107 protein-coding genes, 3 tRNA genes and 2 rRNA genes (1 of these 112 cut by a window edge) are annotated in these 114,430 nt (G+C 53.3%); 64 read left to right on the top strand and 48 right to left on the bottom strand.

What is annotated here, in order from left to right; genetic code table 11:
• The first annotated feature begins 3 nt into the window (after positions 1-3).
• The 3 genes from rrf (ACTU3N_RS05320) to rrf (ACTU3N_RS05330) all read left to right on the top strand — a co-directional run bounded on the left by rrf (ACTU3N_RS05320) (position 4) and on the right by rrf (ACTU3N_RS05330) (position 364).
• Positions 4-119 (top strand): 5S ribosomal RNA (gene rrf, locus ACTU3N_RS05320).
• A gap of 14 nt (positions 120-133) precedes the next feature.
• Positions 134-209, top strand: a tRNA-Thr gene (locus ACTU3N_RS05325).
• Between the two features lie 39 nt (positions 210-248).
• Positions 249-364, top strand: a 5S ribosomal RNA gene (rrf, locus tag ACTU3N_RS05330).
• A 96-nt stretch (positions 365-460) separates the two neighbouring features.
• On the opposite strand, the gene ACTU3N_RS05335 is transcribed toward rrf (ACTU3N_RS05330), so the two are convergent.
• The 17 genes from ACTU3N_RS05335 to msrP form a co-directional block, all read right to left on the bottom strand.
• Entirely contained in the window at positions 461-1,186 is a 726-nt protein-coding gene (locus ACTU3N_RS05335) for an amino acid ABC transporter ATP-binding protein (protein ID WP_443085203.1), read from the bottom strand.
• 41 nt (positions 1,187-1,227) lie between these two features.
• Entirely contained in the window at positions 1,228-2,331 is a 1,104-nt protein-coding gene (locus ACTU3N_RS05340) for an amino acid ABC transporter permease (RefSeq protein ID WP_443085102.1), read from the bottom strand.
• A gap of 9 nt (positions 2,332-2,340) precedes the next feature.
• Complete coding sequence (locus tag ACTU3N_RS05345) at positions 2,341-3,522, bottom strand: amino acid ABC transporter permease (protein ID WP_443085103.1); 1,182 nt, start codon at positions 3,520-3,522, stop codon at positions 2,341-2,343.
• 72 nt (positions 3,523-3,594) lie between these two features.
• A complete protein-coding gene (locus ACTU3N_RS05350) occupies positions 3,595-4,620 on the bottom strand; it encodes an amino acid ABC transporter substrate-binding protein (protein ID WP_443085104.1) in 1,026 nt (341 codons plus the stop codon).
• A 453-nt stretch (positions 4,621-5,073) separates the two neighbouring features.
• Positions 5,074-5,295, bottom strand: a complete 222-nt coding sequence (locus ACTU3N_RS05355; RefSeq protein WP_430891932.1) for a hypothetical protein — start codon at positions 5,293-5,295, stop codon at positions 5,074-5,076.
• A 304-nt stretch (positions 5,296-5,599) separates the two neighbouring features.
• A complete protein-coding gene (locus ACTU3N_RS05360; protein WP_443085105.1) occupies positions 5,600-7,678 on the bottom strand; it encodes a putative bifunctional diguanylate cyclase/phosphodiesterase in 2,079 nt (692 codons plus the stop codon).
• Between the two features lie 152 nt (positions 7,679-7,830).
• Positions 7,831-8,004: a DUF2556 family protein gene (locus ACTU3N_RS05365; protein ID WP_443085106.1), complete on the bottom strand. Its 174-nt coding sequence runs from the start codon at positions 8,002-8,004 to the stop codon at positions 7,831-7,833.
• 162 nt (positions 8,005-8,166) lie between these two features.
• Positions 8,167-8,463, bottom strand: coding sequence for a DNA-binding transcriptional regulator Fis (gene fis / locus ACTU3N_RS05370; protein WP_443085107.1), 297 nt, complete (start codon positions 8,461-8,463; stop codon positions 8,167-8,169).
• 25 nt (positions 8,464-8,488) lie between these two features.
• On the bottom strand, positions 8,489-9,454 hold the full coding sequence (gene dusB, locus ACTU3N_RS05375; RefSeq protein WP_443085108.1) for a tRNA dihydrouridine synthase DusB: 966 nt from the start codon (positions 9,452-9,454) through the stop codon (positions 8,489-8,491).
• A gap of 327 nt (positions 9,455-9,781) precedes the next feature.
• Complete coding sequence (gene prmA, locus ACTU3N_RS05380) at positions 9,782-10,663, bottom strand: 50S ribosomal protein L11 methyltransferase (protein ID WP_443085109.1); 882 nt, start codon at positions 10,661-10,663, stop codon at positions 9,782-9,784.
• A 22-nt stretch (positions 10,664-10,685) separates the two neighbouring features.
• Entirely contained in the window at positions 10,686-12,125 is a 1,440-nt protein-coding gene (gene panF, locus ACTU3N_RS05385; RefSeq protein ID WP_443085110.1) for a sodium/pantothenate symporter, read from the bottom strand.
• Positions 12,115-12,357: a YhdT family protein gene (locus tag ACTU3N_RS05390; protein ID WP_443085111.1), complete on the bottom strand. Its 243-nt coding sequence runs from the start codon at positions 12,355-12,357 to the stop codon at positions 12,115-12,117. The genes panF and ACTU3N_RS05390 overlap by 11 nt, the downstream gene beginning before the upstream one ends.
• A 108-nt stretch (positions 12,358-12,465) precedes the next feature.
• A complete protein-coding gene (gene accC, locus ACTU3N_RS05395) occupies positions 12,466-13,815 on the bottom strand; it encodes an acetyl-CoA carboxylase biotin carboxylase subunit (protein WP_443085112.1) in 1,350 nt (449 codons plus the stop codon).
• Between the two features lie 10 nt (positions 13,816-13,825).
• Positions 13,826-14,299, bottom strand: a complete 474-nt coding sequence (gene accB / locus ACTU3N_RS05400; protein WP_443085113.1) for an acetyl-CoA carboxylase biotin carboxyl carrier protein — start codon at positions 14,297-14,299, stop codon at positions 13,826-13,828.
• Positions 14,300-14,321: 22 nt separating this feature from the next.
• Entirely contained in the window at positions 14,322-14,774 is a 453-nt protein-coding gene (aroQ, locus tag ACTU3N_RS05405; protein ID WP_443085114.1) for a type II 3-dehydroquinate dehydratase, read from the bottom strand.
• Between the two features lie 234 nt (positions 14,775-15,008).
• Complete coding sequence (gene msrQ, locus ACTU3N_RS05410) at positions 15,009-15,608, bottom strand: protein-methionine-sulfoxide reductase heme-binding subunit MsrQ (RefSeq protein ID WP_443085115.1); 600 nt, start codon at positions 15,606-15,608, stop codon at positions 15,009-15,011.
• A complete protein-coding gene (gene msrP / locus ACTU3N_RS05415) occupies positions 15,609-16,607 on the bottom strand; it encodes a protein-methionine-sulfoxide reductase catalytic subunit MsrP (RefSeq protein WP_443085116.1) in 999 nt (332 codons plus the stop codon).
• Positions 16,608-16,894: 287 nt separating this feature from the next.
• Here msrP and csrD point away from each other — a divergent pair, with 287 nt between their 5' ends.
• The 8 genes from csrD to tldD all read left to right on the top strand — a co-directional run bounded on the left by csrD (position 16,895) and on the right by tldD (position 29,186).
• Positions 16,895-18,835, top strand: a complete 1,941-nt coding sequence (csrD, locus tag ACTU3N_RS05420) for an RNase E specificity factor CsrD (RefSeq protein ID WP_443085117.1) — start codon at positions 16,895-16,897, stop codon at positions 18,833-18,835.
• Between the two features lie 308 nt (positions 18,836-19,143).
• Complete coding sequence (mreB, locus tag ACTU3N_RS05425; protein WP_006818047.1) at positions 19,144-20,187, top strand: rod shape-determining protein MreB; 1,044 nt, start codon at positions 19,144-19,146, stop codon at positions 20,185-20,187.
• A gap of 64 nt (positions 20,188-20,251) precedes the next feature.
• Entirely contained in the window at positions 20,252-21,250 is a 999-nt protein-coding gene (mreC, locus tag ACTU3N_RS05430) for a rod shape-determining protein MreC (protein WP_443085118.1), read from the top strand.
• Entirely contained in the window at positions 21,250-21,738 is a 489-nt protein-coding gene (mreD, locus tag ACTU3N_RS05435; protein WP_443085119.1) for a rod shape-determining protein MreD, read from the top strand. The genes mreC and mreD overlap by 1 nt, the downstream gene beginning before the upstream one ends.
• A 7-nt stretch (positions 21,739-21,745) precedes the next feature.
• Complete coding sequence (locus ACTU3N_RS05440) at positions 21,746-22,339, top strand: Maf family protein (RefSeq protein WP_443085120.1); 594 nt, start codon at positions 21,746-21,748, stop codon at positions 22,337-22,339.
• On the top strand, positions 22,329-23,798 hold the full coding sequence (gene rng, locus ACTU3N_RS05445; RefSeq protein ID WP_443085121.1) for a ribonuclease G: 1,470 nt from the start codon (positions 22,329-22,331) through the stop codon (positions 23,796-23,798). Before ACTU3N_RS05440 ends, rng begins: the two co-directional genes overlap by 11 nt.
• A gap of 48 nt (positions 23,799-23,846) precedes the next feature.
• Positions 23,847-27,656, top strand: coding sequence for an AsmA2 domain-containing protein YhdP (yhdP, locus tag ACTU3N_RS05450; protein WP_443085122.1), 3,810 nt, complete (start codon positions 23,847-23,849; stop codon positions 27,654-27,656).
• Positions 27,657-27,737: 81 nt separating this feature from the next.
• A complete protein-coding gene (tldD, locus tag ACTU3N_RS05455) occupies positions 27,738-29,186 on the top strand; it encodes a metalloprotease TldD (protein ID WP_443085123.1) in 1,449 nt (482 codons plus the stop codon).
• 231 nt (positions 29,187-29,417) lie between these two features.
• On the opposite strand, the gene ACTU3N_RS05460 is transcribed toward tldD, so the two are convergent.
• Both ACTU3N_RS05460 and aaeR read right to left on the bottom strand, forming a co-directional pair.
• On the bottom strand, positions 29,418-29,639 hold the full coding sequence (locus ACTU3N_RS05460; protein ID WP_443085124.1) for a hypothetical protein: 222 nt from the start codon (positions 29,637-29,639) through the stop codon (positions 29,418-29,420).
• Between the two features lie 159 nt (positions 29,640-29,798).
• Positions 29,799-30,722, bottom strand: coding sequence for an HTH-type transcriptional activator AaeR (aaeR, locus tag ACTU3N_RS05465; protein ID WP_443085125.1), 924 nt, complete (start codon positions 30,720-30,722; stop codon positions 29,799-29,801).
• A 179-nt stretch (positions 30,723-30,901) separates the two neighbouring features.
• Between aaeR and aaeX the strand changes: the two genes are divergently transcribed.
• The 6 genes from aaeX (at position 30,902) to ACTU3N_RS05495 (ending at position 40,095) form a co-directional block, all read left to right on the top strand.
• A complete protein-coding gene (gene aaeX, locus ACTU3N_RS05470) occupies positions 30,902-31,105 on the top strand; it encodes an AaeX family protein (RefSeq protein WP_443085126.1) in 204 nt (67 codons plus the stop codon).
• Positions 31,106-31,112: 7 nt separating this feature from the next.
• A complete protein-coding gene (gene aaeA / locus ACTU3N_RS05475) occupies positions 31,113-32,045 on the top strand; it encodes a p-hydroxybenzoic acid efflux pump subunit AaeA (RefSeq protein WP_443085127.1) in 933 nt (310 codons plus the stop codon).
• A gap of 5 nt (positions 32,046-32,050) precedes the next feature.
• Positions 32,051-34,018, top strand: coding sequence for a p-hydroxybenzoic acid efflux pump subunit AaeB (gene aaeB / locus ACTU3N_RS05480; RefSeq protein ID WP_443085128.1), 1,968 nt, complete (start codon positions 32,051-32,053; stop codon positions 34,016-34,018).
• A gap of 82 nt (positions 34,019-34,100) precedes the next feature.
• On the top strand, positions 34,101-35,555 hold the full coding sequence (locus ACTU3N_RS05485) for an NAD-dependent succinate-semialdehyde dehydrogenase (protein WP_443085129.1): 1,455 nt from the start codon (positions 34,101-34,103) through the stop codon (positions 35,553-35,555).
• Between the two features lie 47 nt (positions 35,556-35,602).
• Entirely contained in the window at positions 35,603-35,872 is a 270-nt protein-coding gene (locus ACTU3N_RS05490) for a barstar family protein (RefSeq protein WP_443085130.1), read from the top strand.
• A gap of 152 nt (positions 35,873-36,024) precedes the next feature.
• Entirely contained in the window at positions 36,025-40,095 is a 4,071-nt protein-coding gene (locus tag ACTU3N_RS05495; protein ID WP_443085131.1) for a S6 family peptidase, read from the top strand.
• Between the two features lie 65 nt (positions 40,096-40,160).
• Here the strand turns inward: ACTU3N_RS05495 and yhcN (ACTU3N_RS05500) are convergent, their stop codons facing one another.
• The 3 genes from yhcN (ACTU3N_RS05500) to argR all read right to left on the bottom strand — a co-directional run bounded on the left by yhcN (ACTU3N_RS05500) (position 40,161) and on the right by argR (position 41,636).
• A complete protein-coding gene (gene yhcN, locus ACTU3N_RS05500; protein ID WP_443085132.1) occupies positions 40,161-40,424 on the bottom strand; it encodes a peroxide/acid stress response protein YhcN in 264 nt (87 codons plus the stop codon).
• Between the two features lie 99 nt (positions 40,425-40,523).
• Positions 40,524-40,787 carry a peroxide/acid stress response protein YhcN gene (gene yhcN / locus ACTU3N_RS05505; protein WP_443085133.1) on the bottom strand — a complete coding sequence of 88 codons (264 nt, stop codon included), beginning with the start codon at positions 40,785-40,787 and terminating at the stop codon, positions 40,524-40,526.
• 378 nt (positions 40,788-41,165) lie between these two features.
• Positions 41,166-41,636, bottom strand: coding sequence for a transcriptional regulator ArgR (gene argR, locus ACTU3N_RS05510; RefSeq protein WP_443085134.1), 471 nt, complete (start codon positions 41,634-41,636; stop codon positions 41,166-41,168).
• A 410-nt stretch (positions 41,637-42,046) separates the two neighbouring features.
• Between argR and mdh the strand changes: the two genes are divergently transcribed.
• The gene (gene mdh, locus ACTU3N_RS05515) at positions 42,047-42,985 is read left to right on the top strand and encodes a malate dehydrogenase (RefSeq protein WP_443085135.1); all 939 of its coding nucleotides are present in this window, start codon (positions 42,047-42,049) and stop codon (positions 42,983-42,985) included.
• Between the two features lie 56 nt (positions 42,986-43,041).
• Here the strand turns inward: mdh and degS are convergent, their stop codons facing one another.
• The 3 genes from degS to zapG all read right to left on the bottom strand — a co-directional run bounded on the left by degS (position 43,042) and on the right by zapG (position 46,125).
• Complete coding sequence (degS, locus tag ACTU3N_RS05520; RefSeq protein ID WP_443085137.1) at positions 43,042-44,151, bottom strand: outer membrane-stress sensor serine endopeptidase DegS; 1,110 nt, start codon at positions 44,149-44,151, stop codon at positions 43,042-43,044.
• 45 nt (positions 44,152-44,196) lie between these two features.
• A complete protein-coding gene (degQ, locus tag ACTU3N_RS05525) occupies positions 44,197-45,567 on the bottom strand; it encodes a serine endoprotease DegQ (RefSeq protein ID WP_443085138.1) in 1,371 nt (456 codons plus the stop codon).
• A gap of 159 nt (positions 45,568-45,726) precedes the next feature.
• Positions 45,727-46,125 (bottom strand): Z-ring associated protein ZapG, encoded by a 399-nt coding sequence (zapG, locus tag ACTU3N_RS05530; protein ID WP_443085139.1) that lies wholly within the window; start codon positions 46,123-46,125, stop codon positions 45,727-45,729.
• A gap of 162 nt (positions 46,126-46,287) precedes the next feature.
• Here zapG and zapE point away from each other — a divergent pair, with 162 nt between their 5' ends.
• The 5 genes from zapE (at position 46,288) to sspB (ending at position 49,973) form a co-directional block, all read left to right on the top strand.
• Positions 46,288-47,415, top strand: coding sequence for a cell division protein ZapE (zapE, locus tag ACTU3N_RS05535; RefSeq protein WP_443085140.1), 1,128 nt, complete (start codon positions 46,288-46,290; stop codon positions 47,413-47,415).
• 262 nt (positions 47,416-47,677) lie between these two features.
• Entirely contained in the window at positions 47,678-48,109 is a 432-nt protein-coding gene (rplM, locus tag ACTU3N_RS05540; protein ID WP_443085204.1) for a 50S ribosomal protein L13, read from the top strand.
• Positions 48,110-48,124: 15 nt separating this feature from the next.
• Entirely contained in the window at positions 48,125-48,517 is a 393-nt protein-coding gene (gene rpsI / locus ACTU3N_RS05545) for a 30S ribosomal protein S9 (protein ID WP_000829818.1), read from the top strand.
• A gap of 310 nt (positions 48,518-48,827) precedes the next feature.
• Positions 48,828-49,466: a stringent starvation protein SspA gene (gene sspA / locus ACTU3N_RS05550; RefSeq protein ID WP_443085142.1), complete on the top strand. Its 639-nt coding sequence runs from the start codon at positions 48,828-48,830 to the stop codon at positions 49,464-49,466.
• A 3-nt stretch (positions 49,467-49,469) separates the two neighbouring features.
• On the top strand, positions 49,470-49,973 hold the full coding sequence (gene sspB, locus ACTU3N_RS05555; protein WP_443085143.1) for a ClpXP protease specificity-enhancing factor: 504 nt from the start codon (positions 49,470-49,472) through the stop codon (positions 49,971-49,973).
• Positions 49,974-50,052: 79 nt separating this feature from the next.
• Here sspB and ACTU3N_RS05560 read toward each other — a convergent pair whose 3' ends face one another.
• Both ACTU3N_RS05560 and gltB read right to left on the bottom strand, forming a co-directional pair.
• Positions 50,053-51,471, bottom strand: coding sequence for a glutamate synthase small subunit (locus ACTU3N_RS05560; protein WP_443085144.1), 1,419 nt, complete (start codon positions 51,469-51,471; stop codon positions 50,053-50,055).
• 9 nt (positions 51,472-51,480) lie between these two features.
• Positions 51,481-55,941 (bottom strand): glutamate synthase large subunit, encoded by a 4,461-nt coding sequence (gene gltB / locus ACTU3N_RS05565; RefSeq protein ID WP_443085145.1) that lies wholly within the window; start codon positions 55,939-55,941, stop codon positions 51,481-51,483.
• A 668-nt stretch (positions 55,942-56,609) separates the two neighbouring features.
• On the opposite strand from gltB, the gene ACTU3N_RS05570 reads away from it, so the two are divergent.
• From ACTU3N_RS05570 to mtgA, 4 genes are all read left to right on the top strand, one after another.
• Positions 56,610-57,536, top strand: a complete 927-nt coding sequence (locus ACTU3N_RS05570) for a TIGR01212 family radical SAM protein (protein WP_443085146.1) — start codon at positions 56,610-56,612, stop codon at positions 57,534-57,536.
• A gap of 105 nt (positions 57,537-57,641) precedes the next feature.
• Complete coding sequence (gene arcB / locus ACTU3N_RS05575; RefSeq protein ID WP_443085147.1) at positions 57,642-59,978, top strand: aerobic respiration two-component sensor histidine kinase ArcB; 2,337 nt, start codon at positions 57,642-57,644, stop codon at positions 59,976-59,978.
• A 230-nt stretch (positions 59,979-60,208) separates the two neighbouring features.
• Entirely contained in the window at positions 60,209-60,862 is a 654-nt protein-coding gene (elbB, locus tag ACTU3N_RS05580; RefSeq protein WP_443085148.1) for an isoprenoid biosynthesis glyoxalase ElbB, read from the top strand.
• Positions 60,859-61,590, top strand: coding sequence for a monofunctional biosynthetic peptidoglycan transglycosylase (gene mtgA, locus ACTU3N_RS05585; protein ID WP_443085149.1), 732 nt, complete (start codon positions 60,859-60,861; stop codon positions 61,588-61,590). The genes elbB and mtgA overlap by 4 nt, the downstream gene beginning before the upstream one ends.
• On the opposite strand, the gene npr is transcribed toward mtgA, so the two are convergent.
• From npr to ACTU3N_RS05640, 11 genes are all read right to left on the bottom strand, one after another.
• Positions 61,587-61,859 (bottom strand): PTS phosphocarrier protein NPr, encoded by a 273-nt coding sequence (gene npr, locus ACTU3N_RS05590; protein ID WP_443085150.1) that lies wholly within the window; start codon positions 61,857-61,859, stop codon positions 61,587-61,589. The two genes, mtgA and npr, sit on opposite strands and share 4 nt — an antisense overlap.
• Positions 61,856-62,710: an RNase adapter RapZ gene (rapZ, locus tag ACTU3N_RS05595; protein WP_443085151.1), complete on the bottom strand. Its 855-nt coding sequence runs from the start codon at positions 62,708-62,710 to the stop codon at positions 61,856-61,858. The genes npr and rapZ overlap by 4 nt, the downstream gene beginning before the upstream one ends.
• Positions 62,711-62,755: 45 nt before the next feature.
• Positions 62,756-63,244: a PTS IIA-like nitrogen regulatory protein PtsN gene (gene ptsN, locus ACTU3N_RS05600; protein ID WP_443085152.1), complete on the bottom strand. Its 489-nt coding sequence runs from the start codon at positions 63,242-63,244 to the stop codon at positions 62,756-62,758.
• 83 nt (positions 63,245-63,327) lie between these two features.
• On the bottom strand, positions 63,328-63,615 hold the full coding sequence (gene hpf, locus ACTU3N_RS05605; protein ID WP_443085153.1) for a ribosome hibernation promoting factor: 288 nt from the start codon (positions 63,613-63,615) through the stop codon (positions 63,328-63,330).
• Positions 63,616-63,637: 22 nt separating this feature from the next.
• Positions 63,638-65,071 (bottom strand): RNA polymerase factor sigma-54, encoded by a 1,434-nt coding sequence (gene rpoN / locus ACTU3N_RS05610; RefSeq protein ID WP_443085154.1) that lies wholly within the window; start codon positions 65,069-65,071, stop codon positions 63,638-63,640.
• A gap of 47 nt (positions 65,072-65,118) precedes the next feature.
• Positions 65,119-65,844, bottom strand: coding sequence for an LPS export ABC transporter ATP-binding protein (lptB, locus tag ACTU3N_RS05615; protein ID WP_443085155.1), 726 nt, complete (start codon positions 65,842-65,844; stop codon positions 65,119-65,121).
• Between the two features lie 10 nt (positions 65,845-65,854).
• Positions 65,855-66,409 carry a lipopolysaccharide ABC transporter substrate-binding protein LptA gene (gene lptA / locus ACTU3N_RS05620; protein WP_443085156.1) on the bottom strand — a complete coding sequence of 185 codons (555 nt, stop codon included), beginning with the start codon at positions 66,407-66,409 and terminating at the stop codon, positions 65,855-65,857.
• Positions 66,378-66,953: an LPS export ABC transporter periplasmic protein LptC gene (gene lptC, locus ACTU3N_RS05625; RefSeq protein ID WP_443085157.1), complete on the bottom strand. Its 576-nt coding sequence runs from the start codon at positions 66,951-66,953 to the stop codon at positions 66,378-66,380. The genes lptA and lptC overlap by 32 nt, the downstream gene beginning before the upstream one ends.
• On the bottom strand, positions 66,950-67,516 hold the full coding sequence (gene kdsC / locus ACTU3N_RS05630) for a 3-deoxy-manno-octulosonate-8-phosphatase KdsC (RefSeq protein ID WP_443085158.1): 567 nt from the start codon (positions 67,514-67,516) through the stop codon (positions 66,950-66,952). Before kdsC ends, lptC begins: the two co-directional genes overlap by 4 nt.
• Before the next feature lie 14 nt (positions 67,517-67,530).
• Positions 67,531-68,517, bottom strand: a complete 987-nt coding sequence (gene kdsD / locus ACTU3N_RS05635; RefSeq protein WP_443085159.1) for an arabinose-5-phosphate isomerase KdsD — start codon at positions 68,515-68,517, stop codon at positions 67,531-67,533.
• Between the two features lie 13 nt (positions 68,518-68,530).
• On the bottom strand, positions 68,531-69,505 hold the full coding sequence (locus ACTU3N_RS05640; protein ID WP_443085160.1) for a calcium/sodium antiporter: 975 nt from the start codon (positions 69,503-69,505) through the stop codon (positions 68,531-68,533).
• A 220-nt stretch (positions 69,506-69,725) separates the two neighbouring features.
• On the opposite strand from ACTU3N_RS05640, the gene mlaF reads away from it, so the two are divergent.
• The 7 genes from mlaF (at position 69,726) to murA (ending at position 74,521) form a co-directional block, all read left to right on the top strand.
• Complete coding sequence (gene mlaF / locus ACTU3N_RS05645; protein WP_443085161.1) at positions 69,726-70,538, top strand: phospholipid ABC transporter ATP-binding protein MlaF; 813 nt, start codon at positions 69,726-69,728, stop codon at positions 70,536-70,538.
• A 7-nt stretch (positions 70,539-70,545) separates the two neighbouring features.
• On the top strand, positions 70,546-71,328 hold the full coding sequence (gene mlaE / locus ACTU3N_RS05650) for a lipid asymmetry maintenance ABC transporter permease subunit MlaE (protein ID WP_443085162.1): 783 nt from the start codon (positions 70,546-70,548) through the stop codon (positions 71,326-71,328).
• A gap of 4 nt (positions 71,329-71,332) precedes the next feature.
• Entirely contained in the window at positions 71,333-71,887 is a 555-nt protein-coding gene (mlaD, locus tag ACTU3N_RS05655; protein WP_443085163.1) for an outer membrane lipid asymmetry maintenance protein MlaD, read from the top strand.
• Between the two features lie 12 nt (positions 71,888-71,899).
• The gene (gene mlaC, locus ACTU3N_RS05660; RefSeq protein WP_443085164.1) at positions 71,900-72,535 is read left to right on the top strand and encodes a phospholipid-binding protein MlaC; all 636 of its coding nucleotides are present in this window, start codon (positions 71,900-71,902) and stop codon (positions 72,533-72,535) included.
• A complete protein-coding gene (gene mlaB / locus ACTU3N_RS05665) occupies positions 72,535-72,828 on the top strand; it encodes a lipid asymmetry maintenance protein MlaB (protein WP_443085165.1) in 294 nt (97 codons plus the stop codon). Before mlaC ends, mlaB begins: the two co-directional genes overlap by 1 nt.
• A gap of 127 nt (positions 72,829-72,955) precedes the next feature.
• On the top strand, positions 72,956-73,210 hold the full coding sequence (gene ibaG / locus ACTU3N_RS05670; RefSeq protein ID WP_443085167.1) for a BolA family iron metabolism protein IbaG: 255 nt from the start codon (positions 72,956-72,958) through the stop codon (positions 73,208-73,210).
• A 51-nt stretch (positions 73,211-73,261) separates the two neighbouring features.
• Positions 73,262-74,521, top strand: coding sequence for a UDP-N-acetylglucosamine 1-carboxyvinyltransferase (murA, locus tag ACTU3N_RS05675; protein WP_443085168.1), 1,260 nt, complete (start codon positions 73,262-73,264; stop codon positions 74,519-74,521).
• A gap of 113 nt (positions 74,522-74,634) precedes the next feature.
• Here the strand turns inward: murA and sfsB are convergent, their stop codons facing one another.
• Entirely contained in the window at positions 74,635-74,910 is a 276-nt protein-coding gene (sfsB, locus tag ACTU3N_RS05680; RefSeq protein ID WP_443085169.1) for a DNA-binding transcriptional regulator SfsB, read from the bottom strand.
• Between the two features lie 208 nt (positions 74,911-75,118).
• Positions 75,119-76,090 carry an octaprenyl diphosphate synthase gene (gene ispB, locus ACTU3N_RS05685; RefSeq protein ID WP_443085170.1) on the bottom strand — a complete coding sequence of 324 codons (972 nt, stop codon included), beginning with the start codon at positions 76,088-76,090 and terminating at the stop codon, positions 75,119-75,121.
• Between the two features lie 259 nt (positions 76,091-76,349).
• Between ispB and rplU the strand changes: the two genes are divergently transcribed.
• The 4 genes from rplU to cgtA all read left to right on the top strand — a co-directional run bounded on the left by rplU (position 76,350) and on the right by cgtA (position 79,192).
• Positions 76,350-76,661, top strand: coding sequence for a 50S ribosomal protein L21 (gene rplU / locus ACTU3N_RS05690; protein WP_003025032.1), 312 nt, complete (start codon positions 76,350-76,352; stop codon positions 76,659-76,661).
• Between the two features lie 19 nt (positions 76,662-76,680).
• Positions 76,681-76,938 (top strand): 50S ribosomal protein L27, encoded by a 258-nt coding sequence (rpmA, locus tag ACTU3N_RS05695; protein ID WP_002434222.1) that lies wholly within the window; start codon positions 76,681-76,683, stop codon positions 76,936-76,938.
• A gap of 94 nt (positions 76,939-77,032) precedes the next feature.
• Entirely contained in the window at positions 77,033-77,998 is a 966-nt protein-coding gene (locus tag ACTU3N_RS05700) for a DMT family transporter (protein WP_443085171.1), read from the top strand.
• 15 nt (positions 77,999-78,013) lie between these two features.
• Positions 78,014-79,192 (top strand): Obg family GTPase CgtA, encoded by a 1,179-nt coding sequence (cgtA, locus tag ACTU3N_RS05705; protein ID WP_443085172.1) that lies wholly within the window; start codon positions 78,014-78,016, stop codon positions 79,190-79,192.
• A 53-nt stretch (positions 79,193-79,245) separates the two neighbouring features.
• On the opposite strand, the gene dacB is transcribed toward cgtA, so the two are convergent.
• Positions 79,246-80,679, bottom strand: a complete 1,434-nt coding sequence (gene dacB, locus ACTU3N_RS05710) for a serine-type D-Ala-D-Ala carboxypeptidase (RefSeq protein ID WP_443085173.1) — start codon at positions 80,677-80,679, stop codon at positions 79,246-79,248.
• Between the two features lie 249 nt (positions 80,680-80,928).
• Here dacB and greA point away from each other — a divergent pair, with 249 nt between their 5' ends.
• Positions 80,929-81,405, top strand: coding sequence for a transcription elongation factor GreA (gene greA / locus ACTU3N_RS05715; RefSeq protein WP_443085174.1), 477 nt, complete (start codon positions 80,929-80,931; stop codon positions 81,403-81,405).
• Between the two features lie 152 nt (positions 81,406-81,557).
• Here the strand turns inward: greA and yhbY are convergent, their stop codons facing one another.
• On the bottom strand, positions 81,558-81,851 hold the full coding sequence (gene yhbY / locus ACTU3N_RS05720) for a ribosome assembly RNA-binding protein YhbY (RefSeq protein ID WP_443085175.1): 294 nt from the start codon (positions 81,849-81,851) through the stop codon (positions 81,558-81,560).
• Between the two features lie 118 nt (positions 81,852-81,969).
• On the opposite strand from yhbY, the gene rlmE reads away from it, so the two are divergent.
• From rlmE to ACTU3N_RS05770, 10 genes are all read left to right on the top strand, one after another.
• Positions 81,970-82,596, top strand: coding sequence for a 23S rRNA (uridine(2552)-2'-O)-methyltransferase RlmE (rlmE, locus tag ACTU3N_RS05725; protein ID WP_443085176.1), 627 nt, complete (start codon positions 81,970-81,972; stop codon positions 82,594-82,596).
• 108 nt (positions 82,597-82,704) lie between these two features.
• Positions 82,705-84,636: an ATP-dependent zinc metalloprotease FtsH gene (gene ftsH / locus ACTU3N_RS05730; RefSeq protein ID WP_443085177.1), complete on the top strand. Its 1,932-nt coding sequence runs from the start codon at positions 82,705-82,707 to the stop codon at positions 84,634-84,636.
• A 100-nt stretch (positions 84,637-84,736) separates the two neighbouring features.
• The gene (gene folP, locus ACTU3N_RS05735; RefSeq protein ID WP_443085178.1) at positions 84,737-85,585 is read left to right on the top strand and encodes a dihydropteroate synthase; all 849 of its coding nucleotides are present in this window, start codon (positions 84,737-84,739) and stop codon (positions 85,583-85,585) included.
• Positions 85,578-86,915, top strand: coding sequence for a phosphoglucosamine mutase (glmM, locus tag ACTU3N_RS05740; RefSeq protein ID WP_443085179.1), 1,338 nt, complete (start codon positions 85,578-85,580; stop codon positions 86,913-86,915). The genes folP and glmM overlap by 8 nt, the downstream gene beginning before the upstream one ends.
• 225 nt (positions 86,916-87,140) lie before the next feature.
• A complete protein-coding gene (secG, locus tag ACTU3N_RS05745; protein WP_443085180.1) occupies positions 87,141-87,473 on the top strand; it encodes a preprotein translocase subunit SecG in 333 nt (110 codons plus the stop codon).
• A gap of 9 nt (positions 87,474-87,482) precedes the next feature.
• A tRNA-Leu gene (locus tag ACTU3N_RS05750) sits at positions 87,483-87,569 on the top strand.
• Positions 87,570-87,880: 311 nt separating this feature from the next.
• Positions 87,881-88,648: a hypothetical protein gene (locus ACTU3N_RS05755; protein WP_443085181.1), complete on the top strand. Its 768-nt coding sequence runs from the start codon at positions 87,881-87,883 to the stop codon at positions 88,646-88,648.
• A 51-nt stretch (positions 88,649-88,699) separates the two neighbouring features.
• Positions 88,700-89,218, top strand: coding sequence for a CS1 type fimbrial major subunit (locus ACTU3N_RS05760; RefSeq protein WP_443085182.1), 519 nt, complete (start codon positions 88,700-88,702; stop codon positions 89,216-89,218).
• 38 nt (positions 89,219-89,256) lie between these two features.
• Positions 89,257-91,674, top strand: coding sequence for a TcfC E-set like domain-containing protein (locus ACTU3N_RS05765; protein ID WP_443085183.1), 2,418 nt, complete (start codon positions 89,257-89,259; stop codon positions 91,672-91,674).
• Between the two features lies 1 nt (position 91,675).
• On the top strand, positions 91,676-92,938 hold the full coding sequence (locus ACTU3N_RS05770; protein ID WP_443085184.1) for a hypothetical protein: 1,263 nt from the start codon (positions 91,676-91,678) through the stop codon (positions 92,936-92,938).
• A gap of 41 nt (positions 92,939-92,979) precedes the next feature.
• Here ACTU3N_RS05770 and argG read toward each other — a convergent pair whose 3' ends face one another.
• Entirely contained in the window at positions 92,980-94,326 is a 1,347-nt protein-coding gene (gene argG, locus ACTU3N_RS05775; protein WP_443085185.1) for an argininosuccinate synthase, read from the bottom strand.
• A gap of 372 nt (positions 94,327-94,698) precedes the next feature.
• On the opposite strand from argG, the gene ACTU3N_RS05780 reads away from it, so the two are divergent.
• The 12 genes from ACTU3N_RS05780 (at position 94,699) to mtr (ending at position 108,484) form a co-directional block, all read left to right on the top strand.
• Positions 94,699-94,775: transfer RNA gene (locus tag ACTU3N_RS05780), tRNA-Met, on the top strand.
• A 207-nt stretch (positions 94,776-94,982) separates the two neighbouring features.
• Complete coding sequence (gene rimP / locus ACTU3N_RS05785; protein ID WP_443085186.1) at positions 94,983-95,435, top strand: ribosome maturation factor RimP; 453 nt, start codon at positions 94,983-94,985, stop codon at positions 95,433-95,435.
• Positions 95,436-95,463: 28 nt separating this feature from the next.
• Positions 95,464-96,951: a transcription termination factor NusA gene (gene nusA, locus ACTU3N_RS05790; protein ID WP_443085187.1), complete on the top strand. Its 1,488-nt coding sequence runs from the start codon at positions 95,464-95,466 to the stop codon at positions 96,949-96,951.
• Between the two features lie 24 nt (positions 96,952-96,975).
• Complete coding sequence (gene infB, locus ACTU3N_RS05795; protein WP_443085188.1) at positions 96,976-99,687, top strand: translation initiation factor IF-2; 2,712 nt, start codon at positions 96,976-96,978, stop codon at positions 99,685-99,687.
• A gap of 187 nt (positions 99,688-99,874) precedes the next feature.
• Positions 99,875-100,276, top strand: a complete 402-nt coding sequence (rbfA, locus tag ACTU3N_RS05800; protein WP_035887947.1) for a 30S ribosome-binding factor RbfA — start codon at positions 99,875-99,877, stop codon at positions 100,274-100,276.
• A complete protein-coding gene (gene truB, locus ACTU3N_RS05805) occupies positions 100,276-101,220 on the top strand; it encodes a tRNA pseudouridine(55) synthase TruB (protein ID WP_443085189.1) in 945 nt (314 codons plus the stop codon). Before rbfA ends, truB begins: the two co-directional genes overlap by 1 nt.
• Positions 101,221-101,367: 147 nt before the next feature.
• Complete coding sequence (rpsO, locus tag ACTU3N_RS05810; RefSeq protein WP_003861789.1) at positions 101,368-101,637, top strand: 30S ribosomal protein S15; 270 nt, start codon at positions 101,368-101,370, stop codon at positions 101,635-101,637.
• Positions 101,638-101,888: 251 nt separating this feature from the next.
• Positions 101,889-104,021, top strand: coding sequence for a polyribonucleotide nucleotidyltransferase (pnp, locus tag ACTU3N_RS05815; RefSeq protein ID WP_443085205.1), 2,133 nt, complete (start codon positions 101,889-101,891; stop codon positions 104,019-104,021).
• Positions 104,022-104,129: 108 nt separating this feature from the next.
• Positions 104,130-105,014, top strand: a complete 885-nt coding sequence (nlpI, locus tag ACTU3N_RS05820) for a lipoprotein NlpI (protein WP_443085190.1) — start codon at positions 104,130-104,132, stop codon at positions 105,012-105,014.
• A gap of 108 nt (positions 105,015-105,122) precedes the next feature.
• Positions 105,123-105,203 carry a protein YrbN gene (yrbN, locus tag ACTU3N_RS05825; RefSeq protein ID WP_443085206.1) on the top strand — a complete coding sequence of 27 codons (81 nt, stop codon included), beginning with the start codon at positions 105,123-105,125 and terminating at the stop codon, positions 105,201-105,203.
• Positions 105,196-107,097 carry a DEAD/DEAH family ATP-dependent RNA helicase gene (locus tag ACTU3N_RS05830; RefSeq protein ID WP_443085191.1) on the top strand — a complete coding sequence of 634 codons (1,902 nt, stop codon included), beginning with the start codon at positions 105,196-105,198 and terminating at the stop codon, positions 107,095-107,097. Before yrbN ends, ACTU3N_RS05830 begins: the two co-directional genes overlap by 8 nt.
• A 142-nt stretch (positions 107,098-107,239) precedes the next feature.
• A complete protein-coding gene (mtr, locus tag ACTU3N_RS05835) occupies positions 107,240-108,484 on the top strand; it encodes a tryptophan permease (RefSeq protein WP_443085192.1) in 1,245 nt (414 codons plus the stop codon).
• 42 nt (positions 108,485-108,526) lie between these two features.
• Here mtr and ACTU3N_RS05840 read toward each other — a convergent pair whose 3' ends face one another.
• The 3 genes from ACTU3N_RS05840 to ubiU form a co-directional block, all read right to left on the bottom strand.
• Positions 108,527-109,534 carry a luciferase-like monooxygenase gene (locus ACTU3N_RS05840; protein ID WP_443085193.1) on the bottom strand — a complete coding sequence of 336 codons (1,008 nt, stop codon included), beginning with the start codon at positions 109,532-109,534 and terminating at the stop codon, positions 108,527-108,529.
• 514 nt (positions 109,535-110,048) lie between these two features.
• A complete protein-coding gene (locus ACTU3N_RS05845) occupies positions 110,049-110,927 on the bottom strand; it encodes a U32 family peptidase (RefSeq protein WP_443085194.1) in 879 nt (292 codons plus the stop codon).
• Between the two features lie 7 nt (positions 110,928-110,934).
• Complete coding sequence (gene ubiU / locus ACTU3N_RS05850; RefSeq protein WP_443085195.1) at positions 110,935-111,930, bottom strand: ubiquinone anaerobic biosynthesis protein UbiU; 996 nt, start codon at positions 111,928-111,930, stop codon at positions 110,935-110,937.
• Positions 111,931-112,154: 224 nt separating this feature from the next.
• Between ubiU and ubiT the strand changes: the two genes are divergently transcribed.
• Both ubiT and ACTU3N_RS05860 read left to right on the top strand, forming a co-directional pair.
• Positions 112,155-112,679: a ubiquinone anaerobic biosynthesis accessory factor UbiT gene (gene ubiT, locus ACTU3N_RS05855; RefSeq protein ID WP_443085196.1), complete on the top strand. Its 525-nt coding sequence runs from the start codon at positions 112,155-112,157 to the stop codon at positions 112,677-112,679.
• Entirely contained in the window at positions 112,673-113,176 is a 504-nt protein-coding gene (locus ACTU3N_RS05860; RefSeq protein ID WP_443085197.1) for a GNAT family N-acetyltransferase, read from the top strand. The genes ubiT and ACTU3N_RS05860 overlap by 7 nt, the downstream gene beginning before the upstream one ends.
• Here ACTU3N_RS05860 and ACTU3N_RS05865 read toward each other — a convergent pair.
• Positions 113,163-113,465, bottom strand: coding sequence for a GIY-YIG nuclease family protein (locus ACTU3N_RS05865; RefSeq protein WP_443085198.1), 303 nt, complete (start codon positions 113,463-113,465; stop codon positions 113,163-113,165). The genes ACTU3N_RS05860 and ACTU3N_RS05865 overlap by 14 nt on opposite strands.
• A gap of 54 nt (positions 113,466-113,519) precedes the next feature.
• On the opposite strand from ACTU3N_RS05865, the gene ACTU3N_RS05870 reads away from it, so the two are divergent.
• Complete coding sequence (locus ACTU3N_RS05870; RefSeq protein ID WP_443085199.1) at positions 113,520-113,963, top strand: YhbP family protein; 444 nt, start codon at positions 113,520-113,522, stop codon at positions 113,961-113,963.
• Here ACTU3N_RS05870 and ACTU3N_RS05875 read toward each other — a convergent pair.
• Positions 113,943-114,430: the 3' portion of a type 1 glutamine amidotransferase domain-containing protein gene (locus tag ACTU3N_RS05875; RefSeq protein WP_443085200.1), read on the bottom strand. Its footprint extends 31 nt past the window's final position; only the last 488 of its 519 coding nucleotides appear in the window; its start codon lies beyond the right edge, outside the window; it ends in the stop codon at positions 113,943-113,945. The genes ACTU3N_RS05870 and ACTU3N_RS05875 overlap by 21 nt on opposite strands.

Raw genomic sequence — 114,430 nt, forward strand, 5'->3', positions numbered from 1 at the left:
TTGCCTGGCGGCACTAGCGCGGTGGTCCCACCTGACCCCATGCCGAACTCAGAAGTGAAACGCCGTAGCGCCGATGGTAGTGTGGGGCCTCCCCATGCGAGAGTAGGGAACTGCCAGGCATCAAATTTAGCGTGCTGATATGGCTCAGTTGGTAGAGCGCACCCTTGGTAAGGGTGAGGTCCCCAGTTCGACTCTGGGTATCAGCACCAGTTACAACGGTTAAAGTTCGGCACTTAAAAAAGAATTTGCCTGGCGACACTAGCGCGGCGGTCCCACCTGACCCCATGCCGAACTCAGAAGTGAAACGCCGTAGCGCCGATGGTAGTGTGGGGTCTCCCCATGCGAGAGTAGGGAATTGCCAGGCACCAAACAAAGCAGAAGGCCTCGTCGAAAGACGGGGCCTTTTGTCTTTTCAGTCAAAAATAAAAGAGCCATCCGCAGATGGCCCTGCTCTGAATAATCAATGAATAACCTGTGACAAGAATGCACGGGTACGTTCAGATGTGGGATTTGCAAAAAACTCTTCGGGCGGTGCCTGCTCAACAATCTCACCACGATCCATAAAGATCACGCGATCGGCAACGGTACGGGCAAAACCCATCTCATGCGTCACGCACAGCATCGTCATGCCGGACTCGGCAAGGCTTATCATTGTATCCAGCACCTCTTTAACCATCTCCGGATCCAGCGCCGACGTTGGTTCATCAAATAGCATAATCTTCGGTTTCATACACAGAGAACGGGCTATTGCCACGCGTTGCTGCTGCCCACCTGAGATTTGCCCTGGGAACTTATGCGCATGCTCTGCGATCCGCACGCGCTCCAGATAGTGCATGGCCAGCGCTTCAGCTTCCTTTTTCGGCAATTTTCGCACCCAAATTGGTGCCAGCGTGCAGTTCTGTAACACGGTTAAATGCGGGAACAAGTTGAAGTGCTGGAACACCATCCCGACTTCCTGACGCACCTTTTCGATGTTACGAATGTCTTCATCTAACTCAATTCCATCGACCACAATTCGCCCTTGCTGATGCTCCTCCAGATGATTGATGCAGCGTATGGTGGTGGATTTACCGGAGCCGGAAGGACCACACAGAACAATGCGCTCGCCCTGCTTAACCTGCAAATTGATATTTTTCAGCACGTGAAACTGCCCGTACCATTTATTAACTGCTTCGAGCGTAATCATCGCATCGCCAGCCTGAATAGTTGAATGACTCATAAGACTCCTTAGTGCGGTGTACGCCCGGTGTTAAAGCGCTTCTCCAGATGCTGGCTATAGCGCGACATGCTGAAACAGAAAATCCAGTAAACTAAGGCAGCAAAAACATACCCTTCAGTAGACATACCGAGCCAGGCCGGATCGACCGTCGCCTGTTGAACGCTGCTAAACAGATCAAACAGGCCGATAATGATCACAAGGCTCGTATCTTTAAACAGCGCAATAATGGTATTGACCAGGCCTGGGATCACCAGCTTCAGCGCCTGCGGCAAAATCACCAGACCCTGCGTCTTCCAGTAACCGAGCGCCAGAGATTCAGCGGCTTCATATTGCCCTTTTGGCAGTGCCTGCAACCCGCCGCGCACCACTTCTGCAACATAGGCGGACTGGAACAAGACCACCCCAACCAGCGCACGGATCAGCTTATCGATGCTGGTTCCCTCTGACATAAAAAGCGGCAGCATGACGGAAGACATAAACAGCACTGTAATTAGCGGTACGCCGCGCCAGAACTCGATAAAAATGACTGACAGCACACGTACGACCGGCATTGTCGAACGCCTGCCCAGCGCCAATAAAATCCCCAGCGGCAACGCGCCTGCAATGCCGACAGAAGCAATAATTAGCGTCAGTGTTAGGCCGCCCCACTGCCGGGTTTCAACGCGTTCCAGGCCAAGAAAACCGCCAAACATCAGCCACCAGACCACCACGGGGTAAACAATGGCCCAACAGGCGATATAGCGGCCACGTCGCGGTAACGCTTTTAAAAACATTGGTGCAATAGAGAGCAGGCCAATAATCAACGCGAGGTTAATACGCCAGCGCTGATCGTGGGGATAGAGGCCATACATAAACTGACCAAATCGTTCATGAATAAATACCCAGCAGGCTCCCTCTTTCGTACAATCGGCGCGCGTAGAACCCACCCAGTTTGCCTGAAACAGTGCCCACTCCAGCAACGGTGGGATCAGCACCCACATCAACCACAGACAAAAAATAGTCAGTAGCGAGTTCGACCAGCTGGAGAATAAATTTTTCCGTATCCACAGTACTGCGCCATTACTGCCTGTGGGAGCCTGGCGCGTAGCGGGAGAGAGGATCGCTTTTGTCATCTTCGCTCCTTAGCGCTCAACTAACGCAATGCGGCGGTTATAAATGTTCATTAGCAGCGAAATCGCCAGGCTGATAATCAGGTACACCGACATGGTAATCGCAATGGTTTCAATGGCCTGACCGGTCTGATTCAGCACCGTCCCGGCAAAGAGCGAGACCATATCCGGGTAGCCAATTGCGGCCGCCAGCGATGAATTTTTCACAATATTCAAATACTGGCTGGTTAACGGTGGAATAATGACCCGCAACGCTTGTGGAATAATCACCTGACGCAGCGTGACCGGGTTTGGCAGACCAAGCGAACGCGCGGCCTCGCTTTGCCCGTGGGGAACAGACTGAATGCCCGCGCGGATAATCTCGGCGATAAACGCTGAGGTATAGACCGACAGCGCAATGGTTAGCGCTGCCAGTTCGGGGATCAGCACCATGCCGCCACGGAAGTTAAAACCGCGCAGTTCAGGAATTTCCCAATGCAATGCCGGGCCGAACAGCCAGTGCGCCAACATCGGCAGAACAATAATCAGCCCCAGCGCGGTTGGCCATGTACGGCGCAGCTGGCCGGTCTTTGTCTGGTGCGCTTTATTGAAGCGAAACAGGCAGACAGTAACGAGCACGGTGATGATAATTGCACCAATCAGGGCCAGCGCTCCTTCACCCGTTTGCGCAGAGGGAATATAAAGCCCCCGGTTACTCAAAAACATCAGATCCCATGCGCTGACCGCCTGGCGAGGGCCTGGGAGATTGCGCAGCACGGCAAAGTACCAGAAGAAGATCTGTAGCAATGGCGGGATATTACGAAAGGTCTCGATATAAATTGTCGATAGCTTACGCAGCAACCAGTTATCGGAGAGGCGCGCAAGACCGAGGAAAAAACCGAGCAGGGAGGCAAACACAATACAAAGTGCTGAAACCAGCAGCGTATTGAGCAACCCAACCAAAAACACCCGGCCATAGGTATCGCCCTGCTGGTAATCGATCAGGTGCTGGACGATGCCAAACCCGGCGGCGCGATCGAGAAACGCAAAGCCGGAGGTGATCCCGCGGTTATTCAGGTTCGTCACGGTGTTATGGATCAAATAGATAGCGACAGCTACCACGGCGACAATCGCTATTATTTGAAACAGCCAGGCACGAACCGCAGGGTTTGAAAGGGATAACGCGCCTTTCACGGTTGGGCGGCGATGGAGCATAGTAAAACCTCAGTAACCATGACTCTGGATTGAGCGCCAGCCGAAACCGGCGCTCGTTACAGCATGCGTGAATCAACGCACCGGCGGAGCGTACTGAATACCGCCGTTATTCCAGAGATTGTTCTGGCCACGTTTGATTTTCAGCGGGCTTTCAGCGCCGACATTACGTTCAAAAACTTCTGCATAGTTGCCGACTTTCTTAACAATGTTGTAGGCCCATTTGTTATCCAGCTTCAGGTCCTTGCCGAAATCACCCTCTTTACCCAACAGATGCGCCATATCCGGCGTGGCCGGGTTCGCCGCTTTCTCGTCGACGTTTTTCGATGTCACGCCCATTTCTTCGGCGTTCAGCATGGCAAACAGCGTCCAGCGCACAACGGCATACCAGTCATCATCCCCACGGCGCACGACCGGCCCCAGCGGTTCTTTCGAAATCACTTCGGGCAGGACAATCCACTCGGCCGGGTTGCTGAGTTTGATTCGCAGGGCATACAGCTGCGACTGGTCAGAGGCCAGAGTATCGCAACGCCCGGACTCCAGCGCTTTAGCCGACTCATCGGAGCGATCAAACGTCACCGGGGTATAATTCATTTTGTTGGATTTAAAATAATCCGCGACGTTCAGCTCGGTATCTGTCCCGGCCTGGATACAAACGGTTGCGCCATCAAGCTCTTTAGCGCTTTTCAGCCCGGCTTTGTTATGGGTTAAAAAGCCAATGCCGTCGTAATACGTCACCCCGGTAAAGGAGAGGCCCATGCCACCATCGCGGGAAGAGGTCCAGGTGGTATTACGCGAGAGCAGGTCAACTTCGCCTGATTGCAGCGCGGTAAAGCGCTCTTTCGCCGTCAGCGGAGTATATTTCACCTTGCTGTCATCGCCGAACACAGCGGCGGCAACACCACGGCAAACATCCACATCAATACCGCTGAATTTACCGCTGGCATCCGCATAGGAAAAACCCGGCAGACCATCGCTGATACCACATTGAACGAAACCTTTCTTTTTTACGGCATCCAGCGTTGCACCCGCATGCGCCTGATTTGCCGCAGCAAACAGTACGCCGACAGCGGCCAGGCTGGCGATCATCATCTTTTTCATAATGCATCCTGTGTGGCGAAAACTTATCGTTATAAAAAGGCGCTCGGGAAACGCCTGAAACCCGTCTGTGGCTATGGCCAGACTCTTTAAAGCAAAGGTAGTGCCAGTTTTGCGAATGGCGTATTAAGGGGCGTCATATGCGCTATATGGAGAGTGTAGACAGGAAAAAATAAAAACATTGCTCTGCTGTGGTGCAAAATTACAACCTGTGCCACAAAACGGAGCAAAATTTTTTAACCGACAAGATGAGTTAACAGAGAAGTTTCCTCCGTTAATATAAGCAAAATATTGAATGGGTTTGATTTGTGAATGTCTTCACACTCCGGGCGAAGATATTCATAAGCAACAGCTTAATTCAGGGGCATACGTTGGCGAGCAGCGCTAAAGTGATGCTAAAAATTTACGCTGCACCCTTATAAAGCAAAAAGCGCGGGCATGCCGCGCTTGCAGAAACTACTTCGTCAGAGCCACGATACCGAGCGTCAACCCTGCCAGCGCCGCAGCGCCACCGGCGATAGCGCCAGCCGTTTCCCAGTTATCCTGCGTCGTTCCTTTCATGCAGGTATTGGTATGCACCAGACGCCCCTGATCGTCGTACACCGGTACGCAAGGTGAATCGTGAGCGCAGCCCGCAAGGACAGTGGAGAGCAATGCAACGGAAATGAATTTTTTCATAATATTACCTCGAATAATCGCGATTTCCGGCATATTTAATAGCGACGCGCCACCAGAACCGATATAAATATTTTACCATTGCGTATAAATTCTGTGATGCTGTAATAATCTCAAAGTATGTGCTTTGTAAACATCATGGAGATAAAAAAGGCCTTATAACGCAATAATGTAGAAAAAATGAAGCGGCAAAGAAAAATATTACCCGTATAAAAAAGGAAGGTATCTTGTAACCTTGCCGTAATTATCAGAACAATCCAGTTTCGCATAAGTAAAAATAAAAGTATCCGCAGGCGCTTTATTTTATTCAGGAAATACTTCCGGCCGCGATAAATTTATTACCATAAGCAGTAACTGATTCAGCGCTTACAGGTTTTCCTAATAAGTAACCTTGCAATGTGTCACAGCCCAGCTCTGTCAAAAATGCCTGTTGCTCTTCTGTTTCTACCCCTTCAGCCACAACTTTCAGGTTGAGCGTACTGGCGAGCGCGACAATGGCGGATACGATAGTCGCATCATCACCCTCTTTTCCCAGCTGGCGTACAAAGGCGCGATCGATTTTAAGTTCGCTCGCGGGTAAACGTTTCAGATAGAGCAGGCTGGAATACCCGGTACCAAAATCATCAATCGATGCCTGAATGCCCGCGTCGGTCAGTGCGGTCAATACCCGTACGCTTTTATCCGGGTTAATCATGGCTGTTGTCTCAGTCACTTCAAGAATCAGCTGTTGCGGTGGCACGTCATGTTGCTTTAATGCTGTGATAATCGTCTGCACTAAGTTCGGTTGCTCGAATTGCAGGGTGGACAGGTTCACCGCCACCGTCCATTGCAGATGCCCCTGGCTGCGCCATTCGCTGAGCTGGCGGCATGCTTCATTCACCACCCAATTACCCAGCGGAACGATAAGCCCGGTCTTCTCCGCCAGCGGTAAAAATATCTCCGGCGTCAAAATCCCCTGATACGGATGCTGCCAGCGCAGCAACGCTTCAAAGCCAGTAACCGGCCCGGAAGGTGCTTTGAATTTTGGCTGATAGAACAGGCGGAACTCCTGGCGCTCCAGCGCTAACCATAAATCATTGAGCAACTGCAGCTGCGATTGCGCCAGCGTGTTCATGGAAGGCTGGAAAAAGTGGTAGCCGTTACGCCCCATATGTTTCGTGTGATACATCGCTGCATCGGCGTTGAACATCAGCTCCCGCGCATTTTCCCCGTCGTGGGGATACAGCGCGATGCCAACGCTCAGCGTCACCATGACATCATAAGGATCGATAGTGAACGGTTTATCTATTGCGCGCACCAGAGTATTTGCAAGCGCAGCGGCTTCTTCGGGCGTGTTCATCCCGGTCAGCAGCACGAACTCATCACCACCGATACGCGCCAGCGTGTATTGCCCCTTGAGAGGTTGCTCCAGCCGCTCGGTGGCGGCAATGAGCAGTTTGTCGCCCACGTCATGGCCCCAGGCATCATTGACGGTTTTAAATCCGTCGAGATCCATAAACATCAGCGCAAAAAACGACCCTTCACGTTTGGCTTTGCTGATAGCCTGTTCCAGCCGGTCTTCCAGCAGCACACGGTTTGGCAGGCGCGTGAGCGTATCGTGCAAAGCCAGGCGAGCCAGCTCGCGGTTTGCGGCGGCAAGCGACGTTGCCAGTAATGAAGTGCGCGCCTGTAAACGTGCATCGAACATCGATACCAGCAGGGTTATCCCCAGCACAGAAAATGCCATTAGTCCGACCAGAATAGCCAGCCAGCTATTACTGAACCCTGAGTGCCCCGCCGTGTGTTGCGCAGGAAACTGGGCTGCCAGCATACCGATATAGTGCATACCGGCGATAGCTACGCCCATTAGAATTGCGGCTCCGAAGCGCATTATCGCAACCTGAGCGGCTTCATGACGCAAACGGAAGGTCAGCCACAGGGCCGCAAAGGAGGCTGCCAGCGCAACCGTTACAGACAAGGCAACCCAGCCTTTGTGCCAGATAATGGCGGGGGAGACCTGCAAGGCGGCCATGCCGGTATAGTGCATGGCTGCTATCCCGGAACCCATCACACAGGTGCCGGGTATCAGGCGGCGTAAATGTAGCTCAGGCGCACTGACCAGCCATAAGGCGAACAGGGAGGCAGCGATAGCAATAGCTAATGACAGGACGGTTAAAAATGGCTCATAGCGCATGTTCATAGACATGTTCATGGCCAGCATACCGATAAAGTGCATCGCCCAGATACCGATGCCCAGCGCCAGACCACTGCCGCTCAGCCAGACCCAGGAAGAGGGGCCTGTGTTGGTGGCAACGCGTCCGGCCATATTCAGGGCGGTGTAAGCGGCAAGGATGGCAACAATAAAAGAAACAACAACAAGGATATAGTCGTATTGGCTAACCAGCATGATGTCATCAACTCATTCACTAAGGGCGTTACGCATTACTACGGTCGTACGGCGAAAAGGGCTGAGACATTATCATCGTCTGGTGATGACGCAAAATGATTTAAAACCCTGCAATAACAGTGGAGATGGCGACACATTTATTAATTTTCGCCTCATTCAGTCACTTGCAGGTCCTTGCAGTTCACCAGTTTGAGAGGATTAACGGAATTCATATTGCGGCATTGCTCAGTGTCAGACGCGAAGTATTCCACGCTTTTCATGATCACCGCGTCTACCATCAGGAGAGACAGGGTGAATGCAACCAACCACCAATATTTGCGAATCATTCCATCACTCCTTTGTTTGCAACCATTTGTGTGAAATATACACGAATAAGACGTAAGGAAAAGAAGAGGAAAAGGGGATTTTTGGGGCTAATTCAGGCAATAAAAAAGGCGCTTCCCCATGCCGGTTTGCGCCTTTTTATCAATACAACTCACTGATTAAAATCAGTTCATGCCGTATTTTTTCAGTTTTTTACGCAGCGTACCGCGGTTGATGCCCATCATCTGTGCCGCGCGGGTCTGATTTCCACGGGTGTATTGCATCACCATGTCCAACAATGGCTGCTCTACTTCAGCCAATACCAGCTCATACAGGTCAGAAACGTCCTGGCCGTTCAGTTGAGCAAAATAGTTCTTCAGTGCCTGTTTTACCGAATCACGGAGCGGTTTTTGGGTTACCTGATCCTGAGAGTTAACGGTAGAAACGGTCAGTACGTCAGAATTTACGCGTTGTTCGAACATAGTTCTGTCAGCTCTTTATTTCTGTTTACGCAAAATTTTCGAAGTATGCCTCCAACGCCTCCAGCTGTTCGCTGGCGTCTTCAATAGCGTTGAATGTGCGCCGAAACTGGTCATTTGGAGCATGCTCCTGGAGATACCAGGAGACGTGTTTACGCGCGATTCGATAACCTTTTGCCTGACCGTAAAAGTCATGCAGTTCCCGAACATGCGCGCAAAGCAAGCGCTTAACTTCTGCCAGAGGCAGTGGAGCCAGCAGCTCTCCAGTGTCCAGATAATGCTGGATTTCCCGAAAGATCCAGGGTCTTCCCTGAGCTGCGCGGCCTATCATCAGGGCATCCGCCCCCGTATAGTCGAGCACAGCTCTGGCTTTAAGCGGGTCAGTGATGTCGCCATTCGCGATAACCGGAATGGAAACTTTCTGCTTTACTGCCCGAATACTGTCGTATTCAGCTTCTCCATTGAACAAACAGGCACGGGTGCGTCCATGAATGGTCAGAGCCTGAATACCACACTCTTCAGCCAGTTGGGCAATCTCTACGCAGTTACGGTGTTCCGGAGCCCAGCCGGTGCGAATCTTCAGCGTAACGGGCACGTCCACTGCATTAACCACCGCGCACAGGATTGACTTCACCTGGCTCGGGTATTGCAACAGGGCAGAGCCTGCAAGCTTGCGATTCACTTTTTTTGCCGGGCAGCCCATATTGATATCAATAATCTGGGCGCCGCTTTCCACGTTAATCCGTGCGGCTTCCGCCATTTCATCCGGGTCGCTTCCCGCAATTTGCACGGTGCGAATACCGGGTTCATCAATGTGCACCATCCGCAGTCGTGACTTGTCGCTTTCCCAAACCTGCGGGTTAGACGACATCATCTCGGATACGGTTAAACCTGCTCCCATCTCGTAGCACAGCGTCCGAAAAGGTCTGTCAGTAATGCCAGCCATGGGCGCTGCGATCAGGCGATTTCTGAGCTGGTGGTGTCCGATGCGCATGAGTTAAGAAATGACCATACTGTGACTGCAAGGCGGCGTATATTACGCATTTTTTGCACGAGATGAAAGGCCAAACTTTGAGCAATCCTCTGTTGTAGATCAAGGAATAACCAGCAAGACCTGTGCATAAAAATATTAAATAAGATTTTTCAGAGGCTTATATAAAAATGAAAAATTTTATATGGACGTTAAAAACCCACAAGTTATCTGATTTTTGTTGTGCGAAAGAGGCGAATCGTTGTTTTTTCACACAAAAAAAAAGCGGGTTTTGCGAACCCGCTCTCGTTTTGCGGCCAGCCGTTCAGGCCTCAAAAGGCGGCGTGGAATTTACTTTTTCCTGCCGGTGATGCGGCACCACTCCTCTTTTTCGACCACCGGATCGAGCGCAAAGCGTTCAGCATAGGCTTCGCACACACTTTCCGCCTGGCTGGCAAGAATACCGGAGAGGCCCAGCAAACCGCCCTCAACGGGCAGCACGCTGATTAACGGGGCCAGCTCACGTAATGGGCCAGCCAGAATGTTGGCGACCACCACATCGGCTTGCAGGGACTCTGGCTGGTCTTTCGGCAGATATAACGCAAGGCGTTCGGAAACCCCGTTGCGCTCGGCGTTGTCACGGCTTGCCTGGATAGCTTGCGGGTCGATATCAATACCGATAGCTTTCGCCGCGCCCAGTTTCAGCGCGGCAATCGCCAGAATGCCGGAACCGCAACCAAAATCGATTACCGTCTTGCCGGTGAGATCAAGGCCATCCAGCCATTGCAGGCACAAAGAGGTCGTTGGGTGCGTCCCGGTGCCGAACGCCAGGCCTGGGTCAAGCATAACGTTTACCGCATTTGGGTCCGGCACGTCGCGCCAGCTTGGGCAAATCCACAGACGCTCGCCAAAACGCATCGGGTGGAAGTTATCCATCCATTCACGTTCCCAATCTTTATCTTCCAGCTGCTCAATTTTATGGGCGAAGCCTGCGCCGAGCAGCAGGTGCTCGGAAAGCTGCGCAATAACCGCTTTCATGTCTGTTTCTGCGTCGAACAGGCCGATAACGTCCGTGTCACCCCACAGGCGAGTTTCGCCCGGTAATGGCTCGAACACCGGCGTATCGTGCGTGTCCTGGAAGGTAATGGACACAGCGCCTGCTTCCATCAGGGCATCGCTTAGATCTTCCGCATTCGCGCCGGTAGTGTTCAGTTTCAGTTGGATCCAGGGCATGGCTTAACTCTTTATCGATTGACTAAATATTCGGAGCTTGCGGCGCGGGTTGACCAAAGCGGTTCCCGATGACGAAAGCGAACAAACTTAACAGTAACGAAGGCACAATAGGGTGGAAACCCAGGTACTGTATGTTCAGCGTGGCGAGCACGGCATACAGTACGCCGCCGACGATCATTGCGCTTAACGCACCGGCAGCGTTGGCGCGCTCCCAGTACAGTCCCAGCACCAGCGGCCAGAGAAACACCGCTTCCAGCCCGCCAAACGCCAGCAGGTTCAGCCAGATGATCATCTCCGGCGGCCGCCAGGCTGCCAGCAGGAGCAACGCGCCAAGAATCAGCGTGATAGCCATCGACATCCGCTTGAGACGCGTTTCGTTGTGCAACTGCTCCGGGCGCATATCAAGATAGAGATCTTTAATGATCGTAGCGGAACTTTGCAGCAATTGAGCGTTGATCGTCGACATGATCGCTGCCATCGGCGCGGCGAGAAAGATCCCGGCGGCAAACGGCGGCAGCACTTTTACCATCAGGGTCGGGATCACCAGATCCGGCACCGTAAGGCCAGGGATCACCGCGCGGCCCAGCGCACCGGCCAGGTGCATGCCCAGCATCAGGATGGCCACGACAATGGTGCCGATAATGATCCCGCGGTGCACCGCCTTGCTGTCTTTATACGAGATGCAGCGCACGGCGGTATGCGGCAGGCCAATCACGCCAAAGCAGACGAGCACCCAGAAGGAGGTCATAAAGCTCGGTGACAGAATGTTGTCTGCGCCTTGTGGCGAGACCAGCTGCGGGTCGATTTGCTCAAGCGTACTGACTGCATTGCTCAGGCCGCCTGCAGCATGCACGACGCCTATCAGCAGCACAATGGTGCCAATCAGCATCACCAGCCCTTGCAGCGTGTCGTTCAGCACGCTGGCGCGAAAGCCGCCAAAAGCGGTATAGAGCGCAATGCTGACGCCGAAAATCAGCAGCCCGGTTTCGTAACGGATACCGGCGGCGGTTTCCAGCAGCCGTGCGCCGCCAATAAATTGCACGGTCATCGCGCCGACAAACGCAACCAGCAGGCTAAGACTTGCCAGCCACACCACCACACGGCTGCCGTAACGGGCAAGCAGCATATCGTTGAGCGTCACCGCGTTATAGCGGCGCGCAAGAATCGCAAACTTTTTCCCCAGAATCCCCAGCGAAAGCCAGACGGCTGGCAGCTGAATCATCGCCAGCAGTACCCAGCCCAGGCCATATTTATAGGCCGCGCCAGGGCCGCCAATAAACGAGCTGGCGCTGATATACGTTGCCGTCAGCGTCATTGCCAGCACAACACCGCCCATCGACCGGCTACCGAGAAAGTATTCATTCAGAAACGAGCCGGTTTTGCGTTGGCGCATGGCGTAGACCGATAGTCCAAACACCACCAGCAGGTAGGCGACCAGTGGCGTAATCACTTCAAGCTGCATCGTTATCCTCCAGAGAAATGTCGCGGAAGATAAAGCGCACCATCGCCCAGCACAGCAGAATAAACACCAGCGGCGTCAGCAGGCAGGCCATTTCAAACCAGTGCGGCAGCCCGGTAATGCCCGGAGCAGAATTCGGTATGTAAGCACACACCAACCAAACAGCAAGATAGAGAAGGGTTAGCCACAGCGCCCAGCGGGCTTCTTTATGAGCCTGAACAAATCGGCTGTCCATTTTGTTCCCTTGTGGATGATGAAAGCGGGGATTGTAACCCATGAAAAACGGCAGGGGAGAGAAAAAGAAAAAAGGCCGGAAAATCCGGCCTCTGGCAGCGAATGCAGATTATTTTTCCTGCAAACCGAGTTTTTTCTCCAGATAGTGGATGTTCGTTCCACCGTGCTGGAAGTTCTCGTCGCTCATAATGCGCATCTGCAACTCAATGTTGGTCTTGATACCATCAATGATCAGTTCCTGCAGGGCATTACGCATGCGGGCAAGCGCCACATCACGGCTCTCGCCGTAGCAGATAAGTTTGCCGATCATGGAATCATAATACGGTGGTACGGTATAACCCGCGTAAATGTGTGATTCCCAGCGCACACCAAAACCGCCCGGCGCGTGGAAGCGCGTGATTTTACCCGGGCTTGGCAGGAAGGTGTTCGGGTCTTCGGCGTTGATACGGCATTCCACCGCATGGCCTTTCACCACGACTTCTTCTTGCTTAATGGACAGCGGCTGACCGGCAGCGATACGCAGCTGCTCTTTGATCAGGTCAACGCCGGTTATCATTTCAGTCACCGGGTGTTCGACCTGAATACGGGTGTTCATCTCAATAAAGTAGAACTCACCGTTTTCGAACAGGAACTCAAAGGTACCTGCCCCGCGATAACCGATATCCACACAGGCTTTGGAGCAACGTTCACCGATGTAACGACGCAGTTCCGGAGTGATGCCCGGTGCCGGCGCTTCTTCGACCACTTTCTGGTGGCGGCGCTGCATGGAGCAGTCGCGCTCTGCCAGATAAATCGCGTTGCCCTGGCCATCTGCCAGCACCTGGATCTCGACGTGGCGAGGATTTTCCAGGTACTTCTCCATATACACCATGTCGTTGTTGAACGCGGCTTTTGCTTCCGCACGGGTCATGGAAATGGACTGCGCCAGCTCGGCATCGCTACGTACAACACGCATGCCGCGACCGCCGCCGCCGCCCGATGCTTTGATAATCACCGGGTAACCAATGCGTTTTGCAATGGAGCGGTTCAAATCCATATCATCGCCCAGCGGGCCATCGGAGCCAGGCACACAAGGTACGCCAGCCTTTTTCATCGCGCTGATTGCGGAGACTTTGTCGCCCATCAGACGGATGGTGTCAGCTTTCGGGCCGATAAAGATAAAGCCGGAGCGCTCAACCTGTTCAGCAAAGTTGGCGTTCTCGGAGAGGAAGCCATAACCCGGGTGAATCGCTACCGCGCCGGTGATTTCGGCGGCAGAGATAATTGCCGGGATATTCAGGTAGCTTTTTACTGACGGAGCTGGGCCGATACAGACCGTTTCATCCGCCAGTAAAACGTGTTTTAAATCGCGATCCGCCGTGGAGTGCACAGCGACAGTCTTGATGCCCAGCTCTTTACAGGCACGAAGAATACGCAGTGCGATCTCGCCGCGGTTAGCGATGACAATTTTATCCAGCATGTGCGCCTCGTTACTCGATGACGACCAGCGGCTCGTCAAATTCAACCGGTTGGCCACTTTCAACCAGAATGGCTTTCACCACGCCTGCCTTGTCGGCTTCGATCTGGTTCATCATTTTCATCGCTTCAACGATGCAGAGCGTGTCGCCCACGTTAACTTTCTGGCCGATTTCGATAAACGCTTTCGCGTCAGGGCTTGGGGTGCGATAGAAGGTCCCGACCATCGGGGAACGTACGATGTGACCACTGATTTCCGCGGCTGCCGCAGGTGCGTCCATTGCCGGTGCGGCTGCTGGAGCAACAGCGTTAGACAGAGCAGGTTGCTGCATCATCGGCGCGGCATAAGCCTGCTGCATTACTGGAAAGCCTGCATTCGCCGCGCTGCGGCTGATGCGTACAGACTCTTCGCCTTCAGAAATTTCCAGTTCGGAGATGCCTGATTCTTCAACCAGCTCGATCAGCTTCTTAATCTTACGAATATCCATGAGTGGGTTCCGTACTCTTTGTTTAGTGTGATTGTGACAAGCGTTTTACCGCTGTCTGTAATGCGTATGAATAGCCGTCCGCACCCAGTCCGCAGATAACGCCCGCGGCGATATCCGACAGATACGAATGGTGGCGGAAGGGTTCTCTTGCATGCACATTGCTCAGATGGATCTCGATAAACGGGATGCTCACCGCAAGCAATGCGTCGCGGATAGCAACACTGGTGTGCGTAAATGCGGCCGGATTGATCAGGATATAGTCCACATTGTCTTTAGCCTGATGAATACGGTCGATAATTGCGTACTCCGCGTTGGACTGAAAATGGTCAAGTTCGACATTAAGCGAAGCGGCTTCCAGACCTAAACGATTAACAATTTCGTCCAGCGTTAGCGTGCCATACTTCTCCGGTTCGCGGGTGCCGAGCATGTTCAGGTTCGGGCCGTTTAAAACTAAAATGTGTAACTTGCCAGCCATTATGCCGCTATCTCCTGCAATTCTCAGGTAAAAAACAAAATATACCTTTGATTCGCGATTGTCACCCTTTCAGAGGGTAAAAACCCCTGTCGGGAAAACTGAAGTCGGACATTATAACGATTTCGTAGCATTTGGCAGCTAAATACTGGTCTTATCAGGGAAGATTATCAACCTCCCCTGTAAAATCAGCCGTTAAAGCGTCATTTTCTGCGAAGAACTGCACAGAACACGATACTAACGCAACCACTGGCGGAATTTCTTGTAACGCCATGCTAAAAGCAGGGCCGCAAGAAGGGCATAGATAACAGGCTGCGGCGAGAGGATCTTCACTGACCACAGATAGTGTATGGGCGCAAGAATCGCCACAAGATAGACGCAGTTATGCAGCAGTTGCCAGCGTTTGCCCAATTTTCGCTGCGCCCATTGCGTAGACGTCGCCGCCAGCGCCAGCAAAATTAGCCAGCTTAGCAAGCCGAGCGTTAAATAAGGGCGCGACGTTAACTCCTGGCCTAACAGCTGTAAATTATTTATGCCAAGTTCCAGCAAGATGTAACTGGTCAGGTGCAGCGTGGCCCAGGCAAAACACCACAGACCGAGTAGCCGCCGGGTGCGGATCAGTAAAGGTTGCCTGGCAACGCGCGCAAGCGGAGCCACCAGCAGGCTGGCTAACAAGAACTTAAGCGCCATCCTGCCGGTAAAATGCTGGATATCTTTCGCCGGATCGGCGCTGAAATAGCCCTGGTTTGCAGCCCAGAACAGCCAGATAAAAGGCAGCAGCCCCGCCAGATGCAACGCCACTTTAAGCCAGGTGATGTTTTTTGCCGTCAGACGCACTCAAAAATTCTCCCGCAAATCCAGACCACGATACAAAGACGCTACGTCATCCGCATAGCCGTTAAACAATAACGTCGGCTGCCTTTTTACATCCAGCGCGCCGCCTGAGCCAATAAAACGTTCCGTGGCTTGCGACCAGCGCGGGTGATCAACATGCGGGTTTACGTTGGCATAAAAGCCATATTCACCCGGCGCGGCCAGGTTCCAGGTGGTCGGCGGCCTTTTACTGGTGAGTTTGATACTGACGATAGATTTGATGCCTTTAAAGCCGTATTTCCACGGCACGGTCAGGCGAATTGGCGCGCCGTTTTGCGGCGGCAGCGCTTTTCCATACACGCCCACTGTCAGCAAAGTGAGAGGATGCATGGCTTCATCTATACGTAAGCCTTCTATATAAGGGTATTCAAGACCGCCGCCGATAAAGCGATCTTTTTGCCCTGGCATCTCGTCAGGGGCAAAACGCGTCTGGAATGCGACATACTTCGCATTGCTGGTGGGTTCTACCAGCGACAGCAATTTATGCAGCGGGAAACCCACCCACGGCACCACCATGGACCAGGCTTCAACACAGCGCATGCGATAGATACGCTCCTCCAGCGGGAAACGCGCCGTTAACGCATCATGATCGAGCGTCAGGGGTTTCGCCACTTCACCATCAATGGTTAACGTCCAGGGTTCCGTTTTCATGGCGCCGGCATTAGCAGCGGGGTCGGCCTTATCCAGGCCAAATTCATAAAAGTTGTTGTAGCCCGTCACCTTCTCTTCCGGCGTGAGGGGGAGCGACGCATGCCACTCGGCGGGCTGCGTGAAATCAAGAGGTTTGCCCGCTGGTGCTTTCGGCCTGTCGTGCCCTTTAAACCAGTCCAGCAGATCGGCCTCGGCGGTGGGTGAAAGAGAGAGTGTCGCTGCGCTAATACCCAGCATTTTCAGGATCTGGCGACGTTGCAGCATAAATACGGATTCTGAGGTGACATCAGCTTCGGTCAATCTTTTTTTCATGGCTCCTCCTTTAATCGTTTGTAAGCATGGCGGAAAGACGAAACTTGTGCGAGTGGGAGTGTCAGTAAAGTTTGTAAATTACGCTTTTAATTTATTCTTCCAGTGTATTGCTGATTGGAAAATAATTTATGAGGGCTATACTCGCAACAATGAAACAGGGTATCGATTTACTTCTTATGCCTTAAGGCAATCCTGGCACGCGGCAATGCACGAAAGTTAGCACTTACTAATAAACTTGATTCGCGTCGGTGCCGCCTCGTTATTTATACAACGGAGTTAACACAAGGATGCGATTAACGACGAAATTCTCGGCATTTGTGACACTCCTGACGGGGCTGGCGGTTTTCGCAACCCTTATCGGCTGCTCGTTGAGCTTTTACAATGCCGTCCAGGGTAAGGTTGTTGAACGCGTTGAAGCGGTGGCAACCATAATTGACTCCCGCCTGGTTGCCACATCACCCGCGCAGCTATTACCGCAGCTTAATGAATTAATGGTACCGGTAGATGTTCTCACCGTAGAAATTAAGCAGGGTGAGCACTCGCTACTCAGCTATACCCGCCCGGGCGTATATGCGCCACCTGGCAGCAACTATCAATACCGCACGTTGTCGATAGCCTCGGTGAAAAACCCCGGCACAACGATAACTCTGACTTATCAGGACCCGATGGCGAACTATTTTCGCTCGCTGATTACCACCGCTCCGCTGACGCTGACCTTTGCTTTTATGTTGCTGATGGTGTTCCTCGCCGTTCGCTGGTTACGCCAGCAACTCTCTGGCCAGGAATTACTGGAGACCCGCGCCACGCGAATTCTCAACGGCGAGCGCGGCCCGCAAGTGCGCGGCAGTATTTACGAATGGCCGTCACGAACCAGTAGCGCGCTGGATATATTATTAACGGATATTCAGTTCGCCAGCGATCAGCGCAGCCGGATGGACACCCTGATCCGCTCGTATGCGGCGCAGGATACGCGTACTGGTCTGAATAACCGGCTGTTTTTTGACAACCAACTGGCAACCATTCTTGAGGATCAGGAAAAGGTCGGCTCGCACGGCGTGGTGATGATGATTCGCCTGCCGGATTTCGACCTGCTAAGCGACAGCTGGGGCATGAATGCAGTAGAGGAGCACCTCTTCACGCTGATTAACTTACTCTCCACCTTTATTATGCGTTATCCGGGCGCGTTGCTTGCCCGTTACCATCGCAGCGATTTTGCCGTCCTGCTGCCGCACCGCACATTAAAAGAAGCGGAAAGTATTGCCGGGCAAATTCTCAAAGCGGTAGATGGCCTGCCGCCGACGAAAATGCTGACTCGCGAAGATATGATGCACATCGGGGTGTGCGCCTGGCGCGGCGGGCAGTCCACTGAGCAGGTGATGGATCACGCCGAGGCCGCCACCCGCAACGCGGTTTTGCAAGGCGGAAACAGCTGGTCGGTCTATGACGATAATTTGCCGGAGCAGGGGCGCGGCAATGTACGCTGGCGAACGCTTATTGAGCAGATGCTCAGCCGGGGCGGGCCGCGCGTTTATCAAAAACCGGCGCTCAACCGCGACGGGCTTGTGCATCACCGGGAACTGATGAGCCGTATTTTTGATGGCAGCCAGGAAGTAATCGCCGAAGAGTATATGCCAATGGTGCTGCAATTCGGTTTATCTGAAGAGTACGATCGCTTGCAAATCACCCGGCTGATCCCGTTCCTCAGTTTCTGGCCGGAGGAAAATCTGGCGATTCAGGTGACGGTCGAGTCGCTCATTCGCCCGCGTTTTCAGCGCTGGCTGCGCGATACGCTGATGCAGTGTGAAAAATCGCAACGTAAACGGATTATTTTTGAACTTGCTGAGGCAGATGTTTGTCAACATATCAGCCGGTTACAGTCGGTGGTTCGTTTGATCAATGCATTTGGTTCGCGTGTTGCTGTTATTCATGCGGGTCTGACGCTGGTCAGCACCAGCTGGATTAAAACGCTGGATGTTGAATTATTAAAGCTGCATCCTGGACTGGTCAAAAATATCGAAAAACGCACGGAAAACCAGCTGCTGGTACAAAGCCTGGTAGAAGCCTGCAAAGGAACGCGCACGCGCGTTTTTGCCACCGGCGTGCGCGCAAAGAGCGAATGGCAGAAGCTGGTGGAATGTGGCGTATCAGGCGGTCAGGGAGATTTATTTGCCGCTTCCCAGCTGCTTGATAGCAATGTGAAAAAATATTCGCAAAGATATTCGGTTTGAACTGCCGTTTTAAGCGTTTTCACGTAGAATGATGCGCGCTGCCGTGTATGGGGGTGTGCTGGCCTGCCCGCCGGATCGTTGCAGCAAAAAAACAAAGCCGGTTTGATCTTTGACAGGTTGTAAACGTAATGTGCTGGAAAAATGGATCTTTTTGCTTCTGGACGAAATCATGTCGTTTTGCAACAAAGGAAACAAACTGCACTAATTTTCACCGCAGCAGATGATTTTTCCGCCTTGTCGCTGTTGCGTGTGGTTGGTAAAGTAAGCGGATTTTGTGTCCGCCCCAGCTTTCAGGATTATCCCTTAGTATGTTGAAAAAATTTCGTGGCATGTTTTCCAATGACCTGTCCATTGACCTGGGTACCGCGAATACCCTGATTTATGTAAAAGGACAAGGCATCGTACTGAATGAGCCTTCCGTCGTGGCCATTCGCCAGGATCGTGCCGGTTCACCGAAGAGTGTGGCCGCAGTCGGTCATGAAGCAAAACAGATGCTTGGGCGTACGCCAGGCAATATCGCGGCCATTCGCCCGATGAAAGATGGCGTCATCGCCGATTTCTTCGTGACTGAAAAAATGCTCCAGCACTTTATCAAGCAGGTTCACAGCAACAGCTTTATGCGCCCGAGTCCGCGCGTGCTGGTGTGCGTGCCGGTTGGTGCGACGCAGGTTGAACGCCGTGCAATCCGTGAGTCCGCGCAGGGCGCAGGCGCGCGTGAGGTTTTCCTGATTGAAGAACCGATGGCCGCGGCGATTGGCGCAGGCTTACCGGTTTCTGAAGCAACCGGCTCGATGGTTGTGGATATCGGTGGCGGTACGACTGAAGTTGCGGTTATCTCGCTAAACGGCGTGGTGTACTCCTCCTCCGTGCGTATTGGCGGTGACCGTTTCGACGAAGCTATTATTAATTATGTGCGCCGTAACTACGGCTCGCTGATTGGCGAAGCGACCGCAGAACGCATCAAGCACGAAATCGGCTCGGCATATCCGGGTGATGAAGTGCGCGAGATTGAAGTGCGTGGCCGTAACCTGGCAGAGGGGGTGCCGCGCGGCTTTACCCTGAACTCGAACGAAATCCTTGAGGCGTTGCAGGAACCGTTGACCGGTATCGTGAGTGCCGTGATGGTTGCACTGGAGCAGTGCCCGCCGGAACTGGCGTCCGATATCTCCGAGCGCGGCATGGTGCTGACCGGTGGTGGCGCGCTGCTGCGTAACCTCGATCGCCTGTTAATGGAGGAAACGGGTATTCCTGTTGTAGTTGCAGAAGATCCATTGACCTGCGTTGCGCGCGGCGGCGGCAAAGCGCTGGAAATGATCGATATGCACGGCGGCGACCTGTTCAGCGAAGAATAGTCCGCTCCAGGTTCGAAGCGAGCTGTCGCTTCGAACCTGTCTGGCCTGAGAATACGCAAAGCCTATGAAGCCAATTTTTAGCCGCGGCCCGTCACTGCAGATTCGCCTTTTTCTGGCGGTTCTGGTGGCGCTTGGAGTTATTATTGCAGATAGCCGCCTGGGTACGTTCAGCCAAATCAGAACGTATATGGACACGGCTGTCAGCCCTTTCTACTTTATTTCTAATGGTCCACGCGAATTATTAGACAACGTTTCCCAAACGCTGGCGTCGCGCGATCAGCTTGAGCTTGAAAACCGGGCATTGCGTCAGGAACTGCTGCTGAAAAACAGCGAGTTATTAATGCTAGGGCAGTACCGGCAGGAAAACGCGCGTTTGCGTGAACTACTGGGCTCACCGTTGCGTCAGGATGAGCAAAAAATGGTCACCCAAGTGATGTCAACGGTGAACGATCCGTACAGCGATCAGGTCGTTATTGACAAAGGCAGCGTTAACGGTGTCTATGAAGGCCAGCCGGTTATCAGTGATAAAGGCGTGGTCGGTCAGGTGGTCGCTGTTGCGAAACTCACCAGCCGCGTGCTGCTGATTTGCGATGCGACGCATGCGCTGCCGATTCAGGTGCTGCGTAACGACATCCGCGTGATTGCTGCCGGTAACGGCTGTACTGACGATCTGCAACTGGAGCATCTGCCTGCCAATACCGATATTCGCGTCGGCGACGTGCTGGTGACCTCCGGTCTGGGCGGCCGTTTCCCGGAAGGTTATCCGGTGGCGGTGGTCTCGTCGGTGAAGCTGGATACGCAGCGCGCTTACACGGTTATTCAGGCGCGCCCGACGGCGGGTCTGCAACGCTTGCGCTATTTACTGCTGCTGTGGGGAGCCGATCGTAACGGCGCAAACCCGATGCCGCCAGAAGAAGTCCACCGCGTTGCAAATGAGCGTTTATTACAAATGATGCCGCAGGTACTGCCCTCGCCCGATGCGATGGGCCCGCCTGCGCCGATGCCTGCACCGGCGACCGGCATTACACAGCCGCCGCCACCTGTCTCTCCCGGAGGGCAATAGTGGCAAGTTATCGTAGCCAGGGGCGCTGGGTTATCTGGCTCTCGTTTTTCATTGCGCTGTTGCTGCAAATCATGCCCTGGCCGGATTCTCTCATCGTCTACCGGCCAAACTGGGTATTGCTTATTCTGCTGTACTGGATCCTTGCGCTGCCGCACCGTGTAAATGTGGGTACGGGTTTTGCGATGGGAGCCATACTGGATCTTATCAGTGGTTCCACGCTTGGCGTGCGTGCGCTCTCTTTGAGTATCGTCGCCTATCTGGTCGCTCTGAAATTTCAGCTCTTTCGTAACCTGGCGCTCTGGCAACAGGCGCTGGTTGTGATGCTGCTATCGCTGGCGACGGAAGTGGTGGTGTTCTGGGCGGAGTTTTTGGTGATTAACGTTTCGTTTAAACCAGAAATTTTCTGGAGCAGTCTGGTCAACGGTGTGCTCTGGCCGTGGATTTTTCTTTTAATGCGTAAGATTCGCCAGCAGTTCGCGGTGCAATAAGGTTTTTATGACAGATATCTGGCTTGCCTCCGGTTCCCCCCGTCGTCAGGAGCTGCTCACGCAACTGGGCGTTGCGTTTGAGCGTATCGTCCCCGGTATTGAAGAGCAGCGTCAGCCGCACGAAAGCGCCCGGCAGTACGTTACACGTCTTGCCCGCGAGAAAGCGCAGGCCGGTGTCGCTATGGCCACGCGCGACTTGCCGGTACTCGGCGCAGATACTATTGTCACATTAAATGGTGAAGTGCTTGAAAAACCGCAGGACAGCTCGCATGCTGCCAGTATGCTGCGCCAGCTTTCCGGTCAAACACACCTGGTGATGACGGCAGTGGCGCTGGCAGATAGCCGGTATCTTCTTGATTGCCTGGCTGAAACAGAGGTGACTTTCAGAGTGCTGTCGCAAGCCGATATCGCCGCGTATGTCGCAAGCGGAGAGCCGCTGGATAAAGCAGGTGCTTATGGTATCCAGGGGCTGGGTGGCTGTTTCGTCAGGAAAATTAATGGTAGTTACCATGCCGTTGTGGGTTTACCACTGGTAGAAACCTGGGAATTGCTAAGCAATTTTAACGCACTGCGTGAAGGAAAAGATAATCATGACGGCTGAATTACTGGTTAACGTAACGCCATCGGAAACGCGCGTTGCCTATATTGATGGCGGCATCCTTCAGGAAATTCATATCGAGCGCGAAGCACGGCGCGGTATTGTAGGCAATATCTACAAAGGTCGGGTGAGTCGGGTACTTCCGGGTATGCAGGCGGCTTTTGTAGATATTGGACTGGAAAAGGCGGCGTTTCTTCACGCCTCCGACATTATGCCGCATACGGAGTGCGTTGCCGGAGAAGAGCAGAAAAACTTCACCGTGCGCGATATCTCTGAACTGGTGCGCCAGGGCCAGGACCTCATGGTGCAGGTGGTCAAAGATCCGCTTGGCACCAAAGGCGCTCGTTTAACCACCGATATCACTCTTCCGTCACGCTACCTGGTGTTTATGCCAGGTGCTGCCCATGTGGGTGTCTCCCAGCGTATTGAAAGCGAAGCCGAGCGCGAGCGCTTAAAGCAGGTGGTGGCGGGCTATTGTGACGAGCAGGGCGGTTTTATTATCCGTACTGCTGCCGAAGGTGTGTGCGAAGAGGATTTAGCATCGGACGCGGCTTACCTCAAGCGCGTCTGGACAAAGGTGATGGAGCGCAAAAAACGCCAGCAGACCCGCTATCAACTGTATGGCGAGCTGGCGCTGGCCCAGCGCGTACTGCGTGATTTTGCCGATGCGCACCTGGATCGCATTCGTGTTGACTCACGCCTGACGTATGAAGCGCTGCTCGAGTTCACCGCAGAATACATCCCGGAGATGACCAGCAAGCTGGAGCACTATACCGGTCGCCAGCCCATCTTCGACCTCTTTGATGTGGAAAACGAAATCCAGCGCGCGCTGGAGCGTAAAGTTGAGCTGAAATCGGGCGGTTATCTGATTATCGATCAAACCGAAGCGATGACCACCGTGGATATCAACACCGGCGCGTTTGTCGGACATCGCAATCTTGATGACACCATTTTTAACACCAATATCGAAGCCACGCAGGCGATCGCGCGCCAGCTACGCCTGCGCAATCTCGGCGGCATTATCATTATCGACTTTATTGATATGAATAATGAAGATCACCGCCGCCGCGTGCTGCATTCGTTAGAGCAGGCGCTGAGTAAGGATCGGGTGAAGACCAGCATCAACGGTTTCTCGCAGCTCGGTCTGGTGGAGATGACCCGTAAACGCACGCGCGAAAGCGTGGAACACGTACTGTGTAACGAATGTCCGACCTGTCATGGGCGAGGCACGGTAAAAACGGTGGAAACCGTGTGCTATGAAATCATGCGTGAAATCGTTCGTGTGCACCATGCCTATGACTCGGATCGCTTCCTGGTCTATGCTTCTCCTGCCGTGGCCGAAGCCCTGAAAGGCGAAGAGTCTCACGCGCTGGCAGAAGTTGAAATCTTTGTCGGCAAACAGGTAAAAGTACAAATTGAGCCGCTCTATAATCAGGAGCAGTTCGACGTAGTAATGATGTAATTGCGCGGCGTGCTGGTGCATGCGCGGTTTGGTTGACAAGGAGAGAGCGTGAGGCGACTGCCGGGGATTTTGCTGCTTACAGGAGCGACGCTGATAGTGGTTGTAGCGCTGCTGGTAAGTGGGCTGCGCCTGATCCTGCCCAGGCTCAACGACTGGCGGCCGCAAATCCTTGCCCAGATAGAGTCGCGTGCGGGCGTACCGGTGGATGCCAGCCAAATCCAGGCGCAGTGGCAAAACTTCGGCCCGGAGGTGGAAGTCCGCGATATCAACGCCTCGCTAAAAGATGGCGGCGAACTCTCCATTAAGCGCGTCACGCTGGCGCTGGACATCTGGCAAAGCCTGCTGCATTTGCGCTGGCAGTTTCGCGATCTCACCTTCTGGCAATTATCCGTTCGCACCAATACGCCGTTGCAAAGCAACGATCGCGGCGAAGGGCTTGCTGCCGATCGCTTAAGCGATCTGTTCTTGCGTCAATTCGATCATTTCGATCTGCGCGACAGCCGCATCAGCTTCCTGACACCCTCCGGCCAGCGTGCCGAGCTTGCTATCCCGCAGCTTACCTGGCTTAACAGCCGCGAACGCCACCGGGCGGAAGGGCAAGTCAGCCTCTCCAGCCTGACCGGGCAGCACGGGATCATGCAGGTACGTATGGACTTGCGTGATGATGACGGTCTGCTGAACAATGGCCGCGTCTGGCTACAAGCCGATGATATCGACGTCAAACCCTGGCTTAGTAAATGGATGCAGGACAACGTTGCGCTGGAGTCCGCGCGTTTTAGCCTCGAAGGCTGGATGACGCTGAATAAAGGAGAAATCGAAAGCGGCGATCTGTGGCTAAAGCAAGGCGGCGCCAGCTGGCAAGGTCTACAAACTACACACCGTATGACGGTGGACAATCTGACGGCGCATATCTCCCGGCAAAAGCAGGGCTGGCAGTTTGACGTGCCCGCCACACGCATTGCGATTGATGAGCACCCCTGGCCGCAAGGTTCGCTGAGTTTCGCCTGGATACCGGAGCAGGATGTCGGCGGCGAAAAGAGCGTGCGTAGCGATGAGTTGCGTATCCGCGCCAATAATCTTGAACTCAGCGCGATGGAAGGCCTGCTGCCAATCGCCGAGAAAATCTCTCCCCGGCTGTACGACATCTGGCGCACCATGCAGCCCAGCGGCCGCCTGGCGCAGCTGGCGCTGGACATACCGCTCCAGGCCACGGAACAAACCCGCTTCCAGGCGAGCTGGAAAGACATTGCCTGGAAACAGTGGAAAATGTTGCCTGGCGTTGAGAACCTCGGCGGCACGCTGAGCGGCAGTGTCGGTGACGGGCGTTTAAAGATTGATATGGCAAATGCGAAGATGCCCTATGAGACAGTTTTCCCCGCGCCGCTGGAAATTGCCCAGGGCGTTGCGACACTGTACTGGCAGAAAAACGCCCACGGTCTTCAGCTTGATGGGCGCGATATCGACGTCCAGGCCAACGCTGTTCATGCGCGCGGCGGTTTTCGCTATCTCCAGCCGCAAGAGGGCGAACCCTGGTTGGGTATCCTTGCGGGCATCAACGTGAGCGATGCCGGTCAGGCCTGGCGTTATTTTCCTGAGAACCTGATGGGCAAAGCGCTGGTTGCCTATCTCAGCGCGGCGATTAAAGGCGGTCAGGCAGAAAATGCCACGCTGGTTTACGGCGGCAATCCGCATCTGTTTCCCTATAAACACAATGAAGGCCAGTTCGAAGTGATGGTTCCGCTACGTAATGCGACCTTTGCTTTCCAGCCGGACTGGCCCGCGCTTGAGAATCTGGATATCGATCTGGATTTTATCAATGACGGTCTGTGGATGAAGAGCGACAAAGCCACGCTGGGCGGCGTGACCGCCAGCAATCTGACGGCAATCATCCCGGACTATCTCAAAGAAAAACTGCTGATAGATGCGGATATCAACGGGCCAGGAAAAGCAGTAGGCCCTTATTTCAAACAGACGCCGCTGCATGATTCGCTGGGCAGTACGCTGGATGAGTTGCAGGTTGATGGTGATGTGAGTGCTCGCTTACATCTTGATATCCCGCTTGACGGTGAGATGACCGTCGCCAAAGGGGACGTTCAGCTCAACAATAACAGCCTGTTTATCAAGCCGCTTAACAGCACGCTGCACAACCTCAGCGGCACGTTCAGCTTTGAGAACGGTAATCTGCAAAGCGAGCCGTTAAAGGCGACCTGGTTTAACCAGCCGTTAAACGTGGACTTTTCGACAAAAGAAGGCGAGAAAGCCTTCCAGGTGGCGGTGAATCTTGACGGCAACTGGCAGCCGTCACACATTGATGTTCTGCCCGCGCAACTGAGTAAAGCACTGCGCGGCAGCATGGCGTGGAAAGGTGATGTCGACATTGAATTGCCTTACGGCGGCGGGACGACGTGGAAGGTTAATCTTGATACGAATCTGAACAACATCACCAGCACATTGCCGCCGCCGCTTGATAAACCGGCGGGCAAAGCCTTGCCGGTGAAGCTGGCGGCCGAAGGCAATCTGAAGCGCTTTGAGTTGACCGGCAGCGCGGGCAGCACTAACCACTTCAACAGCCGCTGGCTACTGAATAATAAACTCACGCTCGATCGTGGTATCTGGGCATCAGACAGCCGGACGCTTCCGCCTTTACCGGAGCAGGCCGGGCTTGAGCTGAACCTGCCGCCGATGGATGGCGCTCAGTGGCTGGGGCTGTTCAAACAGGGCGTGGCGGATAACGTCAGCAGCGCTACCGTGTTCCCGCCGCGCGTCACGCTGCGAACACCGGCGCTGACGCTGGCAGGCCAACAGTGGAATAACCTGAGCATTGTCTCGCAGCCGCAGCTCTCCGGCTCGACCGTTGACGTCCAGGGGCGGGAGATCAACGGGACGCTGACGCTGCGCGATAATGCGCCGTGGCAAACCGCAATCCGCTACCTCTATTACAACCCGGCGAACACCGCACCTGACGATGAGGACATCTCATCACCGTCGACGCTACTGCGCGGCAAAACCCGGCTGGATTTCACCGGTTGGCCTGACTTGCAGTTACGTTGTGCCGAATGTTGGCTGTGGGGGCAAAAATATGGTCGTATCGACGGTGATTTCGCTATCAATGGCGATACGCTGAAACTGGAAAATGGCCTGGTGGACAGCGGTGTTGCACGCCTGACGGCCAGTGGTGAATGGGTCAACCGGAGCGGCGCTGAGCGTACTTCGCTTAAAGGCGAGCTGCGCGGAGAGAAAATCGATTCTGCGATGAGCTTCTTTGGCATCCCGTCGCCGGTGCGCGACTCACCGTTCAACGTAAACTATGACCTGCACTGGCGTAGCGTGCCCTGGCAGCCGCAAGAGGAGTCGCTGAACGGTATCCTGCGCGTGCGTCTGGGCAAAGGGCAGATAATCGATATCAATACCGGCCATGCGGGCCAGTTACTGCGCCTGTTCAGCGTCGATTCGCTGTTGCGCAAGCTGCGTTTTGATTTTAGCGATACGTTTAGCAGTGAAGGTTTTTGGTTCGACTCCATTCGCAGCACCTCCTGGATAAAAGACGGTGTACTGCACAGCGACGATACGCTGGTGGACGGCCTGGAAGCGGATATCGCAATGAAAGGATCGGTGAATCTGGTGCGTCGCGAGTTGGACGTTGAAGCCGTGGTTGCGCCGGAAATTTCGGCGACCGTTGGCGTAGCGACGGCTTTTGCCGTTAACCCGATTGTGGGCGTTGCCGTGTTTACCGCCAGCAAAGTCCTCGGCCCGCTGTGGAACAAAGTCTCCATTTTGCGTTATCGCATTACCGGCCCGGTTGAGCAGCCGCAGATCAACGAAGTCCTGCGCGAGCCGCGCCCGAACAAAAAGCAATGATTTGACGGCACCGACGAATTGCCTCAAGCTCCTTATAACGCACTTTTTACTGCCCGATGTGGCTGCAACGACGAGTAAATAATGATGAGTCTTAATCTGGTGAGTGAACAATTACTGGCAGCAAATGGCCTGAGCCATCAGGATCTGTTTGCCATTCTCGGTCAACTGACCGCGCGCCGACTCGACTACGGCGATCTCTATTTCCAGTCGAGCTATCACGAATCCTGGGTTTTAGAAGACAGCATCATCAAAGATGGTTCTTATAATATTGACCAGGGAGTGGGCGTGCGCGCCGTGAGCGGTGAGAAAACCGGTTTTGCCTATGCCGACCAAATCAGCCTGCTGGCGCTGGAGCAGAGCGCTCAGGCGGCGCGCACTATCGCGCGTGAAGAGGGCAACGGGCAGGTGAAAACGCTGGGCGCGGTCGAGCATACCAGCCTCTACACCAGCATCGATCCGCTGCAAAGCATGAGCCGTGAAGAGAAGCTGGATATTCTGCGCCGCGTGGACAAAGTCGCCCGTGCGGCGGACAAGCGAGTGCAGGAAGTGTCCGCCAGTCTGTCCGGCGTTTATGAGTTGATCCTCGTTGCTGCGACTGACGGGACGCTGGCGGCGGATGTGCGCCCGCTGGTACGCCTGTCGGTAAGCGTGCAGGTCGAAGACAATGGCAAGCGCGAGCGCGGTTCCAGCGGCGGCGGTGGTCGTTTTGGCTATGACTGGTTCTTGCAAGAAGAAGAGGGCGACGTGCGCGCCGAAGCCTGGGCTAAGGAAGCGGTGCGTATGGCGCTGGTGAATCTTTCAGCCGTTGCCGCACCGGCCGGGACGCTGCCTGTGGTGCTGGGTGCCGGTTGGCCGGGCGTGCTGCTGCACGAAGCGGTAGGTCACGGGCTGGAAGGGGACTTCAACCGCCGTGGTACCTCGGCGTTTAGCGGGCAGATGGGCAAACTTGTGGCGTCTGAGCTTTGCACGGTGGTGGACGACGGCACGATCGCCGATCGCCGTGGTTCGCTGGCCATTGATGATGAAGGTACGCCAGGCCAGTACAATGTGCTGATTGAGAATGGCGTGCTGAAAGGCTATATGCAGGACAAAATGAACGCGCGTCTGATGGGGATGAAACCAACCGGCAACGGGCGTCGCGAGTCGTATGCGCACCTGCCGATGCCGCGCATGACCAACACCTATATGCTGGCAGGGAAATCCACACCGCAGGAAATTATCGAGTCGGTTGACTACGGTATTTTTGCGCCGAACTTTGGCGGCGGCCAGGTGGATATTACCTCCGGCAAGTTTGTCTTCTCCACCTCTGAGGCTTATCTGATCGAAAAAGGTAAGGTCACCAAAGCGGTGAAAGGGGCGACGTTGATTGGTTCCGGGATCGAAGCGATGCAGCAGATCTCAATGGTCGGCAACGATCTGAAACTGGATAAGGGTGTCGGTATTTGCGGCAAAGAGGGCCAGAGCGTACCTGTCGGCGTGGGCCAGCCTACGTTGAAAGTGGACAACCTGACGGTGGGCGGCACGGCATAATGGCCAGGCAGGGAGAGCGCCTTCTCCCTGCTTTTGTCTCAAAATGGATAAAAAGGCGTTTTCTACAATCCGGGCTGTTTATTTAGTGTTCAAATGATGGGCTGTTACCCAAGGATACGTATCATGCACAGGAGTGCTTATGCCAGCAGTTTTGCCTACGGGCAGCCCGTTGTTCTACCCTGCTTCACCCCGGTTTTCTGACAGTAAAATCTTTCGCTTTTCCTTTATTATTCATCTGGTTTCAGTCAAAGCTTCGCCATCTTCGCGCACGGCTTCAAAGCGGCCAGAGCCTGCCGCGCTTGTTGATATAACACCCCGCAGGCGCCTGAAAATCGCGCGTTCTTCTGCATCCAGCGACTTGAAAACGGCACCCGCCACCTCGTCGTCATCCAAAAAATCAACCGACAAGCCGAAATCGATGTCGACGGCGCGCTCGTCAGGCAGAGCGGCCATCAGGCCTGCGCAGAAGCGCAAAAAGAAGGTGAAAACCAAAACGTCCTATTACGTTAAAAGCACCACAAATACGTTTTCACTGGTAAAGATCACCGCCGAACGTAGCGAGAAAACTTACGCGGATCGTCAGAGATAGGTCTGACGCCATGCAGGGAAACCTTAAACCCGGCGTCCCTGCATGCCCTGGTAAACCTTCGCCACGTAGATAAAATAATCCGTGAGATAGTTAATACACACCTGCACCTTAAGCGGCAGTTTGTCTTTTTCTGTGTAAAGCGCGTAGACCGGTCGCGGGTCGGACTGGTAGCGCGGCAGCAGGATCTCTAGCTGGCCGTTGTTGATCTCATCGATCACCCACATAAGCGGTACCAAAGCGATACCGGCACCCTGCGTCAACCAGCGCGTCAGGGTCATCGGATCGTTGGTGACAAAGCGCCCCTGAGGGATCAGGCGTGTTGAAATCCCTTCCGGGGCCACCAGTTCGAACTCATTATCCGGGCGCACGCTGTATTGCAGCCAGGAGTGATTTGCCAGGTCGGCCGGTTTTTCCGGCGTGCCGTACTGGGCGAGATAACTTTTTGCGGCACAGACCACCATCGGCATTGCACCGAGCCGACGAGAAAAAAGGCTGGAGTCCTGTAAAGCGCCGACGCGGATGACCAGATCCAGGCCATCGGCAATCAGATCCGGCGCCGGAATACCGGTCACCAGGTTGACGCTCAGGCCAGGATGTTCTTTCAGCATTTGCGCGGTCATTTTTGCCAGCACATTTTGCGCCATGGTTGAAGAACTGCCGATGCGCAGCGTGCCGATAGGGGTATTGTTAAACGCATAAAGCTGCTCGTGTACATCCTGCGCTTCATGCAGCATTCGGCGGCAACCCTGGTAGTAAATCTTCCCGGCTTCCGTCAGCCCCAGGCTGCGCGTGCTGCGGTTTAGCAGCTTCACCTGCAATTCATCTTCCAGTTTTGCCACCGTCTGGCTAATCGACGATACGCTCATTTGTAGTTGCCGGGCCGCCGCGGTAAAGGAACCCAGTTCCACCACTTTCGCAAAAACCGACATACGCTTTAGACGTTCCATTATTCACTCTGGCTTAAAAGTGATTTAGATCACACAATATAGATAACAGCATAACTGTTACGGTATTATACTATCAGCTAAGTAATAGATACGTCACTCTCGCCCTGGCTTTCCTGGCCCTTATTCCTGCGGTGACGTAAATAATCAATTTACCTGCACGCTCGCTAATCAAGGTCAACATGAGTCTGTTTCCCGTAATCGTGGTGTTCGGATTGTCGTTCCCTCCGATTTTTTTTGAGTTACTTTTGTCGCTGGCGATTTTCTGGCTGGTGCGCCGTGTGCTGATCCCCACCGGTATCTATGATTTTGTCTGGCATCCGGCGTTATTTAACACGGCGTTGTATTGCTGCCTGTTTTACCTGCTGTCGCGCTTGTTTGTTTGAGGTAGATGTGAAAACACTAACAAGAAATATCTCCCGCACCGCTATCACGATGGTGCTGGTTATCCTGGCCTTCATCGCAATTTTCCGTGCCTGGGTTTTTTATACCGAATCACCGTGGACGCGCGACGCGCGCTTTAGCGCGGATGTGGTCGCTATCGCCCCGGATGTTGCCGGGCTTATCACTCAGGTGAATGTACATGACAACCAACTGGTCAAACAGGGCCAGGTGCTGTTTACCATTGATCAGCCGCGTTACCAAAAAGCGCTTGAAGAAGCCGAAGCAGACGTCGCCTATTATGAAGCGCTGGTCAATGAGAAACGCCGTGAAGCCGGGCGGCGCAACAAACTTGGCGTCCAGGCCATGTCGCGCGAAGAGATAGACCAGGCCAATAATACACTGCAAACCGTGCTGCATCAGTTGGCGAAAGCTCAGGCGACGCGCGATCTGGCGAAACTGGATCTCGAACGTACGGTTATTCGCGCACCTGCCAACGGCTGGATAACCAACCTTAATGTTTACGCGGGCGAGTTTATTACCCGTGGTTCTACCGCCGTGGCGCTGGTGAAACAGGACTCTTTTTATATTCTTGCCTATATGGAAGAGACCAAGCTGGAAGGTGTGCGCGCCGGTTATCGCGCCGAAATCACCCCGCTGGGTAGTAACAAGGTGCTGAAAGGCACGGTTGATAGCGTCGCGGCCGGGGTCACCAACGCCAGCAGCAGCATCGATAGCAAAGGGATGGCCACCATTGATTCAAATCTGGAATGGGTTCGTCTCGCGCAACGTGTGCCGGTGCGCATTCGCCTCGACAGCCAGCAGGGGAATCTGTGGCCTGCCGGTACCACGGCAACCGTGGTGGTGACCGGCGAGAAAGATCGCGATGCCAGCCAGGATTCATTCTTTCGCAAAATAGCGCATCGCCTGCGTGAGCTGGGGTAATCGGTATGGGGCTGCTCACTATTGCCAGCCAGCATTTGCGCTTTGCCATCAAGCTGGCTTTTGCTGTCTCGCTGGCGCTATTTGTTGGTTTTCACTTCCAGCTTGAAACGCCGCGCTGGGCCGTGCTGACGGCGGCGATTGTCGCGGCAGGCCCGGCGTTTGCTGCCGGAGGCGAACCCTATTCCGGGGCGATCCGCTATCGCGGCATGCTGCGCATCATCGGTACATTTATTGGCTGTATCGCCGGGCTTGTCATCATCATCGCCATGATTCGCTCGCCGCTGCTAATGCTGATGGTTTGCTGTATCTGGGCCGGGTTTTGTACCTGGATCTCCTCGCTGGTTCGCGTGGAAAACTCCTATGCATGGGGGCTTGCCGGGTATACCGCGCTGATTATCGTTATCACTATCGAGACGGAACCGCTGCTGGCGCCGCAATTTGCCGTGGAACGTTGCAGTGAAATTGTTATCGGTATCGTCTGCGCGATCGCCGCCGATTTGTTGTTTTCCCCGCGCTCCATCAAGCAGGTTATTGATAATGAGCTGGATAGCTTACTGGTAGCGCACTACCAGTTAATGCAGCTTTGTATTAAACATGGCGACAGCGAAGAGGTGGACAAAGCCTGGGCTGCGCTGGTGCGTCGTACCACGGCGCTTGACGGGATGCGCACGAACCTGAAGATTGAGTCCTCTCGCTGGGGGCGTGCCAACCGCCGTTTAAAAGCGATTAATACCCTGTCGCTGACGCTGATTACTCAAGCGTGCGAAACGTATCTTATTCAGAATACTCGCCCGGAGCTTATTACTGATACATACCGTGAATTATTTGAGGAGCCGATCGAAACCGTGCAGGACGTGCACAGGCAACTCAAAAGAATGCGCCAGGTGATTGCCTGGACCGGCGAGCATGATACACCGGTGACGGTTTATACCTGGATTGGAGCGGCGACCCGCTTCTTGCTGCTTAAGCGCGGCGTTATCAGTAATACGAAAATCAGCGCCGTCGAAGAGAGTGTCTTGCAGGATGAAGTGGTGATAAAACCGGCCTCTGCCGAGCGTCATCATGCGATGATTAACTTTTGGCGAACCACCCTTTCTTGCATGCTCGGGACGCTGTTCTGGCTGTGGACCGGCTGGACATCCGGCAGCGGCACAATGGTGATGATTGCTGTCGTGACGTCGCTGGCGATGCGTCTGCCTAACCCGGCGATGGTGGCCAAAGATTTCGTCTACGGGATGTTATGGGCACTACCGATCGGGGCGTTTTATTTCCTCGTTGTCCTGCCATCGACGCAGCAAAGTCTGCTTTTACTCTGCATTAGTCTCGCGGTGCTGGCGTTTTTTATTGGTATCGAAGTGCAAAAACGGCGTCTCGGTTCGCTGGGAACGCTCGCCGGCACCATTAATATTCTGGTGCTGGATAATCCGATGACTTTTCATTTCAGCCAGTTTTTGGACAGCGCTCTGGGGCAAATTGTCGGCGTGATCCTCGCCATGCTCGTCATCCTGGTCGTGCGTGATAACTCTCAGGCGCGAACCGGGCGAACGTTACTGAACCAGTTCGTGGAGGCGGCAGTATCGGCTTTGACCACCAATACGGCCCGGCGCAAGGAAAACCATCTCCCGGCGCTTTATCAGCAGCTGTTTTTGCTGCTCAATAAATTCCCCGGCGATGTGGCGAAGTTCCGTCTGGCGCTGACACTTATCATTGCTCACCAGCGCTTGCGCGATGCGCCGATACCGGTAAATGATGACCTCTCGGCGTTTCACCGCCAGCTGCGACGCACCGCATCGCAGGTGATTGCCGCCGGGAGTGATACGAAACGTGCGCGCTATTTTAAGCAGTTGCTCGATGAGCTGGATATTTATCAGGAAAAATTACGCATCTGGCAGGCGCCCTTGCAGGTCACGGAACCTGTGAAGCGGCTAAGCAGCATGTTGCACAAATATCAGCATGCGTTAACCACCAGCTAGTAGCAAAACCGACGTCTCAGGCGTCGGTTTTTTTATGACTATACTTTATGGAGATACCCTAAATCACAGTTCGGGAGGACAAATGACAACCCAGGCACTGCAGGATAATGCGCTATTCCAGACCGGCTATTTGGTGGATGGCGTCTGGAAGTCGCTGGACGCAACATTTGACGTTCTTAACCCGGCAACCGGTGAGAAAATTGCCCGCGTCGCCAAAGCAGGCAAAAAGGAGACGGAAGAAGCCATTGCCGCCGCAGTACGCGCTTTCCCTGCCTGGCGGGCCAAAACCGCGAAAGAACGCTCGGCCATTCTCTATCGCTGGTATGAATTAATCATTGAAAACAAAAGCTGGCTGGGCCGTTTGATGACCACCGAGCAGGGTAAACCCTTGAAAGAAGCGGAAGGTGAAGTGGAATACGCCGCCAGCTTTATTCAGTGGTTTGCTGAAGAGGCGAAACGCGCCAACGGCGAGATTATCCCGCCGGTAAAACCTGGCTCACGTATTCTTGCGACGCGCGAACCGATAGGCGTCGTCGCGGCAATCACCCCGTGGAACTTCCCAATGGCGATGCTCACGCGCAAGCTTGGGCCAGCGCTGGCGGCGGGCTGTACCGGCATCATCAAACCGGCGAGCAGCACACCGCTCAGTGCATTTGCCCTGCTGGCTCTGGCGAAAAAAGCTGGCGTGCCGGACGGCGTGCTTAACGCAGTCGCGGGCAGTACGTCGGACATCAGCGATGCCATTATGGCCAGCCCGGATGTGCGGAAAATTTCCTTTACCGGCTCCACCGCCGTTGGCAAAACGCTGATGCGCAACGCGGCAGACACCATGAAAAAAGTCTCCATGGAGCTTGGGGGGAACGCACCTTATATCGTCTTTGATGATGCGGATATCGATGCCGCCGTAGACGGTGCTATCGCGAACAAGTTCCGCAACGCAGGCCAGGTTTGCGTCAGCGTAAACCGCTTCTATATCCACGAATCTGTGTATGACACGTTTACACAGAAACTCGCCGAAAAAGTAAATGCCCTGAAAGTGGGGAATGGCCTGGAAGAGGGCGTCGTGGTTGGCCCGTTGATTGAACCTTCTGCGGTAGAAAAAGTGCAGGAGCACGTTAACGATGCCGTCGCCAAAGGTGCCAAAGTGCTGGCGGGCGGCAAACCGCACAGCCTCGGCGGGAACTTTTGGCAGCCTACCGTGCTGGCAGATTGCAGCGATGGCATGAAGCTGGCGCATGAAGAGACGTTCGGCCCGGTCGCTGCGTGTTTTCGCTTTACCAGTGAGGAAGAGGTGATAAAACGCGCAAACGCCACTCCCTTTGGTCTGGCGGCCTATTTCTATACGCAAAATCTGCAACGTGTGTTTCGCGTATCCCAGGCGATTGAAAGCGGCATGATTGGTATCAATGAGTGCGCGGTTTCAACCGAGGTTGGTCCTTTCGGCGGCGTAAAAGAGTCCGGATTAGGCAGGGAAGGCTCAGTGCTGGGGCTGGAAGAGTACCTGGAAGTGAAAACGTTGCATATTGCAGGACTGTAATCATGCGGGCGGTGAAAGCCGCCCTGTCAGGCTGGTGGCGAAAAATAATGACTATTTACACATTTGATTTTAAAAATATTGCCGATCAACGGACTTTTTACCGCGAGTTTTCCCGTCAGTTCACGCTTGAGCGGGACAAAGTGCATGATCTTGACTCTCTGTGGGACACCATTATGGAGGAGACGCTGCCTTTGCCGCTAGATATTGAGTTCATCAATGTGTCGGAAATTAAACGACGCCGCTTCGGCGCGCTGATCCTGCTATTTGATGAGGCGGAGGAGGAGCTGGAAGGGCAACTTCGGTTTAATGTAAAATAAGCAAGCTGGCGTTTTCAGAACACGTTAATAAGGAGCTATGGTAGTATTTTAAAATAACAGAAATTAATTTTGTATGATTTTTATTTTATACGTTTTGATTTTTAAATGATGGGCAATGAAATCTGTCATCACTAAACCAGTGGAAGGTTAGTATGAAGAAGATATTTGCTCGAAAAATAAAATTTACGTCCTGTCTGTTTGGTACACTATTCTCAGGAAGCCCTTCTGCAGAGCCACCCTCCTTAGTCAGTAAAGAGATCCCTTACCAGACATTTCGCGACTTTGCGACGAATAGAGGGCCTTTTTCCCCCGGCGCGAATAATATCGTTATTAGAGATAAAAACGGCACATCGCCTGGCGTTATGAATAAAGCACCAATGCCGGATTTTAGCAGTGTGGATCGCCGGGGCGTCGCAACTATTGTGGCGCCTCAGTACGCCATATCTGTCTACCATAATTACCACGCACACTTTTTAGGCCTTAACTTTGGCAATGGTTATTATGATATGGTCGGCAGGGATAATATTTCCGATAAAGATTTTAGTGTTATTCGACTTAATAAAGTCGTGACTGAGAGTATTCCCTCGGTGATTTTCCCGGAAAATATGGATCCTGAAAAGTTTCAGGATCCATCACGATTCCCTATTTTTTACCGAATAGGCAGTGGAACCCAGGAAATAAAAGATAAAGAAGGGAATATTACACGTATCAGCAGCGGCTATCGCTTCCTTACGGGCGGAACAACCGGTACGCCATATTTAGACAGCCTGGGACGCCTGGTGACGCACTCCGGTGATATTTTTAACCCGGCTAATGGTCCGGTAAGTAGTTTTGCGCTTGCCGGTGACAGCGGTTCACCCTTATTTGCCTGGGATGCTTTGCAAAATAAATGGCTGGTCGTTGCCACGTTAAGCATGACCACGGATTATCGTTATGGCGAAAATGTGTACTCCGTTATTCCCCCGAATTTTGTGACATTAGCAAAGCAAAATTATAGCGATCCCCCGGTGGTTAGCCCCAGCAGTAACGCATTGATGGTGTGGCGGTTTAACCCGGCAATAGGCGGAGGAACCATTACTCAGGGAGAGAAAGTTTACGCCATGCATGGCCAGAGAGGGGAAAGTGCGCACCACGGGAAGGATCTCGCTTTCTCCGGAGTTGGCGGCGTGCTTCTGTTACAGGATGATATCAACCAGGGGGCAGGTAGCCTGACATTTTATGACAGCTATACGCTGATGCCGCAAAACGCGCAAACGTGGGTGGGAGGAGGCGTAAATGTTGCTTCTGATGCAAAAGTCATCTGGCAAGTGAATGGCATGCCGGGCGATAACCTGCATAAAATTGGCGCAGGGATACTGCAGGTGAACGGGCGAGGCATTAATCCTGGTGGGCTAAAAGTGGGAGATGGCACCGTTGTGCTGGCGCAGTTGCCGGACAAGGACGGTAAAGTTCAGGCGTTTAGCTCCGTTGATATTGCCAGCGGCAGGCCGTTGGTTGTCCTGACTGATGCCAGGCAGGTCAATCTGGACACCGTCTCATGGCGCTTTCGGGGCGGGAAGCTGGACGCGAAGGGTAATGATCTGACCTTCCGTCAGCTCAATGCTGCCGATCATGGTGCAGTGCTGACGAATACCGCCCAAAAGCGCGCTGATATCACACTGAACTACCAGGGGCAGCTTGCTGATATGCCGGTGCGCGAGTGGCAGCAGGCCAGGAAAGGCACGCCCGGTGACGTATATGGTTATCAAAATTCTTCTACGGGAACGACGGATTATTTTTTGCTAAAAGGCGAGAAATACTCCTGGTTTCCGCTCGATCAGCGTAGCGATGCCTGGTGGGAATTTATCGGGCACGACCGTGATGCCGCCTTAAGCACTGCGTTTGCGCGCCGTAAAGCCGCCGGTTATATGTTTCACGGGCAATTTAATGACAACATGAATATTTCGAACCGTGTCGAGGCCGATACCCGCGGCGCGCTGGCGCTTGATGGCAGCGTCGCTATTTCCGGCTCCTTCACCCAGGAAAATGGGCATCTTATTTTTCAGGGGCACCCGGTGATTCATGCGTACAATTCGCCCGAAACAGCAGAAAAGCTAAAAGGTACAGGTGACAACTCTCTCAGAACGCAGCCGGTTTCTTTTTTGCAACAGGACTGGGAAAGACGCACATTCAAATTAGCTAATCTGGTTCTCAAAAATACGCACTTCCACCTTGCCAGAAACGCTTCGCTCTATGGGAAAATTACGGCGCACCACTCAGCCGTTACATTAGGTAGCCCCTCGCTCTATCTTGATCTTAATGACGGCGGAGGCGTGACGAATCTCCCGCAGTCTGGAACATCGCGAGCCAGCCGTTATGATGACTTAAGCCGCTATGAGGGGGCAGTGTCCCTGGCTGATAATTCGGTGCTGACTATCCGGGAAAAATTCACCGGTAGCATTACCGGTCAGAACAGTAACGTTAACGTTGCCTCACGGTATGTTTTACTGGATGGGTACAGTTCTTTTCATCATACCCCGCTTACGCTTGAGCAGAACGCCAAACTTACCGCCAGAGCCGGATGGACGGGGAACTCAACCGTTACCGTCGGGCCTTCCGCCACGCTCGTGCTGACCGCAATGCCTGTACAGGCAAAACAGCAAGTCATCCCATCGTTTTATACCCTGATAGATAGTGCTGGCTATGAACTCAAAGAAGATTCGGTATTACGCGTATCGCCTTTTGTTTTTTTTACGGGAGATATCCACGCGCCACAGAGGGCGGTGGTGCACATGGGCACAAAAGATAATCTACGGCTGGCCGACAAGCTCACCCCGGAGCAGCAAAAAAAGGTGGTCATGTTTGGCGACTTTAAAAATAGTTGGCACGGGAATATTACCGCGCCGCAGGGGCGCGTTAACGTAACGGAAACACGCTGGCAAATACCGGGTAAAGCGCAAGTGGCTGACCTCTCGCTGGTTCGCTCGCTGGTCAGTTTCTCCGGCAGTGGCAAGGCATTCAACACGTTGACCGTAGAGAATTTACGGGCGAATAAATCAGGGATCGTACTGCGTACCGATCTTCAGGGAAGTGACAAAGTCGTGGTGACGAAGAGAGCCAAAGGCCAGAACAATACGCTGTTTCTTGATCTTCTTAAAAAGCCATCAGGCCAGGAAAAGATTTTTATTCCTTTGGTCATCGTCCCCACCGGCACCAGTGCCAAAATGTTTAAATTTGCTGGCTACGTGAGCGGTTTTAGTCAGTTACAGCCGGTGATGAGCGTTCGCCAGGAGGCCGGGACGACGCAGTGGATACTTAAAGGATTCGAATCGCGCCCTGACCCGGCAAAAACGGCGGTAGCCACTCGTTTTCTCGGGCTGGGATATAAAAAATTTATCACACTCGTTAATAACGTAAATAAGCGCATGGGTGAGCTGCGGGATACCCGAGAACAGGCTGGTTTATGGGTTCGGACGACCCAAAGTAGCGGATCGGGTGAAGAGGGATACGCGGATAATTACACGTTACTTCAGGCCGGTTTTGATAGAAAGCATCGCCAGCAGGGCGCAGACCTATTTACCGGTGTGATGGTCAGTTATAGCCACAGCCATGCGCGTGACCGCGAGTTTCGCGGCAACACACGCTCCTTTGGCGGTGGACTTTATGCGTCAGCGATATTTGATTCCGGAGCCTGGCTGGATGTTATCGGTAAATATATCCAGCACAAGAATGACTACCAGCTGAAATTTGCCGGGCCGGGGCAACAGAACGACACCACACATTCATGGTATGGCGGCCTGGAGATGGGCTATCGCTATCATCTGGCAACAGACTTTTTTATCGAGCCACAGGCAGAGCTGGTTTATGGTGCGGTGTCCGGCACTCGCTTGAAATGGCAGGAGCAAAACACAACCCTTGCAATATATCAGAAGAAATTTAACCCGCTTATCGGTCGGGCAGGTGTCACGGTGGGTAAACGTTTTAGTGGAGAAAACTGGGCTGTTACCTTGCGGGGAGGCCTGGATTACCAGGTCGATTTGCAGGCTAATGGCACAATGGTTTTGCGCGATGCCTGGGCAGAGAGACATACGGGCGGGAAAAAGGATAGCCGTATGCTATACCACGTTGGCCTCAACGGAGAGGTAAAGGATAATCTACGTTTCGGTCTGGAAGTGGAACGCTCTGCGTTCGGGCGATATAATATGAACCATACTTTTAATGCGAATATTCGCTATTCGTTTTGAGCGTTGCCGGACTCAAAAAGGCCCCTGGCAAGCAGGGGCAAGTCGTCGGACTAGACGACGAGGGTTTATTTGTACAGTTCTGCCGTTACGTGGGTGTGATCGCCAGTGCGTGCTTCGACGATGCGATAGCTGCTGGCGCCCGCTTTATCGGCTTTCGCTGACAGCTCCTGACGGATGTCCATCGGTACGCCAGCGATTTGAGAAACAGAGATGCTGCCCATCGGTTGCAGGTTGCTTGCCTGGTCGTTGTTTACAAGCGTAGCGGCACCTGCGCCGAAAGAAATAAGGGATGCAAGACCTAAAGATGCGATGATTACATTGCGTTTCATAATTGTCTCCAAAAGCTTGTCTCAACGGCGAGAAGGGTTGTACTGCTATTTTTATGCCTGGTGCCGTTGAGCGTTAATACACAGTTTTTTCAATAAAACTTATTTATACAGCTCAGCCGTGGCATGCCAGTGGGAACCGGTACGCGCTTCAATCACGCGATAGGCTGAAGCCCCTTGCTCGTCGGCTTTTTTGTCCAGCTGCGCGCGCATGTCCATCGGTGAGGATGCGATAGCGCCAACGGAAACGGTGCCCAGCGACTGGCGGGATTGCGCCTGTTCTGCATTGATGGATTCCGCTGCAAAAGCGCCGAATGACAATGCTGAAAGAAGGCTCATGGTGACTACAGTTGATTTAATATTCATGGTTCTTACCTCGTCGTATTCTTTTCTTAAATTTTTTTGTGGGGTCTTATTTCGTGACCCTCATCACAAAATCAAGTATACACTAATCACGCAAAAAATTAATACCAACCTAATTGTTGCCTGTGCAATTAATTATTAAGAAATGACGTTTTTATTACTTTTATGAATAAAAAAGCGCATGGCTGAGCTGAATTTATTAACGATAGCTAATAAAATCATATAGATATTTGATTTTGATTTTTCGTGCGGTGAGAAGCACTTAGTGGAGGAAATGAAACAGTAAATCGCACTAACTGTTAAATTAATTATGGTGGATCGTCACGTTTGAATGCAAAAGTGCCGAACATTCCCCCACAGCCAAAGCCGTGGGGAACCGACTCACAGTTCTTGTTCAAACAGCACAAGGATGGCTTCGTAGAGATCCTTCACCGTGAAACCTCTGGCCGGGGTGGTGAAAATCGTATCGTCGCCCGCGATAGTGCCGAGGATGCCTTCCGCTTTTCCCAGCGAGTCCAGCAGGCGGGCAATCAACTGCGCCGCTCCGGGGCTGGTATGGATAACCACGACCGCATCGTTATAATCGATATCCAGCACCAGATTCTTCAGCGGGCTAGAGGTGGTGGGGACGCCCAGTTCGACCGGCAGGCAGTAGACCATCTCCATTTTGGCGTTGCGGGTACGCACCGCGCCGAATTTGGTCAACATGCGGGAGACTTTGGACTGATTAATATTCTCGAAGCCTTCTTCCTGTAAAGCCTGGACAATCTCTCCCTGAGAACTGAATTTCTCTTCTTTTAGTAGCGCTTTGAACGCCTTAACTAATTCTTCTTGTTTTGCCGAGCTTCGCATAAATCACCCGTATTATGGCCGTGAAAACAACATTATTATGCATATTGATGCATTTTTATGCAATCAATCTCGCGGAGGAAATTCTGAAAAAAACCGTTGAAAGGCGCGGAGTTTACCAAATCCTGCCGCGAAGCACAGCAGCATGTGCGTTATGTCGCATTCAGAAGGAAAAAGTAAAATTAATGTTATGAAGTTGATGTAATTTTAGCGACTTCAGAGGCTATATTATAATCTCTTTATGTTAGTTCCTGAGTTTGCCGTCCTGTCGGTTATATTCACCCGCTAATAAGAACTAACAGTGTGCTACGCCACAGAATATTGGCGCATATATTGTCATCATTGTCAGGGTGAATTAAGGTCGTCGCAACGGAGTAACGAAATATTTAGCTAACCACAATAAGGAGTTTAGGATGAAAGTCGCAGTCCTCGGCGCAGCTGGCGGTATCGGCCAGGCGCTAGCCCTACTACTGAAAACGCAACTGCCTTCTGGTTCAGAACTCTCCCTGTATGATATTGCTCCTGTCACGCCTGGGGTCGCCGTTGATCTCAGCCATATTCCTACTGATGTGAAAATTAAAGGTTTCTCCGGCGAAGATGCCACGCCTGCGCTGGAAGGGGCCGATGTGGTGCTGATTTCCGCAGGCGTTGCCCGTAAACCGGGAATGGATCGCTCTGATCTGTTTAATGTTAACGCAGGTATCGTCAAAAACCTGGTGGCGCAGGTTGCGAAAACCGCGCCGAAAGCCTGCATTGGCATCATCACTAACCCGGTGAATACCACGGTCGCTATCGCGGCGGAAGTGCTGAAAAAAGCCGGCGTTTATGACAAGAACCGTTTGTTTGGCGTCACCACGCTGGACATAATCCGCTCCAATACCTTTGTTGCAGAGCTGAAAAATAAACAGCCGGGCGAGATAGATGTGCCGGTTATCGGTGGCCACTCAGGCGTCACCATTCTGCCGCTGTTGTCGCAGGTGCCAGGCGTGAGTTTTAGCGAGCAGGAAGTGGCCTCGCTGACCAAACGTATCCAGAACGCCGGTACCGAAGTGGTTGAAGCAAAAGCGGGTGGCGGCTCTGCAACACTCTCTATGGGTCAGGCCGCAGCACGCTTTGGCCTGTCGCTGGTGCGCGCCTTGCAGGGCGAGCAGGGTATTGTTGAGTGTGCGTATGTTGAAGGCGATGGCGAATACGCGCGCTTCTTCTCTCAGCCGCTGTTGCTTGGGAAAAACGGTATCGAAGAGCGCCGCGCTATCGGTAAGCTCAGCGCGTTCGAGCAGCAGTCACTTGATGGCATGCTGGAGACGCTGAAAAAAGATATTCAGCTTGGGGAAGATTTCGTTAACCGCTAAGTTTGCGTAAGTTAAAAAAAACCGGAGCCTGTTTCGCTCCGGTTTTTTTGTGCTTGTCAGTTGGTCGCCGGGTATTCGGCAATCGTCACCTGCAGCGTAAGTTTTTTGTCATCACGCATGACCTCTACCGGGATCTCGGAACCCGGACGTATCTCGGCAACCTGATCCATGGTTTCAAGCGCGGATACCGCCGGTTTGCCATTAACCGAAGTGATAACATCATTGATCTGAATGCCTGCGCGCGCCGCCGGGCCATCCGGTGATACTTCGTTTACCACAATCCCCTGAATCGGATCGATACCGCCGCCCTGGGCGTGTAGCGGTGCTATTTCCCGACCGCCTATCCCGATATAACCCCGAATAACGCGGCCATCGCGGATAAGCTTATCCATAATTTTGGTGGCCAGCTGGAAAGGAATGGCAAAACCGATGCCTTCCGGCGTTTCGCCATCGTTGCTCTTATCAAACGAGAGGGTATTAATGCCCATCAGCTCGCCCAGCGAGTTTACCAGCGCGCCGCCGGAGTTACCGTGATTGATAGAGGCATCGGTCTGCAAGAAATTCTGCCGACCCGTAGGGTTCAGGCCGATGCGCCCCGTGGCGCTAATAATCCCCTGGGTGATGGTTTGCCCGAGGTTATACGGGTTACCGATGGCCAGCACCACATCACCAATGTGTGGAATGCGCTTCGCGTTAATAGGGATAACCGGCAGCCCGCCGTTGGCATTCACTTTCAGCACCGCCAGATCGGTCAGTGAGTCCGAGCCAACCAGCAAGGCTTCAAATACCCGGCCATCCTGCAATGCCACGATAATCTGGTCCGCATCATTAATCACATGCTTGTTGGTAATGATATAACCACGCTGATCCATAATAACGCCGGAACCGAGCGTGCGGATTTCGAGACGATCGTGGGTAGAGCTGTTCAGGCTGCGGTTATAGACGTTCACTACCGCCGGTGCCGCCCGGCGAACCGCCTGGTTATAGCTCACGGGGGTTTCATCAGCGCTATCGAATTGATGCGCCGTGAGCGAGTTGTTCTGACGCAATGAGGGCATGGCGGCGATAATCAGTCCACCCACAACCACACCGATTGCAATCGAGCGTAAAAGCTTCACATACATGATGGGATAATCGTTAAAAAGGAATCGAACGCAGCATACCATGAGTTCTCCGGACATCCCATGCGCGCGATGCCCGGAGAAAAATGTTTAGCGCAACAGCAGGTAGATGCTGTCGTTTCCGCGAATGATATGCAGCGCAATCACCGACGGTTTACCTTCCAGCACCTTGCGCATTTCGGCAATCGACCGCACCCGATCGCGGTTGACGCCAATAATCACATCATCTTTATGCAGACCTGCCTGGGCCGCCGCGCTGCCTTTTTCGACATTATCGACGGTGATGCCTTTGGTGCCGTCTTTCAGTTGACCGTCGCTAAGCGAAGCGCCCTGCAAGGATGGCGCAATGATTTCCGCACTGGCAGACGAAGAGGTGCTTTTATCCAGCGTCACTTCAACATCCAGCGGTTTACCGTTACGCAGCAACCCGAGCTTCACTTTTGCGCCCGGTTCGGTGGTCGCAATGCGCGAGCGCAGTTCGGCAAAGCTGCTAAGCGGTTTGCCATTTAAACTGACAATCACATCACCAGATTTAATGCCTGCTTTCGCTGAGCCTGAATTAGGCAATACTTCGCTGACAAACGCGCCGCGCTGCACGTTCAGGTTGAATGCTTTGGCGATATCAGCGCTCATTTCGGTGCCTTTAATACCGAGCAGGCCGCGTTTTATCTCGCCAAACTGAATCAGTTGTTTTGAGAGCGTCTGCGCCATATTGCTTGGGATAGCAAAGCCAATCCCGACGCTGCCGCCGCCAGGTGCCAGAATCGCGGTATTGATACCAATCAGCTCACCGTTCAGATTGAGTAGCGCGCCGCCGGAGTTGCCACGGTTAATGGAAGCATCTGTCTGGATAAAGTTTTCCAGCCCTTCAAGATTCAGACCGCTGCGACCCAGCGCAGAAACAATCCCTGACGTTGCCGTCTGCCCAAGACCGAACGGGTTACCCACGGCAATGACGAAATCGCCGACGCGCAAATTATCCGAGTCGGCAACAGCGATTTGCGTCAGGTTGCTGGCATTTTGCAGTTGCAGCAGCGCGATATCACTCTGATCGTCGCTACCAATCAGTTTGGCATCGAACTCGCGGCCATCGTTTAACTGAACGCTGATTTTCTGCGCCTGATTAACCACATGATTATTCGTCAGTACGTAGCCTTTCACCGCGTCAATAATGACGCCGGAGCCGAGGCCTTCAAAAGGCTGCGCTTGTTGCTGATCCGGCAGCTCGTCGCCGAAATACTTTTTCAGCTCCTCCGGCACTTTCTGGCCTTGCATCGCCGTGCCCTCGACCTGCACGCTCACCACCGCGGGCAAAACCTTTTCCAGCACCGGCGCGAGGCTTGGCAGCGCGCCCTGACCGGGTATTTGCGACGGTATTGCCGCCACAGACGGGAAGGGTGCCGAGAGAGTTAACCCGACACTTAACGCAAATGCACTCAACAGCTGGGTTCGTCTATTCATCGCTGCTCGCTCTCGTAACCTAAGGTGGAAGGAATGGCGTCTCAAAACAGATTGATGTTATTGAAATTTCAACCGGGTAACAATGAGGTGAATGACTAAATAATAGCTGTGATGCGAAAGAAGGGACGGGCGCACGTTCAGCGCCCGTAAAAACGGTGACTATTTACGGCTGGAACCGCCGCGTAGCAGGCCGGACGCGCTGTCAGAATAGTCGCGCGGGATTTGCACCGGTGCCTGATCGTTATTGGCTTCCGACTCCGAGAGACGGTTGCGGAACGGATTTTCTTCAGCAGACATTTCCGGCAGCAGGCTGCTGGAGCTCTTCGCCATATGTTGGTAAAGCTGGCGGTAGTCATGTGCCATATTGTCCAGAAGTTCAGCGCTGCGGGCGAAGTGGCTCACCAGCTCTTCACGGTACTCTTCCAGCTCCGCTTTGTTTTTTTCCAGCTCATACTGCAAGGCCTGTTGTTGGCGCAATTTGCGGTTTCCAAAACGCATGCCCACGGCACCGATGATAATGCCGACCACCAATCCAATTAGCGCGTATTCCCAGGTCATGAACTTCTCCCGTTGTTTTGTGATTCCGTAGGGTAGTGGCAGCAAGCTCCATACCTGCGCCCGATATTGCCACTATAACCGCTAATAGCACAGAAGTGGAATCCTGACGCAGCATCGCGTAGTGTAGAGCGGCCTTTTTTTCGTCAAGCTAATAATAACACCATGCAGAGCCTTTCCCCGACATCGCGATATCATAATGCCCTCAACGAGGGTAGCCATCAGCCCGATGATGTGCAAAAGGAAGCCGTCGCCCGGCTTGATACGATTTACCAGCAGTTGCTTGCCCGTAACGAAAGCACGGTGCCGCCAGCGCGTGGCTTAAAGGCAGCGTTTGGCAAGCTGCTCGGCAAGCGAGATGCAGCTCAGCAAGAGCCGGTTCGCGGCCTTTATATGTGGGGCGGCGTCGGGCGCGGTAAAACCTGGCTGATGGATATGTTCTATCAAAGCTTGCCCGGTACGCGTAAGCAGCGCCTGCACTTCCACCGCTTTATGTTGCGGGTACATGAGGAGCTCACCAGCCTGCAAGGGCACAGCGATCCGCTGGAAATTGTTGCCGACCGTTTCAAAGCCGAAACCGATGTTCTGTGTTTTGATGAGTTTTTTGTCTCCGATATCACCGATGCCATGTTATTGGGCGGCCTGATGAAAGCGCTGTTTGCGCGCGGGATAACGCTTGTAGCGACCTCAAACATTCCTCCGGATAAGCTGTATCGAAACGGTTTGCAACGCGCGCGTTTCCTGCCTGCAATTGAGGCTATCAAACAGTTTTGCGACATTATGAATGTCGATGCGGGCGTGGATTACCGTCTGCGCACGTTGACACAGGCGCATTTGTGGCTGACGCCGCTCAATGCTGATACCACGCAGCAGATGGACAAACTCTGGCTGGCGCTGGCTGGCGCAAAGCGTGAGCATGCGCCTGAGCTGGAGATTAACCACCGGCAGATGCCCACGCTCGGGGTGGAGAATCAAACGCTGGCGGTGTCGTTTGCCACGCTGTGCGTGGACGCGCGAAGCCAGCATGATTACATCGCGCTTTCGCGGCTGTTCCACACGGTGATGCTGTTTGATGTCCCGGTGATGACTTCGCTGATGGAGAGCGAGGCGCGCCGGTTTATTGCGCTGGTGGATGAGTTTTACGAACGCCACGTCAAGCTGGTGGTCAGCGCCGCCGCGCCTTTGTATGACATCTATCAGGGTGAGCGCTTAAAATTTGAGTTTCAGCGCTGTTTATCTCGCCTGCAGGAGATGCAGAGTGAGGAGTATCTCAAGCGTTCGCATATGCCGTAACTGGCCGTTTTTGTTTTAATCTCAGCGCGCGTGGCAGGTTGCATAAACCCAAAGGAAATCATAAAAAGGGGTCGATCTTTGACCCTGAGTTCTCTATAATCCTGCGACCCCACGTTACAACAAGGTTTTTTTCCCGAAACTCTTGTGTGCCGGCAAACATATCCGAGGGGGTAGGTTTACTGGACAATGTCGTGTGAACCTCCATTTGTTTTTAGGCGTTTGGGTGTTCACCAACGTGTAACTAATTATTTGGGTAAGCTTTATAATGAAAACTTTTACAGCTAAACCAGAAACCGTAAAACGCGACTGGTATGTTGTTGACGCGACCGGTAAAACTCTGGGCCGTCTGGCTACCGAACTGGCTCGTCGCCTGCGCGGTAAGCATAAAGCGGAATACACTCCGCACGTAGATACCGGTGATTACATCATCGTTCTGAACGCAGAAAAAGTTGCTGTTACCGGCAACAAGCGTTCTGACAAAATGTACTATCACCACACCGGCCACATCGGTGGTATCAAAGAAGCGACCTTTGAAGAGATGATTGCCCGCCGTCCTGAGCGTGTGATTGAAATCGCGGTTAAAGGCATGCTGCCAAAAGGCCCGCTGGGTCGTGCTATGTACCGTAAACTGAAAGTTTACGCGGGTAACGAGCACAACCACGCGGCACAGCAACCGCAAGTTCTTGACATCTAATCGGGATTATAGGCAATGGCTGAAAATCAATACTACGGCACTGGTCGCCGCAAAAGCTCCGCCGCTCGCGTGTTTATCAAACCGGGCAACGGTAAAATCGTTATCAATCAGCGTTCTCTGGAACAGTACTTCGGTCGTGAAACTGCCCGCATGGTAGTTCGTCAGCCGCTGGAACTGGTTGATATGGTAGAAAAACTGGACCTGTACATCACTGTTAAAGGTGGTGGTATCTCCGGTCAGGCAGGTGCGATCCGTCACGGTATCACCCGCGCTCTGATGGAGTACGACGAGTCCCTGCGCTCTGAACTGCGTAAAGCTGGCTTCGTTACTCGTGACGCTCGTCAGGTTGAACGTAAAAAAGTCGGTCTGCGCAAAGCACGTCGTCGTCCGCAGTTCTCCAAACGTTAATTGTTTTCTGCTTCGGCAGTGCAATTATCGAAAAACCCGGTTTATACCGGGTTTTTTTATGGATAAAAATTGTGTTATCCACAGTATTCAATTGTTTATCATCTCTTTTTGAGCATTTCCAGAATCCCCCCACCACAAAGCCTGCAAAATCTGGTAAACTATCATCCAATTTTCTGCCCAAATGGCTGGGATTGTTCATTTTTTGTTTGTTTTTTGAACGAGAGTGACAGTGCGCGCGGGTGGTTAACCCAAAATCTGGCCGGTCGATGAAGTCCGGTAGTAGTAATATTGAATATACCTGGAGGTTTTCATGGCTGTCGCTGCCAACAAACGTTCGGTAATGACGCTGTTTTCTGGTCCTGTTGATATCTATAGCCATCAGGTCCGCATCGTGCTGGCCGAAAAAGGTGTCAGCTTCGAAATTGAACACGTGGAAAAGGATAATCCTCCTCAGGATCTGATTGACCTCAACCCGAATCAAAGCGTCCCGACACTTGTAGATCGTGAACTCACCCTGTGGGAATCACGCATCATCATGGAATATCTTGATGAGCGTTTCCCGCATCCGCCGCTGATGCCGGTTTACCCGGTTGCGCGTGGTGAAAGTCGTTTGTATATGCACCGTATTGAAAAGGACTGGTATTCCCTGATGAATATCATCCAGAACAGCACCGGTGCACAGGCTGATACAGCCCGCAAGCAATTGCGCGAAGAACTGCTGGCTATTGGTCCGCTGTTTACCCAAAAACCGTACTTCCTGAACGATGAGTTCAGCCTGGTAGACTGCTATCTTGCTCCGCTGCTGTGGCGTTTACCGGTTCTGGGTATTGAGCTGAGCGGTGCCGGTGCCAAAGAGCTGAAAGGGTATATGACGCGCGTATTCGAGCGTGACTCTTTCCTCGCTTCTCTGACAGAAGCCGAGCGCGAAATGCGCCTGGGCCGGGGTTAACTAATGGATTTGTCACAACTGTCTCCACGCCGCCCGTACTTGCTGCGGGCCTTCTACGAATGGCTGCTGGATAATCAGCTAACGCCGCATCTGGTTGTTGATGTGACGATGCCGGGCGTACGCGTGCCGATGGAGTATGCGCGTGACGGGCAAATCGTGTTAAACATCGCGCCGCGTGCGGTAGGTGGGCTGGAGCTGGCAAACGACGAGGTGCGTTTTAACGCGCGCTTCGGCGGCGTGCCGCGTCAGGTTGCCGTGCCGCTGGCCGCTGTGCTGGCGATTTACGCCCGGGAAAACGGTGCAGGCACCATGTTTGAACCGGAAGCCGCATACGATGAAGAGGCTGTCAGTCTGAATGATGATAGCAATGCTTCAACGCCGGAAAACGAGACAGTGATGTCGGTTATCGACGGTGATAAACCTGATAACGCAGAAGGTGAGGATAATAATCCTGATGACGATCCGCCGCCGCGCGGCGGGCGTCCTTCGCTGCGAGTCGTTAAATAGTACCAGTCAGGGCCTATCGGCCCTGATTTTTTGTACATAAAAAAGGAGACCTTCAGGTCTCCTTTTGCTTGTCGAAGGATTACACTTCCAGGTAGTTCAGAATACCATCCGCGGCTTTGCGGCCTTCGGCAATGGCCGTGACCACAAGGTCTGAGCCGCGCACGATATCACCACCGGCAAAGATTTTCGGGTTACTGGTCTGAAACGCGTTTTCGCTGCCTTCAGGCGCAATAACACGGCCCTGAGAATCCAGCTCGACGCTGTGTTTCGCCAGCCACTCCATGCTATGCGGGCGAAAGCCAAACGCCATCACGACCGCATCAGCGGGTACCACATGCTCTGAACCGGGGACGATTTCCGCGCGACGACGGCCTTTCTCATCCGGCGCGCCCATTTCAGTACGCGCCATTTTCACGCCGCACACATGGCCGTTAGCATTGATCTCAACACCCAGCGGCTGCACGTTAAACTGGAATTCCACGCCCTCTTCGCGCGCATTTTTCACTTCGCGCCGGGAACCTGGCATGTTCTCTTCGTCACGACGATAGGCGCAGATAACATGCTTCGCACCCTGGCGCACGGAGGTACGTACGCAGTCCATCGCCGTATCGCCGCCGCCCAGCACCACCACGCGTTTGCCTTCCATACTGACATACGGCTCGTTCGGCGTTTCACAAAAGCCCATAAGCTGTTTGGTGTTGGCTATCAAAAATGGCAGCGCATCAAACACGCCCGGCGAGTCTTCATTTTCCAGCCCGCCGCGCATGGATTGATACGTCCCGACGCCGAGGAAAACCGCGTCGTACTCTTTCAGCAGCTCATCGAGCAAAATGTCGCGACCCACTTCAGTATTGAGTTTGAACTCAATACCCATGTCGGTGAAAATTTCGCGGCGGCGGGTCATCACTTCTTTTTCCAGCTTGAAAGCAGGAATACCAAAGGTCAGCAGGCCGCCGATTTCCGGGTGGCGATCGAACACCACCGCTTTTACACCGTTGCGGGTCAGCACATCCGCACACGCCAGCCCTGCCGGGCCTGCGCCGATAATGGCCACACGCTTATCGGTCTGACGCACGCCGGTTAAATCAGGACGCCAGCCCATTTCAAAGGCTTTATCGTTGATATAGCGCTCGATGTTACCGATGGTGACTGCGCCGAATTCGTCATTCAGCGTACAGGAACCTTCGCACAGGCGATCTTGCGGGCAGACGCGCCCGCAGACTTCCGGCAGCGTATTGGTTTGATGCGACAGCTCTGCCGCCTCAAAAATACGCCCTTCGTTTGCCAGCTTCAGCCAGTTCGGAATGTAGTTATGAACCGGGCATTTCCACTCGCAATAAGGGTTGCCGCAGGAGATGCAGCGATCTGCCTGCGCTTTGGCCTGGCCTTCAGAAAAAGGCTCATAAATTTCCACAAACTCTATTTTACGCAGCTTCAGCGGTTTCTTTGGCGGATCAACGCGCTGTAAGTCGATAAACTGGTACACATTCTGACTCATCTGAATTCCTTACTGCGCCTGCACGCGCAACTCTGCCGCGCTACGACTACGGTGACCTAACAGGGCTTTCACATCGCTGGACTTCGGTTTTACCAGCGCAAACTTCGCGGCAAACGCAGGCCAGTTTGCGAGGATCTCTTCACCACGATGCGAACCGGTATGCTGCACATGCTCGGTGATAAGACCACGCAGATGCTCTTCATGAATAGCAAGATCATCAACGCTCAGCACTTCCACCAGCTCCGGGTTCACGCGTTTACGGAACTCTCCGTCCTCATCCAGCACATAGGCAAAGCCGCCGGTCATGCCCGCGCCGAAGTTGACGCCGGTTCTGCCCAGCACGCAAACAATGCCGCCGGTCATATATTCACAGCCATTATCGCCGATGCCTTCCACCACGGTGATAGCGCCGGAGTTACGCACGGCGAAACGTTCGCCAGCGCGGCCTGCGGCATACAGACGACCACCGGTTGCGCCATACAGGCAGGTATTGCCGATGATGCTCGCCTCGTGGCTGCGGAAAGCGGAACCGATAGGCGGGCGCACTGCTACCAGGCCGCCAGCCATGCCTTTGCCCACATAGTCGTTGGCATCCCCGGTCAGGTAAAGCTCGACGCCGCCTGCGTTCCACACGCCAAAGCTCTGCCCTGCGGTACCGCTGAAATAAGCTTTGATTGGATCGCCCGCCAGGCCCTGATCGCCATTCGTCTGGGCGATATAACCAGACAGCGACGCGCCCACAGAGCGGTCAGTGTTGCGGATATCGAACCAGAACGTTTTGCTCTGTTTCGCATCAACAAACGGCTTCGCCTGTTGCAACAGCTGCGCGTTGAGCACGCCGTTATCAAATGGCGGGTTCTTCTCCGTGCAGTAGAGCGCTTTGCCCGCATGCGGCTGCGCAGTTTCCAGCAGTTTCGCCAGATCCAGTTTTTGCTGCTTAGCGGTAAAACCATCCAGCTCTTTGAGCAGATCGGTGCGGCCAATCAAATCCACCAGGCGCTTCACGCCCAGCTGCGCCATCAGCTCGCGCGTCTCGCGGGCGATAAATTCAAAGTAGTTGGTCACTTTGAAGGGCAGGCCGTGATAGTGATTCTTACGCAATTTTTCGTCCTGAGTCGCTACGCCGGTGGCGCAGTTATTCAGGTGACAAATACGCAGGTATTTACATCCCAGCGCCACCATCGGGCCGGTGCCAAAACCGAAGCTCTCTGCGCCGAGGATCGCCGCTTTGATAATATCGAGACCCGTCTTCAGGCCGCCGTCGACCTGCAGACGAATCTTATGGCGCAGGCCATTTGCCACCAGCGCTTGTTGCGTCTCTACCAGACCAAGCTCCCACGGGCAGCCGGCATATTTCACCGACGACAGCGGGCTGGCGCCGGTACCGCCATCGTAACCTGCGATAGTGATAAGGTCGGCGTAAGCTTTTGCCACACCGGTTGCAATGGTGCCGACGCCTGGCTCTGACACCAGTTTGACGGAGATCATCGCTTTCGGATTGACCTGCTTGAGGTCAAAAATCAGCTGCGCCAGATCTTCGATAGAGTAAATATCGTGATGCGGCGGCGGTGAAATCAGCGTCACGCCGGGCACCGAGTAGCGCAGTTTAGCGATATACGGCGTCACTTTATCGCCCGGCAGCTGGCCGCCTTCACCGGGCTTCGCGCCCTGAGCAACTTTTATCTGGATGACATCCGCGCTGACCAGGTAGGCGGGCGTTACGCCAAAGCGCCCTGAAGCCACCTGTTTAATGCGCGACACTTTATGAGTACCGTATCGCGCCGGATCTTCCCCGCCTTCGCCTGAGTTCGAGAAACCGCCGAGGCTGTTCATCGCTTCAGCTAACGCTTCGTGCGCTTCCGGGCTGAGTGCGCCAATCGACATCGCCGCGGTATCAAAACGTTTAAACAGCTCTGTTGCCGGTTCCACATCCTCAAGGCTTACGGCTTCCCCGCCCGGATTAATCGCCAGCAGGTCGCGCAGCGTAGCCGCCGGACGTTCGTTGACCAGCTTTGAATATTCCTGATAGTCGCGGTATTCGCCGCTCTGCACCGCCTGTTGCAGGGTGCGTACCACGTCCGGGTTGTAGGCGTGGTATTCGCCACCGTGGACGTATTTCAGCAATCCACCTTGCGACAGCGGTTTGCGTGCCAGCCAGGCGCGTTTCGACAGGTTTAACAGATCCTGCTCAAAGTCAGCAAAACCCGCACCGCCGATACGACTCACCACGCCCTGGAAGCAGAACTCTGCCACTTCGTCGTGCAGGCCAACCGCTTCAAACAGTTTTGAGCAGCGGTAAGAGGCGATGGTCGAAATGCCCATCTTGGACATTATTTTATAAAGCCCTTTATTGATGCCGTTGCGGTAGTTCAGCATCACCGTGCGGTAATTCTTCTCGATAGCTTTGCTGTCGACCAGTTTTGCCAGCGTTTCATAGGCAAGATACGGGTAGATAGCGGTAGCACCGAAGCCCAGCAGCACGGCGAAATGATGCGGATCGCGGGCGCTGGCGGTTTCAACAATAATGTTGGCATCACAGCGCAGGCTTTTATCCACAAGCCGGGTCTGGATTGCGCCGACCGCCATCGGTGCCGGTACCGGCAGCCGGTTTTTCGCGATGTTACGGTCAGAAAGCACCAGCAGCACCGTACCGTCGCGCACCATCTGCTCGGCTTTATCGCACAGCGCTTTGACGGTGGCTTCCAGCGTGGTTTCGGTCACGTCAAAGGTGATATCCAGCGTATCGGCGCGATAGTGCTCCTCTTTCATCGTCGTCAGCTGTTTAAAGTCTGAGTAGAGCAGGATGGGCGATTTAAAGTTCAGACGATGCGCCTGGCCTTCGGCTTCACAGAAGACGTTCATTTCGCGGCCAATACTGGTGGAGAGCGACATCACATGCGCTTCACGCAGCGGATCGATTGGCGGGTTGGTCACCTGCGCAAACTGCTGGCGGAAATAGTCGTAAATAATGCGTGGCTGGCTGGAGAGCACGGCAAAGGGGGTGTCATCGCCCATAGAGCCGACCGCTTCCTGACCGTTTTCGCCCAGGACCCGAATAACCGAGTCCAGCTCTTCAAAGCTGTAATTAAACTGTTTCTGGTAGCTCGCCAGCAAATCATCATCCAGCTCGCGAATACCGACTTCCTCATCCGGCAAGTCTTCAAACGGCACCAGGCGGCGCACGTTTTTCTCCATCCACTCTTTATAGGGATGGCGGCTTTTCAGATCGTCATCCGTTTCAGCAGAGTGCAGGATGCGCCCGCCGCGGGTGTCGATAACCATCAGCTCGCCGGGGCCGACGCGGCCTTTTTCCACCACTTCGTCCGGCTGATAATCCCAGATGCCCACTTCGGACGCGCAGGTGATAAGTTTATCTTTCGTAATGACATAGCGCGCAGGGCGCAGGCCGTTACGGTCGAGGTTACAGGCGGCGAAACGACCGTCAGACATCACGATGCCCGCCGGGCCGTCCCACGGCTCCATATGCATGGAGTTAAAGTCGAAGAAGCTGCGCAGGTCCGGGTCCATATCCGGGTTGTTCTGCCAGGCAGGCGGCACCAGCAAACGCATGGCGCGCACAATATCCATCCCGCCCGCCAGCAGCAGCTCAAGCATATTATCCAGCGAGCTGGAGTCAGAGCCGGTTTCATTAACAAACGGCGCAGCGTCCTGTAAGTCCGGGATCAGCGGCGTTTTAAATTTATAAGTACGCGCGCGCGCCCACTGACGGTTACCGGTGATGGTATTGATTTCACCATTATGTGCCAGATAGCGAAACGGCTGAGCCAGCGGCCAGCGCGGCACGGTGTTGGTCGAAAAACGCTGGTGGAACAGGCAGATGGCCGATTCCAGGCGCAGATCGGCCAGGTCCAGGTAGAAACGCGGCAAATCTGCCGGCATACACAGACCTTTATAGATATTGACCAGGTTTGAAAGGCTACAGACGTAGAACTCTTTATCTTCCTGCAGGCGCTTTTCAATACGGCGGCGGGCGATAAACAGACGGCGCTCCATATCGCGCGGACGCCAGCCCGCCGGTGCATTGACGAAAATTTGCTCAATACGAGGCAGCGAGGAGAGGGCGATTTCACCGAGCACCCCTTCGTTGGTTGGCACATCGCGCCAGCCGACAATCGACAGGGTTTCTTGTTGCAGCTCTTCTTCGACAACACGACGTGCCGCGCTGGCTTTCTCTGCATCCTGATTAAGGAACAGCATACCAACGGCATAGTTTTTCGCTAAGCGCCAGCCGCGCTCTTCGGCGACGATACGAAAGAAACGGTCGGGTTTTTGCAGCAGCAGGCCGCAACCATCGCCGGTTTTACCATCGGCGAGGATAGCGCCTCGGTGCTGCATTCTGGCCAGCGCGTGAATGGCGGTACGCACTACCTTGTGGCTAGGTTCGCCTTCTATGTGGGCGATCAGGCCGAAACCACAGTTATCCCTCTCAAGGGATTTATCGTACAACATATCAGTGAACCTCCCCAGGCTCTGCGAGCCCCTCCCGATCGTTACGCACAGGCGTAAAAAGAGCATGGCGACGGGGCAATAGCCTCGCGTGTCGCCCTCTTTAATATCCTTTTCGCATCGATTCACAAGTGTTGAGGACTTGCTTAAGAGGGAATCTCAATAACTGCATAAATATGATGAGCAGACCGCTCATCCAGAAAGCTTCCAGCGGATTTCCAACTTATCGGGAATCCGCACACAGGTCAAATGCCTGGCTTATTGGTGAGGTTAGGGATGAAAATGAAGTTATCTTATTGAAATAAAAATGTAATTTAACATTTTTTGATTCTGCGGATGCGGTGCAAGGCAGGCACAGAGTGTGATCTGACTCACTATCGAAAAGCGCTATTCCTGATGTTCTGTTCTGAGTGACGATTTAATGGCAGATAATAATGCTGCTTTGCGTGCGCAAGGCGCATAAACCCACTGTTTTTGGCTGATTTCACTATTTAGAGAAAATAACCGCTGAATATAAGCAAAAGTAATTGGCTGCTCGGTGCATGAAATAGCGATTATAGTGATTGATTATGCAATGAATATAGCCTTCCCGGGCGATTGATCCAGGTCATCGCCAATGAAAGCTAAAAGTGGCAGGCTACGCCCTTTCCTCCGGGCGGCCTTTCAGAATTATGCAGTTACAGAAATTAGTCAATATGTTTGGCGGCGATTTAGCGCGTCGCTATGGTCAAAAAGTTCATAAACTCACGCTACACGGCGGTTTTAGCTGCCCTAACCGCGACGGCACCATTGGCCGTGGCGGCTGCACCTTCTGCAATGTCGCCTCGTTTGCCGATGAAGCGCAGCAGTTTCGCTCAATTACCGAGCAGCTCGCGCATCAGGCGAACCTGGTCAATCGCGCCAAACGCTACCTCGCCTATTTCCAGGCCTATACCAGCACCTGGGCGGAAGTGCAGGTGTTACGCGATATGTACCGGCAGGCCGTCAGCCAGGCCAGTATCGTCGGGTTATGCGTCGGGACGCGCCCTGATTGCGTGCCGGAAGCGGTACTGGATCTGCTGTGTGAATATCACGAGCAGGGGTATGAAGTCTGGCTGGAGCTGGGCCTGCAAACTGCACATGATAAAACCCTGCATCGTATTAATCGCGGGCACGACTTTGCCTGCTATCAAAAAACGGCACGGCAGGCGCGTGAGCGCGGCCTGAAAGTGTGCACGCACCTTATCGTCGGTTTACCCAAAGAGCGGCTTCCTGACTACCTGGAGACCGTTTCACGCGTGGTCGAAACGGGCGTTGATGGCATCAAACTGCACCCGCTGCATATCGTGACCGGTAGTATCATGGCAAAAGCCTGGGAAGCGGGAAGGCTAAATGCTATCGGCCTTGATGAATATACGGTGGCGGCTGGAGAGATTATCCGCCATACACCGCCAGAAATTATTTTTCACCGTGTCAGCGCCAGCGCTCGCCGCCCAACATTACTGGCGCCGCTGTGGTGTGAAAATCGCTGGACGGGCATGGTTGAACTGGACCGCTATCTACGTGAAAACGGGTCGCAGGGGTCAGCGCTGGGGCGAAGCTGGCAGCTTCCCGACTAAACTGGCCGTTAATAAACCCGGAACCCACGCCGCATTTTTCGCACAAGTTACAACCTGTTGCTCAGAATTGGGTATTATTGTGCCGAATAGTTTGAGGAAATCTCTATGAAGCAAATCCGTTTACTGGCCCAGTATTATGTCGACCTGATGATGAAGCTGGGTCTGGTGCGCTTTTCGATGTTGCTGGCGTTGGCACTGGTGGTTCTGGCTATTGTGGTGCAAATGGCTGTCACAATGGTGCTGCAAGGGCAGGTAGAGAGTATTGATGTTATCCGCTCTATCTTTTTTGGCCTGCTGATTACCCCCTGGGCGGTCTATTTCTTGTCGGTGGTGGTTGAGCAACTGGAAGAGTCGCGCCAGCGTTTATCGCGCCTGGTGGAAAAGCTCGAAGAGATGCGCGACCGCGACCTGAAACTGAATGTGCAGCTAAAAAATAATATCGAGCAGCTTAACCAGGAAATAAGTGACCGCGAAAAAGCCGAGGCGGAGCGCAGAGAGACGCTTAAAAAACTCAAAACAGAGATGCAGGAGCGCGAGCAGACGCAAATCCAGCTCGAACAGCAATCCACTTTCCTGCGCTCTTTCCTCGACGCGTCGCCGGATCTGGTTTTCTATCGCAATGAAGACAAAGAGTTTTCCGGCTGTAACCGGGCGATGGAGCTACTGACGGGCAAGAGCGAGAAGCAGTTGATCCACCTGAAACCGCAGGACGTCTATTCGCCTGAGGCGGCAGAAAAAGTGATTGAGACGGATGAAAAAGTTTTCCGCCATAATGTGTCGCTAACCTATGAACAGTGGCTTGATTATCCCGACGGGCGCAAAGCCTGTTTTGAAATCCGTAAAGTGCCTTACTACGACCGCGTCGGTAAACGCCACGGGTTGATGGGGTTCGGGCGCGACATTACCGAGCGCAAACGCTATCAGGACGCGCTGGAGCGCGCCAGCCGTGATAAAACGACCTTCATCTCAACCATCAGCCATGAGTTGCGTACGCCGCTCAATGGTATCGTTGGCCTGAGCCGTATTTTGCTCGATACAGAACTGACGCAAGAGCAAGAGAAATACCTGAAGACTATCCATGTCTCTGCCGTGACGCTGGGGAATATCTTCAATGATATTATCGACATGGATAAGATGGAGCGGCGTAAGGTTAAGCTGGATAATCAACCGCTGGACTTCACCAGTTTCCTCGCAGACCTGGAAAACCTCTCTGGTCTGCAGGCACAGCAGAAAGGGCTGCGTTTTGTGCTGGAGCCTGCGCTGCCGCTGCCCCATCAGGTGATTACCGATGGCACACGCCTGCGGCAAATCCTCTGGAATCTTATTAGCAATGCCGTGAAGTTTACCCGCGACGGGCTGGTCGTGGTGCGGGTTAGCTATGGCGAAGGCGAGATGCTGCGCTTTGAAGTGCAGGATTCGGGTATCGGTATTCCCTATGAGGAGCAGGATAAAATCTTCGCCATGTATTATCAGGTGAAAGATTCCCACGGCGGAAAACCAGCAACTGGTACCGGCATTGGCCTCGCGGTGTCAAAACGGCTGGCAAAAAGCATGGGCGGCGATATTACCGTCAGCAGCCAGCCAGGCATGGGGTCTGTCTTTACCCTGACGGTACATGCGCCAGCGGTGGCCGAGGAGGTCGATGACGCTTTTGCTGACGATACGATGCCGCTACCGGCGCTGCATGTGCTGCTGGTGGAGGATATCGAACTTAATGTTATCGTCGCGCGCTCCGTGCTTGAGAAGCTCGGCAGTAGCGTGGACGTGGCCATGACGGGCAAGGCCGCGCTGGAGATGTTCAGTCCAGGCGAATACGACCTGGTGCTGCTGGACATCCAGTTGCCGGACATGACCGGGCTGGATATTTCACGGGAACTGACCCGCCGCTACTCGCGCGATGAGCTGCCTCCGTTAGTGGCGCTGACGGCCAATGTGCTGAAAGATAAACAGGAATATCTTGAAGCCGGTATGGATGATGTGTTGAGCAAACCGCTGGCGGTCCCGGCATTAACTGCCATGATTAAAAAATACTGGGACGCTGCGACAGAGGAGGAGGAGCACGTGACTACCGCAGGAAATGACAAAACGCAAACACTGCTGGATACCGCCATGCTTGAGCAGTATATCGAGCTGGTTGGCCCGAAACTCATCACCGACGGCGTAGAGGTGTTTGAAAAAATGATGCCGGGCTACCTGGCGGTGCTGGAATCAAACCTGACCGCGCGCGATCAGAAAGGTATCGTTGAGGAAGGGCATAAAATTAAAGGCGCTGCGGGCTCTGTCGGGCTACGCCACTTGCAACAGCTGGGGCAACAAATTCAGTCGCCCGATCTCCCTGCCTGGTGGGATAACGTGGGGGACTGGGTCGAAGAGATGAAGCAAGAGTGGCAGAACGATGTAGCGGTACTGAAAGCCTGGGTGGCAAACGCCGGAAAAAAATGACCCCGGATAAACCGGGGTGCGCGAATACTGCGCCAACACCAGGGAAACCGTGGCTGCGCCGTAATAGTTAGTTGTTTTTGCAAAGGGCGCAGTCAAAAAAATCAGACCGCACGCACATAAGATAGCAAATCTTAAATGATTTGTTACATCAATCAGTGAAATGTGTGAAGCATGGCGCTCTTATCAAAATTTTTAATTATCCCCGAAACGGTGACTAAAGGATGAGCGGAATGAAAAAAGTGGGCGTTATTCTCAGCGGTTCAGGCGTTTACGATGGCGCAGAGATACATGAAGCAGTCATTACACTTTTAGCAATCGCGCGCAATAACGCACAGGCTATATGCTTCGCGCCAGATAAAAGTCAGAGCGATGTAGTGAATCATCTAACAGGAGAGGTGATGGCAGAGAGCCGAAACGTGCTGATTGAATCGGCCCGTATAGCGCGTGGTGCCATCTTTCCTCTCGCGCAGGCATCAGAAAACGATCTGGATGCGCTGATTGTGCCCGGCGGTTTTGGTGCTGCGAAAAACCTCAGCAACTTTGCGCGTCTTGGCAGCGAGTGCACTGTCGATAGCACCTTTTCAGCGCTGGTAAAAAATATGCACCAGGCGGGTAAACCGCTGGGCTTAATGTGTATTGCACCGGCAATGCTGGGGAAAATTTTTGATTTTCCGCTGCGTCTTACCATCGGTACGGATGTTGATACCGCCGAAGTCCTGGAAGAGATGGGCGTTGAGCATGTGCCTTGCCCGGTAGACGATATCGTGGTCGACGAGGAGAACAAAGTGGTGACCACGCCAGCTTATATGCTGGCAGAGGATATCGCTCAGGCGGCAACAGGCATCGAAAAACTGGTCGCGCGCGTGCTGGCATTGACCGAATGAAGACGATGTTCCGTGGGCCGCTGAAAACAGTACTGAAACGTATTTTGCTGCGCATTGTGCTGGTTTTGGCTGTTTTCTGGGGGGGCAGTATTGTCCTGTTTAGCTTCTTACCGGTGCCGTTTTCTGCCGTTATGATTGAGCGGCAGCTTGGCGCATGGTTTTCCGGTGATTTCAGCTATGTTGCGCACTCAGACTGGGTCAGTATGGATGAGATCTCGCCGTGGATGGCGCTGGCCGTTGTGGCGGCGGAAGATCAGCGTTTTCCCGATCACTGGGGGCTTGATGTATCGGCCATCCAGAAAGCATTGTCGCATAACGAGCGGCATGAAAACCGTATTCGCGGCGCATCGACTATCTCCCAGCAAACGATGAAAAATCTGCTGCTGTGGGATGGCAAAAGCTGGGTGCGCAAAGGGCTGGAAGCAGGGCTGACGCTGGGGATGGAAGCCGTATGGAGCAAACGGCGGATCCTGACGGTTTATCTTAATATTGCCGAGTTCGGCGACGGCGTGTTTGGCGTGGAAGAAGCGGCGCAGCGCTATTTTCATAAGCCCGCCAGTCGGCTTTCCATGTCGGAAGCCGCGCTGCTGGCTGCGGTGCTGCCAAACCCGATACGTTTTAAAGCGGCATCGCCCTCCGGCTATGTACGTAACCGCCAGGCATGGATCATGCGCCAGATGCGCCAGTTAGGCGGCGAGAGGTTTTTGCAGGAGAACAAGCTCTATTAATCTTCGTCGAAGCCTGCGATAAACAGCGCGATCACCGCATCCAGCGCTTCCTGCTCCTGCGGGCCGCTGGCTTCTATCTCAATCTGCCGCCCTTTTGCGGAATCCAGCATCAGCAAGGCAATCACGCTGCTGGCTTCCGCGACGGTGCCGTCTTCGTTACGCAGCAACACTTCCGCATCAAACCCCTGCACCAGCTCGAACAGTTTCATTGCCGGGCGTGCATGCATGCCCAGCTTGTTGGTGACTTCTACGGTCTGTTTTACGGTCATGTTTTGCGTTTTTCCAGCGTACGATGACGGGACTGAACGTTTTTACCCCGCGAGCGGAAGTAATCCGCCAGCTGTTCTGCGATATACACAGAGCGGTGTTTCCCGCCGGTACAGCCGATAGCAACGGTCAGGTAACTACGGTTATTGGTCTCCAGCATCGGTAGCCACAGCTCAAGATAACTGCGCGTCTGGTAGATAAAATTGTGAACTTCGGTGTGCCGGTCTAGAAACGCGGCGACGGGTTTATCAAGGCCGGTCATTGGACGCAGCTTCGGGTCCCAGTGAGGATTGGGCAAAAAGCGGACGTCAAAAACGTAATCCGCATCGATAGGAATGCCGTGCTTAAAGCCAAAGGATTCAAACACCATCGTCAGTTCGCGCTCGCGTTTACCCAGCAGGCGTGTGCGCAGCATCTCTGCCAGCTCATGCACTGACATCTCTGAAGTATCAACAATGAGATCGGCGCGGGAGCGCAGCGGCTCCAGCAGGTTGCTCTCTTCATCGATGGCGCTTTCCAGCGAGAGATTTTTGCTGGAGAGCGGATGCAGTCGGCGCGTATCGCTGTAGCGGCGGATCAGGGTGTTGCGATCCGCATCCAGAAACAGCAGCTGCGGGGAGAACACGTCCGGCAGGTTATTCATCGCCTGCTCAAAGATCTCAGGCGATTCGGGCATATTGCGCACATCAATGCTCACGGCTGCGGATATTTGACGATCGGCAAGGGAGCGCGCCAGATCCGGCAGCAGTACCACCGGCAGGTTATCGACGCAATAAAAGCCCATATCCTCCAGGGCGCGCAGCGCAACTGATTTGCCAGAACCCGAACGACCGCTGACAATCATCAGGACCATGAACCATTTCTCCTCAGGTCGACGGATAAAAAGGCTAACTTCCCGTTACGCATCGTCGTTTTCACCTTCCGTCTGCGTAATGATTTGATATAACTCTTCATCGCTTTGCGCGGCGCGCAGGCGTCGGCAAATCGTTTTGTCCGCCAGCCGTTTCGCCACCAGCGACAGCGTATGCAGGTGCGTTTTGGTTTGATCTGCCGGAACCAGCAGGGCAAACAGGAGATCGACAGGCTGATTATCAATAGCGTCGAAAGGGATAGGCGTTTCGAGTTGCACAAAAACGCCAACGGCACGAAGCGTGTCTTCTTCGAGTTTACCGTGCGGAATGGCAAGACCATTGCCAATACCGGTGCTGCCCATTTTTTCGCGGGTAAGTATCGCTTCAAAAACGACCTGCGGCGGCAGGCCAAGCTGTTTTGCAGCCAGTTCGCTGATAATTTCCAGCGCACGCTTTTTGCTCTGGCAGTGCACGCCGCTACGAGTACATTCCTGGTTAAGAACAGTGCTCAGTTGAAGAGCCGAATCGTTATTCATAGTAATTTCACCTGAGCGGCGCCAGTGCAAGAACCCTGCCGGGTTGCGGCAGGGTTCCACGCGCCAAACGGACGCTCGGACAATTAGTGTTGTTTCAGTTTATCTTTATGCTTCGTCAGTTGCCTCGCCAGTTTATCAATTAAACCGTCGATAGCAGCATACATATCCTGCCCTTCCGCACTGGCATGAAGCTCGCCTCCATTGACATGCAGTGTTGCATCCGAAGTGTGAGTCACTTTCTCCACTTTCAGCACAATATAGACCTGATTGATCCTCTCGAAATATTGCTCAAGCTTAGCAAATTTATTGTTCACAAATTCGCGCAGAGCATCCGTAATCTCAACGTTCTGTCCTGTGATGTTAAGCTGCATAGTGTCTTCCTTATCGGTTGGGTCACACCAGCTGCTTGCGCTGGTTAGACGGCGGAATGGATAAAGATTCGCGATACTTAGCCACGGTACGCCGCGCAACCATGATCCCTTGACTGGAAAGCATTGTTGTCAGCTTACTGTCGCTAAGCGGTTTCGCTGGGTTTTCTGCGGCGATTAATTTTTTAACCAGCGCACGAATAGCCGTCGAGGAGGCTTCGCCGCCGCCTTCGGTGCTCACATGGCTTGAGAAAAAATATTTAAGTTCGAAAATGCCGCGGGGACTGTGCAGATACTTCTGGGTGGTGACACGAGAAATAGTGGACTCGTGCATATCAACAGCGTGGGCGATATCCGCCAACACCATCGGTTTCATAAATTCTTCGCCCTGCTCAAAGAAGGCCTGCTGCTGTTCTACGATACAGCGGCTGACGCGAAGCAGGGTGTCGTTACGGCTTTCAAGGCTCTTAATCAGCCATTTCGCTTCCTGCAAATTGCTGCGAATAAACTGGCTGTCGGCTTCGTTGCGCGTGCCGCTGCACATGGCGGCGTACTGCTGATTGATTTGCAGGCGGGGAATGCTGTCGGAATTGAGTTCAACCACCCAACGACCATTATGCTTACGCACCAGCACATCCGGGATGACATATTCCGGCTCGCCGGTCTGAATCGACTGACCCGGACGAGGGTCCAGCGACTGAATAAGATTTACCGCTTCTTTTAGCACGTCTTCTTTCAGGCGCGTGACACGCATCAGCGTGCGGAAATCATGGTTAGCCAGCAAGTCGAGGTGCTCGCTGATAATCAGCCGGGCTTCCTCGCACCACGGGGTGTTTTTGGCAAACTGTGAGAGCTGAACGAGCAGGCAATCGCGAAGATCGCGCGCGGCAACGCCGACAGGATCAAAACGTTGGATGCGCTTTAACACCGCTTCGACTTCATCAAGGCCAATGGTTTCATTGCCCATGCTTTCCAGAATCTCTTCCAGTGAAACGGTAAGATAACCGGTCTCGTCTACCGCATCGACAATCGACGTCGCAATGGCGCGATCGGTATCGGTAAAGGGCGTCAGCTCCACTTGCCACATTAAATAATCCTGCAGCGTCTGAGTGGTTTCGCCCTGATAAATGGGCAGCTCGTCGTCCAGATAATCATTGCTGCTGCCGGAAGGTGTGCCTGCGGTGTAAATCTCATCCCAGCTGGCATCCAGCGGCAGCTCGTCCGGCATCTCTTTTTGCTCAAGCGCGTCTACGGTATCGAGGCCTTCGTTGTCCTGGCTTTGCTCTGCGTCGATTTCTTCATGAAGATCGGTTTGTTCCAGCAGCGGATTACTCTCCAGCGCCTGCTGAAGTTCCTGCTGGAGTTCTAACGTTGACAGCTGCAGCAGACGGATAGCCTGTTGCAGTTGCGGCGTCATGGCTAGCTGTTGGCTAAGCCGTAGTTGCAAACCTTGCTTCATATTCAGAGCAGCACTCTCCGTCAAGAACGTCTATAAGCCCTACCCTATCAGAGTCTGAACCCTTCCCCAAGATATACGCGTTTAACGTGTTCGTCTTCAAGGATTTGCTGCGGGGTTCCGTGGGCAATCAGATGCCCCTGACTGACGATGTACGCGCGCTCACATACCGCCAGCGTTTCACGCACATTGTGGTCGGTAATCAGCACACCGAGACCGCTATCGCGCAAATGCTCAATAATACGTTTGATATCGATAACCGAGATCGGATCGACACCGGCAAAAGGCTCATCGAGCAAAATAAATTTCGGGTTTGCCGCCAGCGCGCGGGCAATTTCCACACGGCGACGTTCCCCGCCGGACAGCGCCTGGCCCATGCTGTCACGCAGATGCTCGATATGGAACTCCTCCATCAGCTCATTGGCGCGATCTTCACGCTGCTCGGCGCTCAGATCGTCACGAATTTGCAGCACCGCCATCAGGTTGTCATACACGCTCAGGCGGCGAAAAATAGAGGCTTCCTGCGGCAGATAACCGATACCACGTCGCGCGCGGGCGTGCAGCGGCAGCAGGCTGATATCCTCATCATCAATAATAATATTACCGGCATCGCGTGGCACAATACCTACCACCATATAAAAGGTGGTGGTTTTCCCTGCACCGTTCGGGCCAAGCAGCCCGACGATTTCGCCGGAATTAACGGTCAGACTAACGTCCTCTACCACGCGACGGCCTTTATAGGCTTTGGCGAGGTTCTTTGCAGTTAATGTTGCCATAACGAATTAGTTACTCTTTTTTTTCTGCCGGAGCCGTGGTGGCGTTGTTCTTGTCCTGCAACTGCGACGGTACCAGTACCGTCGTCACGCGTTTGCCTTTTTCACTGAACGCCTGCATTTTTTGCTCTTTCACCAGATAAGTGATTTTGTCGCCTTTGATATTGCTATCAAGCTGTTCAAGATAAGCATTCCCGGTCAGTTCGACAAAATCCTTCGCCAGCTCATAATGCATTTTCGACGCATGGCCTTTTACCGGCTTGCCGTTGTCCTGCATTTGATAAAACGTGGCCGGGTTGCCATAGCCGTCGATAACCTCTTTGCCCTGTTCGCCGCCAGGACGCGTGACCACAACTTTGTCGGCATTGATCTTAATGGTGCCCTGAGTCACCACGACGTTCCCGGTGAAGGTGACCACATTACCTTGCATATCCAGCGACTGCTGATCGGAGTCGATATGGATAGGCTGCTCGGTATCACCCGTTTTGGCAAATGACGGGAGCGCGGCGGCTAAAAGCGTACCTGCGAGTATCAGATTAAGGCTGCGTTTGTTTGTTTTGAATTTCATAGGAGCTTCTAACCTTTTCAATCAGCTCGGCGTTTTTGCTGCGTAAATTGCCGCGCATTTTCAGGCCGGTGGAATTAAAAGTTGTACCGTACAACGTGACCCGATCATCTGACGTAACATCTTGCGTCACCAGGTTGATCCGGGCGTTATCCGTGGTAATTTTTCTAAGCTGAGCGTCTGCGGTTAGCGCATCAACCTCAACGTTGCCGTAAAGATAAAGCATTCTGTCATCGGTCAGTTTGGCTTTATCCGCCTTAATCGACCAGGTCGGTACCTTTTCTTTATCAAAGGTAGTCAGCCGTGGCTGAGCAAACCAACTGATGCCATCGCTGGAAAAGTACTCAACATTTTGTGCTATCAGGCGGTAGGTTAACGCGCCTTCCGGGCTGTAAACCACGGTATCGGTATGCTTACTGGTGTAAGTCGGGTCAGTGTTCTCTGTGGCGACCTGTTCCGGCTCATCCTGCGTGGTCAGGTTTATGCCAATCAGTACCAGTGCGACCAGCGCCAGCAAAATAATGACCCAACGTCTGGTTTTACTCATATTGATTGCCCTTTGGCTTCATCCAGTTTTCCCTGCGCCAGCAGCAGTAAATCACAGACTTCGCGCACCGCGCCACGGCCACCATTGATGCGTGTAATATAATCCACGCGCGATAGCAGCAGGGGATGCGCATCGGCAACGGCGACGCTGAAACCAATTTCCGCCATTACCGGCCAGTCGATAAGATCATCGCCAACATATGCCACTTGCTCCGGTGTGAGCGCCAGCTTGCTTAGCAGCTCGCGGTACGCCAGCAGTTTATCAGACTGGCCCTGATAGAGATGCGTGATACCCAGCGTCTCGCAACGATCTTCTACCAGTTTAGCTTTTCGCCCGGTAATTATGGCGACGTCAATGCCAGAAGTGAGCGCGCAGCGGATACCATACCCGTCACGGACGTTAAATGCTTTCAGCTCTTCTCCATTGTTGCCCATATAAATGAGCCCGTCAGATAACACGCCATCCACATCAAGGATCAGCAGGCGGATTTTCTCCGCCCTGGCGATGACTTGCGCGCTTACCGGCCCATAACAGGTGGCAAGCGACGCGCCAGTATTACTCATTCTTTTGTCCTTCTTTACACTACGCCTGCGCGCAGCAGATCATGCATATGTAACACACCCAGCAACTGCTCGCCATCAGCAACCAGAACGGAGGTGATGTGTTTTGATTGCATCAGGTTCAGCGCATCCACCGCCAGCGTGTTTGGCCGCACGCGAATACCGCCCGGCGTCATCACATCTGCGATACCAAGGCTTCGCACATCGCCTCCCATATCGAACACCCGGCGCAAGTCACCATCGGTAAAGATACCTTCAATCTTCATCAGATCGTCGCAGATAACCGTCATACCGAGGTTTTTACGCGTAATTTCCAGTAGCGCATCGCGCAGGCTGGCATCTTTACTGACGTGCGGGATTTCATCCCCGGTGTGCATTATGTCATTAACGCGCAGCAGCAGTTTACGGCCCAGCGCGCCGCCCGGATGAGAGAGCGCAAAATCTTCCGCCGTAAAGCCGCGTGCTTTTAATAGCGCAACGGCCAGCGCATCGCCCATCACCAGCGCGGCGGTGGTGCTGGAGGTCGGCGCAAGTCCGAGCGGGCAGGCTTCTTTTGGCACCTTCACGCACAGATGAATATCCGCCGCGCGGGCCATGCTGCTTTCCGGGCGGCTGGTCATGCAGATAAGCGAAACATTCAGGCGCTTGAGTACCGGGATCAGCGCAAGGATCTCGTTGGACTCGCCAGAGTTAGACAGCGCAATCACCACATCCTGCGGGCTAACCATGCCTAAATCTCCGTGCGCGGCTTCGCCAGGATGCACAAAGAAAGAGGGGGTGCCGGTGCTGGCGAAGGTGGCGGCCATTTTTCTGCCGATATGGCCAGATTTGCCCATCCCCATCACCACCACTTTCCCGGCGCAGTAAAAAATCTTCTCGCATGCCTGGGTAAAGTCGTCGTTGATGTATTGATCCAGTTCAGCGAGGCCTTCGCGTTCAATCTCCAGAACCTCGCGGCCTGCGTGCTGAAAGTCAAATCCCGGCGGTAAATCTATGTGCGACATAATGCGTATCCGATTATCCAGACAAAAGCGGCGACAGCCAGTACAGCAGCGCCAGCCAGATGATAAACCCGCTTAACAACAGCGCGCCCACGCCCCTGCTAATCTGCTTACGTTTCCAGCAGAAAAGGGCAAAAATGGCGCCGACGACCAGCATCACGCCATAATCACGCGTAAACGCCAGCGGGTTGAACGCCCCCGGCGCAATCAGCGCGGGCAAACCCAGAACGATAGCGATATTAAAAATGTTGGAGCCAATAATATTGCCAATGGCGATATCGTCCTCACCTTTCCGTGCGCCGGCGATGGCTGTCGCCAGCTCAGGCAGGCCGGTGCCGATAGCGATCACCGTCAGGCCAATCGTTAACTCGCTAATAGCAAAATAGTTTGCCACCACGGTAGCGTTATCGACCACCATACGCGTTGCCATCGGCATAATAATCAGCGCCACGCCCAGCCACAGGCAGGCGACGGAGAGACTGCCTTCGCGCGGTAGCTCAGCCAACTGCTCACGGGTCAGGCTATCGTTGCCCTGGCGCTCGGCCAGGCGCGCAATCTTAACAATGTACATCAGCCATAGCACGGCTAATAACAGTAAAATGATGCCATCAAGCCGCGTAAGTTCCCCTCCAGTCAGCACTACACCGGCTAATAAGCTGGCGACTAAGGTTAACGGTAGTTCACGGCGCAAAATATCGGAATGCACGGTAAAAGGATGGAGCAGGGCGGCAACACCGAGGATCAACAGAATATTGGTAATGTTGGATCCGATAGCGGTACCGATAGCCAGATCCAGCTGGCCATGTAACGATGCGGCGACAGAGGTAATGATCTCCGGCAGCGAGGTACCGATGCTGACAACCGTCATGCCGATAATCAGCGGCGGAACGCCCAATGAGCGGCACAAAATAGATGCTGCAAACACCAGCCGATCGGCGCTGTAGACCACCAGCAGCAAACCAATAATCAACAGCGCTGTCGCTAAAAGCATCTAAAGTCCTTTCTTCAGGTATAATCCGCAGGCCGCCATGCCGGAAAAACCGGGGATCTCGCGTAACGTAATGATTCCTAATTTTGACTTTATGCGGCTCAAAAGTAAAACAAATGCCAGCTTTCGCTAACTCTCGCAGGTAATATTCTGTAAAAATGGTCGGTTCTTGCCGTTATCAGGCGACATGCTTGTTATAAAGTAAGCTTATGAGGAAGAGTACATGAGCCAGACGATGGCGAATCTGGTCGAAGTTCGTGGCGTCAGTTTCTCCCGTGGTAGCCGCCCAATCTTCGATAACATTTCTTTGACGGTGCCGCGCGGTAAAATCACGGCGATCATGGGCCCCTCCGGGATCGGTAAAACCACGCTTTTACGTTTGATAGGCGGGCAAATTCCGCCGGACAGCGGCGAGATCCTGTTTGATGGTGAAAACGTGCCGGCCATGACCCGTTCGCGTCTGTTTACCGTGCGTAAGCGTATGAGCATGCTGTTTCAGTCCGGCGCGCTGTTTACCGATATGAACGTGTTTGACAACGTTGCTTACCCCTTGCGCGAGCATACACATTTACCCGCGCCGCTTTTGCATAGTACGGTGATGATGAAACTCGAAGCCGTTGGGCTGCGCGGAGCGGCGAAGCTGATGCCGTCAGAGCTGTCCGGCGGTATGGCGCGGCGCGCGGCGCTGGCGCGTGCGATTGCGCTGGAGCCAGATCTGATAATGTTCGATGAACCTTTTGTCGGGCAGGATCCGATTACCATGGGCGTGCTGGTAAAATTAATTTCTGAACTGAACAGCGCGCTCGGTGTGACCTGTATCGTTGTGTCGCACGACGTTCCCGAAGTACTCAGTATCGCGGATTACGCCTATATCGTGGCGGACAGAAAAATTGTTGCCCACGGAAGCGCGCAGGGGCTACAGGAGAATAGCGATCCTCGGGTGCGTCAGTTCCTTGATGGTATTGCCGACGGGCCGGTTCCGTTTCGTTACCCGGCCGGCGACTATCAGCTCGATTTATTAGAATCAGGGAGTTAAGCCACTCATGCTGTTAAATGTACTGGCAGCGCTGGGGCATCGCGGCATCAAAACTATCGCCACGTTTGGGCGCGCGGGTTTGATGCTTTTTAACGCGGTGGTCGGCAAGCCAGAATTCCGTAAGCATGCACCGTTGCTGGTTCGCCAGCTCTATAACGTTGGCGTGTTGTCGATGCTCATCGTGATTGTTTCCGGCGTGTTTATCGGTATGGTGCTGGGTTTGCAAGGCTACCTGGTGCTGACGACCTATAGCGCGGAGACCAGCCTCGGTATGCTGGTGGCGCTCTCGCTGCTGCGTGAACTGGGGCCGGTGGTCGCCGCGCTGCTGTTCGCCGGGCGCGCCGGGTCGGCGCTGACCGCAGAAATAGGCCTGATGCGCGCGACTGAGCAGCTCTCCAGCCTCGAAATGATGGCCGTTGACCCGCTTCGCCGGGTGATTTCGCCGCGCTTCTGGGCCGGGGTTATCTCGCTGCCGTTGCTGACAGTAATTTTTGTCGCCGTGGGTATCTGGGGCGGTTCGCTGGTTGGCGTGAACTGGAAAGGTATCGATAGCGGCTTTTTCTGGAGCGCGATGCAAAACGCGGTCGACTGGCGCCTCGACCTGATGAATTGTCTGATTAAAAGCGTGGTGTTTGCCATCACCGTGACCTGGATTGCTTTGTTTAACGGTTACGATGCGATCCCGACCTCTGCCGGGATCAGCCGGGCGACAACGCGCACCGTTGTGCACTCCTCGCTGGCCGTGCTTGGCCTTGATTTTGTGCTCACCGCATTGATGTTTGGGAATTGAGTTCATGCAAACGAAAAAAAGTGAAATTTGGGTAGGCGTATTTCTCGTGCTGGCGCTGCTGGCGGCACTGTTTATCTGCCTGAAAGCTGCCGATGTCAGCTCAATGCGTACTGAGCCTACCTACCGTGTTTACGCAACGTTCGACAACATTGGCGGCCTGAAAGCGCGCTCGCCGGTGCGTATCGGTGGCGTGGTTGTCGGGCGGGTCGCTGATATCACCCTTGATCCAAAAACGTATCTGCCGCGCGTTGCGCTGGATATCGAAGATCGTTACAACCAGATCCCGGACACCAGTTCGCTGGCGATCCGCACCTCAGGTCTGCTGGGTGAGCAATACATCGCGCTGAATGTGGGTTTCGACGATCCGGAAATGGGAACATCTATGCTTAAAGAGGGCAGCACGATTCAGGATACCAAGTCCGCGATGGTGCTGGAGGATCTCATCGGACAATTCCTTTACAACAGTAAAGGCAGCGATAATAAGAATTCAGACGATGCGGCACCGTCAGGTGTGGGTAATACTCAAAGCACGCCGTCTGAAGGCCAGTCGAATCAATAAGGAGAAAGACGCATGTTTAAACGTCTGTTAATGGTCGCTCTGCTGGTGGTTGCACCGCTGGGCGCAGCTGTGGCTGCCGATCAAAGCAACCCCTATGCAACGATGAAAGAAGCGGCACAGAAAACGTTCGATCGCCTGAAAAACGAACAGCCGAAAATTCGCTCTAACCCTGATTACCTGCGCGATGTGGTCGATCAGGAACTCCTGCCGTATGTGCAGGTAAAATATGCCGGCGCGCTGGTGCTGGGCCGTTACTATAAAGACGCGACGCCTGCGCAACGCGAGGCCTATTTCGCGGCCTTCCGTGAATACCTGAAACAGGCTTACGGCCAGGCGCTGGCGATGTATCACGGGCAAACTTACCAGATAGCGCCAGAAAAACCGCTGGGCGATGCGACCATCGTGCCCATCCGAGTGACCATTATCGATCCAAACGGCCGCCCGCCGGTTCGTCTGGACTTCCAGTGGCGTAAAAACACGCAGACCGGCAACTGGCAGGCGTATGACATGATAGCCGAAGGGGTCAGCATGATAACCACCAAACAGAATGAGTGGAGCGATCTGCTGCGCACCAAAGGGATCGATGGTCTGACTGCACAGTTGCAGTCGATCTCACGCCAGAAAATCACTCTGGATGAGAAAAAATAATGACCGCGCAGTTAAGCTGGTCGCGTGAAGGCGATCGCCTGGCGCTGCTGGGCGAGCTGGATCAGGATGTGCTAAACCCACTGTGGGACGCCCGTAAAGAAGCGATGGACGGCGTCTCCTGCATCGATTTAAACGGTGTCACCCGCGTCGATACGGCCGGTGTGGCGCTCCTGGTGCATCTGGTTGCGCAGGGCAAAAAGCAGGGCCGTGAGGTCACTCTCGCGGGTCTGAGTGACAATGTTGCCACGTTAGCGGCGCTGTATAATTTGCCGCAGGATGTATTGCCCCGCTAATTTTTTCAAAACGTTACTATTAAAAGCCCCATCCGGATAAAGATGGGGCTTTTTGCTTGTTTAAGACAGCGCCACTTTCCTCTAAGATGTGGGACTGTTTTCACTATTTAGATGAATATTTACGCCCATGGAAAATCATGAAATTCAGTCAGTGCTGATGCAGGCACTTTCTCTCCAGGAAGCCCACGTCTCTGGCGATGGCAGTCACTTTCAGGTTATTGCTGTGGGTGAGATTTTTGACGGCATGAGCCGGGTCAAAAAACAGCAGACCATTTACGGCCCGCTGATGGAGTACATCGCGGACAACCGTATACATGCCTTGTCGATCAAAGCTTATACGCCTGCGGAGTGGGCGCGCGATCGCAAACTAAACGGTTTTTGAGTGCGTCGGGTAAACCGCCGCGCGTGTGAATTCTTAACAGAGATCAGATGAATGGATAAGTTTCGTGTACAGGGGCCAACGCGTCTCCAGGGCGAAGTGACAATTTCCGGCGCGAAAAACGCCGCGCTGCCGATCCTCTTCGCGGCCCTGCTGGCAGAAGAGCCGGTGGAGATCCGTAACGTTCCGAAACTCAAAGATATTGATACCACCATGAAGCTGCTCAGCCAGCTGGGCACGAAGGTGGAGCGCAATGGTTCTGTATGGATCGATGCGAGCAAGGTCAATGTATTTTGCGCCCCTTACGAGCTGGTGAAAACCATGCGTGCGTCTATCTGGGCGCTCGGCCCGCTGGTGGCGCGTTTCGGTCAGGGCCAGGTCTCGCTGCCGGGCGGCTGTGCAATCGGCGCGCGTCCGGTGGATCTGCATATTACCGGCCTTGAGCAGCTGGGTGCTGAGATCAAACTGGAAGAGGGCTACGTTAAGGCGTCGGTCAATGGTCGCCTGAAAGGCGCGCATATCGTGATGGATAAGGTCAGCGTGGGCGCGACGGTGACGATTATGTCTGCCGCGACGCTTGCCGAAGGCACCACCATTATCGAAAACGCGGCCCGTGAGCCGGAAATCGTTGATACCGCCAACTTCCTTAACACATTAGGCGCGAAAATCTCCGGTATGGGCACCGATCGCATCACGATCGAAGGTGTTGAGCGCCTCGGCGGCGGTGTTTATCGCGTACTGCCGGATCGTATCGAAACCGGGACGTTCCTGGTGGCGGCGGCTATCTCCGGCGGCAAAATCGTTTGTCGCAACGCGCAGCCGGATACGCTGGATGCTGTGCTGGCGAAACTGCGTGATGCCGGTGCGGAAATTGAAACCGGTGAAGACTGGATTAGCCTGGACATGCACGGCAAGCGTCCAAAAGCGGTCAACGTGCGTACCGCGCCGCATCCGGGCTTCCCGACCGATATGCAGGCACAGTTCACCTTGCTGAACCTGGTGGCCGAAGGGACCGGTGTGATCACCGAAACCATTTTTGAAAACCGCTTCATGCACATTCCGGAACTGATCCGTATGGGTGCGCATGCGGAAATCGAAAGCAACACCGCGATTTGCCACGGCGTGGAGAAACTCTCCGGTGCGCAGGTGATGGCAACCGATCTGCGTGCTTCTGCGAGCCTTGTGCTGGCAGGCTGTATCGCCGAAGGCACCACTGTCGTTGATCGTATCTATCATATCGACCGTGGTTATGAACGCATTGAGGACAAACTCAGCGCGTTGGGTGCCCGTATTGAGCGCGTGAAAGCTGAATAACGTTGCAATTTGTTGAGGAGAAGGGGGCTTTTGCTCCCTTTTTCTTTGCCGGCGGAAAAACTGGCACCCCCCTGCTGCGGGAAGCGAGGGGGATGATTGCTGGGTTTTGACGATTACTCTTCGGTCTTTTTCTTCCTCATCAGTTTTGTTTTATCGATAAACTCGTTGGTCACCGGATCGTGGTAGCGCGAAGGCCAGATAACCCAGGGCTGGGTACCCAGCGCACGGGCAATCAGTAATTCCCCTTTCGGCCACGAGCGTGTGAGCGCGTTGGCGAGTGTTGATGAGCTAAGCCCGCTGTTACGCGATACCGCTGCCAGTGAGGTTCCCTTCTTACGCAGTCCTGCGATAATGTCGGCATGGTGCCAGTCAATAAATTTAGTTTGCATTCTGTCTCCCTGAAGTACTAAATGGCCGGCTTTTCCCCGGCAACGTTTATTACTATCTCATACAAGCCCTTATGTTCTAAAAAGTTCATGTAAGGATTTTGCAATTTCAGATTTTTTCAAGTCGTTATATCAGGAAGGTTTTGGAGTGCTTCGATTTTTACTGGAGCGTATGGGCGCTTTCCCGCGCGAGTGCGCGGGAGGGGAGATGTTATCGGTCGCGCTGGACGGCGATATGCGCCAGAGCAATCAGGGCGTCGCGCCACGGAGTATCGGGCAGAACTTGCAGCGCGGAAATGGCTTTGTCCGCTTCTTCTTCTGCACGTTGACGGGTCCACTCCAGCGAGCCGCATTCCGCCATGGCTTCCAGAACAGGTTCCAGAAGATGTCTGCCGTTTCCTTGCTCAATCGCTTCACGGATCATGCGAGCCTGCTCGGGTGTACCATGATGCATCGCGTGCAGCAGCGGTAACGTGGGTTTGCCTTCGTTAAGATCGTCGCCGGTGTTTTTACCCAACGTTTCGCCGTCGGCACTGTAATCCAGCAGATCATCAATCAGCTGAAAGGCCGTGCCAAGATAGCGGCCATAATCCTGCAAGCCTTTCTCCTGCGCTTCGCTGCACCCTGCCAGCAAACCGGAACACTGAGCTGCCGCTTCAAACAAACGCGCGGTCTTGCTATAGATAACGCGCATGTAATTTTCTTCAGTGATATTGGGATCGTTCACGTTCATCAATTGCAGCACTTCACCCTCTGCAATAACGTTAACGGCTTCCGACATCACCTCCAGCACCCGTAGCGAGCCGAGACTGGTCATCATCTGAAAGGCGCGGGTATAGATAAAATCACCCACCAGAACGCTGGCCGCGTTACCAAACGCAGCGTTGGCGGTGGCTTTGCCACGGCGCATATCAGACTCATCCACAACATCATCATGCAGCAATGTTGCGGTGTGAATAAATTCAATCAGTGCAGCGATAGTGACATGCGCGTTGCCCTCGTAGCCAACGGCACGGGCCGCCAGCACGGCAATCATCGGACGGATGCGCTTGCCGCCGCCGCTCACGATGTAATAACCCAACTGGTTAATGAGCTGAACGTCTGAGTTGAGTTGTTGCAGAATCGTCGCATTCACACCCGCCATATCCTGCGCGGTTAATTCATTGATTTTTTCTAAATTCATCGCAAAAGCCGGGCTTTCAGTCCTGTTTACCACATACAAAAATGGGATAACAAAGGGTTACGGGTTAGAATAATAGTGCTAATTGTACTGTAAAAACACGTCAGAGAAACGTTACCTTAGCAGTTGTATTTTTTTTCTGCATCGATTCATGATCCCACTTGTCAAACCCTCACGTTTTGCGTAATATTCGCGCCCTATTGTGAATATTTATAGCGCACTCTGAATCATCAAGATGATGTGCGCGGAAGCGGAGTTTTATATGTACGCGGTTTTCCAAAGTGGTGGTAAACAACACCGAGTAAGCGAAGGTCAAACCGTTCGCCTGGAAAAGCTGGACATCGCAACTGGCGAATCTGTTGAGTTCGCTGAAGTTCTGATGATCGCAAACGGTGAAGAAGTCAAAATCGGCGTTCCTTTCGTTGATGGCGGCGTAATCAAAGCTGAAGTTGTTGCTCACGGTCGTGGCGAGAAAGTTAAAATCGTTAAGTTTCGTCGTCGTAAACACTACCGTAAGCAGCAGGGCCACCGTCAGTGGTTCACTGATGTGAAAATTACTGGCATCAGCGCCTAAGACCTGAGGAGAGATTTAAATGGCACATAAAAAGGCTGGCGGCTCAACTCGTAACGGTCGCGATTCCGAAGCTAAACGTCTGGGCGTAAAACGCTTTGGCGGTGAAGCAGTTCTGGCAGGTAGCATCATCGTTCGTCAGCGTGGCACCAAGTTCCACGCAGGGACTAACGTAGGTTGCGGCCGTGACCACACTCTGTTCGCTTTGACTGACGGTAAAGTTAAGTTCGAAGTTAAAGGCCCGAAAAACCGTAAATTCATCAGCATCGTTGCTGAATAAGTTTTTCGCGTCCCGGTAACGGATGAAAGCCCCGCACAGGTTGCGGGGCTTTTTACATTAGAAGTCCGGTAAAATTCAGGCAAGGAACAGGGGCATGAAACAGCAGGCAGGCATTGGCATTGCTCTGGCAATCACCACAGCAATGTGTTGGGGCGCGCTGCCAATTGCTATGAAGCAGGTGCTGGAAGTGATGGAACCGCCAACAGTGGTCTTTTATCGCTTTCTGATGGCCGGTATTGGGCTTGGCCTTATTCTTGCCATTAAACGAAAACTGCCGCCGTTGCACCTGTTTCGTAAGCCGCGCTGGTTAATGTTGCTCGCTATCGCTACCGGTGGATTATTCGGCAACTTTATCCTGTTCAGTTCATCGCTACAGTATGTCAGTCCGACAGCCTCGCAGGTGATTGGTCAACTTTCACCGGTTGGCATGATGGTTGCCAGCGTCGTTATTCTGAAGGAGAAGATGCGTGGCACGCAGGTTATCGGTGCGCTGATGCTGATATGCGGGCTGGTTATGTTTTTCAATACCAGCCTGGTGGAGATTTTCACCCGCCTGACGGATTACACCTGGGGCGTGATTTTTGGCGTGGGCGCTGCCACGGTTTGGGTGAGCTATGGCGTCGCGCAAAAAGTGTTGCTGCGCCGTCTGGCATCTCAGCAGATCCTGTTTTTGCTGTACACTTTATGTACTATAGCGTTGCTGCCGCTGGCAAAACCGGCGGTGTTGCTGCAGCTAAGCGACTGGCAACTGGCCTGCCTGATTTTCTGCGGGCTCAATACGCTGGTCGGTTACGGCGCGCTGGCAGAGGCGATGGCGCGCTGGCAGGCGGCGCAGGTCAGCGCATTTATTACCCTGACGCCGCTGTTTACGCTGTTTTTTTCAGATTTGTTATCTATGGCCTGGCCCGATGTTTTCGCCAGACCGATGTTAAACCTGTTAGGTTATCTCGGTGCGTTTGTCGTGGTTGCGGGCGCAATGTATTCCGCTATCGGCCATCGTCTCTGGGGACGCTGGCGCAAGCATGAAGCGGTTGTCACAGTGCCCCGCTCAGGCGAATGAGTTACGGAGAGTAAAATGAAGTTTGTAGATGAAGCAACGATTCTGGTTGTTGCGGGTGATGGTGGCAACGGTTGCGTAAGTTTCCGTCGCGAGAAATATATTCCGAAAGGCGGCCCGGATGGCGGCGATGGTGGTGATGGCGGCGACGTCTGGCTGGAAGCCGATGAAAACCTGAACACCCTGATAGATTACCGCTTTGAAAAATCTTTCCGCGCAGAACGCGGTCAGAACGGTCAGAGCCGTGATTGCACCGGCAAGCGTGGTAAAGACGTCACCATCAAGGTGCCGGTCGGGACGCGTGTTATCGACCAGGGCACCGGCGAAACCATGGGCGATATGACCCGTCATGGTCAGCGGCTGATGGTGGCTAAGGGCGGCTGGCACGGCCTGGGCAACACCCGTTTCAAATCCTCCGTTAACCGTACGCCGCGCCAGAAAACGATGGGTACGCCGGGCGATAAACGTGAGCTACAGCTGGAACTGATGCTGCTGGCGGACGTGGGGATGCTTGGCATGCCGAACGCTGGTAAATCGACCTTTATCCGCGCCGTATCGGCAGCAAAACCGAAAGTGGCTGATTATCCGTTTACCACGCTGGTGCCAAGTCTGGGCGTTGTGCGTATGGATAACGAGAAAAGCTTCGTGGTCGCGGATATTCCGGGGCTGATTGAAGGGGCGGCAGAAGGCGCAGGCCTGGGTATTCGCTTCCTCAAGCACCTTGAGCGTTGCCGCGTGCTGCTGCACCTCATTGATATCGATCCGATCGACGGTTCTGATCCGGCGGAAAATGCCCGGATCATCATCGGCGAGCTGGAAAAATACAGCGAGAAACTGGCTGCTAAACCGCGCTGGCTGGTGTTTAACAAAATCGATCTGATGGACAAAGCCGAAGCTGAGGCGAAAGCAAAATCTATCGCCGATGCGCTGGGCTGGGAAGATAAATTTTATCTGATCTCTGCTGCCAGCCAGCAGGGGGTGAAAGATCTGTGCTGGGATGTGATGACCTTTATCATCGACAACCCGCTAACTCAGGCCGAAGAAGAGAAGCAGCCAGAGAAAGTCGAGTTTATGTGGGATGATTATCATCGCCAGCAGCTCGAAGAAGCGGAAGCTGAAGTTGAAGACGACGAAGAGTGGGATGACGACTGGGATGAAGACGACGAAGAAGGCGTCGAATTTATCTACAAACGTTAATTCCTGAAGCACTCAGACAATGCCGGGCCTGCTTATGCTGCCCGGCATTTTTGTTAGTTGTTCTGATAAATATCTTTATACAAACGGCTTTCGAAACGCACCAGCGGGAGGCGGCGATTACGCTGCTCGGAAGGTGGGACCGCATAGCCCGAAAGATATTGCACAAACGCCATCCGCTGACCGCTGGCGGTGGTGATAAAGCCAGCGAGGTTATACACCCCCTGTAGCGAACCCGTTTTCGCCGAAACTTTACCGTCCACTCCTGCCAGATGCAGACCTGCGCGATACTGCAGGGAGCCATCGTAGCCCGCCAGCGGTAACATGGAGATAAAATTCAGCTCGGTATCATGCTGAGCAATATATTGCAGCACTTGCATCATCGTGGCGGGTGCCAGCAGGTTGTGGCGAGACAGGCCCGACCCGTCGGCAATAATGGTGTTACCGAGATCGACCCCTGCTTGCTGGCGCAAAATTTGGCGCACCGCATCCGAACCCGCACGCCAGGTACCCGGCACGCCAAAACGCGCATGACCAATCATGCGGAACACGGTGTCGGCAATCATGTTGTCTGATTTTTTCAGCATAATCTTAAGCAAATCATGGAGCGGTGCGGATTGCTTGCTGGCGATAACCGTCGCAGGTTGATTCTCCTGCGTCTGGCGCAGAAGTGTGCCGGTCCATTTAATGCCTGCATCCTGGAGCTCATTTTTCAAAATCGCACCGGCATAGCTGGCGCCATCCTGAACCGCAAACGCCAGCGGCAGCGGCTCGGCACGCTGTGGCATACACCCGGTCAATGTGAAGCGATTTAAATCTCCCGGTACAACGTCCAGTTCGCAGTACTGAGCCTCTGATGAGCCGCGCGCCAGGGTGCGTACCTGGCTGAACATATTCACCGGGTAATAAGATGCGACGCGAATAAACGCCAGATCGCCGGGCTTCTGCGCGCTGTATAAAGAAATGGAGAAGCAGTTGCGATCGACAATCGCAGCCGCAGGCGGTGCGCTGAAGCACTGCGTCATATCGTTCCACGGCCAGCCGGGGGCTTTATCGTGACTGGCAAAAATTGAGGTATCAATAAGGATATTACCGTCAATTTTCTCGACGCCTGATTTTTTCAGGGTCGCGACCATATTGCGAATATCCTGACGTTTTAGCGTCGGATCGCCGCCAAATCGCGCAATAAGGTCACCTTTTAGTTCGCCATTTCTGACAGAACCTTTGCTTTCCAGCGTCGTCGTAAAGCGAAAGTCCGGTCCGAGCTGCAACAGGGCGGCGAGGGCAGTAATCACTTTTTGTGTACTGGCCGGAAGCGCCATCTGCTTAGCGTGGTAATCAATTTCTGGCGTCTGGGCTCCCACTTTTTGCACCATCAGCGCAAGATTCGCACCATCCGGGAGCTGATTAATGTATTCGTCTACATTCGCGGCCTGAACATTCAGGGCTATACTTGTGGTCAATCCGATGATAAAGCTGGAAAATCGCATAATCTCGCGCTAACAACCTGGAAACAAGCCGTCATACTACGGCGCAATGACCCGGAAAGTAAACGATGACCCATGGTGAACTTCCGGGTAAAATACGTATCAAATTGAAAAATTGCTGCTGACCTGGGGCTTCATCCCCGGGTCAGTTTTCTTTTGCTCCTTCCCGGCGGTACACGTCTGTGTTCGGGGAGGTAGAGCAACCGGGGCGGGGCGACCGCTCCTTACAGGAATGTTTAAGAGGTATAACAAATGCAAGCGATTCCGATGACCTTACGTGGTGCCGAAAAATTACGCGAAGAGCTGGATTACCTGAAATCTGTTCGTCGTCCTGAAATCATCGCAGCTATCGCGGAAGCCCGCGAACACGGTGATTTAAAAGAAAATGCCGAATATCACGCAGCGCGTGAGCAGCAAGGATTCTGCGAAGGCCGTATCAAAGATATCGAAGCGAAACTGTCCAATGCGCAGGTCATCGATATTTCCAAAATGCCGAAAAGCGGTCGCGTTATCTTTGGCGCTACCGTAACGGTGCTGAATCTGGATAATGATGAAGAGCAGACTTACCGCATCGTGGGCGATGATGAAGCTGACTTTAAACAGAATCTTATCTCGGTGAACTCACCGATAGCGCGCGGTTTGGTGGGGAAAGAGCAGGACGATGTGGTGGTTATTCGTACGCCTGGTGGTGAAGTGGAATACGAAATCATCAAAGTCGAATACCTGTAATCGCGACTTTTGTGGCAATTGTTTACGTATTGTAAAGAAAAGAAAAAGGCCGCAGTGCGGCCTTTTATCAACATCAGGAGCATGGCATTTTGCTCATCTGCTGGTGAAAACCCCTCGTTTTACACAGAATTTGTGTTTGATTGAGGTTATTCTCAGCGTGGTAGCGAGATTTTACGCTCTGCGGTTGGACGATAAAGCACCAGCGTTTTACCGATGACCTGTACGTTGCAGGCGCCGGTTTCGCGAACGATAGCTTCCACAATCAAGGTCTTAGTTTCTCTGTCTTCAGAGGCGATCTTCACCTTGATAAGTTCATGGTGCTCTAACGCTTGTTCAATCTCGGCCAGTACCCCTTCGGTCAAACCATTACTGCCAAGCATAACGACCGGCTTGAGCGGATGTGCCAGACCTTTCAGGTGCTGTTTTTGTTTAGTACTCAGATTCATCGTATATTTTGCTTACGTTGGGATTGAAAACGGTTCATTCTACCGCCATCTCCACTGTATCGCCAAATCGCGCGTCGAAATTTATCGATGTTTACGATGAACCCGGATGGAAAGTTAAATGACAGGTAAAAAGCGTTCTGCCAGCTCAAGCCGCTGGCTCCAGGAACACTTTAGCGATAAATATGTTCAACAGGCGCAGAAAAAAGGGTTGCGTTCGCGTGCCTGGTTTAAACTTGATGAAATACAGCAAAGTGACAAAATTTTTAAACCGGGAATGACGGTAGTGGATCTCGGTGCTGCACCCGGCGGATGGTCGCAATATGCGGTCACGCAAATCGGAAGCAGCGGTCGTATTATCGCTTGCGATCTTTTACTGATGGATCCAATCGTTGGCGTTGACTTCCTTCAGGGCGATTTTCGTGATGAATTAGTCCTGAAAGCCTTACTGGAACGCGTAGGAGACAGTAAAGTTCAGGTTGTCATGTCAGATATGGCACCAAACATGAGCGGAACGCCGGCGGTGGATATTCCCCGCGCCATGTATCTGGTGGAACTGGCGCTCGAAATGTGTCGTGATGTATTGGCACCGGGCGGTAATTTTTTAGTGAAGGTGTTCCAGGGCGAAGGTTTCGATGAGTATCTTACGGAAATTCGCTCCCTGTTTACGAAGGTGAAAGTGCGTAAACCGGACTCTTCGCGTGCGCGTTCACGTGAAGTGTATATTGTAGCGACCGGGCGAAAATAATAACCCGTCGATTTCGGCCTTTGCCTTTGGTTTGAAAGAGACTGGATATGTTGTATCCTGACGCTGTTTTTAACACAGTTGTAATATGAGGTTAATCCCTTGAGTGACATGGCGAAAAACCTAATACTCTGGCTGGTCATTGCCGTTGTGCTGATGTCAGTATTCCAGAGCTTTGGGCCCAGCGAGTCGAATGGCCGCAAGGTGGATTATTCTACCTTCCTGCAAGAGGTCAATCAGGACCAGGTTCGCGAAGCGCGTATCAACGGACGTGAGATCAACGTTACCAAGAAAGATAGTAACCGTTACACGACTTACATTCCGGTCAACGATCCTAAGCTGCTTGATAACCTGCTGACGAAAAACGTCAAAGTTGTCGGTGAACCACCGGAAGAGCCGAGCCTGTTGGCGAATATCTTCATCTCCTGGTTCCCGATGCTGCTGTTGATAGGCGTGTGGATTTTCTTTATGCGCCAGATGCAGGGCGGCGGTGGCAAAGGTGCCATGTCGTTTGGTAAGAGCAAGGCGCGTATGCTCACAGAAGATCAGATCAAAACCACTTTTGCTGACGTCGCCGGTTGTGACGAAGCGAAAGAAGAGGTGGGCGAGCTGGTTGAGTATCTGCGTGAGCCAAGCCGCTTCCAGAAACTGGGCGGTAAAATCCCCAAAGGCGTGCTGATGGTTGGCCCGCCGGGTACCGGTAAAACGCTGCTGGCGAAAGCTATCGCTGGCGAAGCGAAAGTCCCGTTCTTCACCATTTCTGGTTCTGACTTTGTCGAAATGTTCGTCGGTGTCGGTGCATCCCGTGTACGCGACATGTTCGAACAGGCGAAAAAAGCCGCGCCGTGCATTATCTTTATCGATGAAATCGACGCCGTAGGCCGCCAGCGTGGTGCCGGTCTTGGCGGTGGTCATGACGAACGTGAACAGACCCTGAACCAGATGCTGGTTGAAATGGACGGTTTCGAAGGCAACGAAGGTATTATCGTTATCGCTGCAACTAACCGTCCTGACGTGCTGGACCCGGCGCTGCTGCGTCCTGGCCGTTTTGACCGCCAGGTTGTTGTTGGTCTGCCGGATGTTCGTGGTCGCGAACAGATTCTGAAAGTGCATATGCGTCGTGTTCCGCTGGCACCCGATATTGACGCTGCGATTATCGCTCGCGGTACGCCGGGCTTCTCCGGTGCCGATCTGGCGAACCTGGTGAACGAAGCGGCGCTGTTTGCCGCACGCGGTAACAAACGCGTTGTTTCCATGGTTGAGTTTGAGAAAGCGAAAGACAAAATCATGATGGGTGCGGAACGTCGCTCCATGGTGATGACCGAAGCGCAAAAAGAGTCCACCGCTTATCACGAAGCAGGGCATGCCATTATTGGTCGCCTGGTGCCGGAACACGATCCGGTGCATAAAGTGACCATCATCCCGCGCGGTCGTGCGTTGGGTGTAACCTTCTTCCTGCCTGAGGGTGACGCAATCAGCGCCAGCCGTCAGAAGCTGGAAAGTCAGATTTCAACGCTGTATGGCGGTCGTCTGGCAGAAGAGATTATTTACGGTGTAGAGCATGTTTCTACCGGCGCGTCGAACGATATTAAAGTTGCGACGAATCTGGCGCGGAACATGGTCACTCAGTGGGGCTTCTCTGACAAACTTGGCCCGCTGCTGTATGCAGAAGAAGAAGGCGAAGTGTTCCTTGGCCGCTCTGTTGCAAAAGCGAAGCATATGTCAGATGAAACCGCGCGTATCATCGACCAGGAAGTGAAAGCACTGATTGAGCGTAACTATAATCGTGCGCGTCAAATTCTGACCGAAAATATGGATATCCTTCACGCGATGAAAGATGCTCTGATGAAATATGAGACCATCGATGCACCGCAGATAGATGACCTGATGGCGCGTCGCGATGTGCGTCCGCCAGCGGGCTGGGAAGATCCAGGTACGAATAATTCTGACAGCAACGGTACTCCACGCGCTCCGCGTCCGGTCGATGAACCGCGTACGCCGAACCCGGGTAATACCATGTCAGAACAGCTGGGTGATAAATAAGTCAACCACCGTTGACTACCTGTACTGCATAAAAAACCCCGGGGCATGCTCCGGGGTTTTTCTTTGATTTTTATACGCAAACCATTCAGAGATACCAGACATGAAACTCCATGCACAGGGCACCATGCTCGATCTCTCTCATCCACATGTGATGGGTATCCTTAACGTTACGCCAGACTCTTTTTCAGACGGCGGCACGCACAATACGCTGGTTGAGGCTGTCAAACACGCAAATCTGATGATCAACGCGGGAGCGACTATCGTGGACGTCGGCGGGGAATCTACTCGCCCCGGTGCGGCAGAAGTGAGCGTGGAGGAGGAACTTGAGCGAGTTATCCCTGTGGTTGAAGCCATTGCACAGCGTTTTGAAGTGTGGATTTCTGTTGACACCTCAAAGCCTGAAGTCATTCGCGAATCAGCCCGGGTTGGGGCGCATATCATCAACGATATTCGTTCCTTAACGGAGCCTGGCGCGCTGGACGCCGCAGTCCAGACGGGTTTGCCGGTGTGCATAATGCATATGCAGGGCCAGCCGAAAACCATGCAGGAAGCGCCAAAATATGACGATGTTTTTGCCGATGTGAATCGTTTTTTTGTTGAACAAATTGCTCGTTGCGAGCAGGCCGGGATCGCAAAAGAAAAAATCATACTCGACCCCGGCTTCGGTTTCGGTAAGAATCTCACTCACAATTATGCGCTGCTTGCCCGGCTGGCCGAATTCCATCATTTTGGCCTGCCATTGCTGGCAGGAATGTCGCGCAAATCCATGGTCGGGCAGCTTCTGAATGTGGGTCCTGGCGATCGCTTAAGCGGCAGCCTGGCCTGCGCAGTGATTGCGGCCATGCAGGGTGCGCAGATTATTCGCGTTCACGATGTAAAAGAAACGGTAGAGGCTATGCGGGTGGTGGAAGCCACGCTGTCAGCTAAGGAAAATAAACGTTATGAGTAATCGTAAATATTTTGGCACCGATGGCATTCGTGGCCGCGTCGGTGATGCACCGATCACCCCTGATTTTGTGCTGAAGCTAGGCTGGGCCGCTGGGAAAGTATTGGCTCGTCACGGTTCGCGCAAAATTATCATCGGTAAAGACACGCGTATTTCTGGCTATATGCTGGAGTCCGCGCTGGAAGCGGGCCTTGCCGCTGCCGGACTGTCTGCATCATTTACCGGACCAATGCCGACACCGGCGGTAGCGTACCTGACCCGCACATTTCGCGCTGAAGCGGGGATCGTGATTTCCGCCTCGCATAACCCGTTTTATGACAACGGCATCAAATTTTTCTCTATCGATGGTACTAAGTTGCCGGACGCTGTCGAAGAAGCTATCGAAGCAGAGATGGAAAAAGAGCTCACCTGTGTCGATTCTGCCGAGCTGGGTAAAGCCAGCCGTATCGTGGATGCTGCCGGGCGCTACATTGAGTTCTGCAAAGCGACATTTCCTAATGAGTTAAATCTTAATGATCTGAAAATTGTCGTCGATTGCGCTAACGGGGCGACGTACCACATCGCGCCAAATGTGTTCCGTGAGCTGGGCGCAAAAGTTATTGCAATGGGCTGCGAACCTGATGGTGTAAATATCAATGAGCAGTGCGGCGCAACGGATGTTGCTGCACTGCAAAAACGCGTGCTGGCAGAAAAAGCAGATTTGGGTATCGCATTCGATGGCGATGGTGACCGCGTGATTATGGTTGATCACGAAGGGAACAAAGTCGATGGCGATCAGATAATGTATATCATCGCTCGTGAAGGTCTGCGTCAGGGGCAGCTGCGCGGCGGCGCTGTAGGTACACTGATGAGCAATATGGGGCTGGAGCTGGCGCTCAAGCAGCTAGGTATTCCGTTTGCGCGTGCCAAAGTTGGCGACCGCTACGTGCTGGAAAAAATGCAGGAGAAAGGGTGGCGCATTGGCGCTGAAAACTCCGGGCATGTGATCCTGCTTGATAAAACCACCACGGGCGATGGTATTGTCGCGGGTTTGCAGGTGGTTGCCGCTATGGTGCGTAACCACATGAGTCTGCACGATCTCTGTAGCGGAATGAAAATGTTCCCTCAGGTGTTGGTTAACGTGCGCTTCACCGCTGGCAAAGGCGATCCGCTGGAAGATGCAACGGTTAAAGCGGTCATGGCAGAGGTGGAAGCAACGCTTGGCAACCGGGGGCGAGTGCTGCTGCGTAAATCGGGGACCGAACCGCTGATTCGTGTGATGGTTGAAGGCGAAGATGAAACGCAGGTGACGGCGCTGGCAAATCGCATTGCTGATGCGGTCAAAGCAGTTTAAAGCGTAAATAAGTGGCTAAAAAGGCGACTGATATCGCCTTTTTAATCGTCAATTTTTTCACTTTTGCTGTTTTTTTCCGCACTTGATAAAATGCACTGAAATTGCCCTTGCGAAGGTCATTCGCTTTGGTTAGTATTCACACCCGCTTCAGTGGGAAAGAGAAATCACCCACTTCTATTGGTTTGAAGCATTGGCTGCGGCAACCCCGCAAGGAACAGGTTGATTATGTACGAAGCTCTTTTAGTTATTTTCCTTATTGTGGCGCTGGCTCTTGTGGGTCTGATTATGCTGCAGCAAGGCAAAGGCGCTGATATGGGAGCCTCCTTTGGCGCAGGGGCGTCTGGTACGCTGTTCGGTTCAAGTGGTTCTGGTAACTTCATGACCCGTATGACCGCTGTGCTGGCAACTTTGTTCTTTATTATCAGCCTGGTGCTGGGTAACATTAACAGCAACAAAACCAATAAAGGAAGCGAGTGGGAAAATCTGAGTGCACCGGCAAAGACTGAGCCTGCTCAGCCTGTAGCTCCGGCTCAGCCAACCAGCGATATCCCACGCTAAGTAAGTCGTGCCGAGGTGGTGGAATTGGTAGACACGCTACCTTGAGGTGGTAGTGCCCGATTGGGCTTACGGGTTCAAGTCCCGTCCTCGGTACCAATATTCCGGAAAAAAGACATCGAAAGATGTCTTTTTTTTGCCTGTAATTTATGCATTTGCCTTTACGCGTCATCATAATCTCTCCATCTGGTAAATCCTGCACATCTTATCGATATTCCTCTTTATTTATAAATATTTCTATTTTGAATAAATTATTTTACTGGAGCGGTCGTATATTATTGTGGTGAATTTAAAGTTTTTGGTTGCCAGAAATATTCTTCATTATTTCTATTAAATTTTATTGAAGTGGTTGCTTTTATTTTTTTCTCTATCTATTTTAGCACCCACCTTGTACGCTTTGAGATTAATATATGAGCCGCATTTCTTTATTAAGGATTTTTGTTACCTTTTTTATCGGGTTATGCCTTATATTAAAATCCGGCAGCGTATTAGCAATACCTTCAATTGGTATCGGCAGTATGTATGACATTATTGCTCCTGAAAAACAGGCAATAAATAAGCGCATCTATAATACCGGTGCTTCAACTGCCTTTGTTCGTATAGAGTTGCTGGAAGTTGATATAAAAAATAAAGAGAAAATATTAGAAACCCCAGTAAAAGAAGTGGCAGGTAATATCCTTGAAAAAGATCGGCTTATTGTTACGCCTTTACGGATGATTATCCCTCCATCGAGTTTTCAGTTAATTAGATTTATGTGGCCCGGTGAACGCGTAGCAGAAAAATATTACCGCGTAAGGTTTACACCGGTTTTGCCTGAGACCGGAGATAGCTTTGGGCTAAATGAACAACAAATATTACAGTATCGGGAAAAAGCACTTAGCGTTGGTCTCAATATCATGGCGGGTTACGGCACGCTGGTTATTGTCCAGCCATCAAAGCCAGTGTTTAATACGCTGATTGAAACACAGCCATCAGATTTTATTTCGGTAGTGAATAATGGGAATTCAACTATTGCCCTTGAGAATATCCGTAATTGCAATTCAGCAGATACAGACTGCAGCAGTGCTGCCCGGCAGTTCGTTTTGCCCGGCCAGACTAAGAGAATTGCAAAAATGAAAGGGCTAAAAACCAGCTTCACCCTCATTGAAGGGAAAGAACAAAAGAAACTCCGTTACTGAATAGCAGTAACTCAGTGGTGTCTCACTAAATAATAACTGTAAAGGTAATTTATGATTACTAATAAAGTGGCGAAAAAATGCCTCGAAACCTGTGCTATCTCCTTCGCAATATTAGGTAGTTCGATGGCGTTTGCCGCGAATCAACAAAGCTATGCAATCGATATCAAAGCTGAAATACCTTCCGACGCTTTTCACGTTATTCCTGTCGACAGCGGCTGGATTAACCAGACGCAAACCATGAAATACGATTTAGCTACGGCAAAACTCCAGGCGTTTGAAAAACAATTTCAGTATAAAAATAGCTCCGGTGGTATACAGGCGGCCTTAACGAACACTGATGCAAATGGCGATGCCATTCTATCGAATGGATCAGATGTTATTCCTCTCAAAGTTGAATTTAATGGCGTCAGGTTAACGGATACATCAACAACTGTTGTTGATGATAAGGCAGCGCAAGCGGGTGGCCGTACGATGCTACGTATTAGTCAGGCGGATAATCAATCTTTGACAGTTAACGGATCTTTTACCGGCCAGGTTGCCGTTATTTTTGAGGAAGTCATTACTCCGTAATTATTCTTACAAATAACGCTAATAAAAAGCACTTAATTATGAAAATATCTCTGGCATTTCTTGCTGCTTTTCCTTTCATCGTTTCTGCAAACGATATTCAACTGGCCGCTAATATGAGGGGGATACCAGAGGATTTCAGACGATATTTTTATAATTCAGCAATTGTCGTTCAGGTTTTTCTGAACGACAATTATATTTTCGATGCCAGTGTCTCACTGAAAGAAAACGGTGAGGTTAAGCTCCTGCACATTTTAGAACAGGCTGATAATGCCGACAGCGACCTGCTGGCGCGCTGGTCTGACATTCTCAATGACGGCGTTTCCATCGGTGAGTGTATCTCTGCCTGCCCATCCGGGCTAATGCATGTGGAATATCACCTGAATAGCTCCGCCCTCAAACTTTACACTTCTGCTTATGAAACCAGTCAGGTAGCGAGCGACTACCTGCCCGTGCCGGACGATGCGCCTGCCGGGCTGATTATGTTTAACGACGTGTCGGTTTCGGATGCTGCCTCAACGCGCAGCTGGGGGATTAACTCCTCCATGACCTCATCACTAGGCGGCTGGAGTCAGCAAGCCTCGTTTCAGTCTTCCGGAACGCGTGGTGAATATCGCTACAGCAGCTCAAGCCTTTATGAGTTTTTCACGCAAAAAGAGCTACAGGGGGATTTTATCCGTATAGGGTTATTTTCTCCTGATAACGCGACGGGCAACGTGCAAACATCGGGTTTTGGCTATGACACTGTGGCTGGCGTTATGTGGGGAACCTCAGATGCGTTACTGGTCAACACAGACAGCGTCAGCGCCTGGCCTGTTTATGTGACAGGGAGGAACCAGTCCATAGCGGAAGTCTGGCGCGACGGGCGACTCATCCGTACCCAACAACTCCAGCCCGGTATACAGGCGCTGGATACTCGTCAGTTGCCCATCGGCATTTATGATATTACGGTAAAAATTATTGAGAACGGTCAGACTGTCGATACTCAGCAAGCCCAAATCTTTAAAACGCAGGGCTGGAGCAATCCGAACAAACGCTGGCGCATGAATCTGTGGGGCGGGCAACGCCGGACGATAGCCAGTAAAAATGTCGGTTCAGCGAACGATAACCCGGATACTGCCGGGGGCGGCATAGAGGTGCTCGTGCATCCGCGGGCGGTCGTGGGGTTGAGCGGTGCGGTCACAGAGAAAGAGCAGCGTCTTCGCTCGCGAGCCAATATTACCTTAACGCAGAAAGACCGTATATTTGCTCAGTATACTTTCGGTAATACCGAGTACATGGGCAATCAGGATACCGATATTCGCTACTACCGTAGCCTCTATACTGGCGGATCGGCGAGCCTGTTCTGGCGCTCAACGGTGACGGACGTTTACGGGCGGCGGGTGCGTTCCGGCCAGACAGGTAAAACCTGGGGCGTATCACTTTCTTCCAGGCTGCCGCTCTCTTCTTCATTAATACTCAACGCTCAGTATGTTGATACTGTCTGGCGTAAAGGCACTGCTGTTGATGCCTCGTTGAGTACACAGGCCAGTTTTTATGGCCGCGACACCAATTTTCGTATGAGCGCCTACGATCGTCCGGGGTTCGATAGCCACCGCAGAGATTATGGTATCGCGTTCAGCGTGTCAGTCGCGCTGGCTTCATCTGCACAACATACCGTTGCTTTTGATACAGGCTTTGATCAGGAGCAAGGGTATTCGAGCCTCAATTATCAGTGGCAACCACAAGAGAGCCCCTATATTCGCTATCTCGGCGCAGGCGTCTCTTATAACGCCAGCGATACGGTGCTGAATGGTAATGGTGCGTTGAATACGCCATGGATAAGTGGAGATTTTTACACGCAGCGCGGTATTCATAGCGGAAATAATACGCTTGGCGGCAATCTCACTCAGGTGCTGGTGATGGGCGGAGGCAAGGTGGCATCGGTTAACGGTAATAACAGCCGTAGCATGGAGTCTGCTGTCATTGTCGACGTTGATGTCGATGATAAAGACACACAGATCCTGGCTTCCAGTAATACCCGCGAGAGCCGCCTTCAGCCCGGCAGAAATATCATTCCAGTTGATTTATGGAAAAGAAGCGCTATTCAGTTTAGCGCGCGTGGGGATGAAAGTGTTCAGGTCTCCCCGGAGCGGCAAACCATCCAGATGCGGCGCGGCAGCGTGCAGTATGTGCAGGTTAAAACGGTGAAAACATTTACCCTGGTTAGCATGTTGCTGGATGGGCAGGGGAATCCCATCAAAAATCGACGCGTTAAAAGCGATGTCACCAGCAGCATGGTGAACGCTGAAGGTGTGCTGACACTGGATTCGGGGGTGATGAATCGTCAGTTAGTTGTTCTGGCAGAAAAGCACCTGCCGGCGTTGCAGTGCGGGCTACCGGCAACCATGGAGCCAAATAAGAAAGTCCAGTTTATCAGCGCTGTTCGTTGCCGGATTGCTAACACGGAAGAAAAATAACATGGCCATTAAATATCGTCTGATAATCGGCTGGTTGCTGCTGTTAGCCGCCAGTCTGAACTGCGCCGCCACGACATTAACCATCACGGCCAACTTTTCGCCATCGCTGGAGCATCCGGAGAATAATACCTTTACCAACACCACGCCCCAGAGCGGTTATTGCAGTAGCTGGCCTGCTGAATGTGCGGAAAATAAAGTATTTAGCATCGGTCTTGGGTTAAGCGCCTCGCTCTCCGCGCAGGGCTTTTCTCCCGGTGCGTCGCCGCGAGAAAGCATGTTTTTTCAAATGCCAGGTACCTGGCGTAATGTCACGGTGGTCAACGCTGAGGGTAAATCGGCAATTGTGCAATTCCGGGTTTCTGCCTTTTCATCGACCTACCGCACGCGAGGAAGCTGGACGGTGAATGACCATCGCGCAGCCTGGGCGGGGTCATCTTTTGTCTGGGCGCCAGCTCCCTGCATCTATTCTGGCGTCGGGCGCGTTAGTCCCACACGCTACACCTTTTTATGGAAATGGCCGGTCAGTAATGCCGCGTGCTACAAGATTGCGAAAAAAGAGTTAACCGGCGAACCATATCGTATTGAGAATACGAGTGTCGCGTATGAAATCAAAACACCGGAGCCGCTAAAAATGGGCTCCGGAGAGTACGTGGGTTCGTTGCGTTTTACTGCTGGCCCTGGCGGTGATTTTGATTTTGGCGATAGCTTTACGGTTAGCGACAGTGTTGTTGATATCGTATTTAAGCTTTCCGTAAATCACGAACTAAAACTCACAACGAATGCCAGCGATCATCAGGTGACGCTTCAGCCATGCAAACCGGGCAGCGTATGCTCTGTGGATGAAGGAAAAGCCAACTGGGAACGCTGGATGGTGACGCGTGTAGCACCGTCGCTGACCGGGAAAAGTTCGTTTAATCTTTCCAGTTCCGGTGCTTTTACTGTGCATCTGGATTGCGCGCAGCAGGTAGGGAAAGAGTGCGCGCTCAAAAGTGATAATTCCGGGCAACTGGTGCCTGTCAGTATCATGCTCAATCTGCCGGAAAATATTGTGGACAATAATACTGGCGCTAGCGTTTTCCGCAGGCCGCTCAGTATCGGCAAAGATGTCTCGCAAACGGTTTTTGCGACCCGAACGTATGGGCAGGATAAAAAAGGTAGTCTGGAATATCTTGTGCGCCAGCGCGATGTGGAAACCATGCTGCAAACACGGCCGGACAGCTATCGCGGTACGGTGACGATTATTTTTGATCCGAATATTTATTAACTTAAAGAGCCCGTGCCTGTCTGGCAGGCACGGGTTAAGCTTTATTTTTTGTCGCTATTTTCCAGGTTCTCAACCTGCGGCAGCCCGTTGTCGGACGCCGGAGAGAGCAAACCGGTTTCTACGTAATTAAACAGTTTTTCACGCGTATCGGTGATATCCAGGTTGCGCATGGTCAACTGGCCGATACGATCGTCAGGCGAGAACACAGAATCGCCTTTTTCCATGGTCAGGCGCTCTGCTTTATACGTCAAATTATCGGAAACAGTATTCAGAATTGAATAATCGTTGCCGCGGCGCAGTTCCAGCGTCACTTCGCCAGTTATCGCACTTGCCACCCAACGCTGCAAAGAATCACGCAGCATAAGCGCCTGCGGATCGAACCAGCGGCCCTGATAGAGCAGGCGGCCCAGCTGGCGGCCATGGGCATGATATTGCTCGATAGTATCTTCGTTGTGAATACCGGTGAGCAAACGCTCGTAGGCAATATGCAGCAGCGCCATGCCAGGAGCTTCATAAATTCCGCGGCTCTTCGCTTCAATGATCCGGTTTTCAATCTGATCGCTCATGCCAAGGCCGTGGCGTCCGCCAATCCGGTTCGCTTCCAGCATCAGCTCTACATCATCGCTAAACGTTTTACCGTTCAGCGCCACCGGATGGCCGCGTTCAAAACGCACGGTCACTTCTTCTGCCGGGATTTTGACGTTCTCGTCCCAGAACTTAACGCCCATGATTGGATTAACGATTTTTACGCTGGAATTGAGGAATTCAAGATCCTTCGCTTCATGGGTCGCGCCCAGCATATTGGAGTCGGTGGAGTAGGCTTTTTCCGCAGACATTTTGTAATCAAAGCCTGAAGCGGTCATAAATTCAGACATTTCCTGACGCCCGCCCAGCTCATCGATAAAATCGGTATCAAGCCACGGTTTGTAAATTTTCAGCTCGGCATTCGTCAGCAAGCCGTAGCGATAAAAACGTTCAATATCGTTGCCTTTATAGGTGCTGCCGTCGCCCCAAATATTGACGCCATCTTCTTTCATCGCGGCAACCAGCATGGTACCGGTCACCGCGCGGCCCAGCGGCGTGGTGTTAAAGTAGGTCAGACCACCGGTGGTATTATGAAAAGCGCCACACTGGATAGCGGCGATGCCTTCAGCGACCAGCTGTTTGCGGCAATCGATCAGGCGGGCATTTTCTGCACCGTACTCCATAGCGCGACGGGGAATAGCGTCATAATCATCCTCATCCGGCTGGCCCAGATTTGCCGTATATGCATAAGGTACCGCACCTTTCTGGCGCATCCACAGCAGCGCTGCGCTGGTATCCAGGCCACCTGAGAAAGCTATACCGATACGTTGACCTGCGGGAAGATGCTTAAGAATCGTCGTCATAAAAAATCCCTGCTTGATAGACCTGGGGTGGAGACTTCACTGCCACGCCACGATGTTTTGCCATTCAATACAAAATCATTAGTGAATGGTTATGCAATATAAATGAGTTTTCATTTAATCATCTTTTGGCGATGACCGGAAGAGGAGAGTGCAATTTTCGTTGTGAGCCGACGCTGAAGGCTGACGGAACGCATAAACAATAGTCTTAACATTATGCATTCGCCAGAGTGAGATATTGTTAAAGCAGAGCGGTTGACAGATAATCATGTTTATCAATATAATGTAGGCCGATTTAACGTCCCGTCTTCGGTACCAAATCCCAGCATTATTGCAAATTCGCCGTCAACCGAGTAGAATTTGTCACGTTTCAGGCGCGGGGTGGAGCAGCCTGGTAGCTCGTCGGGCTCATAACCCGAAGGTCGTCGGTTCAAATCCGGCCCCCGCAACCACTTTCCCTAAGTGTTTTTTTTCAAATATACTGTGAAGACGTAAAGCCTTCGCTATTGGGTTTGAAAAAATACTCATGGAAGGTTCTCCAGGCCGCAGTTGCGGCTATAGGGTTCAGTTATTTAAAGCCCCGATTTATCGGGGTTTTTTGTTATCTGACTACGAAATAACTGGGCTATACGCCCTTTTTTTATGTCTTGGGGGTGGACTTGTCCACATTAGAGCAAAAATTAACAGAGATGATTACGGCGCCGGTTGAAGCACTGGGCTATGAACTGGTCGGTATCGAATTTGTGCGTGGTCGCACATCCACGCTGCGCATCTATATTGATAGTGAAGATGGCATCACTGTTGATGATTGTGCTGATGTCAGCCACCAGGTCAGTGCGGTTTTGGATGTTGAAGATCCGATTACCGTCGCTTACAACCTGGAAGTTTCTTCGCCAGGTTTAGAACGACCTTTGTTTACGGCTGAGCACTATACGCGTTTCAAGGGCGACGAAGTTTCGCTGGTCCTGCGTATGGCGGTACAAAATCGCCGCAAGTGGCAGGGCATCATTAAAGATGTCGATGGCGAGATGATCACCATTACGGTCGAAGGTAAAGATGAAGTGTTTGCGCTGAGCAATATTCAGAAAGCGAACCTGGTCCCCCACTTTTAACAGTCTGAATTGAGGTGAAAGGCCCCCGATGAACAAAGAAATTTTGGCTGTTGTTGAAGCAGTTTCTAACGAAAAGTCGCTTCCGCGTGAAAAAATCTTTGAAGCGCTGGAAAGTGCTCTGGCTACAGCAACCAAGAAAAAATACGAACAAGAGATTGATGTGCGTGTCAGCATCGATCGTAAAAGCGGTGACTTTGATACCTTCCGTCGCTGGCTGATTGTTGAAGAAGTGACGCAACCGACGCGTGAAATCACGCTCGAAGCGGCGCGTTACGAAGACGAAAGCCTGAACGTGGGTGATTATGTTGAAGATCAGATAGAATCTGTCACTTTCGACCGTATTACTACCCAGACCGCCAAGCAGGTTATCGTGCAGAAAGTGCGCGAAGCTGAGCGCGCGATGGTCGTGGACCAGTTCCGCGAACACGAAGGCGAAATCATCACCGGCGTGGTGAAAAAAGTTAACCGCGACAATATCACTCTCGACCTGGGTAATAACGCTGAGGCCGTGATCCTGCGCGAAGATATGCTGCCGCGCGAAAACTTCCGCCCCGGCGACCGTATTCGCGGTGTGCTGTATGCGGTGCGCCCGGAAGCGCGTGGTGCGCAGCTGTTCGTTACCCGTTCCAAACCGGAAATGCTGATCGAACTGTTCCGTATCGAAGTACCGGAAATCGGTGAAGAAGTGATTGAAATCAAAGCCGCTGCCCGCGATCCGGGTTCGCGCGCCAAAATCGCGGTGAAGACTAATGACAAGCGTATCGATCCGGTCGGCGCATGTGTCGGTATGCGCGGCGCGCGCGTACAGGCGGTCTCTACCGAACTTGGCGGTGAGCGCATTGATATCGTGTTGTGGGATGATAACCCTGCACAGTTCGTTATCAACGCAATGGCACCGGCTGATGTTGCCTCTATCGTGGTGGATGAAGACAAACACACCATGGATATTGCTGTCGAAGCGGGCAACCTGGCGCAGGCGATTGGCCGTAACGGTCAAAACGTGCGCCTTGCGTCTCAGCTGAGCGGCTGGGAACTCAACGTAATGACCGTTGAAGACCTGCAGTCCAAGCATCAGGCTGAAGCGCATGCGGCGATCGATACCTTTACTCGCTACCTGGACATTGACGAAGATTTCGCCACCGTCCTGGTTGAAGAAGGTTTCTCGACGCTGGAAGAACTGGCCTATGTGCCTATCAAAGAGCTGCTGGAAATCGACGGTCTGGATGAAGATACCGTTGAAGCCCTGCGTGATCGCGCGAAAAACGCGTTGACCACCCTGGCACTGGCGCAGGAAGAAAGCCTCGGCGATAAAGAGCCGGCTGAAGACCTGCTTAACCTGGAAGGTCTGGATCGCGCACTGGCATTTAAACTGGCTGCTCGTGGTGTTTGTACGCTTGAAGATCTCGCCGAACAGGGCGTAGATGACCTGACTGATATCGAAGGGTTAACCGACGAGAAAGCAGGGGAGCTCATCATGGCCGCACGTAATATTTGCTGGTTTGGTGACGAAGCGTAATAAACTGTAGCAGGAAGGAACAGCATGACCGATGTAACCGTAAAAACGCTGGCCGCTGAGATTCAGACCTCTGTGGACCGCCTGGTACAGCAATTTGCTGATGCAGGGATCCGCAAGTCCGCTGAAGACTTAGTGACGGCACAAGAAAAGCAGACGCTATTAGCGCACCTGAACCGCGAACACGGTTCCGCGCCTGATAAGCTGACTCTGCAGCGCAAAACGCGCAGTACATTAAGTATTCAGGGCACCGGTGGGAAAAGTAAATCGGTGCAGATAGAAGTCCGTAAAAAGCGCACCTTTGTAAAACGCGATCCACAAGAGGCAGAACGTCTCGCGGCGGAAGAAGAGGCTATGCGTGAAGCGGAAGAGAAGGCTCGTCGTGAAGCAGAGGAAGCTGCTAAACGTGAAGCCGAGGAAAAAGCGAAACGTGACGCCGAGACTCGTGCAAAACGTGAAGCCGAAGAAAAAGCTAAACGCGATAATGCTGAAAATGCAAAACGCGAAGCTGCGGAAAATAGCAAAGTGAGCAATCAACAATCTGACGAAATGACCAGGACAGCCCAGGCGGAGAAAGCCCGCCGTGAATCCGAAGCGCAAGAACTCAAGCGCAAAGCGGAGGAAGAGGCTCGTCGTAAACTGGAAGAAAACGCACGTCGCGTAGCGGAAGAAGCTCGTCGCATGGCAGAACAAAATGAAAGCGGTTGGACTGCCAGCAGCGAAGAGGAAGAAACCACGGGCGATTATCACGTAACCACTTCCCAGCATGCGCGTCAGGCGGAAGATGACAACGATCGCGAAGTCGAAGGCGGTCGAGGTCGTGGCCGCAACACGAAAGCGGCGCGTCCGAAGAAGGGCAACAAACACGCCGAAAGCAAAGCTGACCGTGAGGAAGCGCGCGCAGCGGTTCGCGGTGGTAAAGGCGGTCGCCAGCGTAAAGGTTCTGCTCTGCAGCAAGGCTTCCAGAAGCCTGCGCAAGCGGTTAACCGTGACGTGGTTATCGGTGAAACCCTGACCGTTGGCGAACTGGCTAACAAGATGGCGGTTAAAGGCTCTCAGGTCATCAAAGCGATGATGAAACTGGGCGCAATGGCGACCATCAACCAGGTGATTGACCAGGAAACCGCGCAGCTGGTGGCGGAAGAAATGGGTCATAAAGTTATCCTGCGTCGTGAAAACGAGCTGGAAGAAGCGGTAATGAGCGACCGTGATACGGGTGCTGCGGCAGAACCGCGTGCGCCGGTCGTGACCATTATGGGTCACGTTGACCACGGTAAAACCTCTCTGCTGGACTACATTCGTTCAACGAAAGTGGCCTCCGGTGAAGCGGGCGGCATTACTCAGCATATCGGTGCGTATCACGTCGAAACCGACAACGGTATGATCACCTTCCTGGATACCCCAGGCCACGCCGCGTTTACCGCGATGCGTGCCCGTGGTGCGCAGGCAACGGATATCGTTGTGCTGGTCGTTGCAGCAGACGACGGCGTGATGCCGCAGACCATCGAAGCTATCCAGCACGCAAAAGCGGCGCAGGTGCCGGTTGTGGTTGCGGTGAACAAAATCGATAAACCGGAAGCCGATCCGGATCGCGTGAAAAACGAACTTGCTCAGTACGGTATTATCCCGGAAGAGTGGGGCGGTGAAAGCCAGTTCGTACATGTGTCTGCGAAAGCAGGTACAGGTATCGACGAACTGCTGGATGCCATCCTGCTGCAGGCTGAAGTTCTGGAGCTGAAAGCCGTGCGTAAAGGTATGGCGAGCGGTGTTGTTATCGAATCCTTCCTTGATAAAGGTCGTGGTCCGGTCGCATCGGTTCTGGTTCGTGAAGGTACCCTGCATAAAGGCGATATCGTTCTGTGTGGCTTCGAGTATGGCCGTGTCCGTGCGATGCGTGATGAGCTGGGCCGTGAAGTGACTGAAGCAGGTCCGTCCATTCCGGTGGAAATCCTCGGTCTGTCCGGTGTTCCGGCTGCCGGTGATGAAGCGACCGTCGTACGTGACGAGAAGAAAGCGCGTGAAGTTGCGCTGTATCGCCAGGGTAAATTCCGCGAAGTCAAACTGGCACGCCAGCAGAAATCTAAACTGGAAAACATGTTTGCCAACATGACCGAAGGCGAAGTTCACGAAGTGAATATCGTGCTGAAGGCGGACGTTCAGGGTTCTGTGGAAGCTATCTCCGACTCGCTGCTGAAACTGTCAACCGAAGAAGTCAAAGTCAAGATCGTGGGTTCTGGCGTAGGTGGTATCACCGAAACCGACGCTACGCTTGCTGCGGCTTCTAACGCTATCCTGGTTGGCTTCAACGTGCGTGCCGATGCTTCTGCGCGTCGCGTTATCGAAGCAGAAGGTCTGGATCTGCGTTACTACTCCGTCATCTATAACCTGATCGACGAAGTGAAAGCAGCCATGAGCGGTATGCTTTCGCCGGAGCTGAAACAGCAGATCATCGGTCTGGCAGAAGTGCGTGATGTGTTTAAATCGCCGAAATTCGGTGCCATCGCGGGCTGTATGGTTACGGAAGGCGTGGTTAAACGTCACAACCCAATCCGCGTACTGCGCGACAACGTGGTTATCTATGAAGGCGAGCTGGAATCCCTGCGCCGCTTCAAAGATGACGTCAACGAAGTTCGTAACGGTATGGAATGTGGTATCGGCGTGAAGAACTACAATGACGTACGCACTGGCGATATGATTGAAGTGTTCGAGATTATCGAAATCCAGCGTTCGATTGAGTAACCCCGTAAGCGAGCAGGTTGCTGCTGCAATGGTTTTTCCCGGCCCTGATGCCGGGAAGACGAAGCCGTGCAGCGTTGTCGCAACAGGCTGGCACAGTGGGTTAAAATTTTTGACCGGGTATGCAGTGCGCCGCCCGGCAAGCAATATCAAAAGGGGCTACGGCCCCTTTTTAGTGTGGAGAATTACTATGGCGAAAGAATTCGGTCGCCCTCAGCGCGTAGCCCAGGAGCTGCAAAAAGAGATAGCCATCATTCTGCAGCGTGAAATCAAAGATCCGCGTTTAGGTATGATGACCACGGTTTCCGGTGTCGAAGTTTCCCGTGATTTGGCCTACGCAAAGGTGTTTGTCACATTCCTTAATGATAAAGACGAAGCTTCGGTGAAAGCTGGCATCAAAGCGTTACAGGATGCCTCTGGTTTTATCCGTACCCTGCTTGGGAAAGCGATGCGCTTGCGTATCGTGCCGGAACTGACCTTTTTCTATGACAACTCGCTGGTGGAAGGGATGCGCATGTCCAATCTGGTGACCAGCGTGGTGAAACACGACGACGAGCGTCGTGTGAACCCGGACGACAGCAAGGAGGACTAATGAGTCGTCCTCGTCGTCGCGGTCGCGATGTGCACGGCGTTCTGCTGCTGGATAAACAGCAGGGAGCCTCCAGCAATGATGTGCTGCAAAAAGTAAAGCGTCTTTATAACGCGAACCGGGCCGGGCATACCGGCGCGCTGGACCCGCTGGCAACCGGTATGCTGCCGATCTGCCTCGGCGAAGCCACGAAATTCTCGCAATATTTGCTGGATTCTGACAAGCGTTACCGGGTGATTGCTCGCCTCGGGCAGCGTACCGATACGTCAGATGCTGACGGGCAGGTTGTTGAGGAGCGCCCGGTCGCCTTCACCTCTGAGCAACTGGCGGCTGCGCTGGACAGCTTCCGTGGCGAAACCCTGCAAATCCCGTCGATGTATTCTGCGCTGAAATATCAGGGCAAAAAGCTCTACGAATATGCTCGCCAGGGAATCGAGGTTCCGCGTGAGGCGCGCCCGATTACCGTCTACGAACTGTTATTTATTCGTCATGAAGGTAATGAGCTGGAGCTGGAAATACATTGTTCGAAAGGCACGTACATCCGCACCATTATTGACGATCTGGGTGAGAAACTGGGCTGTGGCGCGCACGTAATCTACCTGCGTCGCCTGGCGGTAAGCCACTATCCTGTCGAGAGAATGGTTACGCTTGAGCAACTACAAGAGCGGGTTGCGCAGGCCGAGCAGCAAGGTATTCCGGCGGCGGAGCTGCTGGATCCTCTGCTGATGCCGATGGACAGCCCGGCGGCGGATTTCCCACAGGTGTCTATTCCGTCAGTCGTTGCGGCGTACTTTAAACAAGGCCAGCCGGTGCGTGCTTCTGCGGCGCCAAAAGAAGGCCTGGTACGCGTGATGGAAGGCGAAGAAGGGAAGTTTATCGGTATGGGTGAAATCGATGACGAAGGGCGCGTCGCGCCGCGTCGTCTGGTGGTTGAGTATCCTGTTTGAGCGTGCTTTCCTTGCGGGAAACAGTGACTACGAGTAGAATACTGCCGCTTAACGTCGGCTTCTGTTTTTAACATGCCCTGACGTTAAACCTGGGGTTGCTGAATTAGAGATCGGCACCCTTTCATTTTTTTATTACTGGAGTTCAAAATGTCTCTAAGCGTTGAAGCTAAAGCAAAAATCGTTTCCGAGTTTGGTCGTGGTACTAACGACAGCGGTTCTACCGAAGTTCAGGTTGCACTGCTGACTGCTCAGATTAACCACCTGCAGGGTCACTTTGCAGAGCACAAAAAAGATCACCACAGCCGTCGTGGTCTGCTGCGTATGGTTTCTCAGCGTCGTAAACTGCTCGACTACCTGAAACGTAAAGATGTAGCACGCTACACCGCGCTGATCGAGCGCCTGGGTCTGCGTCGCTAAGTCTGGCGAGTTTCAAAAGAAGGGGCCTGTAAGGCCCCTTTTTTCTACCAGACGGCAGCAATTGACAGTAAACTAATGTATTGTTGCAAGGTGTGATCTTCATTGCAGAGGTTCGCGCGGCTAATGAGAAGCTTGACTCGCACGCGGCGGGATCAGGATTGTCATTAGTCGCGAGGATGCAAGAAGATCTGGTTTAATTGCCGGCCCGCCATGGGGTGTGCTGGCATTCATCAATAAAGGACAGAATTTTGCTGAATCCGATCGTTCGTAAATTCCAATATGGTCAGCATACCGTCACGCTGGAAACCGGCATGATGGCGCGTCAAGCCACCGCGGCCGTAATGGTTAGCATGGATGACACTGCAGTATTTGTGACCGTAGTTGGTCAGAAAAAAGCAAAACCCGGCCAGGACTTTTTCCCCCTGACCGTAAACTACCAGGAGCGTACTTACGCTGCGGGTAAAATCCCTGGCGGTTTCTTCCGTCGTGAAGGCCGTCCGAGCGAAGGCGAAACGCTGATCGCGCGCCTGATTGACCGCCCGATTCGTCCGCTGTTCCCGGAAGGTTTCGTTAACGAAGTGCAGGTTATCGCGACCGTTGTTTCCGTTAACCCGCAGGTTAACCCGGACATCGTTGCGATGATCGGTGCTTCCGCAGCGCTTTCCCTGTCTGGTATCCCGTTCAATGGCCCGATTGGTGCCGCTCGTGTTGGTTATATCAATGACCAGTACGTACTGAACCCGACCCAGGAAGAGCTGAAAGAGAGCAAGCTGGACCTGGTTGTTGCCGGTACTGAAGCTGCCGTTCTGATGGTGGAATCCGAAGCTGAATTGCTGAGCGAAGACCAGATGCTGGGCGCCGTGGTGTTTGGCCACGACCAGCAGCAGGTTGTTATTCAGAACATTAACGAGCTGGTCAAAGAAGCGGGTAAACCGCGCTGGGACTGGCAGCCGGAAGCGGCAAACGAAGCGCTGAATGCGCGCGTTGCTGAGCTGGCGCAATCTCGCCTGAGTGATGCATACCGCATTACCGACAAACAAGAACGTTACGCACAGGTTGATACCATCAAATCTGAAACCATCGCTAAGCTGGTTGAAGAAGATGAAACCCTGGACCCGAACGAGCTGGGCGAAATCCTGCACGCTATCGAGAAAAACGTGGTGCGTAGCCGCGTGCTGGCTGGCGAACCGCGTATCGATGGTCGCGAAAAAGATATGATTCGTGGTCTGGATGTTCGTACCGGTGTTCTGCCGCGTACGCACGGTTCTGCGCTGTTCACCCGTGGTGAAACGCAGGCGCTGGTTACCGCGACGCTGGGTACGGCTCGTGATGCGCAAATCATTGATGAGCTGATGGGCGAGCGCACTGACTCCTTCCTGTTCCACTATAATTTCCCTCCGTATTCTGTAGGGGAAACCGGGATGGTGGGTTCGCCGAAACGTCGTGAAATCGGTCACGGTCGTCTGGCGAAACGTGGTGTGCTGGCAGTTATGCCGGACGCAGAAAAATTCCCGTACACCGTACGTGTGGTTTCTGAAATCACTGAATCCAACGGCTCCTCGTCTATGGCGTCCGTGTGCGGTGCTTCCCTGGCGCTGATGGATGCCGGTGTGCCGGTGAAAGCAGCCGTTGCGGGTATCGCGATGGGCTTGGTGAAAGAAGGCGACAACTACGTTGTGCTGTCTGACATTCTGGGCGACGAAGATCACCTGGGCGATATGGACTTCAAAGTTGCGGGTTCCCGCGATGGTATCTCTGCGCTGCAGATGGATATCAAAATTGAAGGTATCACCAAAGAGATCATGCAGGTTGCTCTGAACCAGGCAAAAGGCGCTCGTCTGCATATTCTGAGCGTTATGGAGCAGGCAATTAACGCACCGCGTGGCGATATCTCTGAGTTCGCACCGCGTATTCACACCATCAAAATCAATCCGGACAAAATCAAAGACGTGATTGGTAAAGGTGGTTCTGTCATTCGTGCGCTGACTGAAGAAACCGGCACCACGATTGAAATCGAAGATGATGGTACCGTGAAAATCGCAGCGACCGATGGCGACAAAGCAAAACATGCTATCCGCCGTATCGAAGAGATCACTGCCGAGATCGAAGTGGGCCGTGTTTATAACGGTAAAGTGACCCGTATCGTTGACTTTGGCGCGTTTGTTGCCATCGGCGGCGGTAAAGAAGGTCTGGTACACATTTCTCAGATCGCCGACAAGCGCGTTGAGAAAGTGACCGATTACCTGCAGATGAATCAGGAAGTCCCGGTTAAAGTTCTGGAAGTTGACCGCCAGGGCCGTATCCGCCTGAGCATCAAAGAAGCAACTGAGCAAACTCAGCCTGCTGGCGAGCCAGAAGTGCCACAAGCAGAGCAGGGCGAGTAACGTTGCCTTTGCCCTCCGCGCAAGCGGAGGGCGTATTCGCTGGCAGGACGCCGTGTTTGCAGCCGGGGGACAGGACGTTCATCCAATTGTTGTCTTCGGGAGTGGGAAATGAAGCCTTTTTTGCGCTGGTGTTTCGTTGCGACAGCTTTAACGCTGGCAGGATGCAGCAACTCTGCCTGGCGTAAAAGCGAAGTCCTCGCAATACCTTTGCAACCGACTTTGCAGCAAGAAGTGATTCTGGCACGCATGGAACAAATTCTTGCCAGTCGGGCTTTAACCGATGACGAGCGCGCACAGCTTTTATATGAGCGCGGAGTGTTGTATGATAGTCTCGGTTTGAGGGCATTAGCGCGAAATGATTTTTCACAAGCGCTGGCAATCAGACCGGATATGCCTGAAGTATTCAATTACTTAGGCATTTATTTAACGCAGGCAGGCAATTTTGATGCTGCCTATGAAGCGTTTGATTCTGTACTTGAGCTTGATCCAACTTACAACTACGCGCACTTGAATCGCGGTATCGCATTGTATTACGGCGGTCGCGACAGGTTAGCGCAAGATGATCTGCTGGCGTTTTATCAAGACGATCCTAACGATCCTTTCCGTAGTCTGTGGCTTTATATCGTTGAGCAGAAGCTTAATGAAAAGCAGGCTAAAGAAGCGCTGGCACAGCGCCTCGAAAAGTCGGATAAGGAACAGTGGGGATGGAATATTGTCGAGTTCTACCTCGGTGACATTAGCGAAGCAACGCTGATGGATCGCCTGAAGGCGGACGCAACGGATAACACCTCGCTCGCTGAGCATCTCAGTGAAACCAACTTCTATTTAGGTAAGTACTACCTAAGTCTGGGGGACAAGGACAGCGCTACGGCACTGTTCAAATTAACGGTTGCTAACAACGTTCATAATTTCGTTGAGCACCGTTATGCATTGTTGGAACTATCGCTCTTGGGCCAGGAGCAAGATGACCTGGCAGAATCGGACCAGCAATAGCTGCGAATATATATCAGCCCGTAATCTTTTTTTGATTGCCATCACCTTTGCGGGTGAGGGCCTTATTGTTCGCTAATTAACCTACTTTGAGCCGGTTCACACTTTTCAATGAAAATTGCAGATCATTTTCACGATGAGTTATGTAGACTGGCCGCCAATGACATAGAGGCACTTGTACTACATGGCTGAATTCGAAACCACTTTTGCAGATCTGGGCCTGAAGGCTCCTATCCTTGAAGCTCTTAACGATCTCGGTTACGAAAAACCATCTCCGATCCAGGCTGAGTGCATTCCGCACCTGCTGTCTGGTCGTGACGTACTGGGCATGGCCCAGACTGGTAGCGGTAAAACCGCAGCGTTTTCTCTTCCGCTGCTTAATAACATCGATCCGGATCTGCGCGCACCGCAGATCCTCGTGCTCGCCCCGACCCGCGAACTGGCGGTTCAGGTTGCTGAAGCAATGACCGATTTCTCTAAACATATGCGCGGCGTAAGCGTGGTTGCCCTGTACGGTGGCCAGCGTTATGACGTGCAATTACGCGCCCTGCGTCAGGGACCGCAGATCGTCGTCGGTACGCCGGGGCGTCTGCTCGATCACCTGAAACGCGGCACGCTGGATCTCTCTCGCCTGAGCGGTCTGGTACTGGATGAAGCCGACGAAATGCTGCGCATGGGCTTTATCGAAGACGTAGAAACAATCATGGCGCAAATCCCGGAAGGTCATCAGACCGCACTGTTCTCCGCAACAATGCCGGAAGCCATTCGCCGTATTACCCGCCGGTTTATGAAAGAGCCGCAGGAAGTACGTATTCAGTCCAGCGTAACCACGCGCCCGGATATCAGCCAGAGCTACTGGACGGTATACGGCATGCGTAAAAACGAAGCGCTGGTGCGTTTCCTTGAAGCTGAAGATTTTGATGCAGCGATTATTTTCGTGCGCACCAAAAACGCCACGCTGGAAGTGGCCGAAGCGCTGGAGCGCAACGGTTATAACAGCGCCGCGCTGAACGGTGACATGAACCAGGCACTGCGTGAGCAGACGCTGGAACGCCTGAAAGATGGTCGTCTCGATATCCTGATTGCGACCGACGTTGCGGCACGTGGCCTGGACGTTGAGCGTATCAGCCTGGTCGTAAACTACGATATCCCGATGGATTCTGAATCCTACGTTCACCGCATTGGCCGTACCGGTCGTGCAGGTCGTGCCGGTCGCGCACTGCTGTTCGTTGAGAACCGCGAGCGCCGCCTGCTGCGCAATATCGAACGTACGATGAAGCTGACCATTCCGGAAGTTGAACTGCCGAATGCAGAACTGCTGGGCAAACGTCGCCTGGAAAAATTTGCCGCGAAAGTTCAGCAGCAGCTGGAAAGCAGCGACCTGGATCAGTACCGTGCGCTGCTGGCGAAAATCCAGCCTTCTTCTGAAGAAGAGATGGATATTGAAACGCTGGCTGCGGCACTGCTGAAAATGGCGCAGGGCGAACGCCCGCTGATCCTGCCGCCGGATGCGCCGATGCGTCCGCGTCGCGAATCCCGCGAGCGCGATGAGCGTTTCGAACGTCGTGGCGATCGTAACGACCGTGGTCCGCGTGGCGATCGTGAAGAGCGTCCGCGCCGCGAACGTCGTGACGCTGGCGATATGGAACTCTACCGCATTGAAGTGGGTCGTGATGATGGCGTTGAAGTGCGTCATATCGTTGGCGCTATTGCTAACGAAGGCGACATCAGCAGCCGTTACATTGGCAACATCAAGCTGTTTGCGTCCCACTCCACCATCGAGCTGCCGAAAGGCATGCCGGGCGAGGTTCTGCAGCACTTTACCCGCACGCGTATTCTGAACAAACCGATGAATATGCAGCTGCTGGGCGATGCGCAGCCGCGCGAGCGTAGCGAACGTCGTGGTGGCGGTGAGCGCCGCGGCGGTGGTTTCGGTGGCGAACGTCGTGAAGGCGGGCGCGGTGGCGAAGGCCGTCGTTTCAGCGGCGAGCGTCAGGAAGGCGGTCGTAACTTCAGCGGCGAACGTCGCGCTCCGCGCCGCGATCGTGAAGAAAGCACCGGTCGTCGTCGTTTCAACGACGCGTAATGCTGCGTTCTTTGCTGTAAAGTTTTAAATACAGCCCCGGACTTATCTCCGGGGCTTTTTTCTATCCCTTTTGTACTCATGTACTGGTACAATGCAGCAGCTAAATAAAAAGCATATGAATCATCACAGGAGAATTAGCGCGATGTCGACACTGACAACGACCCAGGCTTCCCCTTCGCTGTTTGGCGGGGTGGTGATTATTGGCGGGACCATAATTGGTGCAGGCATGTTTTCATTGCCGGTGGTCATGTCCGGCGCGTGGTTTTTCTGGTCACTTCTGGCACTCGTGGTAACCTGGTTCTGTATGCTGCACTCCGGGCTGATGATCCTTGAGGCAAACCTGAACTACCATAGCGGCGCGAGCTTTGACACCATCACCAAAGACCTGCTTGGCAAGGGCTGGAACCTGGTGAACGGTCTGTCGATTGCTTTTGTGCTCTATATCCTGACCTATGCCTATATTTCAGCGAGCGGTTCGATACTGCATCACACCTTCGCGGAGATGTCGTTCAACGTGCCTGCACGCCTGGCGGGGCTGCTGTTTGCCCTGGCAGTGGCATTTATCGTCTGGCTATCGACCCATGCTGTTAGTCGCATGACGGCGATTGTGCTGGGCGCGAAAGTCATCACCTTCTTCCTGACCTTCGGTAGCTTGCTCGGCCATGTAGAGCCGGCAACGCTTTTCAATGTGGCGCAAAGCGACGCGTCCTATACGCCATATTTATTGATGACCCTGCCGTTTTGCCTCGCCTCGTTTGGCTATCACGGCAACGTGCCAAGCCTGATGAAGTACTACGGTAAAAACCCGCGCACTATTGTGCAGTGTTTGCTGTACGGTACGCTGCTGGCGCTGGGGCTGTATGTGGTGTGGTTGCTGGTTACGATGGGCAATATTCCGCGCCCGGCATTTATTGAGATAGCGGCGAAAGGCGGCAATATTGATGTGCTGGTACAGGCGCTGAGCGGCGTGCTCAATAGCCGCAGCCTCGATCTTTTGCTGGTGATTTTCTCCAACTTCGCGGTTGCCAGTTCCTTCCTCGGGGTGACGCTGGGGCTGTTTGACTATCTGGCGGATTTGTTCGGTTTTGATGATTCACCGGCCGGGCGTTTTAAAACCGCGCTGTTGACGTTTGTTCCGCCGATTATTGGCGGGTTCGTGTGGCCAAATGGTTTTCTGTATGCCATTGGTTACGCGGGGCTGGCGGCAACCGTGTGGGCGGCTATTGTTCCGGCGCTACTGGCCAACGCGTCGCGTAAACGCTTCGGCAGCCCGCGCTTTCGTGTGTGGGGCGGTAAACCGATGATTGTACTGATCCTGCTGTTTGGCGCAGGCAATGCGGTGATACATCTTCTGTCGAGTTTTAATCTGCTGCCGGTCTATCAGTGATCGGTTTGGCCCTCTCCTGCGAGGGAGAGGGCGACGAAAGCCTTAACCTAACAGCTCCTCTTTCACCTGCATCGCCAGCTCAAATGAGTGCAGCCGTGCCTGGTGGTCGAAAATTTGCCCGTTAACCATGATTTCATCAGCGTTTGTTTCCCGCAGAATTGACTCCAGGCCGTGGCGCACTTTTGCTTTATCACCCACCAGCGACATGCTGAGCGCTTGCTGGACGCCATACTGCTCGGACGGTGACCAGAATTGATCCATGTTTTCGATGGGCGGCGGCAACTGCGCGCTCTCGCCACGGCGCAGCTTCACAAACGCTTGCTGCATCGAGGTGAAAAGAAACTCTGCATCACGGTTGCTGTCGGCGGCGACAATGTTGATGCACACCATCGCGTAAGGTTTCTCCAGCCGCTCCGACGGCGTAAAGTTCGTGCGGTAAAGGTGCAGCGCCTGGAACAGCATATCCGGGGCAAAATGCGAAGCGAAAGCAAACGGCAAGCCAAGCTGAGCCGCCAGCTGCGCGCTATACAGACTGGAGCCGAGCAACCAGACCGGGATCTTTTCGCCGTAGCCCGGCACCGGGCGAACGTGCGGGTTCGGATCGCGGGCGTCGAACCAGTCTACCAGCTCGGCCACATCGCGCGGGAAGTTGTCGATATCTCCGCTCATATGGCGGCGTAATGCCATCATCGTGCGCTGATCGCTACCCGGCGCGCGGCCAAGACCTAAATCAATACGCCCCGGGTAAAGGGTGTTCAGGGTGCCAAACTGCTCGGCAATCACCAGCGGTGAATGGTTAGGCAACATCACGCCGCCAGAGCCAAGGTGCAGGGTTTCGGTATTCGCCGCGAGGTAGCCAATCAGCACAGACGTCGCCGCGCTGGCAATCCCGGTCATATTATGGTGCTCAGCCAGCCAGTAGCGGTGATAACCGCGCTTTTCAGCAAGCTTTGCTAAATCCAGCGAATGCGTAAACGCCTCGCGGGCCGTGGAGTCCTGCGGGATCGGTGCGAGATCCAGCACCGAGAAAGGTATCTTTTTATCAGGCATAAAAGCTCACTTTGCTACAGCATCGTCATCAGATTGAAGGTCTTCTTCCAGCCTGGCAGTATGTTTCGTGCGCGGCCAGAAAAGCTGCAGTTTTTATAGTGCATGAGTTAACAGCAAATGTTGTTAACATTGTGAGCTATACACTTCATACTTCGCGCCGCAGGTGCGTTGGCTGCCTGACTCACCCCGGTCACTTACCTGAGTAAGCTCCCGGGGATTCGCTGCGTTGCCGCCTTCCTGCAACACGAATTATTTTGTGTATACACTTCATACTGCGCGCCGCAGATGCGTTAGCTGCCTGATTTACCCCGGTCACTTACTGAGTCAAGCTCCCGGGGATTCGCTGCGTTGCCGCCTTCCTGCAACACGAATTATTTTGCGTATACACTTCATACTGCGCGCCGCAGATGCGTTAGCTGCCTGACTCACCCCGGTCACTTACTGAGTCAAGCTCCCGGGGATTTGGTGAAGACAGCGTTCAAATATTTTCCTGACAGATTTGTCACTGCTGCGGCTAGAGCTGCAACTCTAGGCCAGGCAGCCTGCGCCAGTAACCGTTGCAGTCGCTGTGCGAGGCCAGAGGCAACGGCGCGTTGCCTGTTTCGTTAGCGCGAAACGCGTCAAGCATCGCAAACGTCTCTTTGCCCATCGGCGAGAGGCGCACAATATCCACAATCCCCTGCATAGAGGTCAGCTCATTGCCGAGGTTATAAACGTAGCCGCTCATGGTCTGGATACCATTGAGCACAAACACCTGCTGATTTTCCTGCGACTGAATGCTGCGACCCTGCGGGTAGTTAATACAGCAGGTTTCACACTCATCCTTCGGCCGGTCTTCTGAACGCGCGGTAAAGCAACGAGCAGAGTACGCCAGCGGCAAATGCCCGTAGCTCAGCACCTCGACTTCAAACTTCTGGCGAATCCCTAAGCTCTCGCACTGATCGAGCAAATTAATAAGCCAGTCGCGCGACAGTTCCACTGGCATACACCAGCGCACCATCCCTTGCTTAAGCAATAAACGCAGCGTCACGGCGTTGTAACAGTTCAGCGCGTGCCCGGCAACGAAAGGCAGTTTCCGATCGGCGCACATATTCACCACGCCTAAATCGCTGGCTTCGAGCAAAAACTCACCGTTATCGACATACCGTTTCAGTTCGTTTAACTCAGATGACGCCTGCACCAGCGCAAGCGTGGAGAGCACCACCTGCTTACCGCTTAACGCGAGCGCTTTCGCCATCTCCAGCCAGTCGCCGACTTTCGTCGCCCGACGCTTGCTGCACACTGCCTCGCCCAGGTAAATCACATCCGCAGAACTCGACGCGGCCTGGTGATAAAAATCTTCCAGCGTCTCTTTTGGCCAGTAATAAAGCACCGGCCCTAATGAATATTTCATCTTTTACCTACTGCCATTTACGGTGATATGCGCCGAGGGTGGTTTGCGTGCCTTCCGACATTGCGCCGAGCGTCTCCATCCAGGCGGGCTGCGGTATAAAGTTTTGCGGCGACTCCTTACAGCGATCGATAGCCTGGCGCCACACTTTGGCGACCTGGCTGACATACGCCGGGCTGCGCTGGCGGCCTTCGATTTTCACCGAAGCAATATTGGCCGCCAGCAGTTCCGGCAGCAGCGCCAGCGTATTCAGACTGGTCGGCTCCTCCAGCGCGTGATAGCGCTCGCCATCCACCAGATAGCGGCCCTTGCACAGTGTGGGATACCCCGCGTTCTCCCCCTCCTGATAGCGGTCAATCAGCACCTCATTCAGGCGGGATTCCAGCCCCTGCGGCGTTTGCTGCCAGCGCACAAAACGCGCCGGAGAACACGCCCCGACGGTATTGGGGGATTCCCCGGTCAGGTAAGAGGAGAGATAGCAGCGGCCTTCCGCCATAATGCACAGGCTACCGAAAGCAAACACTTCCAGCGGCACCGGCGTTACGCGCGCCAGCTGTTTTACCTGGTGAATTGATAACACGCGCGGCAGCACGACGCGGGCCACATCGAAATGGCGCTGATAGAAACGGATGGCCTCTTCATTGGTTGCCGAAGCCTGCACCGAAACATGGCGCTCAATATGCGGATAGCGCTCGGCGGCGTACTCCAGCATCGCCAGATCTGCCAGGATCAGCGCATCTGCGCCAATCTGCGCTGCCATATCCACGGCACGTTCCCAGCGCTGATACCCATCAGGATGCGCAAAGGTGTTGATAGCGATATGCAGCTTGCGGCGATGCAGATGAACAAAATCGACCGCCTCCTGAAGTTTTTTCTCCGTAAAATTAAGTCCGGCGAAATGCCGGGCGTTGGTGTCATCTTTCAGGCCGATATACACAGCGTCGGCGCCATTTTCGATGGCCACCTTCAGTGCCGGAAGGTTACCGGCAGGGCAGAGCAACTCCATAGTGTATCCTGCAATCTGGGCGTACCCGGTGGGGCGCTAAATTGTTAATGAACGGGGATTTTAGTTAACCTGTTGTCGACAATTTTTGATTTGAGGCAGTTAAATGTGTATTGATGGAGCCAATAATCTCCCTCTGTTTATTGTGTAATTGTTGATTTGTGCCTCTTTGTCTTTAATGAAATGTGGCAAAATAACAGTCATTATCATTTCGGGGAGTAACGTTCGTGCTGGAAAAATTGCGCTCACATCTTGTTCATATGGGGCCGTCCTTACTGCGTGTGCCGGTTAAACTGACGCCTTTTTCTGTTAAACGTCAGGCGCTTGAACAGCTTCTGCGCTGGCAGTTCCAGCAGGCGCTGGCAGACGGAGAGCTTGAGTTTCTCGATGGCCGCTGGTTAAGTATCCAGGTTCGGGATATCGACCTGACGTGGTATACCTCTGTGCAGGATGGGCAACTGATCGTGCGCGAAAGCGCCGACGCTGACGTGAGCTTTAGCGCAAACGCCAGCGATTTACTGCTGATCGCCGCGCGCAGGCAGGACCCTGATACGCTCTTTTTCCAGCGCCGTCTGGTCATTGAAGGCGACACGGAGCTTGGGCTGTATGTTAAGAATCTGATGGACGCCATCGAACTTGAGCAAATGCCAAAACCCCTGCGGCTGATGCTTTTGCAACTGGCGCAATTTGTTGAGGCTGGCCTGAAAGCGCCGCCTGCAACGACACAACCTTCTGTAGGTGAGCCATGCTGATTAGAGTTGAAATTCCCATTGATGCGCCAGGAATCGACGCGTTACTACGCCGCAGCTTTGGCGGAGAAAGTGAAGCCTCGCTGGTGCACGATCTGCGTGAAGACGGTTTGATCACGCTGGGATTTGTTGCCACTGACGACGAAGGGCAGGTGATTGGCTATGTGGCCTTCAGCCCGGTGACGGTGGCGGGCGAAGATCTACAGTGGGTCGGGCTGGCGCCGCTTGCCGTTGACGAAGCCTATCGCGGGCAAGGTATTGCTCGCCAGCTGGTGTACGAAGGGCTGGATTCGCTTAATGAGTTTGGCTACGCCGCCGTGGTTACCCTCGGTTCGCCTGAATTTTATGGCCGTCTCGGTTTCGAAAAAGCGGCGAAATATGATTTACGCAGCCGCTGGCCGCAGAGCGATGAGGCTTTTTTGGTGCATCGCCTGGCGGATGACGCGCTAAATGGCGTGCGCGGCGAAGTGGAGTACAGCGAGCATTTCAATCGCTTTTAACCACCGGCATACGTAATGTTTCCCGCAGCGCTTCGAAGGAGCCATCTCCACCGACGAGGCGCTCTTTCTGGCGCTTAGTGAGCTGTTTAATACGATACTCCAGCCGCAGCGCCAGCGACCTTTCCCCCACGGGTGCAAAAAATACCAGCTCCAGCTCGCCTTTGCCGCGCAAGGCTTTGGCGCCTTTCCCGCATTGATGCTGAGTAAAACGCCGCGCGACGTCCGTCGTAATGCCGGTGTAAAGCCTGTTATCAGCGGTGCGAATCAGATAAAGAAACCAGGGCGTCATGAGGATGTTCAGTGTGTTAGTGTTAAGCAAAAAATAACACGGGAAGGAGGAAAAATGGAGGCGCTTGCAGCGATTAACCGCTGGCTGGCAAAGCAGCACGTGGTGACATGGTGTGTGGCAAATCAGGGAGAGTTATGGTGCGCCAACGCGTTTTATATCTATGACGCGCAAAAAGTCGCCTTCTATGTGATGAGCGAAGACAAAACCCGTCACGCACAAATGTCGGGTTTACAAGCGCCGGTCGCCGGTACGGTTAACGGTCAGCCAAAAACGGTGGCGCTTATCCGTGGCGTGCAGTTTGCGGGTGAAATCCGGCGGCTGAATGAAGAGGAAAGCGCGGCGCCGCGTGAGCAGTACAACCGTCGCTTCCCTGTGGCGCGCATGTTATCGGCCCCTCTTTGGGAAATCCGCCTTGATGAGCTGAAATTTACCGATAACACGCTGGGTTTTGGCAAAAAGCTTCACTGGTTACGCGACTCAGGCACCCAGCAAGCGTAATGCCTCGCGGTTAAATGCGGGCAAATCATCCGGGGTGCGACTGGTCACCAGCTGATCTTTATCGACCACCACTTCCTGGTCAAAGAACTCAGCACCGGCGTTTTTCACATCAATCACGATGGGTTTCACCGCCGTGAGTTTGCGCCCGCGTATGACATCGGCGCTAATCAGCAGTTGTGGGCCGTGGCAAATGGCGAACACCGGTTTGCCAGCGTTGACAAAGTCACGCGTAAAGGTCACGAAACGGTCGTCGCCGCGCAGGGTGTCCGGCGCGTGCCCGCCGGGTAAGAGCAGGGCGTCAAAATCAGCCGGGCGCACGTCATCAATGGCTTTATCAATAACCACTTCCGCTTCGCCTTTTTTGCCGTGGATGGTTTTTCCGGCCTGTTTGTCGATAGTGACGACTTCATGTCCGGCTTTGCGAAACGCGTCTGCAGGAGAAGTAAATTCTGAATCTTCAAACTCGT

It is taken from the genome of Vagococcus sp. WN89Y (assembly GCF_052220145.1).
Taxonomy (GTDB): Bacteria; Pseudomonadota; Gammaproteobacteria; order Enterobacterales; family Enterobacteriaceae; genus Kosakonia.

What these genes read in the sequence shown, in the direction of transcription:
- rbfA (WP_035887947.1), top strand. Translation starts at nt 99,875, where the DNA reads ATGGCGAAAGAATTCGGTCGCCCTCAGCGCGTAGCCCAGGAGCTGCAA.
- sspA (WP_443085142.1), top strand. Translation starts at nt 48,828, where the DNA reads ATGGCTGTCGCTGCCAACAAACGTTCGGTAATGACGCTGTTTTCTGGT.
- ACTU3N_RS05765 (WP_443085183.1), top strand. Translation starts at nt 89,257, where the DNA reads ATGAAAATATCTCTGGCATTTCTTGCTGCTTTTCCTTTCATCGTTTCT.
- mlaF (WP_443085161.1), top strand. Translation starts at nt 69,726, where the DNA reads ATGAGCCAGACGATGGCGAATCTGGTCGAAGTTCGTGGCGTCAGTTTC.
- argR (WP_443085134.1), bottom strand. Translation starts at nt 41,636, where the DNA reads ATGCGAAGCTCGGCAAAACAAGAAGAATTAGTTAAGGCGTTCAAAGCG.
- secG (WP_443085180.1), top strand. Translation starts at nt 87,141, where the DNA reads ATGTACGAAGCTCTTTTAGTTATTTTCCTTATTGTGGCGCTGGCTCTT.
- glmM (WP_443085179.1), top strand. Translation starts at nt 85,578, where the DNA reads ATGAGTAATCGTAAATATTTTGGCACCGATGGCATTCGTGGCCGCGTC.
- zapG (WP_443085139.1), bottom strand. Translation starts at nt 46,125, where the DNA reads ATGACCTGGGAATACGCGCTAATTGGATTGGTGGTCGGCATTATCATC.
- prmA (WP_443085109.1), bottom strand. Translation starts at nt 10,663, where the DNA reads ATGCCCTGGATCCAACTGAAACTGAACACTACCGGCGCGAATGCGGAA.
- mlaC (WP_443085164.1), top strand. Translation starts at nt 71,900, where the DNA reads ATGTTTAAACGTCTGTTAATGGTCGCTCTGCTGGTGGTTGCACCGCTG.
- argG (WP_443085185.1), bottom strand. Translation starts at nt 94,326, where the DNA reads ATGACGACGATTCTTAAGCATCTTCCCGCAGGTCAACGTATCGGTATA.
- msrP (WP_443085116.1), bottom strand. Translation starts at nt 16,607, where the DNA reads ATGAAAAAAAGATTGACCGAAGCTGATGTCACCTCAGAATCCGTATTT.
- rapZ (WP_443085151.1), bottom strand. Translation starts at nt 62,710, where the DNA reads ATGGTCCTGATGATTGTCAGCGGTCGTTCGGGTTCTGGCAAATCAGTT.
- ACTU3N_RS05365 (WP_443085106.1), bottom strand. Translation starts at nt 8,004, where the DNA reads ATGATTCGCAAATATTGGTGGTTGGTTGCATTCACCCTGTCTCTCCTG.
- cgtA (WP_443085172.1), top strand. Translation starts at nt 78,014, where the DNA reads ATGAAGTTTGTAGATGAAGCAACGATTCTGGTTGTTGCGGGTGATGGT.
- ACTU3N_RS05460 (WP_443085124.1), bottom strand. Translation starts at nt 29,639, where the DNA reads ATGGCCGCTCTGCCTGACGAGCGCGCCGTCGACATCGATTTCGGCTTG.
- ACTU3N_RS05355 (WP_430891932.1), bottom strand. Translation starts at nt 5,295, where the DNA reads ATGAAAAAATTCATTTCCGTTGCATTGCTCTCCACTGTCCTTGCGGGC.
- aaeR (WP_443085125.1), bottom strand. Translation starts at nt 30,722, where the DNA reads ATGGAACGTCTAAAGCGTATGTCGGTTTTTGCGAAAGTGGTGGAACTG.
- ACTU3N_RS05845 (WP_443085194.1), bottom strand. Translation starts at nt 110,927, where the DNA reads ATGAAATATTCATTAGGGCCGGTGCTTTATTACTGGCCAAAAGAGACG.
- ACTU3N_RS05830 (WP_443085191.1), top strand. Translation starts at nt 105,196, where the DNA reads ATGGCTGAATTCGAAACCACTTTTGCAGATCTGGGCCTGAAGGCTCCT.
- panF (WP_443085110.1), bottom strand. Translation starts at nt 12,125, where the DNA reads ATGCAGCTTGAAGTGATTACGCCACTGGTCGCCTACCTGCTGGTGGTG.
- ACTU3N_RS05390 (WP_443085111.1), bottom strand. Translation starts at nt 12,357, where the DNA reads ATGGACAGCCGATTTGTTCAGGCTCATAAAGAAGCCCGCTGGGCGCTG.
- rpoN (WP_443085154.1), bottom strand. Translation starts at nt 65,071, where the DNA reads ATGAAGCAAGGTTTGCAACTACGGCTTAGCCAACAGCTAGCCATGACG.
- rpsI (WP_000829818.1), top strand. Translation starts at nt 48,125, where the DNA reads ATGGCTGAAAATCAATACTACGGCACTGGTCGCCGCAAAAGCTCCGCC.
- ACTU3N_RS05640 (WP_443085160.1), bottom strand. Translation starts at nt 69,505, where the DNA reads ATGCTTTTAGCGACAGCGCTGTTGATTATTGGTTTGCTGCTGGTGGTC.
- mtgA (WP_443085149.1), top strand. Translation starts at nt 60,859, where the DNA reads ATGAAGACGATGTTCCGTGGGCCGCTGAAAACAGTACTGAAACGTATT.
- csrD (WP_443085117.1), top strand. Translation starts at nt 16,895, where the DNA reads ATGCGATTAACGACGAAATTCTCGGCATTTGTGACACTCCTGACGGGG.
- hpf (WP_443085153.1), bottom strand. Translation starts at nt 63,615, where the DNA reads ATGCAGCTTAACATCACAGGACAGAACGTTGAGATTACGGATGCTCTG.
- yhcN (WP_443085132.1), bottom strand. Translation starts at nt 40,424, where the DNA reads ATGAAACGCAATGTAATCATCGCATCTTTAGGTCTTGCATCCCTTATT.
- greA (WP_443085174.1), top strand. Translation starts at nt 80,929, where the DNA reads ATGCAAGCGATTCCGATGACCTTACGTGGTGCCGAAAAATTACGCGAA.
- arcB (WP_443085147.1), top strand. Translation starts at nt 57,642, where the DNA reads ATGAAGCAAATCCGTTTACTGGCCCAGTATTATGTCGACCTGATGATG.
- npr (WP_443085150.1), bottom strand. Translation starts at nt 61,859, where the DNA reads ATGACCGTAAAACAGACCGTAGAAGTCACCAACAAGCTGGGCATGCAT.
- rpsO (WP_003861789.1), top strand. Translation starts at nt 101,368, where the DNA reads ATGTCTCTAAGCGTTGAAGCTAAAGCAAAAATCGTTTCCGAGTTTGGT.
- rlmE (WP_443085176.1), top strand. Translation starts at nt 81,970, where the DNA reads ATGACAGGTAAAAAGCGTTCTGCCAGCTCAAGCCGCTGGCTCCAGGAA.
- mreC (WP_443085118.1), top strand. Translation starts at nt 20,252, where the DNA reads ATGAAGCCAATTTTTAGCCGCGGCCCGTCACTGCAGATTCGCCTTTTT.
- ACTU3N_RS05870 (WP_443085199.1), top strand. Translation starts at nt 113,520, where the DNA reads ATGGAGGCGCTTGCAGCGATTAACCGCTGGCTGGCAAAGCAGCACGTG.
- lptB (WP_443085155.1), bottom strand. Translation starts at nt 65,844, where the DNA reads ATGGCAACATTAACTGCAAAGAACCTCGCCAAAGCCTATAAAGGCCGT.
- ubiU (WP_443085195.1), bottom strand. Translation starts at nt 111,930, where the DNA reads ATGGAGTTGCTCTGCCCTGCCGGTAACCTTCCGGCACTGAAGGTGGCC.
- elbB (WP_443085148.1), top strand. Translation starts at nt 60,209, where the DNA reads ATGAAAAAAGTGGGCGTTATTCTCAGCGGTTCAGGCGTTTACGATGGC.
- accB (WP_443085113.1), bottom strand. Translation starts at nt 14,299, where the DNA reads ATGGATATTCGTAAGATTAAGAAGCTGATCGAGCTGGTTGAAGAATCA.
- nlpI (WP_443085190.1), top strand. Translation starts at nt 104,130, where the DNA reads ATGAAGCCTTTTTTGCGCTGGTGTTTCGTTGCGACAGCTTTAACGCTG.
- ACTU3N_RS05490 (WP_443085130.1), top strand. Translation starts at nt 35,603, where the DNA reads ATGACTATTTACACATTTGATTTTAAAAATATTGCCGATCAACGGACT.
- aaeX (WP_443085126.1), top strand. Translation starts at nt 30,902, where the DNA reads ATGAGTCTGTTTCCCGTAATCGTGGTGTTCGGATTGTCGTTCCCTCCG.
- gltB (WP_443085145.1), bottom strand. Translation starts at nt 55,941, where the DNA reads ATGTTGTACGATAAATCCCTTGAGAGGGATAACTGTGGTTTCGGCCTG.
- sspB (WP_443085143.1), top strand. Translation starts at nt 49,470, where the DNA reads ATGGATTTGTCACAACTGTCTCCACGCCGCCCGTACTTGCTGCGGGCC.
- nusA (WP_443085187.1), top strand. Translation starts at nt 95,464, where the DNA reads ATGAACAAAGAAATTTTGGCTGTTGTTGAAGCAGTTTCTAACGAAAAG.
- zapE (WP_443085140.1), top strand. Translation starts at nt 46,288, where the DNA reads ATGCAGAGCCTTTCCCCGACATCGCGATATCATAATGCCCTCAACGAG.
- mreB (WP_006818047.1), top strand. Translation starts at nt 19,144, where the DNA reads ATGTTGAAAAAATTTCGTGGCATGTTTTCCAATGACCTGTCCATTGAC.
- ACTU3N_RS05840 (WP_443085193.1), bottom strand. Translation starts at nt 109,534, where the DNA reads ATGCCTGATAAAAAGATACCTTTCTCGGTGCTGGATCTCGCACCGATC.
- infB (WP_443085188.1), top strand. Translation starts at nt 96,976, where the DNA reads ATGACCGATGTAACCGTAAAAACGCTGGCCGCTGAGATTCAGACCTCT.
- lptC (WP_443085157.1), bottom strand. Translation starts at nt 66,953, where the DNA reads ATGAGTAAAACCAGACGTTGGGTCATTATTTTGCTGGCGCTGGTCGCA.
- mdh (WP_443085135.1), top strand. Translation starts at nt 42,047, where the DNA reads ATGAAAGTCGCAGTCCTCGGCGCAGCTGGCGGTATCGGCCAGGCGCTA.
- accC (WP_443085112.1), bottom strand. Translation starts at nt 13,815, where the DNA reads ATGCTGGATAAAATTGTCATCGCTAACCGCGGCGAGATCGCACTGCGT.
- ACTU3N_RS05360 (WP_443085105.1), bottom strand. Translation starts at nt 7,678, where the DNA reads ATGCTGGTTAGCCAATACGACTATATCCTTGTTGTTGTTTCTTTTATT.
- ACTU3N_RS05485 (WP_443085129.1), top strand. Translation starts at nt 34,101, where the DNA reads ATGACAACCCAGGCACTGCAGGATAATGCGCTATTCCAGACCGGCTAT.
- rplU (WP_003025032.1), top strand. Translation starts at nt 76,350, where the DNA reads ATGTACGCGGTTTTCCAAAGTGGTGGTAAACAACACCGAGTAAGCGAA.
- ACTU3N_RS05495 (WP_443085131.1), top strand. Translation starts at nt 36,025, where the DNA reads ATGAAGAAGATATTTGCTCGAAAAATAAAATTTACGTCCTGTCTGTTT.
- ACTU3N_RS05335 (WP_443085203.1), bottom strand. Translation starts at nt 1,186, where the DNA reads ATGATTACGCTCGAAGCAGTTAATAAATGGTACGGGCAGTTTCACGTG.
- ptsN (WP_443085152.1), bottom strand. Translation starts at nt 63,244, where the DNA reads ATGAATAACGATTCGGCTCTTCAACTGAGCACTGTTCTTAACCAGGAA.
- kdsD (WP_443085159.1), bottom strand. Translation starts at nt 68,517, where the DNA reads ATGTCGCACATAGATTTACCGCCGGGATTTGACTTTCAGCACGCAGGC.
- kdsC (WP_443085158.1), bottom strand. Translation starts at nt 67,516, where the DNA reads ATGAGTAATACTGGCGCGTCGCTTGCCACCTGTTATGGGCCGGTAAGC.
- aaeB (WP_443085128.1), top strand. Translation starts at nt 32,051, where the DNA reads ATGGGGCTGCTCACTATTGCCAGCCAGCATTTGCGCTTTGCCATCAAG.
- yhbY (WP_443085175.1), bottom strand. Translation starts at nt 81,851, where the DNA reads ATGAATCTGAGTACTAAACAAAAACAGCACCTGAAAGGTCTGGCACAT.
- ispB (WP_443085170.1), bottom strand. Translation starts at nt 76,090, where the DNA reads ATGAATTTAGAAAAAATCAATGAATTAACCGCGCAGGATATGGCGGGT.
- ACTU3N_RS05865 (WP_443085198.1), bottom strand. Translation starts at nt 113,465, where the DNA reads ATGACGCCCTGGTTTCTTTATCTGATTCGCACCGCTGATAACAGGCTT.
- mlaE (WP_443085162.1), top strand. Translation starts at nt 70,546, where the DNA reads ATGCTGTTAAATGTACTGGCAGCGCTGGGGCATCGCGGCATCAAAACT.
- yrbN (WP_443085206.1), top strand. Translation starts at nt 105,123, where the DNA reads ATGAAAATTGCAGATCATTTTCACGATGAGTTATGTAGACTGGCCGCC.
- mlaD (WP_443085163.1), top strand. Translation starts at nt 71,333, where the DNA reads ATGCAAACGAAAAAAAGTGAAATTTGGGTAGGCGTATTTCTCGTGCTG.
- ACTU3N_RS05345 (WP_443085103.1), bottom strand. Translation starts at nt 3,522, where the DNA reads ATGCTCCATCGCCGCCCAACCGTGAAAGGCGCGTTATCCCTTTCAAAC.
- rpmA (WP_002434222.1), top strand. Translation starts at nt 76,681, where the DNA reads ATGGCACATAAAAAGGCTGGCGGCTCAACTCGTAACGGTCGCGATTCC.
- ACTU3N_RS05700 (WP_443085171.1), top strand. Translation starts at nt 77,033, where the DNA reads ATGAAACAGCAGGCAGGCATTGGCATTGCTCTGGCAATCACCACAGCA.
- tldD (WP_443085123.1), top strand. Translation starts at nt 27,738, where the DNA reads ATGATGAGTCTTAATCTGGTGAGTGAACAATTACTGGCAGCAAATGGC.
- aroQ (WP_443085114.1), bottom strand. Translation starts at nt 14,774, where the DNA reads ATGGCTGGCAAGTTACACATTTTAGTTTTAAACGGCCCGAACCTGAAC.
- ACTU3N_RS05560 (WP_443085144.1), bottom strand. Translation starts at nt 51,471, where the DNA reads ATGAGTCAGAATGTGTACCAGTTTATCGACTTACAGCGCGTTGATCCG.
- folP (WP_443085178.1), top strand. Translation starts at nt 84,737, where the DNA reads ATGAAACTCCATGCACAGGGCACCATGCTCGATCTCTCTCATCCACAT.
- ACTU3N_RS05570 (WP_443085146.1), top strand. Translation starts at nt 56,610, where the DNA reads ATGCAGTTACAGAAATTAGTCAATATGTTTGGCGGCGATTTAGCGCGT.
- truB (WP_443085189.1), top strand. Translation starts at nt 100,276, where the DNA reads ATGAGTCGTCCTCGTCGTCGCGGTCGCGATGTGCACGGCGTTCTGCTG.
- rng (WP_443085121.1), top strand. Translation starts at nt 22,329, where the DNA reads ATGACGGCTGAATTACTGGTTAACGTAACGCCATCGGAAACGCGCGTT.
- mlaB (WP_443085165.1), top strand. Translation starts at nt 72,535, where the DNA reads ATGACCGCGCAGTTAAGCTGGTCGCGTGAAGGCGATCGCCTGGCGCTG.
- sfsB (WP_443085169.1), bottom strand. Translation starts at nt 74,910, where the DNA reads ATGCAAACTAAATTTATTGACTGGCACCATGCCGACATTATCGCAGGA.
- ACTU3N_RS05760 (WP_443085182.1), top strand. Translation starts at nt 88,700, where the DNA reads ATGATTACTAATAAAGTGGCGAAAAAATGCCTCGAAACCTGTGCTATC.
- ACTU3N_RS05350 (WP_443085104.1), bottom strand. Translation starts at nt 4,620, where the DNA reads ATGAAAAAGATGATGATCGCCAGCCTGGCCGCTGTCGGCGTACTGTTT.
- fis (WP_443085107.1), bottom strand. Translation starts at nt 8,463, where the DNA reads ATGTTCGAACAACGCGTAAATTCTGACGTACTGACCGTTTCTACCGTT.
- ACTU3N_RS05770 (WP_443085184.1), top strand. Translation starts at nt 91,676, where the DNA reads ATGGCCATTAAATATCGTCTGATAATCGGCTGGTTGCTGCTGTTAGCC.
- ACTU3N_RS05755 (WP_443085181.1), top strand. Translation starts at nt 87,881, where the DNA reads ATGAGCCGCATTTCTTTATTAAGGATTTTTGTTACCTTTTTTATCGGG.
- ftsH (WP_443085177.1), top strand. Translation starts at nt 82,705, where the DNA reads ATGGCGAAAAACCTAATACTCTGGCTGGTCATTGCCGTTGTGCTGATG.
- degS (WP_443085137.1), bottom strand. Translation starts at nt 44,151, where the DNA reads ATGGTATGCTGCGTTCGATTCCTTTTTAACGATTATCCCATCATGTAT.
- ACTU3N_RS05440 (WP_443085120.1), top strand. Translation starts at nt 21,746, where the DNA reads ATGACAGATATCTGGCTTGCCTCCGGTTCCCCCCGTCGTCAGGAGCTG.
- mtr (WP_443085192.1), top strand. Translation starts at nt 107,240, where the DNA reads ATGTCGACACTGACAACGACCCAGGCTTCCCCTTCGCTGTTTGGCGGG.
- dacB (WP_443085173.1), bottom strand. Translation starts at nt 80,679, where the DNA reads ATGCGATTTTCCAGCTTTATCATCGGATTGACCACAAGTATAGCCCTG.
- degQ (WP_443085138.1), bottom strand. Translation starts at nt 45,567, where the DNA reads ATGAATAGACGAACCCAGCTGTTGAGTGCATTTGCGTTAAGTGTCGGG.
- murA (WP_443085168.1), top strand. Translation starts at nt 73,262, where the DNA reads ATGGATAAGTTTCGTGTACAGGGGCCAACGCGTCTCCAGGGCGAAGTG.
- ibaG (WP_443085167.1), top strand. Translation starts at nt 72,956, where the DNA reads ATGGAAAATCATGAAATTCAGTCAGTGCTGATGCAGGCACTTTCTCTC.
- ACTU3N_RS05340 (WP_443085102.1), bottom strand. Translation starts at nt 2,331, where the DNA reads ATGACAAAAGCGATCCTCTCTCCCGCTACGCGCCAGGCTCCCACAGGC.
- dusB (WP_443085108.1), bottom strand. Translation starts at nt 9,454, where the DNA reads ATGCGCATCGGACACCACCAGCTCAGAAATCGCCTGATCGCAGCGCCC.
- yhcN (WP_443085133.1), bottom strand. Translation starts at nt 40,787, where the DNA reads ATGAATATTAAATCAACTGTAGTCACCATGAGCCTTCTTTCAGCATTG.
- ACTU3N_RS05860 (WP_443085197.1), top strand. Translation starts at nt 112,673, where the DNA reads ATGCTGATTAGAGTTGAAATTCCCATTGATGCGCCAGGAATCGACGCG.
- lptA (WP_443085156.1), bottom strand. Translation starts at nt 66,409, where the DNA reads ATGAAATTCAAAACAAACAAACGCAGCCTTAATCTGATACTCGCAGGT.